This window comes from Curtobacterium sp. MCPF17_031 (assembly GCF_003234035.1).
Classification (GTDB): Bacteria; Actinomycetota; Actinomycetes; order Actinomycetales; family Microbacteriaceae; genus Curtobacterium.
The window spans coordinates 112260-193990 of sequence record NZ_QKSG01000008.1 but is presented as its reverse complement, the minus strand read 5'-3'; the positions used below and the strand labels follow the sequence as shown (position 1 = coordinate 193990).

At 72.5% G+C, this 81731-nt stretch carries 87 protein-coding genes and 1 riboswitch (1 of these 88 only partly in view); of the genes, 34 read left to right on the top strand and 53 right to left on the bottom strand.

Translation table 11 applies throughout. The annotated features are described in order from the left end of the window. Window positions 1-68 precede the first annotated feature (68 nt). From DEJ31_RS12845 to DEJ31_RS12825, 5 genes are all read right to left on the bottom strand, one after another. Window positions 69-362: a Dabb family protein gene (locus DEJ31_RS12845; RefSeq protein ID WP_110902607.1), complete on the bottom strand. Its 294-nt coding sequence runs from the start codon at window positions 360-362 to the stop codon at window positions 69-71. Beyond that, on the bottom strand, window positions 359-613 hold the full coding sequence (locus DEJ31_RS12840) for a glutaredoxin family protein (RefSeq protein WP_110902606.1): 255 nt from the start codon (window positions 611-613) through the stop codon (window positions 359-361). The genes DEJ31_RS12845 and DEJ31_RS12840 overlap by 4 nt, the downstream gene beginning before the upstream one ends. A 151-nt stretch (window positions 614-764) precedes the next feature. Then, window positions 765-863: a 30S ribosomal protein bS22 gene (locus DEJ31_RS12835; protein ID WP_003792170.1), complete on the bottom strand. Its 99-nt coding sequence runs from the start codon at window positions 861-863 to the stop codon at window positions 765-767. Between the two features lie 147 nt (window positions 864-1010). After that, window positions 1011-1205: a helix-turn-helix domain-containing protein gene (locus DEJ31_RS12830; RefSeq protein WP_058729786.1), complete on the bottom strand. Its 195-nt coding sequence runs from the start codon at window positions 1203-1205 to the stop codon at window positions 1011-1013. 87 nt (window positions 1206-1292) lie between these two features. Then, window positions 1293-1808 (bottom strand): helix-turn-helix transcriptional regulator, encoded by a 516-nt coding sequence (locus DEJ31_RS12825; RefSeq protein ID WP_110902605.1) that lies wholly within the window; start codon window positions 1806-1808, stop codon window positions 1293-1295. 72 nt (window positions 1809-1880) lie between these two features. Here DEJ31_RS12825 and DEJ31_RS12820 point away from each other — a divergent pair, with 72 nt between their 5' ends. After that, window positions 1881-3317, top strand: coding sequence for a TrkH family potassium uptake protein (locus DEJ31_RS12820; RefSeq protein WP_110902604.1), 1437 nt, complete (start codon window positions 1881-1883; stop codon window positions 3315-3317). Continuing rightward, window positions 3310-4005 (top strand): TrkA family potassium uptake protein, encoded by a 696-nt coding sequence (locus DEJ31_RS12815; protein ID WP_181421470.1) that lies wholly within the window; start codon window positions 3310-3312, stop codon window positions 4003-4005. Before DEJ31_RS12820 ends, DEJ31_RS12815 begins: the two co-directional genes overlap by 8 nt. 24 nt (window positions 4006-4029) lie before the next feature. Here DEJ31_RS12815 and proC read toward each other — a convergent pair whose 3' ends face one another. After that, window positions 4030-4860, bottom strand: a complete 831-nt coding sequence (proC, locus tag DEJ31_RS12810) for a pyrroline-5-carboxylate reductase (RefSeq protein WP_110902602.1) — start codon at window positions 4858-4860, stop codon at window positions 4030-4032. A 74-nt stretch (window positions 4861-4934) separates the two neighbouring features. On the opposite strand from proC, the gene DEJ31_RS12805 reads away from it, so the two are divergent. Beyond that, a complete protein-coding gene (locus DEJ31_RS12805) occupies window positions 4935-5891 on the top strand; it encodes a cation diffusion facilitator family transporter (RefSeq protein WP_110902601.1) in 957 nt (318 codons plus the stop codon). A gap of 20 nt (window positions 5892-5911) precedes the next feature. On the opposite strand, the gene DEJ31_RS12800 is transcribed toward DEJ31_RS12805, so the two are convergent. Beyond that, on the bottom strand, window positions 5912-6343 hold the full coding sequence (locus DEJ31_RS12800; protein WP_110902758.1) for a nucleoside deaminase: 432 nt from the start codon (window positions 6341-6343) through the stop codon (window positions 5912-5914). 102 nt (window positions 6344-6445) lie between these two features. Here DEJ31_RS12800 and upp point away from each other — a divergent pair, with 102 nt between their 5' ends. From upp to DEJ31_RS12770, 6 genes are all read left to right on the top strand, one after another. Further along, window positions 6446-7081, top strand: coding sequence for a uracil phosphoribosyltransferase (gene upp, locus DEJ31_RS12795; RefSeq protein ID WP_110902600.1), 636 nt, complete (start codon window positions 6446-6448; stop codon window positions 7079-7081). Between the two features lie 513 nt (window positions 7082-7594). Next, a complete protein-coding gene (locus DEJ31_RS12790) occupies window positions 7595-8392 on the top strand; it encodes a winged helix-turn-helix domain-containing protein (protein WP_110902599.1) in 798 nt (265 codons plus the stop codon). A 247-nt stretch (window positions 8393-8639) separates the two neighbouring features. Next, window positions 8640-9128 (top strand): MarR family winged helix-turn-helix transcriptional regulator, encoded by a 489-nt coding sequence (locus DEJ31_RS12785; protein WP_258366293.1) that lies wholly within the window; start codon window positions 8640-8642, stop codon window positions 9126-9128. After that, complete coding sequence (locus DEJ31_RS12780) at window positions 9125-10474, top strand: deoxyribodipyrimidine photo-lyase (protein WP_111122046.1); 1350 nt, start codon at window positions 9125-9127, stop codon at window positions 10472-10474. Before DEJ31_RS12785 ends, DEJ31_RS12780 begins: the two co-directional genes overlap by 4 nt. Beyond that, window positions 10471-11958: a serine hydrolase gene (locus tag DEJ31_RS12775; protein WP_111122045.1), complete on the top strand. Its 1488-nt coding sequence runs from the start codon at window positions 10471-10473 to the stop codon at window positions 11956-11958. Before DEJ31_RS12780 ends, DEJ31_RS12775 begins: the two co-directional genes overlap by 4 nt. Window positions 11959-12081: 123 nt before the next feature. Continuing rightward, window positions 12082-12657, top strand: a complete 576-nt coding sequence (locus tag DEJ31_RS12770) for a TetR/AcrR family transcriptional regulator (protein WP_110902596.1) — start codon at window positions 12082-12084, stop codon at window positions 12655-12657. Between the two features lie 109 nt (window positions 12658-12766). Here DEJ31_RS12770 and DEJ31_RS12765 read toward each other — a convergent pair whose 3' ends face one another. From DEJ31_RS12765 to DEJ31_RS12745, 5 genes are all read right to left on the bottom strand, one after another. Next, a complete protein-coding gene (locus DEJ31_RS12765; RefSeq protein WP_110902595.1) occupies window positions 12767-13381 on the bottom strand; it encodes a superoxide dismutase in 615 nt (204 codons plus the stop codon). A gap of 45 nt (window positions 13382-13426) precedes the next feature. Further along, the gene (locus DEJ31_RS12760) at window positions 13427-13993 is read right to left on the bottom strand and encodes a flavin reductase family protein (protein WP_258366292.1); all 567 of its coding nucleotides are present in this window, start codon (window positions 13991-13993) and stop codon (window positions 13427-13429) included. Between the two features lie 134 nt (window positions 13994-14127). After that, the gene (locus DEJ31_RS12755; RefSeq protein WP_111122044.1) at window positions 14128-15651 is read right to left on the bottom strand and encodes an MFS transporter; all 1524 of its coding nucleotides are present in this window, start codon (window positions 15649-15651) and stop codon (window positions 14128-14130) included. Window positions 15652-15867: 216 nt separating this feature from the next. Continuing rightward, window positions 15868-16890 (bottom strand): LacI family DNA-binding transcriptional regulator, encoded by a 1023-nt coding sequence (locus DEJ31_RS12750; RefSeq protein ID WP_111122043.1) that lies wholly within the window; start codon window positions 16888-16890, stop codon window positions 15868-15870. Then, on the bottom strand, window positions 16869-18896 hold the full coding sequence (locus DEJ31_RS12745) for an aldo/keto reductase (protein ID WP_111122042.1): 2028 nt from the start codon (window positions 18894-18896) through the stop codon (window positions 16869-16871). Before DEJ31_RS12745 ends, DEJ31_RS12750 begins: the two co-directional genes overlap by 22 nt. Window positions 18897-19020: 124 nt before the next feature. Between DEJ31_RS12745 and DEJ31_RS12740 the strand changes: the two genes are divergently transcribed. Together DEJ31_RS12740 and DEJ31_RS17270 are read left to right on the top strand one after the other, a co-directional pair. Continuing rightward, a complete protein-coding gene (locus DEJ31_RS12740) occupies window positions 19021-19569 on the top strand; it encodes a TetR/AcrR family transcriptional regulator (protein ID WP_110902591.1) in 549 nt (182 codons plus the stop codon). A gap of 67 nt (window positions 19570-19636) precedes the next feature. After that, on the top strand, window positions 19637-19807 hold the full coding sequence (locus tag DEJ31_RS17270; RefSeq protein ID WP_181421469.1) for a hypothetical protein: 171 nt from the start codon (window positions 19637-19639) through the stop codon (window positions 19805-19807). A gap of 94 nt (window positions 19808-19901) precedes the next feature. Here DEJ31_RS17270 and ribH read toward each other — a convergent pair whose 3' ends face one another. From ribH to DEJ31_RS17260, 7 genes are all read right to left on the bottom strand, one after another. Then, window positions 19902-20381: a 6,7-dimethyl-8-ribityllumazine synthase gene (gene ribH, locus DEJ31_RS12735; RefSeq protein WP_110902590.1), complete on the bottom strand. Its 480-nt coding sequence runs from the start codon at window positions 20379-20381 to the stop codon at window positions 19902-19904. After that, window positions 20378-21073 carry a 3,4-dihydroxy-2-butanone-4-phosphate synthase gene (gene ribB, locus DEJ31_RS12730; protein ID WP_111122041.1) on the bottom strand — a complete coding sequence of 232 codons (696 nt, stop codon included), beginning with the start codon at window positions 21071-21073 and terminating at the stop codon, window positions 20378-20380. Before ribB ends, ribH begins: the two co-directional genes overlap by 4 nt. Further along, entirely contained in the window at window positions 21073-21771 is a 699-nt protein-coding gene (locus tag DEJ31_RS12725) for a riboflavin synthase (RefSeq protein ID WP_111122040.1), read from the bottom strand. The genes ribB and DEJ31_RS12725 overlap by 1 nt, the downstream gene beginning before the upstream one ends. An 86-nt stretch (window positions 21772-21857) precedes the next feature. Then, window positions 21858-21991, bottom strand: a riboswitch (FMN riboswitch). A 103-nt stretch (window positions 21992-22094) separates the two neighbouring features. Beyond that, window positions 22095-24605 (bottom strand): DUF2156 domain-containing protein, encoded by a 2511-nt coding sequence (locus tag DEJ31_RS12720; RefSeq protein WP_111122039.1) that lies wholly within the window; start codon window positions 24603-24605, stop codon window positions 22095-22097. Further along, window positions 24602-25978, bottom strand: a complete 1377-nt coding sequence (locus tag DEJ31_RS12715; RefSeq protein WP_111122038.1) for an esterase family protein — start codon at window positions 25976-25978, stop codon at window positions 24602-24604. The genes DEJ31_RS12720 and DEJ31_RS12715 overlap by 4 nt, the downstream gene beginning before the upstream one ends. A 236-nt stretch (window positions 25979-26214) precedes the next feature. Then, window positions 26215-28428: a cell wall anchor protein gene (locus DEJ31_RS17620; RefSeq protein ID WP_181433525.1), complete on the bottom strand. Its 2214-nt coding sequence runs from the start codon at window positions 28426-28428 to the stop codon at window positions 26215-26217. A gap of 87 nt (window positions 28429-28515) precedes the next feature. Further along, window positions 28516-30024 carry a hypothetical protein gene (locus DEJ31_RS17260; protein WP_111122037.1) on the bottom strand — a complete coding sequence of 503 codons (1509 nt, stop codon included), beginning with the start codon at window positions 30022-30024 and terminating at the stop codon, window positions 28516-28518. 119 nt (window positions 30025-30143) lie between these two features. Between DEJ31_RS17260 and DEJ31_RS12695 the strand changes: the two genes are divergently transcribed. Beyond that, window positions 30144-30575, top strand: coding sequence for a GNAT family N-acetyltransferase (locus DEJ31_RS12695; protein WP_220034868.1), 432 nt, complete (start codon window positions 30144-30146; stop codon window positions 30573-30575). A gap of 19 nt (window positions 30576-30594) precedes the next feature. Here DEJ31_RS12695 and DEJ31_RS12690 read toward each other — a convergent pair whose 3' ends face one another. From DEJ31_RS12690 to DEJ31_RS12680, 3 genes are read right to left on the bottom strand one after another with little or no spacing between them, the layout of a single operon-like run. After that, a complete protein-coding gene (locus tag DEJ31_RS12690; RefSeq protein ID WP_110902582.1) occupies window positions 30595-31125 on the bottom strand; it encodes an Lrp/AsnC family transcriptional regulator in 531 nt (176 codons plus the stop codon). Window positions 31126-31144: 19 nt separating this feature from the next. Continuing rightward, on the bottom strand, window positions 31145-31654 hold the full coding sequence (locus tag DEJ31_RS12685) for a hypothetical protein (RefSeq protein WP_111122035.1): 510 nt from the start codon (window positions 31652-31654) through the stop codon (window positions 31145-31147). Between the two features lie 8 nt (window positions 31655-31662). Continuing rightward, window positions 31663-32040, bottom strand: coding sequence for a DUF5997 family protein (locus tag DEJ31_RS12680; protein ID WP_110902580.1), 378 nt, complete (start codon window positions 32038-32040; stop codon window positions 31663-31665). A gap of 33 nt (window positions 32041-32073) precedes the next feature. Between DEJ31_RS12680 and DEJ31_RS12675 the strand changes: the two genes are divergently transcribed. After that, window positions 32074-32892 carry a LysR family transcriptional regulator substrate-binding protein gene (locus DEJ31_RS12675; protein WP_220034867.1) on the top strand — a complete coding sequence of 273 codons (819 nt, stop codon included), beginning with the start codon at window positions 32074-32076 and terminating at the stop codon, window positions 32890-32892. Between the two features lie 2 nt (window positions 32893-32894). After that, complete coding sequence (locus DEJ31_RS12670; RefSeq protein WP_111122033.1) at window positions 32895-33398, top strand: GNAT family N-acetyltransferase; 504 nt, start codon at window positions 32895-32897, stop codon at window positions 33396-33398. 31 nt (window positions 33399-33429) lie between these two features. On the opposite strand, the gene DEJ31_RS12665 is transcribed toward DEJ31_RS12670, so the two are convergent. From DEJ31_RS12665 to DEJ31_RS12650, 4 genes are all read right to left on the bottom strand, one after another. Then, window positions 33430-34026, bottom strand: coding sequence for a DNA-3-methyladenine glycosylase I (locus DEJ31_RS12665; RefSeq protein ID WP_111122032.1), 597 nt, complete (start codon window positions 34024-34026; stop codon window positions 33430-33432). 102 nt (window positions 34027-34128) lie between these two features. Continuing rightward, a complete protein-coding gene (locus tag DEJ31_RS12660) occupies window positions 34129-34545 on the bottom strand; it encodes a VOC family protein (protein ID WP_111122031.1) in 417 nt (138 codons plus the stop codon). Window positions 34546-34720: 175 nt separating this feature from the next. Then, window positions 34721-35059: a hypothetical protein gene (locus tag DEJ31_RS12655; protein WP_220033191.1), complete on the bottom strand. Its 339-nt coding sequence runs from the start codon at window positions 35057-35059 to the stop codon at window positions 34721-34723. Between the two features lie 24 nt (window positions 35060-35083). Next, window positions 35084-36754 (bottom strand): sodium:solute symporter family protein, encoded by a 1671-nt coding sequence (locus DEJ31_RS12650; RefSeq protein ID WP_110902575.1) that lies wholly within the window; start codon window positions 36752-36754, stop codon window positions 35084-35086. A gap of 137 nt (window positions 36755-36891) precedes the next feature. Here DEJ31_RS12650 and aroQ point away from each other — a divergent pair, with 137 nt between their 5' ends. After that, window positions 36892-37326, top strand: coding sequence for a type II 3-dehydroquinate dehydratase (gene aroQ, locus DEJ31_RS12645; RefSeq protein ID WP_110902574.1), 435 nt, complete (start codon window positions 36892-36894; stop codon window positions 37324-37326). A 138-nt stretch (window positions 37327-37464) separates the two neighbouring features. Here aroQ and DEJ31_RS12640 read toward each other — a convergent pair whose 3' ends face one another. Continuing rightward, complete coding sequence (locus DEJ31_RS12640; protein ID WP_181433524.1) at window positions 37465-38061, bottom strand: NAD(P)H-dependent oxidoreductase; 597 nt, start codon at window positions 38059-38061, stop codon at window positions 37465-37467. A 104-nt stretch (window positions 38062-38165) separates the two neighbouring features. On the opposite strand from DEJ31_RS12640, the gene DEJ31_RS12635 reads away from it, so the two are divergent. Then, the gene (locus DEJ31_RS12635; RefSeq protein ID WP_110902572.1) at window positions 38166-38630 is read left to right on the top strand and encodes an MSMEG_6728 family protein; all 465 of its coding nucleotides are present in this window, start codon (window positions 38166-38168) and stop codon (window positions 38628-38630) included. Window positions 38631-38817: 187 nt separating this feature from the next. Here DEJ31_RS12635 and DEJ31_RS12630 read toward each other — a convergent pair whose 3' ends face one another. The 6 genes from DEJ31_RS12630 to DEJ31_RS12605 all read right to left on the bottom strand — a co-directional run bounded on the left by DEJ31_RS12630 (window position 38818) and on the right by DEJ31_RS12605 (window position 44978). Beyond that, window positions 38818-39081 carry a hypothetical protein gene (locus tag DEJ31_RS12630; RefSeq protein WP_110902571.1) on the bottom strand — a complete coding sequence of 88 codons (264 nt, stop codon included), beginning with the start codon at window positions 39079-39081 and terminating at the stop codon, window positions 38818-38820. 82 nt (window positions 39082-39163) lie between these two features. Next, window positions 39164-40303 carry a cysteine desulfurase family protein gene (locus tag DEJ31_RS12625; protein WP_110902570.1) on the bottom strand — a complete coding sequence of 380 codons (1140 nt, stop codon included), beginning with the start codon at window positions 40301-40303 and terminating at the stop codon, window positions 39164-39166. Window positions 40304-40311: 8 nt separating this feature from the next. Then, the gene (gene nadC, locus DEJ31_RS12620; RefSeq protein ID WP_110902569.1) at window positions 40312-41247 is read right to left on the bottom strand and encodes a carboxylating nicotinate-nucleotide diphosphorylase; all 936 of its coding nucleotides are present in this window, start codon (window positions 41245-41247) and stop codon (window positions 40312-40314) included. Next, complete coding sequence (nadB, locus tag DEJ31_RS12615; RefSeq protein ID WP_111122029.1) at window positions 41244-42896, bottom strand: L-aspartate oxidase; 1653 nt, start codon at window positions 42894-42896, stop codon at window positions 41244-41246. The genes nadC and nadB overlap by 4 nt, the downstream gene beginning before the upstream one ends. A 2-nt stretch (window positions 42897-42898) precedes the next feature. Next, complete coding sequence (gene nadA, locus DEJ31_RS12610; RefSeq protein WP_258366291.1) at window positions 42899-44266, bottom strand: quinolinate synthase NadA; 1368 nt, start codon at window positions 44264-44266, stop codon at window positions 42899-42901. 31 nt (window positions 44267-44297) lie between these two features. Further along, on the bottom strand, window positions 44298-44978 hold the full coding sequence (locus DEJ31_RS12605; RefSeq protein ID WP_111044418.1) for an NUDIX domain-containing protein: 681 nt from the start codon (window positions 44976-44978) through the stop codon (window positions 44298-44300). A 127-nt stretch (window positions 44979-45105) separates the two neighbouring features. Here DEJ31_RS12605 and DEJ31_RS12600 point away from each other — a divergent pair, with 127 nt between their 5' ends. The 3 genes from DEJ31_RS12600 (at window position 45106) to DEJ31_RS12590 (ending at window position 48383) form a co-directional block, all read left to right on the top strand. Further along, window positions 45106-45387 (top strand): acylphosphatase, encoded by a 282-nt coding sequence (locus DEJ31_RS12600; RefSeq protein ID WP_111044419.1) that lies wholly within the window; start codon window positions 45106-45108, stop codon window positions 45385-45387. 145 nt (window positions 45388-45532) lie between these two features. Further along, complete coding sequence (locus DEJ31_RS12595) at window positions 45533-47032, top strand: MDR family MFS transporter (RefSeq protein ID WP_258366290.1); 1500 nt, start codon at window positions 45533-45535, stop codon at window positions 47030-47032. Between the two features lie 103 nt (window positions 47033-47135). Then, entirely contained in the window at window positions 47136-48383 is a 1248-nt protein-coding gene (locus DEJ31_RS12590; protein ID WP_111044421.1) for a D-arabinono-1,4-lactone oxidase, read from the top strand. A gap of 33 nt (window positions 48384-48416) precedes the next feature. Here DEJ31_RS12590 and DEJ31_RS12585 read toward each other — a convergent pair whose 3' ends face one another. Beyond that, entirely contained in the window at window positions 48417-48914 is a 498-nt protein-coding gene (locus tag DEJ31_RS12585) for a 2'-5' RNA ligase family protein (RefSeq protein WP_111122027.1), read from the bottom strand. 211 nt (window positions 48915-49125) lie between these two features. Here DEJ31_RS12585 and DEJ31_RS12580 point away from each other — a divergent pair, with 211 nt between their 5' ends. From DEJ31_RS12580 to DEJ31_RS12570, 3 genes are read left to right on the top strand one after another with little or no spacing between them, the layout of a single operon-like run. Beyond that, entirely contained in the window at window positions 49126-50091 is a 966-nt protein-coding gene (locus tag DEJ31_RS12580; protein WP_111122026.1) for a MetQ/NlpA family ABC transporter substrate-binding protein, read from the top strand. Beyond that, on the top strand, window positions 50091-51128 hold the full coding sequence (locus DEJ31_RS12575; protein WP_110902561.1) for a methionine ABC transporter ATP-binding protein: 1038 nt from the start codon (window positions 50091-50093) through the stop codon (window positions 51126-51128). Before DEJ31_RS12580 ends, DEJ31_RS12575 begins: the two co-directional genes overlap by 1 nt. Further along, window positions 51125-51796, top strand: a complete 672-nt coding sequence (locus tag DEJ31_RS12570; protein ID WP_110902560.1) for a methionine ABC transporter permease — start codon at window positions 51125-51127, stop codon at window positions 51794-51796. Before DEJ31_RS12575 ends, DEJ31_RS12570 begins: the two co-directional genes overlap by 4 nt. Before the next feature lie 196 nt (window positions 51797-51992). Here DEJ31_RS12570 and DEJ31_RS12565 read toward each other — a convergent pair whose 3' ends face one another. Together DEJ31_RS12565 and DEJ31_RS12560 are read right to left on the bottom strand one after the other, a co-directional pair. After that, entirely contained in the window at window positions 51993-52700 is a 708-nt protein-coding gene (locus DEJ31_RS12565; protein WP_258366296.1) for an endonuclease/exonuclease/phosphatase family protein, read from the bottom strand. 211 nt (window positions 52701-52911) lie between these two features. Next, a complete protein-coding gene (locus DEJ31_RS12560) occupies window positions 52912-54351 on the bottom strand; it encodes an MFS transporter (RefSeq protein ID WP_110902558.1) in 1440 nt (479 codons plus the stop codon). Between the two features lie 174 nt (window positions 54352-54525). Here DEJ31_RS12560 and DEJ31_RS12555 point away from each other — a divergent pair, with 174 nt between their 5' ends. After that, complete coding sequence (locus DEJ31_RS12555; RefSeq protein WP_111122025.1) at window positions 54526-55767, top strand: hypothetical protein; 1242 nt, start codon at window positions 54526-54528, stop codon at window positions 55765-55767. 76 nt (window positions 55768-55843) lie between these two features. Here DEJ31_RS12555 and DEJ31_RS12550 read toward each other — a convergent pair whose 3' ends face one another. The 3 genes from DEJ31_RS12550 to DEJ31_RS12540 all read right to left on the bottom strand — a co-directional run bounded on the left by DEJ31_RS12550 (window position 55844) and on the right by DEJ31_RS12540 (window position 58395). Beyond that, window positions 55844-56335 carry a pyridoxamine 5'-phosphate oxidase family protein gene (locus DEJ31_RS12550; protein ID WP_110902556.1) on the bottom strand — a complete coding sequence of 164 codons (492 nt, stop codon included), beginning with the start codon at window positions 56333-56335 and terminating at the stop codon, window positions 55844-55846. 119 nt (window positions 56336-56454) lie between these two features. Then, a complete protein-coding gene (locus DEJ31_RS12545; protein ID WP_111044426.1) occupies window positions 56455-57081 on the bottom strand; it encodes a hypothetical protein in 627 nt (208 codons plus the stop codon). A 204-nt stretch (window positions 57082-57285) separates the two neighbouring features. Next, window positions 57286-58395: an LLM class flavin-dependent oxidoreductase gene (locus DEJ31_RS12540; RefSeq protein WP_111044427.1), complete on the bottom strand. Its 1110-nt coding sequence runs from the start codon at window positions 58393-58395 to the stop codon at window positions 57286-57288. Window positions 58396-58496: 101 nt separating this feature from the next. Between DEJ31_RS12540 and DEJ31_RS12535 the strand changes: the two genes are divergently transcribed. Then, window positions 58497-59414: an SDR family oxidoreductase gene (locus tag DEJ31_RS12535; RefSeq protein WP_111122024.1), complete on the top strand. Its 918-nt coding sequence runs from the start codon at window positions 58497-58499 to the stop codon at window positions 59412-59414. 80 nt (window positions 59415-59494) lie between these two features. Here DEJ31_RS12535 and DEJ31_RS12530 read toward each other — a convergent pair whose 3' ends face one another. Continuing rightward, complete coding sequence (locus tag DEJ31_RS12530; RefSeq protein ID WP_111122023.1) at window positions 59495-60262, bottom strand: NRDE family protein; 768 nt, start codon at window positions 60260-60262, stop codon at window positions 59495-59497. A 74-nt stretch (window positions 60263-60336) separates the two neighbouring features. Between DEJ31_RS12530 and DEJ31_RS12525 the strand changes: the two genes are divergently transcribed. The 8 genes from DEJ31_RS12525 (at window position 60337) to DEJ31_RS12490 (ending at window position 66805) form a co-directional block, all read left to right on the top strand. Beyond that, window positions 60337-61638: a phosphopantothenate--cysteine ligase family flavoprotein gene (locus DEJ31_RS12525; protein ID WP_111122059.1), complete on the top strand. Its 1302-nt coding sequence runs from the start codon at window positions 60337-60339 to the stop codon at window positions 61636-61638. A 65-nt stretch (window positions 61639-61703) separates the two neighbouring features. Next, window positions 61704-62105 carry a hypothetical protein gene (locus DEJ31_RS12520; RefSeq protein WP_111122022.1) on the top strand — a complete coding sequence of 134 codons (402 nt, stop codon included), beginning with the start codon at window positions 61704-61706 and terminating at the stop codon, window positions 62103-62105. Continuing rightward, window positions 62102-62929: a DUF2071 domain-containing protein gene (locus tag DEJ31_RS12515; RefSeq protein ID WP_111122021.1), complete on the top strand. Its 828-nt coding sequence runs from the start codon at window positions 62102-62104 to the stop codon at window positions 62927-62929. Before DEJ31_RS12520 ends, DEJ31_RS12515 begins: the two co-directional genes overlap by 4 nt. After that, a complete protein-coding gene (locus tag DEJ31_RS12510; protein ID WP_111122020.1) occupies window positions 62926-63363 on the top strand; it encodes a DUF1810 domain-containing protein in 438 nt (145 codons plus the stop codon). The genes DEJ31_RS12515 and DEJ31_RS12510 overlap by 4 nt, the downstream gene beginning before the upstream one ends. Window positions 63364-63475: 112 nt before the next feature. Further along, window positions 63476-64126, top strand: coding sequence for a GntR family transcriptional regulator (locus tag DEJ31_RS12505; RefSeq protein WP_111045232.1), 651 nt, complete (start codon window positions 63476-63478; stop codon window positions 64124-64126). Between the two features lie 187 nt (window positions 64127-64313). After that, a complete protein-coding gene (locus DEJ31_RS12500) occupies window positions 64314-64769 on the top strand; it encodes a MarR family winged helix-turn-helix transcriptional regulator (protein ID WP_110902753.1) in 456 nt (151 codons plus the stop codon). Between the two features lie 363 nt (window positions 64770-65132). Next, window positions 65133-66017: a phospholipase gene (locus tag DEJ31_RS17255; RefSeq protein WP_181421467.1), complete on the top strand. Its 885-nt coding sequence runs from the start codon at window positions 65133-65135 to the stop codon at window positions 66015-66017. Between the two features lie 152 nt (window positions 66018-66169). Next, entirely contained in the window at window positions 66170-66805 is a 636-nt protein-coding gene (locus DEJ31_RS12490) for an MOSC domain-containing protein (RefSeq protein ID WP_110902548.1), read from the top strand. Between the two features lie 59 nt (window positions 66806-66864). Here DEJ31_RS12490 and DEJ31_RS12485 read toward each other — a convergent pair whose 3' ends face one another. Beyond that, on the bottom strand, window positions 66865-67248 hold the full coding sequence (locus DEJ31_RS12485) for an MmcQ/YjbR family DNA-binding protein (protein WP_110902547.1): 384 nt from the start codon (window positions 67246-67248) through the stop codon (window positions 66865-66867). Between the two features lie 118 nt (window positions 67249-67366). Here DEJ31_RS12485 and DEJ31_RS12480 point away from each other — a divergent pair, with 118 nt between their 5' ends. Continuing rightward, a complete protein-coding gene (locus DEJ31_RS12480) occupies window positions 67367-67666 on the top strand; it encodes an excalibur calcium-binding domain-containing protein (protein ID WP_220033243.1) in 300 nt (99 codons plus the stop codon). A gap of 34 nt (window positions 67667-67700) precedes the next feature. Here DEJ31_RS12480 and epsC read toward each other — a convergent pair whose 3' ends face one another. The 4 genes from epsC to DEJ31_RS12460 form a co-directional block, all read right to left on the bottom strand. After that, entirely contained in the window at window positions 67701-68285 is a 585-nt protein-coding gene (gene epsC / locus DEJ31_RS12475; RefSeq protein WP_258366289.1) for a serine O-acetyltransferase EpsC, read from the bottom strand. Further along, a complete protein-coding gene (gene cysK, locus DEJ31_RS12470; protein WP_110902545.1) occupies window positions 68282-69220 on the bottom strand; it encodes a cysteine synthase A in 939 nt (312 codons plus the stop codon). Before cysK ends, epsC begins: the two co-directional genes overlap by 4 nt. Window positions 69221-69374: 154 nt before the next feature. Beyond that, window positions 69375-70412 (bottom strand): dipeptidase, encoded by a 1038-nt coding sequence (locus DEJ31_RS12465; RefSeq protein WP_111122018.1) that lies wholly within the window; start codon window positions 70410-70412, stop codon window positions 69375-69377. 53 nt (window positions 70413-70465) lie between these two features. Beyond that, on the bottom strand, window positions 70466-71554 hold the full coding sequence (locus DEJ31_RS12460) for a YeiH family protein (protein ID WP_111122017.1): 1089 nt from the start codon (window positions 71552-71554) through the stop codon (window positions 70466-70468). A 36-nt stretch (window positions 71555-71590) separates the two neighbouring features. Here DEJ31_RS12460 and DEJ31_RS12455 point away from each other — a divergent pair, with 36 nt between their 5' ends. Beyond that, window positions 71591-72106: an SRPBCC family protein gene (locus DEJ31_RS12455; protein ID WP_111045236.1), complete on the top strand. Its 516-nt coding sequence runs from the start codon at window positions 71591-71593 to the stop codon at window positions 72104-72106. Here DEJ31_RS12455 and DEJ31_RS12450 read toward each other — a convergent pair. The 8 genes from DEJ31_RS12450 to DEJ31_RS12415 form a co-directional block, all read right to left on the bottom strand. Then, the gene (locus DEJ31_RS12450; RefSeq protein WP_110902541.1) at window positions 72073-72900 is read right to left on the bottom strand and encodes a MurR/RpiR family transcriptional regulator; all 828 of its coding nucleotides are present in this window, start codon (window positions 72898-72900) and stop codon (window positions 72073-72075) included. The genes DEJ31_RS12455 and DEJ31_RS12450 overlap by 34 nt on opposite strands. After that, complete coding sequence (locus tag DEJ31_RS12445; protein WP_111122016.1) at window positions 72897-74201, bottom strand: allantoate amidohydrolase; 1305 nt, start codon at window positions 74199-74201, stop codon at window positions 72897-72899. The genes DEJ31_RS12450 and DEJ31_RS12445 overlap by 4 nt, the downstream gene beginning before the upstream one ends. Further along, window positions 74198-75502 (bottom strand): alanine--glyoxylate aminotransferase family protein, encoded by a 1305-nt coding sequence (locus DEJ31_RS12440; protein WP_111122015.1) that lies wholly within the window; start codon window positions 75500-75502, stop codon window positions 74198-74200. Before DEJ31_RS12440 ends, DEJ31_RS12445 begins: the two co-directional genes overlap by 4 nt. Window positions 75503-75545: 43 nt before the next feature. After that, complete coding sequence (locus DEJ31_RS12435; protein WP_258366288.1) at window positions 75546-77150, bottom strand: AtzH-like domain-containing protein; 1605 nt, start codon at window positions 77148-77150, stop codon at window positions 75546-75548. Then, complete coding sequence (locus DEJ31_RS12430; RefSeq protein ID WP_111122014.1) at window positions 77141-78211, bottom strand: acetamidase/formamidase family protein; 1071 nt, start codon at window positions 78209-78211, stop codon at window positions 77141-77143. Before DEJ31_RS12430 ends, DEJ31_RS12435 begins: the two co-directional genes overlap by 10 nt. After that, the gene (allB, locus tag DEJ31_RS12425; protein WP_111122013.1) at window positions 78204-79583 is read right to left on the bottom strand and encodes an allantoinase AllB; all 1380 of its coding nucleotides are present in this window, start codon (window positions 79581-79583) and stop codon (window positions 78204-78206) included. Before allB ends, DEJ31_RS12430 begins: the two co-directional genes overlap by 8 nt. Then, window positions 79580-80341: an aspartate/glutamate racemase family protein gene (locus tag DEJ31_RS12420; RefSeq protein ID WP_111122012.1), complete on the bottom strand. Its 762-nt coding sequence runs from the start codon at window positions 80339-80341 to the stop codon at window positions 79580-79582. Before DEJ31_RS12420 ends, allB begins: the two co-directional genes overlap by 4 nt. A 157-nt stretch (window positions 80342-80498) precedes the next feature. Beyond that, window positions 80499-81731, bottom strand: partial view of an NCS1 family nucleobase:cation symporter-1 gene (locus DEJ31_RS12415; RefSeq protein ID WP_111122011.1) — the 3' portion only. 327 nt of this gene lie beyond the right edge of the window; 1233 of the gene's 1560 nt are visible here — the last part of the coding sequence; its start codon lies beyond the right edge, outside the window — the gene reads right to left on this strand; its stop codon occupies window positions 80499-80501.

Below are 81731 nucleotides of genomic sequence, written 5' to 3'. Positions count from 1 at the left end.
GACTGACTCCGGCCCTGGCGGTTCGGCGCGGGGGCGGGGGCGTCGGCGCCGAACCGCCAGGGCCGGAGTCAGTCCTGCCAGTCGATGGCCGCGCGACTCGTCACCATCGCCCGGATCTCGGCAGCGGCGGCCTGGTGCTCGGGGTGGAACTGGTACTCGTCGAGCCCGGCGAGGTCGTCGAACGTCGCGACGACCGCCAGGTCCTGGTTCTTCCCCGGGTAGGCGACGTTCTCGACGACCTCGAGCGACCGGATCGACCCGATGACGCCGACCAGACCGGTCAGCAGCTCACGGACTCGTGCGACGGCCACCGCACGGTCCAGGTCCTCACGCAGGGTCCAGGAGACGACGTGACGGATCATGCGTGGGCCCCCGCGAGTTCGATCGCCCGGGCGAGTCGCTCGGCGTCGACGTGCCAGTTGCTGTGCACGCGGCCGTCGACGAGCACGACGGGGATGTCCTCCGCGTACTCCTCCCGGAGTGCGTCGTCATCGAGGATCGACCGCTCCTGGAGGGTCGTGCCGGGGTGGGCGGACACGACCTGTTCCACGACGGGTCGCGCGTCGTCACAGAGGTGGCATCCGGGCTTGGTCAGGAGCGTCACAGCGGGCATGGCACCAGGGTAGTCCGGCGGGACCTCCGGCTGCCGAGCAGCCCGGCATCCGCGGAACGGCAGGCATCGAGGCCGGTCCGGCCGGCGACGACCGGGCCCGGGAAATGCGAAAGCCCCGGCGAACCGGGGCTTCTGCGGCAAGTCTTGCGACTTACTTCTTGTTGCGACGCTGGTGACGCGTCTTGCGAAGGAGCTTGCGGTGCTTCTTCTTCGCCATGCGCTTGCGACGCTTCTTGATGACAGAACCCATGTGGACCTCGCTCGGACTGATGGTGATGTACGGACACCGGGCCGATGAAGCCGCGGAAAATCAACCTGCCCGAGTCTACCGGAGGGCTGTCGCGATGTCGAACGGCGCCGGGACGGACGATGGACGCCCGGGGCGGAGGGGTCGGGGTCAGCCGACGTCGGCGATGCCGCCGCGGAGGAGTTCCGCGACCGCCGACTCGGGGACCCGGAAGGAACGACCGAACCGGATGGCGGGGAGCTCACCGGCGTGCACCATGCGGTAGACGGTCATCTTGGAGACCCGCATCATCTCGGCGACCTCCGCGACGGTGAGGAATCGCACGTCGTCGAAACTGCCGGTCATGATCCGCCTTCGGGTGGCTTGCTTGTTGTGACCTGTGTGGTCTCTGGACACTGTAGAGGCGCGTGAGCCTCGCTGTCCAGCAGCTGCTCAGTCGTCCTCGGGCCGCTTCGTGAACCGGCGCCGGCTGCGGTCGACGACACGCTCCCAGCCCTGCTGTGCGCCGGTGAACGCGACGGTCGCGCGGTGCGACGCCTCGGCCATCACGCGGCCGAGTTCGGTGCCCACCTCGACGGTCGCCTTGCCGGCCGGACCGCTCCGACGGAAGGACACCGGCTGGCCGTCGAGCGTCCACGACGTCGTCGCCGGTGTGCCGTCGGCGTCCACCGCGTTCGTGAACGGGACCACCCACTCCTCGATGCCGAGCAGCGGTTCCGGGTCCAGGCGGTAGTAGCGGTGCTGGCCCTCTTCGCGGCTGGTGACGAGCCCGATGTCCCGGAGCACCCGGAGGTGCTTGGACACGGTGGGCTGCGTCACGCCGAGCCGCAGCACGAGTTGTCCGACACTGAGCTCGCCGCCGGTCGCGTCCGCCCCGTACGCGGTGAGCAGTTCGCCCAGCAGTGCACGCCGGGTCGGGTCCGCGACGACGCTGAAGATGTCGGCCATGGGGAGAGGCTAACCGCCGCGGTGCGGATGTACCATGACGCTCTGTCCCGCCCATGTCCTCGGAGGCATACGATGCTCGACCGCACCGAGCCGGTCCCCGCCCTGGGCACCGCGTCGGCCCGGCGACGCCCCGGCCGGATCACCACCGCGCTCCGATCGTCGCCCTCCCGCCTGGCGATCCTCGTCTTCATCGTGCTGATCTTCCTGTTCACGGTGCTGTTCATGACGCCGATGGCCGCGGCGGACGGCACGACGACGCACTTCTCCGACGCCCTGTTCACCGCGGCCAGCGTCGTCTGCGTCACCGGGCTCGCGACGGTCGACATGGCGACGCACTGGTCGGTGTTCGGCAAGGTCCTGGTCGTCATCGGGACCCAGATCGGTGCGCTCGGGGTGCTCACCTTCGCGTCGATCCTCGGCCTGGTCGTCACGCGGCGGCTGGGCCTCCGCGCGAAGCTCATCGCCGCCGGTGACTCGAACCCGCTGCGGACGCACCACGGCGCCGTCCCGGAAGGACAGGCGGTGCGGCTCGGTGACGTCGGCACACTGCTGCTCACCGTCGCGGTGAGCACCCTGTCGATCGAGATCGTCCTGGGCCTCCTGCTCCTGCCGAGCGTCCTGGTGACCGGCCTCCCGTTCTGGTCGGCGGTCGGCGACTCGTTCTACTACGCGGCGATGGCGTTCACGAACACCGGGTTCGCCCCGAACGCCGACGGACTCGACCCGTTCGCCCATGACTACTGGTTCCTCAGCCTGCTCATGGTCGGCGTCGTGGCCGGCTCGATCGGCTTCCCGGTGATCCGCACGCTGACCAAGCAGCTGCGCTCCCCCAGGCGCTGGCCGATCCACGTGAAGCTGACACTGGTGACGAGCGGCATCCTGCTGCTCGGCGGTGCCGTCACGTACATCGCACTCGAGGCCTCGAACCCCGCCACCTTCGGTCGTGAGGGTGCGGGGCGCACGGCCTTCCAGGCGCTGTTCCTGTCGACGATGACCCGGTCCGGTGGCTTCTCGCTCGTCGACTTCGACGAGCTGCACGGGTCGAGCCTCCTGGTCACGGACATGCTCATGTTCATCGGCGGTGGCTCCGCCTCCACGGCCGGCGGCATCAAGGTCACGACGCTCGCGGTGCTCTTCCTGGCGGCCGTCGCGGAGGCCCGTGGCCGGCAGAGCATGGAGGTGTTCGGTCGCCGGATCCCCAGCGACGTCCTCCGCGTCGCCGTGGCGATCGTCCTGTGGGGTGCCACCATCGTCGCGGTCGCCACCGTCGTGCTGCTGCAGATCACACACGAGCCGCTCGACCGGGTCCTGTTCGAGGTGATCTCCGCGTTCGCCACGTGCGGGCTGTCCTCCGGGGTGTCCGGCGACCTGCCGGACTCCGGGAAGTACGTGCTCGCCGCCACGATGTTCCTCGGGCGGGTCGGTACAGTGACCATCGCCGCCGCGCTCGCAGCGAGTCAGAGCCGGCAGCTGTTCCGCCGTCCCGAGGAGAGGCCGATCGTTGGCTGACCGAAACCGCACGCACCACCAGCAGGGTCCTGTCAGCCACGACGCGCCCGTGCTGGTCATCGGCCTCGGCCGCTTCGGCGCCGCCACCGCCGGGCAGCTCGAGCGTCAGGGCCGGGACGTCCTGGTCGTCGACACCGACGCCGCCCTGGTGCAGAAGTGGTCGGACCGGGTCACCCACGCCGTGCAGGCGGACGCGACCGACATGGACGCGCTCAGGCAGATCGGCGCGCAGGACTTCGCGATCGCCGTCGTCGGGACCGGCTCGGACCTCGAGTCGAGCGTGCTCATCACGGCGAACCTCGTCGACCTCGGGGTGCCGCAGATCTGGGCGAAGGCGATCAGCCGGTCGCACGGCACGATCCTCAGCCGCATCGGCGCGAACCACGTGGTCTACCCGGAGCGCGAGGCCGGCGAGCGGACGGCGCACCTGGTGTCCGGCCGGATGCTCGACTTCATCGAGTTCGACGACGACTTCGCCGTGGTCAAGATGTTCCCGCCGCGAGCCGTCCGCGGCCGGGACCTGGCGACGACGGTGATCCGCACACGCTTCGGCCTGACGGTGCTCGGGATCAAGCCGCCCGGGCAGGCCTTCGTGCCGGCGAACCCGGACAGCGTCATCGGCGAGGACGACCTCATCATCGTCTCCGGCACCGAGACCGACCTCGAACGGTTCGCCGCGCTCGAGTAGCCCGGTCGGCTGGCCGCCCCGCCGTCAGAGCCGGGACAGCTCCTCGGCGCGCGCGACGGCGGCCCTGGCGGCGCGTTCGAGCGTCCCGGCCAGGTCCGCGTCCTGCAGCACGGCGATCGCCCGCTCCGTGGTGCCCTTCGGGCTCGTCACCGCCCGGCGCAGGTCCGCCGGCTCACTGCCGGAGCGGGCGAGGAGCTCGACGGCTCCCCGGACGGTGCCCTGCACCATGGTGCGCGCCTGCTCGTGGGTGAACCCGAGCGCCTCGGCGGCCTGCTGCCACTGCTCGACGAGCAGGAAGACGTAGGCGGGTCCGGAGCCGGACACCGCGGACAGGGCGTCCAGCTGCGACTCGGGGACCTCGATGACCTCGCCCGAGACGGCGAACACGTGCGCGGCCAGCGCCGTCGCGGCAACGTCCGCCGACGCTCCGGCGCTGATGCCGGTCACCCCGAGGCCGACGCCGATCGGGGTGTTCGGCAGCGCGCGCACCACCCGGACACCGGCGGGCACGTGGGCCTCCATCGTGGTCGTGGTCACGCCGACGGCGACGCTGACGACGACCGCGTCGGGCGCGAGGTCCGCTGCGACCTCGTCGAGCAGGTCCACGATGCCGAAGGGCTTCACCCCGAGCACGACGAGCCCAGCGCCGCGGACCGCTGCCCGGTTGGCGTCGGGATCGGTCTCGGTCGCGGTGGCGTCGAGCCCGGCGGCACGGTGTGCGTCGGCCGAGGACTCCGAGCGGGTGGTCACCACGACGGCGTCGGGCGCCACGCCGGCGGCCAGGAGGCCCTGCAGGACCGCGCCGGACATGGAACCGACGCCGAGCATGGCGACGCGGGGCAGTTCGATGGTCATGGCCCCCAACCTAGCGAGGACCGGCAGCCTAGGATCGTGGTCCAGGTCGGTGAGAGAAGGGGTCGGACAGCCACATGAGCGCTTCCGGAGGGACGAAGGCGATCTTCGCCGCACTCGGTGCGAACATCGGGATCGCGATCGTGAAGTTCATCGCCGCGGCGATCAGCGGATCCGCGTCGATGCTCGCGGAAGGGGTGCACTCCCTCGCGGACTCCGCGAACCAGCTGCTCCTGCTGCTCGGCGGCCGGAAGGCGAAGAAGGCCGCGGACGAGGAGCACCCGTTCGGCCACGGCCGTGAGCGCTACGTGTACGCCTTCGTCGTCTCGATCGTGCTGTTCTCGGTGGGCGGGGTGTTCTCGCTCTACGAGGGCATCGAGAAGTTCGCTCACCCGCACCCGCTCGAGAACTGGTGGCTGCCGATGGTGGTGCTCGTCATCGCGATCGGGCTCGAGGGCTTCTCGCTCCGGACCGCCCTCAAGGAAGCCGCACCGCACAAGGGCGGACAGTCCTGGATCCAGTTCGTCCGCCGCGCCAAGGCCCCGGAACTGCCGGTCGTCATGCTCGAGGACACCGCAGCCCTGATCGGCCTGGTCTTCGCGCTGTTCGGCGTCGGTCTGACGGCCCTCACCGGCAACGGGGTGTTCGACGCGATCGGCACGGTCCTCATCGCCGTGCTGCTCATCGCCGTGGCGCTCGTGCTCGGCGTCGAGACGAAGAGCCTGCTGGTCGGCGAGGGTGCCGGTCCCGGCGACGTCGCCCGCATCAAGCAGGCCGTGCTCGACGGCCCGGAGGTCGACTCGATCATCCACCTCAAGACCCTCTACCTCGGGCCCGAGGAGCTGATGGTCGGCATGAAGGTCGCCGTCGACGGGGACCGCCGTCTCGGTGACGTCGCCGCCGGCATCGACACGGTGGAGCAGCGCGTCCGTGCAGCCGTGCCGATCGCCCGGGTCATCTACATCGAGCCGGACGTCCGCCGAGACGGCCCGCACCCGTCGACCGAGGCGATCGTCCTGCGCGCAGCCGACTGACGGCGCTCATCGACGCGGGCTCAGCGCCGCTCGGCGAAGAACGCGTCGAGCACCGCGGCGCACTCGTCCTCGAGCACGCCGGCGACCACCTCGGCCCGGTGCGGCAGCCGACGGTCCCGCGCGATGTCGTAGACGCTGCCGCTCGCACCGGCCTTCGGGTCCCAGGCGCCGAAGACGATCCGGGGCACCCGCGCCGCGAGGGCCGCGCCCGCGCACATCGGGCACGGCTCGAGCGTCACGACGAGGGTGTGCCCGGCCAGGTGCCAGTCACCGGTGACCGCCGCGGCGGCGCGGAGCGCGAGGACCTCGGCGTGCGCGGTCGGGTCCTGGCGGGCCTCCCGCTCGTTCCGTCCGACCGCGACCACCGCACCGTCCGCGTCGAGGACGACGGCACCGACCGGGACGTCGTCGGTCGTGAGACAGGCGCGGGCCTCGTCCAGGGCGCGTTCCATCGCGGGGACGAAGGGCCGGTGCGCCGGGTGCTCCACGCGTGCTCCGATCGTGCGGTGGGACCGCGACCGCCGGGAGTGGTGCGGCACGGTACGCTCGACCCTATGCGAGTCCACGTCGCCGACCACCCGCTCATCACCCACAAGCTCTCGGTGCTCCGCGACCGGACCACTCCCTCCCCCACCTTCCGGGCCCTGACGGAGGAGCTCGTCACGCTCCTGGCGTACGAGGCCACGCGCAACGTCCGGGTGACGGCCACACCGATCACCACCCCGGTCGCGCAGACGATGGGCGTCGCGATCGCGAAGCCGCGTCCGCTCGTCGTACCGATCCTCCGCGCCGGCCTCGGCATGCTCGAGGGCATGGTCAAGCTCGTCCCCACGGCCGAGGTCGGGTTCCTCGGCATGGCCCGGAACGAGGTCACCTTCGAGCCGCAGACGTACGCCGAGCGCCTGCCCGACGACCTGTCGAACCGGCAGTGCTTCGTGCTCGACCCGATGCTCGCGACCGGTGGGACACTCGCCGCCGCGATCGACTTCCTGTTCGAGCGCGGTGCCGTCGACGTGACCTGCGTCTGCATCCTCGGCGCGCCCGAGGGTCTCGCCGCGCTCGAGAAGGCCGTCGGCGACCGTGACGTGACCATCGTCCTGGGTGCGCTCGACGAGCGTCTCGACGAGAACGGCTACATCGTGCCCGGCCTCGGCGACGCCGGCGACCGCCTCTACGGCCTGGCCGAGTAGCCACCGCACTGCTCCACCGACGGGAGGCCCCCACCGGACCGGTGGGGGCCTCCCGTCCGTCGTCTCCGCGACTGTCCACAACCGTCACCGTCCGCGCGGACGGTTGACACGGCGTTGGTATACCGCCGATACTCATGCCATGACTGCAACCGTGTCCACTCGCGCCCTCCACGAGGCCTCGGGGACCGTCGGCATCATGATGCCGACCACGGCGGTCATGCGTTGTCGAATGTGTGCCTGATCGGTACCCGTTCCAGCCGGATCCCCCGCGACACCACCCCCGTCGCGCGCGTGTGATCCCCCGGTGACGACCCCGTCGACGACGCGCACCACCGTCACGAGGTCGGACCCCGCTCCCCCGGATCCGCCCCGGTCCCCACGGACCGCAGGACGCCTCGGCGAACGCTGTCGCAGCGACCGCCGTCGTGGCCACGGCTGATCCGGCCGACGCATTCGACACCGGCCGAAGCACCACCACACCGCTCGGCCCCCGCACCACCCGGAGACCGCACCATGTCGCTCACCATCGCCCAGCCCCGCACCACCCCCGATCTCCGCAGCGCCGCGTCGACCACGACCGACCTCGGCAGCGTCACCCCGATCCGCGGCCGTCGCCCCGCAGCCCTGCCGACGCAGCCCGCCCGTCCGGTCACCGACCGCGCTGCCGTCCCGACCAGCCCGGTCGTCGCCCCGGCCCGCAACCGTGCGCTGCCGGAGGGCACGGAGGCCCGCGGGTTCGCCCTCTACGTCGGACTCGACGAGGCCGCGGCCGCTGCCGCCGGCACGACCCTGGCCGCCGTCGTCGAGCAACTGAAGGCGTTGACCGCCCAGCTCGTCCCGACCGCCGAGACGTACGCGGCGGTCGCCGTCGCTGCCGAGGGCTCCGGCGGGCGTGACGTCGACGTGGTCCGCCTGGCCCTGCAGGACCGCTCGGCGGTCGCGGCGCGCAAGCAGACCGAGAAGCCCGAGCCGGAGGAGACCGGGGTCGTCATCGACATCTCCCGGAAGCGCGTCGTCCTCGACGGCGAAGCGGCGCCGCTCACCTTCAAGGAGTTCGAGCTCCTGCAGTTCCTGGTCCTCCGCGAGGGCCGCACGGTGGACCGCTCGGCCATCATCGAGGGTCTGTGGTCCGACGGCGAGGACGAGACCCCGAACGAGCGCACCATCGACGTGCACGTCCGGCGCCTCCGGTCGAAGCTCGGCGCCTTCGAGGAGATCGTCCGGACGGTCCGCGGCGTCGGGTACCGGTTCGACCGCCACGCCGACGTCTCGGTCCGCTACGCCTCCACCCCCTCCCCCGACCTCTTCTGAACCTGCTCTCGTGCGCCGATCGGACAACTCGCAGGATTCGTCGGCGAGGCGCCCTTCCCCGGCGTTACCGCACCGTTATACAGTCGGTCGTGCAGACGGTGTTTGCTGTGGCATCGGCTGTGGAATGTGATTGCAGGAATCTCTTGGTGCAAGGGAGCGGGCCGGTCGTCCACCAGGACGGCCGGCCCGCGTTCTGTGTCCGACCCCGTCGGTAGGGTGGTGGTCCACCAGACGGAGGGAAAGACCCGTGAGCGATCACCGCAGCGAGAAGGCCACAGCGGTCGCGGCATGGGAGTCGTTGTTCCGCGCCCAGGTCACCGTCATGCGGAACCTCAACACCGAGTTCCCGTCGGCCGAGATCTCCTTCAACGAGTACGACGTGTGCTTCAACCTGTCGACGCAGCCCGGCCGTCGCTGCCGGATGCGTGACCTGACCGGTCACCTCCTGCTCACGCAGCCGAGTGTCAGCCGTCTGGTCGACCGACTCGCCGCGAAGGGCATCGTCGAGAAGCAGCCGGACCCGACGGACGCCCGCGGGGTGATCGTCGCCCTCACGCCGCACGGGTTCGACGTGTACCGCGCGGTCGCGGTGCAGCACGCCTCCACCATCGCGGCGCAGGTCGGCGCCGGGCTCGACGACGCCGAGCTCCGGACGCTCACCGAGCTCTGCACGAAGCTCCGCGTGGCCGCAGCGGCGACCACGACGACCCGTCGCTCGGTCGGGAGCCCGGCATGAGCGGCTCCGTCGTCTGGCTGCGCGACGACCTGCGACTGGCGGACAACCCGGCGCTCCGCTCCGCCACCGACCGCGACGGACCGGTGACGGTCGTCTACGTGCTCGACGAGCAGAGCGACGGCATCCGCCCGTTCGGTGCCGCGGCACGGTGGTGGCTCCACCAGTCCCTGAGCGCGCTCGATGCAGACCTCCGCGAGTACGGTTCGCGGCTCGTGCTCCGTCGCGGGCCGGCGGCCGAGGTCGTCCCCGCCCTCGTGACGGAGACCGGTGCGGACGCCGTGTTCTGGAACCGGCGGTACGGCCTGGTGGAGCGAGAGCTCGACGCGGGCATCAAGGCCGGCCTGATCGCCAGCGGCATCGAGGCGCACAGCGCCGCAGCCAACCTGCTCTGGGAACCCTGGACGGTCCTCAGCGGCAAGGGCGAGCCGTTCAAGGTGTTCACCCCGTTCTGGCGTGCGGCACAGGCGATGCCCGAACCCCGGCACCCGTGGGCCGAGCCGGACACCATCACGGCACCGCCGGACGTGGCGTCCGACGCCCTCGACGACTGGGCTCTGCTGCCGACGGCACCGGACTGGGCCGGCGGCATGCGGGACTCCTGGACCCCGGGTGAACACGGCGCGTCCGACCGGCTCGAGCGGTTCATCGACGAGGCCCTCGCCGACTACGACCAGCGGGACGAACCCGCGCAGGCCGCGACGAGCAGTCTGTCCCCGCACCTGCGCTGGGGCGAGATCAGCCCGTACCAGGTCTGGCACCGGATGCACGAGACGCTGGAGCCCGACCAGCGCCGGGCCGCACCCGCGTTCCTCCGGCAGCTCGCGTGGCGGGAGTTCAACTGGAACGAGTACTTCCACTGCGACGACATCGCGCGCACCAACGTCCGGCGGGAGTTCGACGCGTTCCCGTGGCGTGACGCCTCGGAAGCAGAGCTCGACCGCTGGCGGCACGGCACCACGGGCTTCGACCTGGTGGACGCCGGCATGCGGGAGCTCTGGCACACCGGCGCGATGCACAACCGGGTCCGCCTGGCCACGGCGAGCTTCCTCGTGAAGAACATGCTCGTCGACTGGCGCACGGGCGAGCAGTGGTTCTGGGACACCCTCGTCGATGCGGACGCTGCCAACAACGCGGCGAACTGGCAGTGGGTCGCGGGCTCCGGCTTCGACGCCGCGCCGTACTTCCGCGTGTTCAACCCGGACCGGCAACTCGAGCGCTTCGACCCGCACCGGGAGTACGTCCGCCGTTGGGTGCCGGCCGACGAGGAGCGCCCGGAGCCGATGGTCGACCTCAAGGCCACACGGCAGCGTGCCCTGGACGCCTACGCCGAGATGCGGCGCGCATGACCCGGCCGTCGCCCGCGGTGATCGACGTGGTCGACGCGCTGCACCGGCAGCGTGTGGCGGACGGCATCGCACCGAGCAGTGTCTGGGGCGTGTTCGACCGGGACGGGCTCGTCGCCTCCGGTGGCGCCGGTGACCGCGGGGACGGCACGGTGCCGGACGCCGACACCGTGTACCGGATCGCGTCGTGCACGAAGAGCGTCACCGCGACGACGCTCCTCGGTCTCGTCGGGGACGGGCTGCTCTCCCTCGACGACCCGGTCACCGACTTCGTGCCGGCGTTCCGCTCCGTCGTCCTGCCCACGGCGGACTCCCCCGTCCCCACGGTCCGGATGCTCCTGACGATGTCGGCGGGCTTCCCCACCGACGACCCGTGGGGCGACCGTCAGGAGAGCATCTCCGACGACGACCTCGACGACGTGCTGCGCGCCGGACTGCTGTTCGACTCGGTCCCGGGAACGCGCTTCGCCTACTCGAACCTCGGGTACGCGCTGCTCGGCCGGGTGGTCGCCGTCATCGCCGGAGCACCGTTCACTGCCGTCGCCACCGATCGGGTCCTCCGGCCCCTCGGACTCGACGACACCGTCTTCGCCGCACGGGACGCCCGGGGTCACGTGGTCACCGGGTACCGACGGCACGGCTCGGAGTGGGAAGCCCTGACGACCCCGGGACCGGGAGCGTTCTCACCCATCGGTGGACTGTTCTCCACCGTCCGGGACCTCGCTCGGTGGGGCTCCTGGCTCGCCGCCGCGTTCGAGGGCACGGCGCCGCCGTTCCCGGGACACCCTGCGGCAGCGGACACGGCCGCGGACGGCGACCAGGCCGGACCGCTGGGGACGGCCGAGCGCCGGGCGATGCAGCAGGCGATGCGGATGATCCCGGCCGAGGCCCTGCCGGGTTCGACGCGGGCGACCGGGTACGGCTCCGGCCTGTTCGTCGAACACGACCCCGTCGTCGGGTCGATCGTGTCGCACTCCGGCGGCTACCCGGGGTTCTCGGCACACATGCGGTGGTCGGTGTCGACCGGCATCGGTGTCGTCGCCTTCGAGAACGCCACGCAGGCGAAGGTGTCCGCAGCGGCCGCCCAGGCGCACGACCTCGTCCTCGCGGACGTCCGGTCCGCCGGGGATGCGGCCGGGACGCGGGTGCCACCGACCACGGTGTCCCCGGAGACGCGAGCGGCGCAGGCAGCCGTGCAGGGCCTCCTGGCCGACTGGGACGACGAACGGGCCGCGACGATCTGCACGCCGAACGTCCCGATGGACGTGCCGTGGGACCGCCGACGTGCGGCGCTGGCCACCGCGGTCGAGGCGGTCGGCGCCGACCTGCGAGCGACACCCGTCGCCGAGGAGTCCAGCACGCCGACGCACCTGCGATGGTGGCTGCCCGGAGAGCGTGGTCGCCTGCGCGTCGAGATCCGGCTCGCGCCGCTCGCCGCGGGACTGGTGCAGACGCTGACCGTCCGGGCGGAGCCGACGCCAGTCTGACCTCGGAGCCCTGAAGCGGGCCCGCGACCGGGAACACGGCGGTCGATACCGTCCGGTAACATGACACATGTCCGCTCGGTCCCCGTTGCGGTCAGCCGTCCCACCACCGCCCCGGAAGAGACCATGCCACGCAAACCGGACCCGACGCTCAAGCCCGCGATCGTCTGCAAGGTCACGGACCACCTCCACAGCACCCGGATCGAGGACGTCTCCGTCCGCAGCCTCGGTCGGGTCCTCGGGACCAGCGCGTACCCGATCGTCTACCACTTCGGCTCCCGAGACGGCCTGATCGACGCCGTCGTCGAGCACCTGAGCGGCCCGGTCCTCGCGGTCTGCCTCGATCCCACGTCGGACGAACGGGGGCTGGCCGAGTACGTCGTCCACGTGTTCGGCGCCCTGCACGTCAGGGAGCGCTTCCTGGCGGCACGCCTGACCTTCGAGCTCGGCGCGGTCGAGTACCTGTCGGGTCATGACCGGCACCGGCGCCTGCACCGGACGCACGTCGAGACGCTCACCGCGTGGTGCCGGGAGCACGGGGCATGCGACGACGAGGCGGTCCGGCTGGCCCGCGGCGCCGTCCTCGCCGCCCGGGGAGTCCAGTGGGGTGCGGTCCTCGACGGCGACGTCGTCCACACAGACGACGCCCTTCGTGGGGTCGCTCGGCGGCTGGCGGCCGAGATCGGCGTCGGTGTGCGCTGAGCCTCCGTCAGGACGTCACGTGACGACCGGATGACGGGAGGCCCGGTACCAGCTGGTACCGGGCCTTCCGTCATCAGGTGGTCGCCTCAGCGACCCGCGTCGGGGACGCTCAGAGCGTGACGAAGCTCTGCGACTTGGCGTTCTCGAAGCGCGCGGCGACGTTCTCCCAGTCGACGATGTTCCACACGGCCTTGACGTAGTCCGCCTTGACGTTGAGGTAGTCGAGGTAGAAGGCGTGCTCCCACATGTCGAGCATGAAGATCGGGACGAGACCGAACGGGATGTTGCCCTGCTGGTCGAACAGCTGGAACGTGGCGAGCTTCTGGCCCACGACGTCCCAGGCGAGGACGGACCAGCCGGAGCCCTGGATGCCGTTCGCGACGGCGGAGAACTGCGCCTGGAACTTCTCGAACGAGCCGAAGAACTCGTCGATGGCGGCGGCGAGCTCGCCCTCCGGGACCTTGGTGTCCGGGCCGAGGTTGGTCCAGAAGATCGAGTGGTTGACGTGGCCACCGAGGTGGAACGCCAGGTCCTTCTCGAGCTTGTTGATCGCACCGAAGTTGCCGGACTCGCGGGCTTCGCCGAGCTGCTGCAGCGCGGTGTTCGCGCCGGTCACGTAGGTCTGGTGGTGCTTGTCGTGGTGCAGCTGCATGATCTTGCCGCTGATGTGCGGCTCGAGGGCGGCGTAGTCGTACGGGAGCTCGGGCAGGGTGTACTCAGCCATGGGCGGTCCTTTCGATCGGTGGTGTGGGGTGCGGGGCTCCGCGGCTCACGAGAGCCGGGAACGATCGGTCAGGGAGTGGAATTCCCGGTTGTGGTAGACCAGCGGCTCACCGCGGTCGAGCCCGACGACGATGTCGAGCACCTCGGCGACGACGACGGTCGAGCCGCCGATCGGCGTGGTCGAGAGCGGTCGGCAGCGCAGTGCGCTGGCGGCGTCGGGCAGGTAGCGGTCACCCGAGGGGAGCCTGCCCCAGATCGGGTCGTCGGCGGCGGGACTGCCGGTGGAGGCGAAGCGCTTGGCGAGGGCGACACCGCGGGCGTCCATCAGGTGGACGACGAACAGCGGCGCGCCGAGCACGACCCCGGCGGACCCGGAGTTGGTCGAGAGCGAGAACACCAGGACGGGCGGGTCGACCGCGACCGAGGCGACGCTCGACGCGGTGAGGCCGGTCGGTCCGTCGGGTCCCTCGGCGGTGATCACGGCGACTCCGGCCGGGTGTCCACGGAAGGCGTCCTTGTACGCGGCGGTGATGTCGGCCGTGGTGGCGTCCATCTCGGGCGGGGCGGCGGGGGTGCCGGGCTGGGGGACGTCGACCGGAGCGGCGTCGGGCATGTCAGTCGTGGTCGTTCCTCGTTCGTGGGTTCGGCCGCGGTCGTCGCGGCCACCTCCCAACGTAGGACCTGCGCCCGGGTGCCGGTCCATGATTCACAGGATCGGCCCATCCCGGGCGTGCCGCGACGCCGGGGTCAGCGACGCCGCAGCATCACGACGGCTCCTGCTGCGGCGACGACCATGAGCGCCGCCGCGACGCCCGCCGTCGTCGTCACACCCGAGTCGAAGGCGGCACGGGCGGACTCCAGGAGCGCCTGCCCTGCGGACCCGCCGAGCTGCGTCGCCGCGGTGACGGCACCGCCGAGGGTCTCTCCCGCCGCGGTGTGCGCCGTCGAGGGCAGTCCATCCGGCACGACGACGTGGGCTCGGTAGGCCGTGGCCAGGATCGTGCCGAGGACGGCGGTACCGAGCACGGCACCGATCTCGTACGCGGTCTCCGAGATCGCCGACGCCGCACCGGACTTGTGCGCTGGGGCGGTCGAGATGATGAGGTCGTTCGTGACGGTCTCGGACGCGCCGATGCCGATGCCGAGCAGCACGAACGCGAACGCGAGCGCGGCGATCGAGGCGTGGTGGCCGAGCACCGCGACGAGGGCGTACGCGGCGGCCGAGAACAGCAGCGACACGGACACGACCCAGCGCGGAGCGACACGCGCGACGACGGGCACCACGGCGAGGCCGGCGATGATCGTCAGCACCGCGCCGGGGACGAGCACGACGCCGCTGGCGAACGGGTCGAGCCCGGCCACGAGCTGCAGGTGCTGGGCGATGAAGAACAGGAACCCGGTGAGCGAGAACATCGCCGCCATGTTCATCAGCACGCTGCCGGTGAACGCGGTGCTGCGGAACAGGCGCATGTCGAGCATCGGCGTGCGGGAGCGCAGCTGCCGGCGGACGAACGCGATGCCGCAGAGCACGCCGACGGCGACCATCGCGATCGCCAGTCCCCGCTCCTCCGGGTGCACGAGGGACTTGATCGCCCAGACGGTCGGGGCGAGGGCGCCGAGGGACAGCAGCATGCTCGGGACGTCCACGGGCCCGGGCTCCGGGTCGCGGGACTCCGGCACGCAGAACGGCACGGCGACGAGCATCACGACGAGGATCGGCACGGCGACGAGGAAGACGCTGCCCCAGTGGAAGTGCGCGAGCAGCACGCCGCCGACCAGCGGGCCCAGGGCGTTGCCGGCGGCGAACATCGTCGACCAGACCGCGAGCGCCAGGCGTCGTTCGCCGTCGTCGGGGAACACGTTGCGGATGATCGACAGCGTCGCGGGCATGAGCATCGCGCCGAAGACACCCATCGCGAGCCGGGCCGCGACGAGCATCCAGGCCTCGGTGGCGAAGGCCGCCACGGCGGAGAGCAGCGCGAAGCCGGTCGCGCCGATCACGAGGATCCGGCGGCGTCCGACCCGGTCACCGATGCTCCCCATCACGACGAGCAGCCCGGCCAGGACGAGCGGGTACGCGTCGACCATCCAGAGCTGCGTCGTCGCATCCGGGTGCAGGGCGCGCGAGATCGAGGGCAGCGCGAAGCTCAGCACGGTGTTGTCGACCGAGATGAGCAGCACCGGCAGCATGAGCACCGCGAGCGCGGCGAACCGGGAGCCACGATTGGTGGTGATCCGGGTGGCGACGGGGCTGGTGAGCAGTGCGGACATGGCGGACTCCAGGACTTCGAGCGTGTCGCGCTGGCCGCCCCGCAGGGGCTGAGCGCAGACGAGACGGGACGCGGAAGTCGTCACGCGTCCCGTCAAGGTCCCGTTAGTGTACCGTCCAGACGGTTGTGGTTGCAAGTGCAACCAATGGCGTTCGGGAGGCACGGATCGGGGCCGCCCCGCGCCTCCCGTCCGCCGGTCGGCCGGTGGATCAACCGCTCACGCGGACTCGCGCACCACCAGCCGGTGCCGGACCACCCGCTCCGCCGCCGGGCCGGACCGCGGCAGCGACCCGTCGAGCATGCCGAGCGCCAGGTCCACCGCATGGCGGGCCACCTCGTCGAGGTCGACCGCGAGCGTGGTGAGGGTCGGCGCGACGAGCGTGCCGAGCGTCAGGCCGTCGATCCCGACCACGCGGACGCGGTCGGGGACCTCGACACCGGCGCGACGGCAGGCGGCGAGCACCCCGAGCGCCATCACGTCGTTGAACGCGACGACCGCGTCGAGGCGGGCGTGCCGCGCGAGCGCTGCGGCCGTGCCCGCGGCACCGGCATCGGCGGAGGTAGCCTCGGCGTGCAGGTGCTCGGGCAGGTACCCGCGTAGGCGCAGCGCGTCGAGCAGGAGCGCACCGCGGGCGCTCGGCTCGCCCGGTGCTCCAGCGGAGGACGGCGCGTCGAGGACGAGCGGGTGCTTGACGCCGACCGCCACCAGGTGGTCCGCGAGGGCCTCCACGGCCCCCTCCGGGTCGAGCCGGACGGCACCGCGCGTGGGCGCGTCGTGCGGGTCGAACTCGACGACCGGCACCGAGCCGAGCCGTTCGATCCACTCCGGAGCGCGGGTCCCGAGGGAACCGATGACGACGTCGGTCTGCGCACCGAGGTCCTGCACCGACCGGTCGGAGTCGCCGGCCAGACCGACGTCGGCGAGCATCACGTTCCAGCCGCGCGCGGCCGCCAGCCGGAGGACCGCGGCGGCGAGTTCCGGCGAGTACGGGTTCCGGAGGTCGTCGACGAGCAGCCCGAGCTGGTGGGTGCCGCCCGACACGAGCCCCCGCCCGAAGCGGGACGGGCGGTAGTCGAGCTGCTCGGCGGCGGCGAGGACCCGCCCCTTCGTGGCGTCGCTGATCCCGGGCATGCCGTTCACCGCGCGGGTCACGGTCTGCCGGGACACCCCGGCGGCCGCCGCGACGTCGAGGATCGTCGCGCGGCCGCTGGTGCCGGTCAACTGCGGAGGTCGAGCCATGCCACCTGCTCGGGCGTGAGGTCGACGGTCAGGCCCAGCATCGACGAACGCGCTTCGGCGATGGTCCGCGGGCCGAACAGCGGGAAGGTCGGGAACGGCTGGTGCAGCACGTACGCCAGGGCGATCGCGGTCGCCGGGACGCCGTACTGCCCCCCGAGTTCCTCGGCGCGGCGCAGGCGCTCGAAGTTCGCGTCCGAGTAGTAGCAGCGCACGAGTTCGGCGTCGCTCGTGTCGTCCGGACGGGCCCGACCGGTGAAGAAGCCGCGCGCCTGCGAGGACCACGGCAGCAGCGGGATCTGGCGCTCCTCGAGCCAACGCTTCGACTCCGGGTCGGTGACGTGCTCGCACCCGGCCCAGGGGACGTCGAGGGCCTCCGCCAGACCGAAGTGGTTGCTGAGCACCTCGAACCCGTGCCTGCCGTTCGCCGCGGCCCAGGCGTTCGCCTCGTCGAACCGGGCGGGGGTCCAGTTCGACCCGCCGAAGACCCGGATGCGCCCAGCGCGGCGGTGTTCGTCGAGGACGTCGACGAACTCCCCCACCGGGATGTCCGGGTTGTCCCGGTGCATCATGTAGACGTCCGCGTAGTCGGTGCCCTGGCGCTCCAGGCTCTCGAGCAGCTGACGGGTGAGCGACTCCGGGTCGCAGTACGGCGTGTGTGCGCCCTTCGTGATGACGACGACGTCCTCGCGGATGCCGCGGTTGCGGACCCAGGCGCCGAAGCGGCCCTCGAGCGCTCCGCCGCCGTAGACGTACCCGGTGTCGAAGACGGTGCCGCCCTGCTCCACGAAGTGGTCGAAGACCGCGCTCGCGTGGGCCAGGTCCGGCTGGTTGTCGACGCCCATCACCAGGCGCGAGACGCGCTTGTCGATGCCGGGCAACTCGCCGTACGTCATCGGGGCGTCGGGCGCGACGGTGAGCGGGCGGCCGCTGACCGTCGGGATGTCGGCGGTCTCGGCCTCGAACGGGTAGCGCAATCCGATCGCCGCACGCCAGCGGTCGAGGGTGCGGGCCGCGGCCAGGCTCTCGTCGGTGGTCATCTGCGGCGCGTCGACCCGGCCCGCGCGCAGGGCGTCGATGGTGGCGTCGGCCTCCAGCCCGTAGGGGGCGGCACCGGCGAAGGACGTCTCGGCAGGTGGGGCGTCGACGGTACGGACCTCGATGACCGGGTCGCCGCCGATGGTCCACGGGTCGCGGAGCACGATCCTGCCGCGCGTGCCGTGCACGACGACCGCGTTCGTGTCCTCGACGCGGACGCCGGTCCGGAGGCTCGCGGTGATGCCCGACACGTACGTCGCGCTGGCGACGGTCCACTCGTCGACGCCCGTCGGACCGAGCGTCCCGGCGGCGTGCAGCTCGACGGGTTCGGCGACCGCGACCCCGGTCGCGGCCTGCACGACCGCCGCGGTCATGGTGACCGGGTAGCAGCCGACGTCGAGGATCCCGCCGCCGGCGGTCTCGACCTCGAAGAGTCGGCCGGAGCGCTCCTCGGTGCGGAAGGCGAACGACGCGTCGACGTGGGTGACGGCGCCGACCGTGCCATCGCGGACCAGGTCGAGGAAGGCCGCCGTCTGCGGGTGGAAGCGGTACATGAACGCCTCGACCAGCGGTAGTCCGGCCTGTCGTGCGGCGTCGACGAGCGCCATCGTCGTGCCGTGGTTCGGCGTGAGCGGCTTCTCGCAGAGCACGGCCTTGCCTGCCCGCAGTGCGGCGAGGACGAGGGCCGTATGCCCGGTGTGCACGGTCGAGATGTAGACGGCGTCCACCCGAGGGTCGGCGAGGACGTCGTCGTAGGTGCCCGCCACCACCTCGGGGAACCCGTGCTCGGCGGCCTCGTCCGCGAAGGCCTGCGCCCGCTCGACCGACGAACTACCGGCGGCGACGAGTCGGCCGCTGCTCGTCGACAGCTGCGAGAGGAACCGTCGGGCGATCCCCCCGGGGCCGAGGACCGCCCAGCCGGGGGTCGTGTCGTTCGTGGTGGGCGTGGGGGTCGCGGTCTGCGCTGACATGCGGATCCTGTTCGTCGTGAACCTTCACGGTCGGGGCGAGGCTATCCGGTGCGTACCCGCGGAACAAGAGACCGTGAACGTTCACGGAGCACACTGCCCCCGGCGTGTCTCTAGACTCGTGCGCATGGCCAGTGCTCGCGACCGCGTCCTCGACAGCTTCGTCGCCATCGTGTGCGAGGAGGGCGAACGTCCCGCCACCCTCGACGCCGTCGCCGCGCGCGCCGGTGTCTCGAAGGGCGGACTGCTCTACCACTTCGGGTCCAAGGCCGCCCTGGTCGAGGGACTGTGCGAACGGCTCGCCGACCTGTCCGCCCTGGACATCGAACGGATGCGCGCTGCCGAGGACGGCCCAGCGCGCTACTTCGTCGAGAACTGTCAGTTCGTCGGCAGCGAGCTCGACCTCGCCCTGCTCGCGGCCTCGCGCCTGCAGCAGGCCGGGTACGAAGAGGCCGGCCGGACCCTGGACGAGACCGAGAACGCCTGGCTCGCCACCCTCGTCGACGCGCTGGACGACGTCCCCACGGCGCAGGCGGTCAAGCTCCTCGGCGACGGGCTCTACCACGCGGCGTCGCTCGGGGCCGCGAGCGACGTCCGTCCCGACCGGGCCTCGGTCGACATGGCGGCACTGCTCCAGGTCGTCGACCGCCTGATCGCGACGAAACCGGCTGCGTGAACGGTCGCTCCCGGTCCTGGGGATAGACTGGGCGCGATCCACCCGCTCGATTCCCGGAGGTACCACCGTGGGCCGCGTCCTCGCTGCTGTTTTCTCGATCCTGCTGCTGCTGGTGTCGATGTACCTGTTCGGGTTCGCGTTCCAGGTCGACTCCGGTCAGGCCTTCGTGTTCATCGCCGGTGTGCTGCTGATGAGCCTCTCCTTCTTCCTGCCGATCCACGTGTTCGGCAAGCGGTAGCCACACACCGCCACACGCAGAACGGCCCCGCACCTGATGGTGCGGGGCCGTTCTGCGTCGTACCGATGCACGACGGTGGACGAACGCCGTCCCGCTACACGGAGGCGCGCAGCCCACGCAGCGTGACGGCCGTGGCGATCGCCGCGTGTGCGGCCTCGGCGCCCTTGTCCTCCTTCGACCCGGGCAGTCCGGCGCGGTCGAGCCCCTGCTGCTCGTCGTCCAGGGTGAGCACGCCGAAGCCGACGGGCTTGCCGGTGTCGATCGCGACCTTGGTCAACCCGCTCGTCGCCGCGTCCGAGACGTACTCGAAGTGCGGGGTCCCGCCGCGGATGATCACGCCGAGGGCGACCGCTGCGTCGAAGCCGGACTCGAGGGCGGCCTTCGCGACCACCGGGAGCTCGAAGCTGCCCGGGACGGGGACGACCTGCGCGGTGGCACCGAGGCGTTCGATCTCGCGCTGCGCCCCAGCGAGCAGTCCGTTCGCGATGACGTCGTGCCACTGTCCGGCGATGACCGCGACCCGGATGCCGCTGCCGTCGACGAGCTCGCGCTCCGCCGCTCCTGCTCCGCTCATGCGTGTGTCCCTTCGGTGCGGGCGACGTCCGTCGCCCGGTCGGCCGCGTGGAGCCAGGCGGCCAACGCGGCGATGGTGATGACGGGCACGCCCTCGCGTGCCCCGAGTCCGACGAGTTCCGGCAGGCGCATCATGCCGCCGTGCTCGTCGACGATCTCGCAGATCGCCGCCGCGGGCCGGAGTCCGGCGGCGGTGACGAGGTCGATCGCGGCTTCGGTGTGCCCCGCGCGCTCCCGGACGCCACCCGGGCGTGCCCGCAACGGGACGACGTGCCCCGGACGGTGCAGGTCGCCGCGGACCGAACCCGGGTCGGCGAGGACCCGGAGCGTCCGTGCGCGGTCGTGGGCGCTGATGCCGGTCGTGACGCCGACGGCCGCGTCGACCGTGACGGTGTAGGCGGTGCCGCGGACGTCCTCGTTGTGCTGGACCATCGGCGGCAGGTCGAGGGCGTCGGCGATCTCGGCGCTGACCGGCGCACAGATGAACCCGGACGAGTGCGCGACCGTCCACGCGATCCACTCCGGCGTCGCGAGTTCCGCGGAGAGGACGACGTCGCCCTCGTTCTCGCGGTGCTCGTCGTCGGCCACGATGACCGGACGGCCGGCGGCGATGGCGGCGATCGCCTGCGCGACCGAGGACAGGCCGAGGTCGTCGGCGAGGGTCGGCACGACGGGAGCGGTGTCGGCGACCATCAGCGGGCCTCCGCCCCGACGGGAGCACCGACGGCACCGGCAGCAGCGGCAGCAGCGGCAGCGGCAGCGGCAGCGGCAGCAGCAGCAGCAGCGTCGAGCCGCAGCATCCGGCGGACGTGCCGGGCCAGGACGTCGGTCTCGATGTTGACGCGGTCCCCCGGCACCCGTGCACCGAGCGTCGTGGCGGCCAGGGTCTCCGGGATCAGGCTGACCTCGAACCAGGCGGCGTCCGGCGCGACGGACTCCGGCGACACCGCGCTGACGGTCAGCGAGACACCGTCGATCGCGATCGAGCCCTTGTCGACCACGAGCGGGCTGAGCTCCGGCGTCAGCGCGAACCGCACCCGCCGCCAGCCGTCCCCGTCGGTCAGGAGGACCGTCGCGGTGCCGTCGATGTGGCCCTGCACGATGTGACCGCCGAGCCGGTCCCCGACCGAGGCCGCGCGCTCCAGGTTCACCCGGTCGCCGGCCCGCAACGATCCGTGCGCGCTCATGTCGAGGGTCTGCTTCATGACGAATGCCGTGAAGGTCTCCGGGCTCTGCTCGACGACGGTCAGGCAGACGCCCGAGACCGAGATGGAGTCGCCGTGCTGCGCGTCGGAGACGACGAGCGGGCCACGGACGGTGAGCGCGACGGAGTCGCCACGTTCGTCGACGGCGGTGACGGTGCCGAGTTCCTCGATGATGCCGGTGAACACTGGTGTCCTCTCAACGGGACTCCGGGTGCGCGCGACGGTCGTCGGCGGACGGCAGGCGGGATCGCGGAACGACCATCACCTTCCGTCAGCGCTTCCTCCCGTCCGGACTCTCACCGTCGGTCCTGGGATTGCACCAGGTCAACCCCGCACCGGGCGGACCCGGCGCGGCGCTCGTGGACTGTCACCACCGGTTCGGACTTGCACCGACCCCGGAGCGCTTGCGTGTCACCGACGATACCCCAGCACCCCGACCGTCGTGGGCGGATGATCCGCCGGGCGTCACGCGGCGTCTCGGGGGTGCACCGGGCCGCCCGTCCGGCGGCTCAGCCGCGTCCGCGCACCAGTGCCAACGCCTGCCGGAGCGACAGGTCGGGCAGGTAGGCGCGGACCACCGCGACGCCGATGGCGGGCAGCGCGACCGGGTCCGGGTAGGCGAGGACGAGCGGTTCGAGTCCCGGGCCGAACTTCCGCTTGAACCGGAGCAGCGACCGGAACCCGTAGACCGGCTCGAGGACGCCGCCGACGAGTTCGAGCAGGGTCTCGACGCCGTCCCCTGTGGTTGCGCCACCGGGCGTGCGGGCGAGCGGCGCGGCGGAGAGGCCGAGTCGTTCGACGCCCTCGTCGCGCATCACCTCGGCAGCGGAGGCCACCAGGAACTCCATCACGCCGTTCGGGGCGTCGCTCCGTCGCCGCATGACGTCGAGCGTCCAGCCGACCACGCTGCCCGCACGGTGGTACGGCAACCAGCTCGTGACCCCGAGGACCGTGCCCTCGGCGTCCTGCGCGACGAGGGTCCGGACGGCCGGGTCCCGCATCTCGTCGAGGCCGCCGAGCGTGAAGCCCATCTCGGGGAGTTCACGATCGGCGACCCATTCCTCGGAGATGGCCTCGATCTGCCGGGTGGTGGCCACGGGCAGGTCCTGCCACGACGACCAGGTGGCGGTGGACCCGGAGCGACGGGCCTTGTTGACGGCGGTGCGGACGTCCTGCTTCCGGCTGCCGCTCGTGGTCCAGGCACGCGGGTCGAAGGCGGCGTCCTCGGCGACCGGTAGGGTGCGCCAGCCGAGCCGGGTGAGGGCCGCGGCGCTGGTCGTGTCGATGCCGTGGAAGACCGCCGTCCAGCCGTTGTCGTCGCAGTACCGGGCGAACTCGGTGAGCGCCGGTCCGCGCGCGTCCGGCCAGCCGAACGGGCCGAGGGCGACCGCGACGGCACCGGTCCGTCGGTAGGCGACGCCGGCGCGACCGTCCGCGCTGAACCAGTGCGCGTTGCCCGGCCACGTCGCCATCCAGCCGAAGGTGTCGCCGCCACCCGCCACGAGCAGCGCGCGGGCACGCTCACGGTCCGCGGCGGACACGTCGGAGTCGGCTGCGCCGGGTGTCGCACCGGCCGGACGGATCGCGGCGACGGCCACGACGGCCCACAGCAGCGGGCCGACGAGGTCCAGCACCGTCCGGAGACCGGGATCCCGGATCGGCAGGTCACGGTGGTGCACGACCGGTGACAGCGGTCCGAGGACGGCGACGACCAGGCCGAGCGGGTCGTGCACCCGCACCGGTGACGCGTCGGCGACGACGAACACGACGGCCGCCAGGACAGCGGCCGCGACCAGGACCGTCACGCTGAAGGTGACGACGCGGCTGCGGGCGACCGCGACCGTGAACGACCGCCGCAGCAGCAGCAGGACGAGCCCGGTGAGGAGCGGGACCGCGATCGACGCGGCGATCGACAGGACCACGACGACGTCGTCCTCGGACCCGCGGAGTTGCTCGACCCGTCCGGGTACGTGGGTGTACGTCACGGCGGCGGTGATCCCGGTGACGGTGTCGACCACCACGACGAGCGACACCGCGAAGCGGCTGCCACGGAACAGACCGACCGCCCCGACGACGAGCACGAGCAGTGGTGCGATCGCGAGCAGCAGGGACCAGGGGTCCGTCGCACGGTAGGTCAGCAGGCGGTGCAGGCACTCACCCGCGACGCCGTCGGCGCGACAGGCGGAGGGCTGGTCTGCTGGGCCCGTCCCGACGACCGCGGCGAGCGGCGCGAGCAGACCGACCCGGGCGCGCGACACCAGCGCGATCACCGGTCCGACCGCCGACACCAGGACCACCGTCCCGAGCAGCACCCGGGTCTCGCGGTGGGAGCTGCGGGTCCAGCCGGTGCGCTTCGGGGTGCGTCGGAACACCTCGCCGAGTCCCCAGCCCGCGGCCGTGGCGACGACGGCGGACAGGTCGGCGGTGTGTCCGGCGTAGAGGAAGAGCGTGAGGACGACCGCCAGCGCGTTGACCCGGATCCGACGACGCCAGAGCGGGCCGGCGAAGGCACTCGCCGTCATGACCGTGCCCAGGATCGCCGTCCACGGGTCCAGGCCCTCGGCCACGGAGAGCAGGGCGGCACCACGGCGGCCGTCCGGGTCGACGAGACCGACGACGGCTGCGGCCGCCGCCCCGATGACGCTCGTCGCCAGGAAGGCGGAGACGGTGCGCCGCGAGCCGATCAGCCGTTCGGAGGCACCGACCAGCACGACGACACCGGTGAGCGTCAGGACCAGCGCGAGGACACCGGTGGTGACGGCGAACACCCGGAAGGGCACGAGGGCGTCCGGCACCTGTCGGCCCTGGGCGAACCGCAACGACGCGGCGGTGATCGACGCCAGCAGCACCAGGACCAGGACGACGGCCGTGACCGGCTGTCGCGTGACGGCGTGCCGGACCGACCGGGAGGCCCGCCCCACGTCGCGCAGGACGCGCGCGGCGGCCTCGTGGCCGACCTCATGCGGCGGGGCCGCGGGCTGTTCCGGAGCGGCGGTGTCGGGTGCGCCCTTCGCGGTCATCGACGGACCCCGTCCACGGGCAGCCCGAGGTGGGCGATCACGATGGGGAGGCCGTGGCCCAGGACGTACCGGACGGTGTTCCAGTCGTGGGCCGAGCCGGGCGAGACGATGAGAGTGGCGGCGATCCCGGCGCGTTTCGACGCGGCCCGGAGCGCGAGCGTCGAGGCCTCGTAGGGAGCGTCGTCCTCGCCGTAGCCGAACACGGTGAGGTGGTCGTGGTACGGCGTGTGGGCGGCGAGCAGGGCCTCCGGGGTGGCCCGGAGGTAGGCCGGACGCGAGCCGCCGAACCCGACCGCGACGGTGTGCCGGAGGTCCCCGTTCGCCGGGGCCATCTCGCTGGAGATGGCCAGGGTCGTGCCGAACACCTCCGGGTACGCGCTCGAGAACTGCATGGCGCAGGTCGCCCCCTGCGAGAAGCCGCCGATGCCCCATGCCGCGCTGCCCGAGGCCACGTCGAGGTGCTGGTGGATCCACCGGACCGTGTCGGTCATCACGTAGGTCGCACTCCGCCCGAGACGACGGCTGTCGACGCACATCGGGTTGTGGCCCGGTGCCCCCAGTTGGTCGGGCGAGACGACGATCGGCGCGATGCCGTGGTGCGCCGCGGCGTAGTCGTCGAGGAACGACCCGAGCCGGCCGGTCTGGAACATGTCGGCCGGCTGCCCCGGCTGCCCGGAGAGCGCGACGAGGACCGGCAGGGTCGGCGGGTCCACGACCTGCGCGGCGGGAGGCAGCCACACGACGGCGCGACGGGCGTGGAAGTGCGAGACCGTCGCGGGGATGCGGACCGCGATGGCACGGCCGTGATCGGGCATCCGCTCCGGCGCGGTCCACGTCGCCGTGTCGACGACCCGTGCTCCGGGTCGGGCCGCGTGCTGGTGGTCGAGGCTGCCCGTCGGGTAGGGGTTCGGCGTGACGGCCTCGCCGATGGTCCGGTACGCCCCGAAGTCGACGTTGATGCCGAGGCCCGCGGTGATGGCGACCGCCAGGGCGGCTCCGAGCCCGACGATCCGGCGACCGTTGCCGCCCTGGACCAGGACGACCAGGAACAGGAGGACGGCACCCACCGTGAACGCGACCCACATGCGCGTGACGACCGTGAAGGACACGCCGTAGCGGTCTTGGACGTCACCGAACCACCAGACGGCGACCAGCCCGATACCGGCGCCGACCGCGATCGCCGCGATCCGGACGAGCACGGCCGGGACGCCCCGGTCCCGCCGTCGCCTCACCGGGTGGTCGGTCGCGCCGGCGCCCTTCGCCCGACCGCGCGGTCCGAAGACCGTCACGAGGACGAGGACGACGGCGACCACGTCCACCGGCACGAGCACGGCCGGGAGGACGATCGGGAGCTGGAGCACGTCGGATGGCACGGGTTCATCGTGCTGCCGCCCAGCTGTCGCACAGCCACTGGTCGGCTGCCGCTGTGCTCAGCAAGGGTTGACGGCCGCCCAGGAGGCGTACAGCACTCTCACAGGACGGGTCCTGATCAGGACTCGTCGCCTCGGGTCCGCCCCGTTCGGGCCAGCTCGTCCGGGTCTGCTCGCCCGGGCAGGGGCTGCGGAGCACCGGGGACCCCGGTGCTCCGCAGCCGTTCAGCGGGTCGGCGTCAGTGGCGGCGCCGCAGGGTCATCGTCCCGAGGCCGGCCAGGAGCAGCAGCAGTGCCGCGAGGGCCGGGAGGACCGGCCGGTCCGCTCCCGTGTAGGCGAGCGTGCCGGTGGTACCGGTGGTCGTGCGGGTCGTGCTGACCCCGTTGCCCGTCGACGTGGAGTCGACCGCGGTGGCTGCGGCAGGGGGCGTGACCTCTGCCACCGGGGTGACCAGCGCGGCCGGGGTGGCCGGGACGGTCGTGACCGGGGTGGTCACCGGGGTGGTGGCACCGGGAGTCGTACCCGTCTCCGGGGTGATTCCGGTGCCGGGATTCGTGGTCCCCGGCGTCGTGGTGCCCGGGTCGGTCGTGCCCGGCGTCGTGGTGCCCGGCGTCGTGGTGCCCGGCGTCGTGGTGCCCGGCGTCGTGGTGCCCGGGTCGGTCGTGCCCGGCGTCGTGGTGCCCGGCGTGCTGCTGGAACCGTCGCCGATGACGCCGACGCCGTTCCCACCGACGGTGACCGGGATGGTGATCACCGGGATGATCTGCGTTCCGGAGCCGATGCCGCCCTCACCAGAGGTCGTCCCGCCCGAGACCGGCGTCGTGCCGGTGCTCGTGCCGGAGCCGGTGGTCGAGTCACCGGTGCTCGTGCCGTCACCGATGCCGTTGCCACCGGTGGTGACGGGGACGTCGATCACCGGGATGACCTGCGTGCCGGAACCGACACCGTCCTCGCCGGAGGTCGTGCCCCCGGCGACGGGCGTCGTGCCGGTGCTCGTGCCGGAGCCGGTGGTCGAGCCACCGGTGCTCGTGCCGTCACCCACGACGCCGATGCCGTTCCCACCGACGGTCACCGGGATCGACACCACCGGTGAGACCTGCGTGCCGGAGCCGACACCGTCCTCACCTGAAGTCGTCCCACCCGAGACCGGCGTCGTGCCGGTGCTCGTGCCGGAGCCGGTGGTCGAGCCACCGGTGCTCGTGCCGTCACCGACCACACCGATGCCGTTCCCACCGATGGTGACGGGGACGTCGATCACCGGGACGACCTGCGTGCCGGAACCGACACCGTCCTCGCCGGAGGTCGTGCCCCCGGCGACAGGCGTCGTGCCGGAGCCGGAGGTCGAGCCGCCGGTGCTCGTGCCGTCACCGATGACGCCGATGCCGTTCCCGCCGATCGTGACGGGGATCGACACCACGGGAGCGACCTGGGTGCCGGAACCGACACCGTCCTCCCCCGAGGTCGTCCCGCCCGAGGCCGGAGCGGTACGGGTCCCCGTTCCGGTGGTCGAGCCGCCGGTGCTGGCGCCGTCACCGAGGACCCCGATGCCGTTGCCGGTCACGGTGATCGGCACGGAGACGGTCCCGAGGAGCTCTGTCCCCGAGATGAGACCGTCGGAGCCCGACGTCGTCGGGGAGGGCGCGCCTCCCGTCGAACCGGAACCGACCGGAGTGCCGGAGGCCGACGGACCGGCGGTCGCGGCACCGTCCCCGAGGAGCCCGATGCCGTTGCCCGACACCGTGACCGGGATCGAGACGTCCGGCAGGATCTGTGTGCCGGACAGCAGGCCGTCCGTGCCCGAGGTGGATGCGGCCGTTTCTGCCGGAGCCGCGGTGGCGGGCGCGGACGCCGGACCCGCCGTGCTCGAGCCGGTGCTGGCGGCGTCCCCGGCGACGGCGACGGCGTTGCCGCCGACGGTCACGGGGAGGTCGACGTCGCCCGCGACCTGGGTGCCGGAGAGGACGCCGTCCTCGCCACTGGTCGTCGGAGCCGGAACAGCAGGTGCAGCAGGAGCAGCAGGAGCTGGTGCGGGTGCCGCCGGTGCCGCTGGTGCGGGAGCAGCCGCCGCGTCGCCGAGCACGCCGACGGCGTTGCCGGTGACGTCCACGGGAGCCGTGACCTCCGGTACCACCTGGGTGCCGGAGGCGACGCCGTCAGCACCGCTGGTCGTCGGCGCGGGGGGTGCCGGCGTGGGGACCGGAGCCGCAGGGACCGGAGCCGCGGGGGCCGACGCAGCCGCCGGGCTCGTGGCGGTCGAGACCGCGTCGCCGACGATGCCGAAGGCGTTGCGGGTGACGGAGACCGGGGCGTCGACGTTCGGCGCGATCTGGGTCCCGGAGGCGATGCCGTCCGCTCCGGTGGTCGTCGCCGCGTTCGCCGCGACGGCTCCACCGAGCGTCAGCCCGCCCACGCAGAGGGCGAAGAAGAGCCCTCGGGTGACGTTCTTGTTCATGGTCATTCACTCCTGATCGAGATGGTCGGTCGACCGCACGGGAGCGGTCGGTGGCGCGTCCTGCCGTGGCGGGCAGGTGCGCCGATCTCAATCGGGAGCGACGTCGTGGTCGCCGACGAGCGATGCCGGGAGGGCCTCGTCGGTGACCGGGCCACGGTGACCCGTGGCGAGGGGGGAGGTCTGTGCGTCGGCACCGACGGTGCCGATCGGGGTCGCGCCGGCCGAGCCGCCCGCGGCGGATCCGCCTGCGGTGCCACCGGTGGCGCCCTCGAACGGTGCGTGCGTCGGCGCGCCACCGTCCGGGAGGATGAGGGCCGTGCCACCGAAGGTCGCGGCAGCGAGGGAGGTGGACGTCGTCACGGCAGCGAGCGGACCGGCGACGATCGCCGAGGTGCTCGCGCGAGCGGCGGACGGGGTGGTCGTCGCAGCCGGCTGGTCCGCGGTGCCCGTGACGGGTGCAGCCGGCGCGGGTGCCGGTCCGGTGGTCGTCTCCACGGGTCGCACGGCGGCGGTGGCTGTGGTCGACGCGGCGACCGAAGCTCCCGGCACCGTCGGCACGAGCGTGCCACCGGTGCCGGGGGTGCCCACCACGGGGACCGAGGGGACGTCGACGACGGGGAGGGAGCCTCCCGGCAGGAGACCAGCGCCGACGCCGGGCAAGCCGCCACCGACGCCGGGCAAGCCGCCACCGACGCCGGGCAGGCCGCCGACGACGTCGGGCACCTCGGCCACGACGCCCGGCACAGCGCCGACGACGTCACCGACCGAGCCGAGGGTGTCGTCCACCACGCCCGTGACGGGCGCCGTGACGGTGCCGAGCGTGTCGTCACCGAGCAGTCCGCCGACGACCGGGAGGCTCCCGACCACCCGGTCGACGACGGCCACGATCGCGGTCACCGGACGGTCACCAGCGAGGTCCTGCACGGCCCCGGTGACGGGGTCGAGGACGGTGACGACGGTGTCGGTGACGGGCCGGGAGGCGCCGCTCACGGCCGACACGACGCCGCCGACGAGCGAGGTGTCCGGGCGGGTCGTCGGCGTGGCTGCGGGCGCTCCGGCTGCGATCGCCGGTGTGGCGGCGGAGTGCGACGGCTCGCCGGCCGAGGTCGGCGCGGGGGCTGCGGCCGGGTCGGTGTGCGTGCTGGCCGGAGCTGTGGCGACCGGGGCCGGTGCAGCCGCTGGGACCGCGGGAGTCGCTGCGGGTGCGGAGGCCGGAGCGGGGACTGCGGCAACCGGGGCGGGTGCTGCGGCGGTCGGAGCGGGAGCAACCGGCGCCGGCGCGGCCGGGACCGGCGCGGGGGCCGGTGCTGCCGGAACCGGCGCGGGGGCCGGTCGGACCGGGGTGACGACGCTCCCGACGGCCCGCCCGACTCCCTCGACCGTGCCACCGACGCCCGAGACGACGCCGCTCAGCAGGCCGTCCGAGCGCTGCGACGAGTTCGTCTGCGAGCCGCTCGGAGACGCCCCACCCAGTCCGAGGACCCCGGCCGCCGCAGCGGGCCGAGCACCGAAGAAGAGCGAGAGCAGCACCAGCGCCACCGCGATCCCGGAGGCCATGAGAGCCCAACGGATGACCGCGTTCAGGGGTGCACGCATCGATGCGTCCATGCGCTCACCTCCTGATCTCGGCTGCGCACGTAGAGTGGTTGACCGGCACGGTACGCCTCGACGGGTGCGGTGCGGAACCCATTCACAAGAAAAAGTCAGGAAACGTCGTGCCCTCGACCTTCAGCGCCCCGACCCGCAACCTCGACGTCGTCACCCTGCACGAGATCCTCCGCCTGCGACAGGACGTGTTCGTGGTGGAGCAGGCATGCGCCTACGACGACATCGACGGCCGCGACCTCGAGCCCGGCACGGTGCAGTTCTGGGCCGGCAGCGGTTCGGTCGACGCGACCCTGCGGCTGCTCCGCGAACCCGACGGCACCGAGCGGATCGGCCGGGTCGCCACCGCAGCGCACGCCCGTGGCAAGGGCCTCGGCGCCGCGCTGATGCAGGCCGCGATCGCCGAGAGCCGTTCGGAGCGGATCAGCATCAACGCTCAGGCACACCTCGGCGAGTGGTACGCACAGTTCGGTTTCGTGCGCTCGGGTGAGGACTTCCTCGAGGACGCGATCCCGCACACCCCGATGGTCCGAATCCGCTGACGGACCGCGCTCGCTGCGCTCAGGCCTGCCAGCGGCGCAGTTCGCCGTAGGAGCGGGCCTGGTGTTCCCGGTCCGCCACCAGCCGCTCGAACACGATCGACGTCTGCGTCGTCGCGACCGACGGGTCCCCGCTCAGCTCGTCGGCGACGAAGTCCCGCAGCTGCTCGGTCGACGTGCACGCGATGTGCACGAGGAAGTCCTTGTCCCCGGCCAGGAACGACACGTCGAGCACCACCGGCACCCGGAGCAGGCGTTTCGCGAACTCCCGCAGCTCGTGCCGCGCGGCAGCGTGCACCCGGACGGAGACCATCGCCTCGATCGAGAACCCGAGACGAGCGATGTCGACCTCGGCCCGGTAGCCGGTGATGATGCCCGCGTCCTCCAGCGCTCGGACGCGCACCAGACAGGTCGACGGCGCGATGCCCACCGCGGCGGCGAGCCGGTTGTTCGGGATCCGGGCGTCCGAGGCGAGGACCCAGAGGATCCGTTCGTCGACCTCGTCGAGGCGCGGCGGTGGAGCGTCGGGTCGGCGGACGATGCGGTCGGACACGGCCCCACCGTAACGCCGGTCACATCGCCAGGGTCATCCCGACCACGGCGACGGTCATCGCGAAGACCTCGCCGCTGCGGACCGCGCGACGGTCCTCCCGTGCCCACTCGTACCGGAGCAGCCAGCCGCTGAAGGCGCAGTAGCCGATCACGCCGGCGCCGAGCACCGCGGTCAGGACCAGGGCGTGGACGTGGACGCCGGTGCCGGGGAGCTCGGCAGTGTGCCCCATCAGGAGCATCCCCGCCATCACGACGGCGGAGAGCGCCCGGTGCACGTCCATCGGCTCGGCGCGACGCCCGTCCCGCCGACGGCGCCGCACCACGGGCATCGGCGCGAGGACCAGCAGCAGTGCCGCGGCGAGGATCGTCCACGACGGACCGGCCTGCACGACGGGCATGAGCATCGCGACGAGCATCACGGCTGCGGGCACGATCACGCCGGGGCGCGGGCGGTACCGGTCACCGACGATGCAGCACACCGACGCGAACTGCGGCACGACGAGCATGGCGTCGGCGACGGTCCCGTGCACGGGTGGGATCAGCCTTCGGTGCGGGCCGCGCGCTCCTGCTTGACGCGCACGTTCTCGGTGCGGACCGCGGCCTGGGTGGATCGCTCCTGCACGAGCCACGCGGGCATGTCCTGCAGGAGCTGCTTGATCTGCTCCGTGGTGAGGACGTCGTCCACGCCGGCGCGGGCGAGTCCGGAGATCGACACCCCGAGGCGCGCGGCGACGACCGGTCGGGGGTGCGGACCGTCGCGACGGAGGTCCTGCAGCCACGTCGGCGGCTCGCTCTGCAGTTCATCGAACGTCGTGCGAGCGATCGGGCCCGCACGGAACGACTCGGGCGTCGCCGAGAGGAGGATGCCGAGCTTCTTGGCAGCGGTCTCGGGCTTCATGGTCTGTTCCTGGGCCATGGTGACCAGAGTACGGCCCGTATGCTCGGGTGCATGACCGCGCTCTCCATCGCCTTCGTACCCGGGGTCTCCCCCGCCAAGTGGGTGCGGGTCTGGCGCGAGCGCCGACCGGACGTCGACCTGGTCCTCATGCCCGTCGGCGCGGACGGGGTCCTCGACGCGATCGAGGGCGACGCCGACATGGTCTTCGCCCGGATGCCGGTGCCCGAGCGGGCCGACGGCGAACAGCCGCACGCGATCCCGCTGTGGACCGAGACGGCGGTCGTCGCCGCCCCGAAGGACTCCCCCCTCGCCGACCTCGACGAGGTCACCGACGCGGACCTCGCCGCCGTCACCGTCCTCGACGCGGGCCCCGTGCCACCCGACGTCGCGGCAGCGCTCGACCTGGTCGAAGCCAACGTCGGCGTGGTCGTCCTCCCCCAGTCCCTCTTCCGGGCCGAGAGCCGCAAGTCCCTGGTCTCCCGACCGCTCGCCGGCTCCCCCGGCACCCGTGTCGCGCTCGTCTGGCGTGACGAGGACGCCTCGGAACTCACCGAGGAGTTCATCGGCGTCGTCCGCGGCCGGACCGCGAACAGCTCCCGGCAGCAGCCGGACCAGCCGGGAGGCACGGATCCCGACGAGCAGGACGACCCACGCCAGAAGACCGGCGGCAAGGCGGCCGGCGGCAAAGCCACCAGCAGCAAGGCGGCCGGTGGCAAGGCCACGGCGGCGAATGCGAAGACGGTCGCGAAGCGCAGCGCCACGAAGGGCACGGGTGCGAAGAGCGGCGGTGGGAAGAACTCCACCGGTCGCGGCCGGACCCCGCGCGGCATGTCCGGCAAGCCCAAGCGCGGCTCGAAGGGCAACCGCTGACCATGGACCCGGCAGACACGGGCAGGACCGCGGCGCGGAGCGAGCTGCGGCTCGTGCCGACGCCTGGGGAACGCCTGCCGGGCTGGCTGGACCGCTCGATGGCGGAGTACGTCGCGTCGCGCATGCGGTCGGGCGAGAGCCGCGAGCAGGCAGAGGCGAACATGCGGCAGTCCCTCGAGCAGTGGTTCCCGGGCGGTTCGCCGGCGACGGGCCACCACGTGTGGGAACTGACGCTCGGTGCGGACACCGTGGTGGGGCACCTCTGGATCGGCCCGTTCACTCCGGGCAGCGCCGACTGGTGGGTCTTCGAGGTCGAGGTCGACCCGGCCCACCGCCGGCAGGGTCACGCCCGACGAGCGCTCGAGCTCGCGCACGAGGTCGCGAGGGCGGAGGGCGCGACCAGCATCGGCCTCAACGTCTTCGGGTACAACACCGGCGCGCGCCACCTGTACGAGGAGCTCGGGTACGAGGTCGCCTCGGTGCAGATGCGGCTGCCACTGGGCTGACGACAGCCCTCCCACCGGTCGGCGCCGGTCCTCAGTCCGGCCAGACGCCGGACGATGCCCGCCGGTGACTGCCGAGCAGGTGCGTGTCGACGACGCCCAGCGCCTCCATCAGGGCGTGCATGGTGGTCGGTCCGACGAACGCGAACCCGCGCTTCCGCAGCGCCTTCGACAGCGCGGTCGACTCCGGGCTGGTCGTCGGGACCTCGGCGGCGGTGCGCGGCCTCGGCGTGTCGGTCGGCCGGAAGGACCACACGAAGTCGGCGAGTCCCCCGTCCGCCCGCAGCGTGACGGTGGCGTTCGCGTTGGTGATCGTCGCGGCGATCTTCGCGCGGTTCCGGACGATGCCCGCGTCGCCGAGCAGCCGGGCGACGTCGTCGTCCCCGAAGTGGGCGACCACGTCGGGGTCGAAGTCGGCGAACGCGGCCCGGAACGCGGGGCGCTTCGCGAGGATCGTGCGCCACGACAGCCCGGACTGGAACGCTTCGAGCGAGAGCCGCTCGAACACGCCCCGCTCGTCGCGGACCGGCATCCCCCACTCGGTGTCGTAGTAGGCGCGGAGCATCGGGTCCGTCGACGCCCAGAGCGGCCGGGCGAGGCCGTCCGCGCCGGTCACGAGGTCGTCGGTCATCCCCCCATCCTGCCGTGGCCACCGTCGCAGGACGCAACCCCGGCGTTTCCTCGCAGCGGTACTCCGTTGCGCGGTGCCGCCGGGGTTGCGTGTTGCGAGGGGTCAGCCGGCGTGCGGGCCGTCCTCGGCGGCGGCGGGGTCCATCCAGACGTACTCCCAGCGGTGTCCGTCGGGGTCGGTGAAGCTCCGCTGGAACATGAAGCCCAGGTCCATCTCCGGCCGGTCCTCGGTCCCACCGGCCTCGACGGCCGCGTCGACGATCCGGTGCACTTCCTCCTTCGTCTCGGCGGTGAGGGAGTTGATCACCTCGATCGTGTCGGGCGCGGCGATCGTCTTGTCGGTGAACTCGGTGAACTTCGCGTGCGTCAGGAGCATCACGTACACGGTGTCGCTGATGACGATGCTCGAGGCGGTGTCGTCGCTGAACACCGGGTTGAGGGGGTACCCGAGCGCCTGGTAGAACGCGGTCGCCCGCGCCAGGTCGGACACCGGCAGGTTGATGAACACCATGGTCGACATGTGGGGTCCCTTCCGTCGTGACCAACCTGGCCTCCTCCGGCAGCGCGCGCAACCGTTCCGTGGCGGAACCAGGCTCCGGAGGACGCGGCCGCACCGCACGACGGACGGGAGGCCCGGTACCAGCTGGTACCGGGCCTCCCGTCCGATCGTGGTCGCGTGGGCGACCGGCCGTCGGCTACGCGAGCTCGCGGCCCTCGCCGGCGGCGCGCTGGTGCGCCTCCGCCTCGGCCTGGCCGACGATGTCCTCTGCCGGGACCGGCGCGAGGCGGTCCCAGAGGAAGAAGAGCAGGCCGGCGGCGAGCATCGCGAGCCCGACCCACAGGTTGATGTGGATGCCGCCGGTCATCTTCGGGTCGCTGTCCCAGTGCACGATGCCGACGATCGTCGTGATGACGCCGTAGAGCAGGAACAGACCGCCGAGGATGCGACGCAGGTCCAGGCGGCGGGTCGAACGGACGAGTGCCGCCTTCTCGTCCTCGGTCATCGAGCCCGAGGTGTTCGTGGTGTCAGCCATGGGGTGTCTCCTTCGGGGTCGGGATCAGAGGAACGGCAGGTAGAGGACGACGCAGAGCACGAGGGCGACCGTGCCGAGCAGCGCCGGCGAGCGGTACCAGGCGGTGTCGGTGGCGACGGCGCCCGCGCTCATGTCGATCTTGCCGATGCCGTAGACCAGGCCGCCGAGTTCCGAGACGGGCTTCGGCTTCGTGAACATCGAGACCGCGACGGCGACGACGATCACCGTGACGAACGAGATGATCGCGCCGTACATGGTCTCGGCCGTGGCGGTCGAGAACAGGTCGGGGTCCACCAGGTACGCGATCCAGGTGATGGTCGGCGTGATGATCCCGAGGACGTACCCCCAGAGCGCACCCTGCGTGGTCATCCGCTTCCAGAGCAGACCGAGGATGAAGACGGCGAACAGCGGCGCGTTGAAGAACGAGAACAGCGTCTGCATGTAGGTCATGATGTTGCCGGCCTGCGCGGCGAGGAACGCCGTGCCGACGCCGACGACGACACCCACGACGGTGACCCAGCGACCGGTCTTCAGGTAGTGCAGGTCGGGCATGTTCGGCTTGATGTAGCGCTGCCAGATGTCGTAGGTGAAGACGGTGTTGAAGCTCGACACGTTGGCCGCCATCCCGGCCATGAAGGACGCCAGGAGGCCCGTGACGGCGACACCGAGGACACCCGTCGGCAGGTACATCTGGATGAGCTTCGGGATCGCGTCGTTGTAGGTCAGCGTGCCGTCGGCGAACTGGTTGCCGACGACGGCCGCGGCGATGAGGCCGGGCACGACGACGATGAACGGGATGAAGAGCTTCGGGATCGCGGCGATCAGCGGGGTGCGGCGGGCGGCCGACATGTTCTTCGCCGAGAACGCGCGCTGTACCTCGGTGAAGTTCGTCGTCCAGTACCCGAACGACAGCACGAAGCCCAGGCCGAGCACGATCGCGAGCCAGTTCGCCCCGATCGGGTTCGTGACGTTCCCGATGCCGGTGCCGGCCCAGGTCTGCAGGTGCTGCACACCCTGGGTCTGCTTGATGGCCTCGGTCAGGCCGCTCCAGCCGCCGACGCGGTGGAGGCCCACGATCGTCAGCGGGATGAGGCCGGCGAGGATCACGAAGAACTGCATGACCTCGTTGTAGATCGCGCTGGAGAGTCCACCGAGGGTGATGTAGGCGAGGACGAAGCCGGCGGACACGATGATCGCGAGCCACTCCGGCCAGCCGAGCATCGCCTCGATGACGATCGCCATCGCGTAGAGGTTGATGCCCGCGATGAGGACGTTCGACACCGCGAAGGCGATGGCGTTCACCAGGTGCGGCGCCTTGCCGAACCGGCGGAGCATGAACTCCGGCACGCTCCGGACCTTCGAGCCGTAGTAGAAGGGCATCATCACGAGGCCGAGGAAGACCATCGCGGGCACCGCACCGATGAGGTAGTAGTGCAGCGTCGCCATGCCGATCTGGGCACCGTTCGCGGCCATGCCGAGGATCTCGGTGGCGCCGAGGTTCGCGGACACGAACGCCAGGCCCGTGATCCACGCGGGCATGGACCTGCCCGAGAGGAAGAAGTCCATGCTCGTGCGGACCTGCCGCCGAGCCGTGAACCCGATCCAGATGACCACCCCGAAGTACACGAGGATCATCAAGTAGTCGACCCAGCCCAAGTCGAGCCGGATCCCGCTGTTCGCTGCTGCGAGGACCATTCACACTCTCCGTCGATGTGTTGCAGTCGACAACCGCGCCGACCCGGACGAAGACGTTACACGCGGTGTGACCGTTCACATAGCCGAGGCATGCATTCCGCGCGATCGCGTGCTCGGTCGCTCGCTAGGCTCGGCGCATGCGCATCCTCGTCCTCAACGGCCCGAACCTGGACATCCTCGGCCGTCGCGACCCGGAGCAGTACGGCACCGTGACGCTCGCCGAGATCGAGGCGATCGTCCACACCGAGGCCGCGGTGCACGAGCTCGAGGCCGACTTCCGACAGAGCAACCGCGAGGGCGAGCTCGTCGAGTGGCTGCACGAGGCGCTCGACGACCACGACGCCGTCGTCATCAACCCCGCCGCGTACGCGCACACGTCGGTGGCACTGCACGACGCGGTCGAGGCGCTGAGCGTCCCCGTGGTCGAGGTGCACCTGTCCAACACGTGGAAGCGCGAGCCGTTCCGGCACGTCGACCACGTCGCCACGGCCGCGACGGCGGTCATCGCCGGTGCGGGCGCGGACGGGTACCGCCTGGCCGTCGCCCACGTCGCGGCGCTCCTGCGCGGCTGACCCCGCGGCGAGACGCCGGCGTCGACCCGAGACGCCGCGATGCCGTCGAGACGCCGCCGAGTACCGCGGCGTCTCGCGCACACGGGGGCGTCTCGCGCCACGCGCGCGGCCCACGCCGGCGTCCGGCCGGGAGGCCCGTCAGAACTCCGCGGGCCGCCGCACCTCGTCGACGCCCGCCGCCACGAACCCGCCGCGGATGATCGGCAGCGCCCGACGCACGGCCTGGTCGATCCGCAGCTCCAGGTCGATGCTCGCGATGTCGTAGCCCCCGAGGCGCTTGTCGAAGTCCCGTTCGTTGCCGAACACCGCCAGCGGCAGCGTCGTCGACTGGAAGAAGCCGAACAGCGGGCGCATCTGGTGCTCGACGAGGAGCGCGTGCCGGTCGCTGCCCCCGGTCGCGGTGAGCAGCACCGGGGTGTCGACCAGGTCGTACTGCCCGATCCAGTCGAAGAAGAGCTTGAACGCGCCGGAGTACGCGGCGCGGAAGGCCGGACTCCCGACGACCAGGACGTCCGCCGCCTCGACCGCCTCGAGCGCGGCGCGGGTGGCGTCGGACATGTGCTCCCGGTCGACGGCGGCGCCGAGGTCCGCCAGGAGCGGACCGATCTCGACGAGGACGGTCTCGGCGTCCGGCAGCTCGGCGGCGAGCCGGTCGACGGTCGCGGCGACGAGGGTCGAGGTGCGTGACGGGTCGGACGGGCTGCCACTGACCCCGACGACGAGGGAACTGCTCATGCCGTCGATGCTCACACGCCCCGTCGGGCCCGGTGACGATGTGACGACATGTGTCGCCGCGACGACCCGGGCGCTCCCGGGCACTCCGGCGTACCGTCCGGCAGATGCAGACCTTCCTGCCGTTCGCCGACTTCCGCGCCTCCGCCGAGGTCCTCGACGACAAGCGCCTCGGCAAGCAGCGGGTCGAGACCCTGCAGGTGATGCGGGCCCTGACGCTGCCGGACTACGGCTGGCAACACCACCCGGTCACCGCGATGTGGCGGGGCTTCCGGCCGGCGCTGATGGCGTACCAGGACGCCACGTGCCGGGTGTGGCTCGAGCGCGGGCACGCGGACACCTGCCTCGAGAAGACCCTGGCGGACCTGGCACTCGTCCCCGAGGACCTGGAGGCGTACGAGCGTGGCGACTTCGAGGTGCCCTCGTGGAACACCGACGAGCGCGTGCACCTGTCACACCGGTCGAAGCTCGTGCAGAAGGCACCGGAGCACTACCGCCCGCTCTTCCCCGACGTGCCGGACGACCTGGACTACCTCTGGCCGGGCACCGTGGAGCACCGCACGACCGCCTGAGCGGGACCGGGCCCGCCGCGCCTCAGGGGGAACGGGACACATCGTTCAGGGGTCGATGGTCCCGAAGGCCACGGCGGACCCGGTCGTTCCGGGACGGCCCGGCAGGGGCCGGCGTCCCGGCCGGACGCGTATCAGGGGTCGCGTCCGGTCCAGTGCACCGCCGGGAGGGGCGGTGCAGGTCTCGAGGTCAGTTCCGGTCCCGGTCCCCCCGGTACCGGTCGGATTCCGCCGGCACCGGCATCGGGCGCCCGGCACGCGCGAGCTGCGCGGGCAGGAGCGCGCTGGCGAGCGTCGCGAGGACACCGACGGCGGCGACGACCGCGAGCGGGCCGGCGTCGAGGCCGTGCCCGGAACCGACGGCGAGCGCCAGGACCGTCGCCGGTGCGGGCAGGAGCTGGACCGCTCGGAAGCGGTCGCCCTGCGTCACCGATGAGGTCGTCGCGTTCGCCATGCCTCCACTCTGGACGACCGCGCGTGTCCGCAATAGGGGGGACACGGCCCCAGACATGGAGTAGAACGTCTAGTACACCCGGTCAGGCGAGGGACCGGACAGCCGTGACGGCGGCGACCACGGCCTCCACGACGGCCGTCGCGTCGTCCGTCGTGAGGGACGCGTCGAACGTCAACCGGACGGCGGAGCGGGCCAGGTCCTCCGGGAGGCCCAGTGCCAGCAGCACGTGCGAGGCTTCGGTGCTGCCGGCGGCACAGGCGCTGCCGGAGGAGGACACCACGTCCCGTCGTTCCAGCTCGAGCAGCACCGTCTCGCCGTGCACGCCCGGGAAGCAGAAGGAGGCGTGTCCCGGCAGGCGGTGGTCGGCCGATCCGGTGAGGAGCGCGCCCGGCACCCGGTCGAGCACCCCGGCGACGACGACGTCGCGGACGGCCGTCGCGTGCGCTGCGGCGTTGTCCCGCTCGGCGAGCACGGCCCTCCAGGCCGCGGCGAGGCCGACCGCACCCGCGACGTCCTCGGTGCCCGAACGTCGTCCGCGCTCCTGTCCCCCGCCGTGGACGAGCGGTTCGAGCTGGACGCCCGAACGGACGGCGAGGGCACCGGTCCCCTTCGTCGCGCCGAGCTTGTGCCCCGACACCGAGACCGCGTCGACACCCAGGACGTCGAGCCCGACGGGCAGCCACGGGGCGGACTGCACGGCGTCGGTGTGGAAGCGGGCGCCGACCTCGTGCGCGATCGCGGCGAGCCGGGGGACGTCCTGCACCGTGCCGATCTCGTTGTCGGCGTGCGCGATCGAGACCAGCGTGGTGTCCGGTCGGAGGGCGGCACGCAGGGTCTCCGGCGCCACCGTGCCGTCCGGCTCCACGGGCAGCACCGTCACGTCGAAGCCGTGGAACCGTTCCAGGTAGCGGCAGCTCTCGAGCACGGCCTCGTGCTCGACGGCGCTCGTGACGACGTGGCGGCCGCGCGGTGCGGCGAGCGCGATGCCCTTGACCGCGGTGTTCGCGCCCTCGGTGCCGCCGCTGGTGAAGACGACCTCGCCCGGACGACAGCCGAGCGCGCCGGCGATGACCGCCCGTGCGTCGGCCAGGCCCCGGGCAGCCGCGTCCCCGATGCCGTGGGTCGACGACGGGTTGCCGAAGGTCCCGGTCAGGTAGGGCCACATCGCCTCGAGGACCTCGCGGCGGACCGGCGTGGTCGCGGCACGGTCCAGGTAGAACACCGCCGTCCTCAGACGTCGACGTCGACGTCGAGCCCCAGGTCGAGCGCGCGTGCCGAGTGGGTCAGTGCACCGACCGAGACGATGTCGACCCCGGTGGCGGCGATCGCGGCGACCGTGTCGAGCGACACGCCACCCGAGGCCTCGACGAGCGCCCGGCCGGCCACGAGTGCGACGCCTTCCTGCAGCATCGGCACGGAGAAGTTGTCGAGCATGATCGTGTCGACGCCTGCACTGACGACGGGCTCGATCTGGTCGATGCGGTCGACCTCCACCTCGAGGTGCACGGTGTGTCCGAGCCGGGCGCGGGCGGCGCGGATCGCGTCCCCGATGCCGACGCCCTCGGCGAGCAGCACCGCCAGGTGGTTGTCCTTGGCGAGCACTGCGTCGGACAGCGACGTGCGGTGGTTGTGACCGCCGCCGCAGCGGACCGCGTGCCGTTCGAGGGCGCGGAGCCCGGGCGTCGTCTTCCGGGTGTCGACGATCCGCGCCCCGGTGCCGACGGTCGCGTCGACGTAGCGGGCCGTCAGCGTGGCGATGCCGGACATCCGCTGCACCAGGTTGAGCGCCACCCGCTCGGCCCGGAGCACCGAACGCGCCGAGCCGGTGACGCTCGCGATGACGTCCCCGGCGACGAAGGCCGCACCGTCGCGGAGCGCGAGCGCGACGACGAGGCCCGGGTCGACGGCGTGCATCACCGCGACGAAGACGTCCCCGCCCGCCAGCACGCCGGGTTCGCGGGCGGCCAGGGTCGCGGTCGCGGTGGCCGAGGCGGGGATGAGGGTCTCGCTCGTGACGTCACCCCAGGGGGCGTCCTCCTCCAGGGCGGTGTCGATGACCCGGCGGAGTGCGTGCGGCGGGATCGTGCCGGGGTCGAAGGCCACCGCAGTCGGTGACGCGGTGGTGGTGGTGGTGGGCGTCGTGCTGGCTGGTGTCGTGCCGGTCATGCGAGTGCTCCCTGTCGGGCGGACGGTCGGAGGGGCTTCAGCCCGGGGACGCCGGTGGGCGCGGCGGTGCCGGTGGGCGCGGGCGCCGCAGTGACCCAGGCGATCGTCACGGGTGCGGTCGGGTCGGTCTCCGGGTGGTCGGTGCGCGCGTGGGCACCGCGCGACTCCGTGCGAGCCTCGGCCGCGAGGACGGTGAGCCGGGCGAGGTCGAGCAGTGCGCGGTCCTCGGCGTCCCGGACGGTGGTCGGGGCGGGTGCGGACAGTGCGGCCAGGGCAGCTCGGGCCCCGGCGAGCCCGGCCGCGTCGCGGAGCAGGCCGACGTGGTCGGTCATGACGGACTGCAGCGACTGCCGGACGGAGGTGCCGGGATCGAGCCGGGCCGGGCCTCCCGTCCGGTCGCTGCCCGAGCGGACGACGGTCGGGACGAGCGTCGCGTCGCCGCGCAGCCGCAGCCGACCGGGCCGGGGTGCCCCGAGCGCGTCGGCCGCGCGGACCGCGAAGACGAGCCCTTCGAGCAGCGAGTTCGAGGCCAGCCGGTTCGCGCCGTGGACCCCGGTGCAGGCGGCCTCGCCGACCGCGAGGAGACCCGGGAGGCTCGTGCGGCCCTCCGTGTCCGTCGCGATCCCGCCCATCGCGTAGTGCGCGGCCGGGGCGACGGGGACGCCCTCACGGGTCCAGTCGAAGCCGGCCGCCCGGGTGTCGCGGCTGAGCCCCGGGAAGCGGCGGACCAGGAAGTCGGCGTCGAGGCCGGTCGCGTCGAGGAGGACGGGTCGACCTCCTTGCGAACGCATGGCAGCCGCGATGCCGCGCGCGACGACGTCCCGCGGGGCGAGCTCGGCGTCGGGGTGGACGTCGGTCATGAACCGGTGACCGGTCGCGTCGCGGAGGACGGCCCCCTCGCCGCGGACGGCCTCGGAGACCAGGCCGCCCTCCGGGACCGCGAGCCGGGTCGGGTGGAACTGGACGAACTCCAGGTCGGCGAGCACGGCTCCCGCGCGCCAGGCCGCGGCCGTGCCGTCGCCGGTCGCGACCAGGGGGTTCGTGGTCTCGCGGTACAGGTGCCCGGCGCCCCCGGAGGCGATCAGCACGGAATCGGCGTCGAGCCGTCGGGGTTCGCCGAGCAGGTCCAGGACCTCGACGCCGACGACCTGGCCGTCCCGGACGACGAGGTCGGTGAGGCAGGTGCGCTCGAGGATCGTGACGTGTCGGCGGTGCAGGGCGGCGACGAGCGTCCGCTCCACCGCGGCCCCGGTCGCGTCGCCGTCCGCGTGCAGCACCCGCCAGCGGGCGTGCGCGGCCTCCCGCCCGCGGGCCAGGTCGTCCCCGTACCGGTCGAGGGTCGCCGGGTCGGTACTGCGGTCGAAGGGCACGCCCAGCGCGAGCAGGTCCCGGACGCGGGCGGGGCCGTCGGTGCAGAGGACGTCCACGGCACGGGCGTCGGCGCTGCCCGCCGCGGCGACGTGGGTGTCGTGCTCGTGCAGGGCGGCGGAGTCGTCCGCCCCGAGCGCCACCGCGATGCCACCCTGGGCGCGCGCAGTGGCGCCGTCGGCGAGGGCGCCCTTCGTGACGAGGGTGACGTCGTGCCGGGCGCTGGCCCGGATGGCGGCGGTCAGGCCGGCGATACCCGACCCGACGACGACGACGTGCATCCTCAGGCCCGCGCGTCCGTGGTCGTGGCCGGGCCGGTGGCGGTCGGGCCGGTGGCAGTCGGGCCGGTGGCGGCCGGACCCGGGTCCCGCTGGCCGGCGAGCGGGCGGGGCTTGGCCGCGAGCATGCGCTCGAGGGCGACCTTCGCGTCGGCCTGCACGGCGGCGGGCACCACGATCTCGTTGAGGACCTCACCGCGGACGAGCGCCTCGAGCACCCACGCCAGGTACCCCGGGTGGATCCGGTACATGGTCGAGCAGGGGCAGACGACCGGGTCCAGGCAGAAGATCGTGTGCTGCGGGTACTCGGCTGCCAGGCGGTTCACCATGTTGATCTCGGTGCCGATCGCGAACGTCGTCGGCTCGGTCGCCGCGGCGACGGTCTTCCGGATCAGGTCCGTGCTGCCCGCGACGTCGGCGGCGTCGACGACGGCCATCGGGCACTCCGGGTGCACGATGACCTGGACGCCCGGGTGATCCCGGCGGGCCTGCTCGATCTGGTCCACGGTGAAGCGCCGGTGCACCGAGCAGAAGCCGTGCCACAGGACGACCTCCGCGGCGAGCAGGTCCGCCGCGGTGTTGCCGCCGCCGGGCAGCCGCGGGTTCCACATCGGCATCCGGTCGGTGCTGATGCCCATCGCCTTCGCGGTGTTCCGGCCCAGGTGCTGGTCGGGGAAGAACAGCACGCGCTGCCCCCGCTCGAACGCCCACTCGAGCACGGTGGCGGCGTTCGAGGACGTGCAGACGATGCCGCCGTTCCGCCCGCAGAACGCCTTGAGGTCCGCAGCGGAGTTCATGTACGTGACCGGGATGACCGGCACTCGCCCGTCGGCGTCAGGCTCCGTGCCGTAGAGCGCTTCGAGCTCGGCCCAGGCGGCCTCGACGCTGTCGATGTCGGCCATGTCCGCCATCGAGCAGCCGGCGGCCAGGTTCGGCAGGATCACCCGCTGGTCGTCCCGCGCCAGGATGTCGGCCGTCTCCGCCATGAAGTGCACGCCGCAGAACACGATCGCCTCGGCATCGGGCTTCGTCAGTGCCGCGTTCGCCAGCTGGAACGAGTCGCCGAGGAAGTCCGCGTGCCGGACGACCTCGTCCCGCTGGTAGAAGTGCCCGAGGACGACCACCCGGTCCCCCAGCGTCGCCTTCGCCCGTTCGATGCGCTCGTGCAGTTCGTCGTCCGGGGCGTTCCGGTACTCGTCCGGGATCACGCCCTGCCGTGGGGCCGAGGTCGGGATGACATCGGACATCGACGAACCGGGGCCGTAGCCGGGGACGGTGTCGAAGTCCCAGGTCGGCGCCGCGAGGTCTGGCGTGCAGGTGGCACCGGCAGCCCGGCCGTTGGAGATCAGTTCGATGGTGGTCGCGATGGACACGGCGGTTCCCGTCTCAGGTGGGGGTCGGATGTCAGCGGGTCGTCAGCGGGCCGTTGTCCGCGTACGACAGGTCGGGGTTCGAGCGGTACAGCCGGGCCGGTCGGTGCCGCCCGCCGCTCGTGGTCTCGTCGGTCGGCAGGACCGCGTCGCCCTGGGCGACCTGCCGCCGGAAGTTCGCCGGGTCGAGCGTCTGCCCGAGCACCGCCTCGTACACGCCGCGGAGTTCGGCGAGCGTGAACCGGTCGCCGAGGAACGCCTGTGCGATCCGGGAGTACGACATCTTGTTGCGCAGTCGCCAGAGCGCGTACTCGACGATGCGGTCGTGGTCGAACGCCAGCGGCGGGTGCTCGTCGGCGAGGAACCACCGCACGTTCCAGTCGTCCGGGACGACGTTCGCCTCGTCCGGGTGCACGAGTGCCCAGTAGACGACCGAGACGACCCGGGTCGGCGAGCGGTCGACGGCCCCGAACGCGTAGAGCTGCTCGAGGTACCGTGGCTGCACCTTCGTCGTCTCGCGGAGGCGCGCGGCGGCCGAGTCGTCGAGTCCCTCGTCCACCCCGACCCAGCCACCGGGCAACGCCCAGGAGCCCTCGAACGGCTCGGTGACGCGACGGACCAGCGGCATCCAGAGCGCGGGGACGCCGGTGTCGGGGTGCGGGCGGAGCGCGACGATGACGGTCGAGACCGCGAGCCGGATCCCGGTGTCGCCCATCGCTGCTCCTGGTTGTTATGGTCATTCTGACCCGAACTGTTCGGGTACTGATGACCGTATCACGATGGTCACCGGACCGGAACGCAGCCGTGACGCCCGGGTAACACGTCGCTCGTAGCATCGGGCCATGGGCAGCACCACGAGGAAGCACGCCGTCGTGACCGGGACCGTGCAGGGCGTCGGGTTCCGGTACTGGACGGCACGGAAGGCCGACGGACTCGAACTCGTCGGGTACGCACGGAACCTGTTCGACGGCACCGTCGAGGTCGAGGCGGAGGGCCCCGGCCCCGCGGTCGACGCCCTCGTCGTGATGCTCCGCTCCGGTCCGCCCTCGGCGACCGTCACCGACGTGGCCGTCCGCGAGGTCGCCCCGCTCGGCGAGGACGACGGCTTCCGCATCCTGCACTGACGCGAGCAACACGCGGAGTTCACCCCGCGTTCGGCAGCAGTCGGGAATGCTGTGGTGCTGTCAGGTCTTGCAGCCTCGGTACCCACCCGTCGTGCCCACTCGTCGTGGGTCCACCCGTCACACCACGAAGACACCAGGAGCCCCCTTGACCCAGGCCGTCGACTCCGCACCCCGCACCGGGTCCGTCGAAGAGTCCTCCCCCGCGGGCAACCGCCTCGTGATCGGGCTGCTGCTCGTCTCGGCGTTCGTCGTCATCCTCAACGAGACGATCATGGGCGTGGCGCTGCCGCGACTCATGGACGACCTCGGCATCAGCGCCGCCACCGGTCAGTGGCTGACCACCGGCTTCCTGCTCACCATGGCCGTCGTGATCCCGATCACCGGTTACCTGCTGCAGCGCTTCAACACCCGTCCGGTGTTCGTCTGGGCGATGAGCCTGTTCTCCGCCGGGACGCTGATCGCACTGCTGGCCCCCGGCTTCACGATGCTGCTCATCGGGCGCATCGTGCAGGCGAGCGGCACCGCGATCATGATGCCGCTGCTCATGACCACCGTCCTGACCCTCATCGAGCCGGCCCACCGCGGCCGCGTGATGGGCAACATCTCGATCGTCATCTCGGTCGCCCCCGCGATCGGCCCGACGATCTCCGGCCTCATCCTCAACGCGTTCTCGTGGCGCTGGCTGTTCGGGTTCGTCCTGCCGATCGCCCTCGCCGCCCTGGTGCTCGGCATGCTGAAGGTCCGGAACGTCTCGACCCCGCGCAAGTCCGCGATCGACGTGTTCTCGGTGATCCTCTCCGCCTTCGCGTTCGGTGGGATCGTCTACGGCCTGTCGAGCATCGGCGAGGCCCGCGACACCGGGTACGGGCTACCGATCGGTTCGCTCGTCGTCGGGTTCGTCGCCCTGGCGGTGTTCATCCTCCGCCAGACCCGTCTGCAGCGCCGCGACGCCGCGCTCCTCGACCTGCGCACCTTCAGCACGAAGGGCTTCACGATCCCGATCGTCGCGATGGCGATCAGCTTCATGGCGATGTTCGGCACGCTGATCCTGCTGCCGATCTACCTGGAGCGCGTGCTCGGCCTCGAGGTCCTGCAGGTCGGACTCCTGCTGCTCCCCGGTGGTCTGCTGATGGGGCTCCTGTCCCCGATCGTCGGTCGCATCTACGACCGGCACGGGCCGCGCATGCTGCTCATCCCCGGGTCGGTCATCATCAGCGCCGTGCTCTGGGCGCTCTCGACGGTCACCGCGGACACCAGCGTCTGGTTCGTCCTCGTCGCACACATCGTGCTGAGCCTGGGCCTGGCGCTGACCTTCACGCCGCTGTTCACCGCTGCGCTCGGCGGGCTCCCGCCGCGCCTGTACTCGCACGGCAGCGCGGTCCTCGGCACCGCCCAGCAGCTCGCCGGCGCGGCCGGCACGGCACTGTTCGTCACGCTGCTGACCCTCGGCGCCACCGCCGCGGCGACGAACGGCGACGTCGCGGGTGCCGCGACGGCCGCCGAGGCCACGGCCCGGGCGACCGCGTCCGGCGTGCACTCGGCGTTCCTCGTCGGCGCGGTGATCTCGATGCTCGGCATCGTCGCCTCGGCGATGGTCCGGAAGCCGGCCACCCCGGAGGGCGCACCCGCGCCCGCCATGCACTGACGGCGGCCGGACACACAGCGCACCGACCACCCAGCGTGCACGACGCGCCCCCTCTTCCCGAGGGGGCGCGTCGTCCGTTGCGCAGCCGTGACATCGTGGGCACATGCGGTCGACGACGAGCGAGCTGAACTGGTCCGGCACGGTCACCTACACGGCCGAGCGGGTGGTGCGGCCGACCTCGCTCGACGACGTCGCCGAACTCGTCGCCCGCAGTCCGCGGATCCACGGCCTCGGCACCCGGCACTCCTTCAACGACGTCGCCGACACCGCGGGTGTGCTGCTCGACCTCACCGCGGTGCCCACCGACCTGGTCGTCGCCGAGGACCGCCGCACCGCCACGATGGGTGCCGGCACCCGGTACGGACTGGTCGCGCCCGCTCTCGACGCCGCCGGGGTCGCCCTGCACAACGAGGGGTCCCTCCCCCACATCTCCCTCGGCGGTGCGATCGCCACCGGCACGCACGGCTCCGGCACCACCCTCGGCTCGCTGAGCACCGCGGTGGCCGCGCTCGAGCTGATCGGCCCGGACGGCACCACGACGACGATCCGGCGCGGTGACGCGGACCTGCCCGGTGCCGCGATCCACCTCGGGTTGCTCGGCATCGTCACCCGCGTCACCGTCGACGTGCAACCCGCCTACCGGATGCGACAGGACCTCTACGGGCCGATCCCGTGGGACACCTTCACCGCTTCCGCCGCCCAGGTCTTCGCCGCCGGCTACTCGGTCTGCGCCTACACGCTCTTCGGCGACACCGTGTCGGAGGTGCTCGTGAAGTCCCGGGTTCCGGACGGCGCCGACGACGTCCAGGTCCCCGCGAGCCTCCTGGGCGCACCCCGTCTGCCCGGCTCACCCGGTGACGGCCACCACACCGCGCGCGACGGCTCGGTCGGGCCGTGGTGGGACCGCCTGCCGCACTTCCCGATCGAGTCGGTGCCCTCGGTCGGGTCCGAGGTGCAGAGCGAGCACTTCGTGCCGCTCCGGCACGCGGCCGCCGCGCTCGACGCGTTGCGCGGCCTGGCCGACCGGATCCAGCCGCACCTGCACGTCTGCGAGCTGCGGACCATGGCGGCCGACGACCTCTGGCTCAGTCCGACGCAGGGCGAGGACGTGCTCTGCATCGCCTTCACCTGGCAGAAGCACCCGGACGAGGTCGCGGCCCTCCTGCCCGACCTGGAGGCACGGCTCGCCCCGTTCGGCGGGCGGCCGCACTGGGGGAAGATGAGTTCCCTCGACGGGGCGACGATCGCCGCGCTCCACCCACACCTCCCGGCGTTCCGCGACCTGGTCGCGCGACGCGACCCGGACGGCAAGTTCTCGTCCGCGTTCGGCGAGCGGGTCCTGGGGACCTGAGCAGGGCCTCCCGGGAGGCATGTGATCCGCCCGTCAGATGAGCCGCGTGACCGTCTTCGTCCCGCCGTCCCAGTGCCGGACGCCGGCGACGTCCAGCGTCTCCGGCAGCGGCACCGACGCGAGCACCTCGAGCATCCGCGGCAGGTCCACGTCCCGCGGGCGGCGCGCCAGCGTCAGGTGCGGCGCCCACCGACCCGGCAGGGAGGTGTCGACGCCGCCGGGGGCTGCGCGGTGCACCGCCTCGTGGAACACGGCGAGCGAGCGGTCGACCACGACGGACACTCCCAGGACGTGACGCCCGGGGCCGGCCGGGAACAGCAGGAGACCGGCGGGGCGGATGCTCGTCGGCAGCGGCGCGTCGAAGTGGGACGGCACGGGCAGGGTCTCCCCAGCCGTCAGGGTGACGTGAGGGACGTTCGTGTCGGACGTGTGCCGGCCCATGCTCGGCAGGTCGGCGACGACCAGGGCCTCCCAGGCGGCCCGGACGGCCCGTTCGGCGTCCGGAGCGAGGACGAGTTCGATGCTGCGCACGCGTCCGAGCCTGCCCGTCGTCGAACGCCGACGTCTCAGGACGACGCCGTGCCGTCACGCAGCGACCTCCGCCGTAACACGACGGAACGCGAATCGCCCCGGTCGCGCCCCGCCCGGCACACTCGTGGCTGTCCCGCGGCCCGACACCCGGCGTCGGGACCCCCACAGCACCGTCCCTGCCACCAGGGCGACCCCTTCACGAGGAGCACCCATGTCCGCCGCACCCGTCCTGCCCGACCGTCCGCAGCGCAAGCGCCCGATCGGGTGGATCATCGCCGCAGCCGTCGTCGTCGTCGTTATCGTCATCGCCGTCGTGGTCGTCGCCGTCCGCGGTGGCGGCTCCGACCAGGCCGGTGCCGCCGGGACGTCCGGCTCGGACCCGAAGGCCCAGACCGTCACGATCGGCGTCGCGGACAAGGCGCTGCCGTACTGGAAGACCTACACGGCGCTCGCGAAGGAACGACTCGACGTCACGGTGAAGCTGACCAACTTCGCCGACTACTCGTTGCCGAACCCCGCGCTGAAGGACGGGCAGGTCGACATCAACCAGTTCCAGCACATCCAGTACCTGGCGAACTACAACGTCACCGCGAAGGACGACCTGCAGCCGATCGGGTCGACCGCGGTCTACCCGCTGCCCCTCTACGCCACGAAGTACGACGAGCCGTCCGCGATCCCCGAGGGCGCGAAGGTCGCGATCCCGAACGACGCCATCAACGAGGCCCGCGCCCTGCTCGTCCTGCAGTCCGCGAAGCTCGTCGAGCTGAAGGACGGCGGCAGCGCGTTCTCGACCACCGACGACATCGAGTCACACAAGGTGGACGTGCAGCCGCTCGACGCCTCGCAGACCGCGAACGCGCTGCAGCAGGGCTCCGTCGCCGCCGCCGTCGTGAACAACAACTTCGCCACCGCCGCCGGGCTGCCCGCCTCCGACAAGGTCTTCACCGACGACCCGTCCAGCTCCTCCGCGGCTCCGTACGTGAACGTCTTCGCCGTCCGGAGCGAGGACAAGACGAACAAGACCTACCTGGACCTCGCGGACCTGTTCCAGGACAGTGCCGTGCAGAAGGTGTTCAAGAAGGACTACCCGGACGCGGTCGCCCGGAACGAGAAGGCCTCGACCCTGCAGGACGAGCTCGCCGCCGTCGAGCAGGACGCGAAGGCAGCAGCGGAGTAGTGGCCGCCCTCGTCGAACTCCGCGGTGTCACCAAGAGCTACCGCCGCGCCGACACCGGAGAGACCGTCACCGCGGTCGAGGGCGTCGACCTCGACGTCCACCAGGGCGAGGTCCTCGGGGTGATCGGGTACTCCGGCGCCGGCAAGTCGACCCTCGTCCGACTCGTCAACGCGCTGGAGCTCCCGACCTCCGGCACCGTCACCGTCGCCGGACAGGAACTGACGGCGATCCCCGAGCGGGACCGCCGTCAGGCCCGTCGGCGCATCGGGATGGTCTTCCAGCAGTTCAACCTGTTCCGCTCCCGCACCGTCGCCGGCAACGTGGCGTACCCGCTGAAGGTCGCCGGTGTCGCGAAGGCCGAACGGGACCGTCGCGTCGCGGAACTGCTCGACTTCGTCGGGCTGCTCGACCGCGCGTACGCCTACCCGGAGCAGCTGTCCGGCGGCCAGAAGCAGCGCGTCGGCATCGCCCGAGCGCTCGCGTCGAGCCCCGAGCTGCTCCTCGCCGACGAGGCCACCAGCGCCCTCGACCCGGAGACCACGTCCGAGGTCCTCGCGCTGCTGCGCCGTGTGAACCGCGAGCTCGGCGTCACGATCATCGTCATCACCCACGAGATGGACGCCGTCCGGCGGATCGCCGATCGGGTCGCCGTGATGGAGCAGGGCCGCGTGGTGGAGGTCGGGGACGTCTACGACGTGTTCTCCGCCCCCACGACCGAGGCTGCGCAGCGCTTCGTCCGTACCGCCCTGCACGACCGCCCCTCGGCCGAGACCGTCGCACGGCTGCACGAACGCCACCCCGGACGCCTCGTGTCCGTCCGGATCACCGACGAGGCCGGACTGCAGGGCCGCATCGACCAGGCGTTCCGCGACACCACCGTCACTGCCGAACTCGTCTTCGGCGGTGTCAGCGAGATCCGCGAGCGCCGCATCGGGTCGCTCACCTACGAACTCGGTGGGACCGACGCCGACGTCGACCGGGCGGTCGGTGCCCTGCGGTCCGTCGGCATCACCGTCGTCGAGGAGGCACGCGCATGAACAACTCGTTCCAGAGCGTCATCGACACGTTCGACGTGTTCCTCGCCGCCACCCGGGACACGATCGTCATGTCCCTGGTGTCGCTCGTCATCGCGGGCGTCATCGGCTTGGCCCTCGGGCTGCTGCTCTACGCCACCAGGCCGGGCAACCTGCTGTCGAACCGCACCGCGTACACGGTCATCAACCTGGTCGTGAACCTGGTGCGTCCGATCCCGTTCGTGATCTTCCTCGCCGCGATCGCACCGCTCTCCCGCGTCGCTGTGCAGACCACGATCGGCGTCCCCGCCGTGACGTTCGCGATCTCCCTCGCGGCCGCGTTCGCGGTGTCGCGGATCGTGGAGCAGAACCTGCTGGCGGTCGATCCGGGCGTCGTCGAGGCGGCACGGGCCTCCGGTGCGCACCCGGTGTCGATCCTGCTCACCGTGCTCATCCCCGAGGGGCTCGGACCACTGATCCTCGGCTACACGTTCATCTACATCGGCATCGTCGACATGACCGCACAGGGCGCGCTGGTCGGTGGCGGCGGCCTCGGTGAGTACGCCATCACGTACGGGTCGCAGCGCTACGACTGGTGGGTCGTCTACGTGTCCGTCGCGGCGATCGTCGTGATCGTGCAGCTCGGCCAGTTCGTCGGCAACCGCCTGGCGCGCGCGACGCTCCGTCGCTGACGCCCGGCCCGGGCGTGGCGCGTCCGCCCGCGTCGGCCGCCGGGGTCGCACGATCTGCCGCCGGATCGCTCCCCGGGCGGCAGATCGTGCGACCCCGGCGGAACGCCGACGGCACGTCGTGCGACCTCGCCGAACCGACACCGGCCGGGAGGCACGCGACCAGGCCGCCACGCGACTGCCCGCAGACGCCGAGCGGTCAGGCGACGGCGGACGCCGTCCCGGCAGCAGAGGCGGGCACGTCGTAGTCGGCGCGCACGAGGATCGGGCGGTGGTCGGAGATGCCCGCGGGCAGGGTCTCGACGCCGGCGATGTGCAGCCCGACGCTCGTGGCGAAGTCGAAGTGCCCGGTGAACTTGCGGTAGCGCAGGTACGTCGGCTGGTCCGAGAGCGACAGCGCGAAGCCGGACTCCTCGATCTTCCGGCGCAGGTTCGTCTGGAACCACGGGTAGTTGAAGTCGCCGACCATGATCGCCGGGGCCTCGCTCGACAGGTCGCGGACGAAGTCGTGCGCGGCCTCGATCTGCTTGCGGCGCAGGGAGTTCGTCGCGGTCAGGGGCGAGGCGTGGAACGACGCGACGATGACCTCGGCCTCGGCCTCCTTGTCGTACAGGTGCATGGCGATCAGTCGCTCGTGCGCGGGCGAGAGGACCCGGTCGTGCAGGGACTTCTGCAGCGAGTGGATGCCGAGGTCCTGCACGTCGAAGCGGTCGTCGCGCTTGTAGATGGCGAGACCGAGACGGTTCGCCTGGGTCGACGCGGCGAGGGTCAGCCCACCGACTGAGGTGGCGAGGTCGGTGCTGTCGCACTCCTGGACGCAGAGCACATCGGCCTGCGAGGCCTCGGCCAGGGCGGCGAGCTCGCTGTTCGCGGTGTGCTCACGGAGGTTGTAGCTCACGACACGCAAGGACCTCTGCCCGACTGCGGTGGTCGGTTCGGTCGATCCCTGCTCGTGTGGCGCCGCCATGCTGCCTTCCGTCCTGGGCCCTGAACGGCCCGCTCTCCTGCCGCGGTCACGGTACTCGGGCATCGCAGCAGGTTGCTGAGACTGTAGCGCGCTGCGCATCCCGGACACGTGACCTGCGGGTGCACGCCCGGTGACGAGCCGTGACGCCTGCTCAGCCCCGCGGAACGCCCGACGACCCGGTTCGCAGACGCCGCGACGGCCGCACCGTCTCCCCGGCGGTCCGGCTCATCAGGAACCCCTCGACGCAGGCGACGACCAGCAGCACCGCGATCACGACGAACGCGACCGCGTAGGGCCCGGAGCCGGCGAGTCCCTCCCCGCCGACCCCGGCGGCGGCCCGGAGCACGACGGCGACGACGGCGACGCCGAACCCGGCCGCGGTCTGCTGCAGCGTCGAGGACAGCGTGTTCGCCGCCGTCATGTCGGGCTGCTCGACGTCGGCGAACGCGATGGTGTTGTACGCGGTGAACCCGACCGAGCGTGCGGCTCCGCTGACGACCAGGAGCACGACGAGCAGCCAGAACGGGGTCGTCGGCGTGAGGAACACCATCGCCACGACGGACAGCGCGGCGACGGCCGAGGACACCACGATCACCGGCCGGTACCCCCACCAGCGGAGGAACGGCGTGGTCGCGGGCTTGATGCCGAGGTTCCCGACGAAGACCCAGAGCACGGCGGACCCGGCCTCGAGCGCGGTCCACCCCCAGGCGTCCTGGAACAGCAGCGGCAGCACGAACGGCACGGCGGACACGGCCAGGCGGAACAGGCTGCCGCCGGCGTGGGACACCCGGAAGGTCTCGAGCCGGAACGCGCCGAGCCCCATGATCGGGTGTGCGGCTCGGAGGAAGTGCCGGATCGCGAGCCAGGTGCAGAGCGCCCCGACGACGCCCGCGAGCACGGTCGGCACGACGGGCACGGTCTCGAGCGCGAGCAGCGACGCCATGACGACGAGCGTCCCCAGCCCCAGGCACGCCAGCAGCGACCCGAGCCAGTCGAACGGCACCCGCTCCGGCGCCCGCTCCTGCGGCACGATCAGGAGCGCCGCGACGACGGCGACCACCCCGAGCGGGATGTTGACGAGGAAGATCCAGTGCCAGGACAACGTGTCGACGAGCACCCCGCCGAGGAAGGGCGCGATGATCGGCGCCGCGAGCGCGGGCCAGGTCAGGATCGCGATCGCCGTGACGAGCTGGTCCCGACCGGCGCTCCTGAGCACCACGAGCCTCCCGACCGGCACCATGAGCGCGCCGCCGAGCCCCTGCAGGATCCGCCAGAGCGTGAGCTCGACGAGTCCGGTGGCGGCGGCGCAGAGCGCGGACGCGACCGTGAAGAGCGCGATGGCGCCGACGAAGACGGTCCGTGAGCCGACGCGGTCGGTGATCCATCCGCTGACCGGGATGAACACCGCGAGGGTGACCAGGTACGCGGTGATCGCGACGCCGACCGCTGCGGAGTCGACCCCCAGGTCGCGCCCCATGGCCGGGGCCGCGGTGGCCAGGATCGTGCCGTCCAGGAGCTCCATGAAGAAGGTGCCGGCCACGAGCACGGCGACCGCCGTGCTGCTCGTCCGTCGTGCTGTCGTCGTCGTCATCGCCTGGCATGCTAGTCCGGCTCGCGTCCCGGCTCGCGTTCCGGCCGACGCCGTCGGGAGGCCCGGATCACGCGCTCTGGACACCCGCACCGTCGCGCGTCCCTCCTCTCCAGGGATCGCCGACTACCGTGGCCTCGTGCAGTCTGCCGTACCCGACCTCCGCGGACCGCGCGCGTGAGCCGCCCGGACGGTGTCCTGACGGGCTCGGTCGCCGCGGGCCGCCGCCGCGTGGTCGACACGGTCGTCAGCATGCCGGCGTGGGCGGCCGTCCTGCTCCTCTGGGCCGTGGGACGTCTGCTGTCGACGATGTGGCTGATGGTCGCCTACCCCCTGATGGGCCGGGTCCAGCCCGACAACGCGCTCTGGGGCAACGACCACGGGTTCACGGCGTTCCTGACCTCATGGGACGGCCAGTACTACGAGGCGATCTCACTGCACGGGTACCCATCGGTGCTGCCGCTCGACGCCACCGGTCACGTCGCCCAGAACGCGTGGGCGTTCCTGCCGGCGTTCCCCTTCACGATCCGCCTGCTGACGGTCTCCACAGGTCTGCCGTTCACGATCGGCGGCCCGGCGGTCGCGATCATCGCCGGACTCATCGCGGCGTTCCTGCTCCACCGACTCGTCCAGGACCACGCGGGCGACACGGCGGCGCTGTGGGCGGTCTTCTTCTTCACCTGCGGTCCGCTGTCGTTCCTGCTGCAGGTCGGGTACGCCGAGACCGCGTTCCTCGCGCTGACCTTCGGGGCGCTGCTGGCGATGGAACGACGACGGTACGGCTTGCTCACGGTGCTCGGGATCGTCGCCTCGTTCACACGTCCGGGTGCGCTCGCCATCCCCCTGACCCTCGGCGTCATCGCGCTCGTCCGGTACGTCGGGGCCCGTCGCTCCGGCGCCCGCAGCCTCGACGAGTTCCCCGTCCGCGAGCGGGTCCAGGTCGTGGTCGCCGGACTCGTGATGGCCGCCGCCGGAGCCGCGTGGCCGGTCATCGCAGGCTGGGCCACCGGTCGCCCCGACGCCTACCTGGCGACCGAGATGTCCTGGTGGGTGAACTTCATCGGCCGGGTGCACTTCGTCCCGCTGTCGCCGTGGTTCCTGACCACCGCGAAGTGGCTCGGTGTGGGCGGTGTGCTCATGGTCGTCGTGCTGCTCGTGCTCTACCCGATGTGGTTGGCGCGCCGGTCGACCCGGAAGCTCGGGACGACCACGCTCGTGTTCGCCGCCGGGTACGCGCTCTACGTGTTCGCCGTGTCGCTGCCGATGGCGTCGACCCCGCGGCTGCTCATGCCGCTCGCGCCGCTGATGGGCTCGCCGGAACTCGTCGCCAAGCCGGCGATGCGCTCGACCCTCGTCGCCGGGGCACTGGTCCTGCAGCCGGTGTTCGTCGCGGTGCTCTGGCTGCTCGGGCCACCCTGACGGTACCCGGAGCGCTGGCACACGCACACGCACGCGCACCCGCCCGGGCCGGCGCGGCCCGGGCGGGTGCGCGCGGCTAGACCTCGAGCGTGCCGTGGCTGCCGACGTCCGGCTGGGACTGGTGCCCGAGCGCGGCCTTGAGGGTCTGCACGAGCGACCCGACCGGGCCGGTGTCCTGCGTCCAGTACTCGACCGAGACGCCCTCGACGGTGAGCAGCCGGATCGACGGGTCGTCGCGTCCCTCGGGGAACCACGCCTCGGCGAACGGCGACCACAGTTCGTCGACGACCGCCCGGTCCTCGGTGACGGTGGCCGTGCCGGCGATGGACAGGTAGCCGCCCTGGGACTCGATCGCGACGTTCACGTGCGGGTTCCGGGCGATGTCCTCGACCTTCTCGCTGCCGTCCTGCACCAGGAAGCGCAGGCTGCCGTGGAAGGACTTGTCCTGCACGGCGAGAGGCCTGGCGTGCAGCTGCCCGTCCTCGCTCACCGTCGTGAGGAGCGCCGTGCGGGCACCGTGGACGATGTCCGAGATGGCGGCACGGTGGTCGGTCTGGGTGTCGGTCATGATGCTCCTTTGCGTCGTGCGCCCCGTCCTCGCTGACACGTCAGCCGGGCGTCGGGCGCGAACCGTTCCGACCAGTGTGCCCCCGTTCACTGGACGCGCGCGAGGGGCCTGTCCGTGCCTCAGGCGCGCTCGCGGATCGTGGTCTCGACGTCGACGACCTGTGGGATCCGCGGCAATGAGGCGAACCCGAACCGCACGGGCGGGTCGAGCGGCGCGAGGTCGCCGAGCGCCTCCCCCGCCCAGGTGCCGCGGACGCCGACGACGTCGTGTGCCCCGGTGACCCCGTAGTACTCGCGTCGGCCGTTGCCGGCGGTGCCGGCGGTCCCGGCCCCCGGGGCGACGAGCTTCGCGACCGGGTCGATCACGGTCAGCCAGCGAGGGTCGCGGGCGATGCGCTTCGGGACGATCCGCAGGACCCTGCCGAGGGGGGAGATCGCGCCGACGTCGACCGAGGCGACGAGCGGGCCGGCGTCGAGCTCCAGGCCGCGGGCGGTGCGGCGGGCGTCGATGTCGACCACGGACACGGCGTCGAAGCGGTACGTGCCGGAGACGTAGGCGGCGACGATCTCGTCCGGGGCCAGCAGGACGCTCGAGCCGTCGGGCAGCTCCACGAAGACGTCGGTGAAGGCGCCGAACGGTGACGACTCCCACATGCCGACCACGAACCGGACGCCGGAGGTGCTCCCGGCGCCGAGGATCCGCCCGCGGAACCGTCGTTCGGTGGTCTCGTTGCTGCTCGGCGACATGCGCCCGACGCTACCCGCGTCGTCCCGGGAGCCGCCGGGCGGGCTTGCACCGGGCCTCCCGGCCGCCGGGACGCGGCCCGGCGACCGGATGCGGGGCACCGGTGTTCGTCCGTCGCGCCGCGTGATGACGCGGCGTGACGGACGAACACCGGTGTGGCGCGAACCCGAACGGCGTCGGCAGGCCGGGCCGGACGGGAGGCGCGCTCAGGGCACCGGGACCGGCTCGGCCAGCAGCTCGCGGACCCGCGGCGCGACGCGCGTGCCGTAGAGCTCGATCGACCGCAACATGTCGGCGTGCGGGAGGCGTCCGGTGGCGTACCGCATGTCGAACCGCGAGACCCCGAGGATCCGCATATTGCGCGCGATCTTCCGCGCGACGGTCTCCGGCGACCCGACGTACAGCGACCCGCCGGCGGACAGCCCGGCGCGGTAGCCGGCCTGGTCGAGCGGCGGCCAGCCACGCTCCCGGCCCAGCTGGTCGGTGACGGCCTTGTGGAAGGGCCAGTAGCGCTCGGCCGCTTCCTCGTCGGTCTCGGCGATGAAGCCCGGCGAGTGCATGGCGATCGGCTGCTGCGGGAGTTCGAGCTGGTCGAGCGCCTGGCGGTAGAGCCGCGCGAAGGGGGCGAACTGCGCGGGCTGCCCGCCGATGATCGCGAGGAACAGTGGCATGCCGTAGGACGCCGCCCGGATCACCGACTGCGGGGAGCCGCCGACGCCGATCCAGGTCGGGATCGGGCCGTGCTCGAGCTTCGGGAAGACGTCCTGCTCGACGAGCGAGGCACGCTTGGTGCCCTGCCAGGTGACGGTGTCGCCCCCGCGGAGGGCGCTCCAGAGTTGGAGCTTCTCCTCGAACAGGACCTCGTAGTCGTGCAGATCGAAGCCGAACAGCGGGAAGGACTCGGTGAAGGACCCGCGGCCCAGGATGACCTCGGCGCGCCCGTCCGAGATCGCGTCGACGGTGGCGAAGCGCTCGTACACGCGGACGGGGTCGTCGGAGGAGAGCACCGTGACGGCGCTGCCGAGTCGGATGCGCTCGGTGCGGGCGGCGATCGCGGCGAGGACGACCTCGGGGGCGCTCACGGAGTAGTCGGCGCGGTGGTGCTCCCCGACGCCGATGAAGTCGATGCCGACCTGGTCGGCGAGGACGGCTTCGTCGAGCAGGTCGCGGAGGGTCTGGGCGTGGGTCTGCACGCCCCCGTCCGCGGACTGGGTGACATCGCCGAAGGTGTCGAGGCCGAGCTGCACGGGGCCGATGCGGTCCGGTGCCGGGGGCGGCACGTCCGAGGGTCGGTCGGTGCCGAAGGCGTTGCTCATGGGACCCTCCCGGATCTCGCAGTCGATCAATGCGAACGCATGAAAACTAGCACGATCCGCCCGCCCCCGCACCCCCAGCACGGCTGTGTACGGTCCGACGCATGGTGCAGCCCTCGGACCTCCCCGACCAGACCGGCCGACGCATCGTCGTCACCGGGTCGAACAGCGGCACCGGCAAGGAGACCGCCCGCAGGCTCGCAGGAGCCGGCGCGAGCGTCGTCATCGCCGTCCGCACGGCGTCCAAGGGCGAGGCCGCCGCCGCCGAGATCCGCCGCGAGCATCCCGACGCCGACCTCGAGGTCCGCGAACTCGACCTCGCCGACATGTCGAGCGTGCACCGCTTCGCCGACGGGATCATCGCCGACGACCGTCCGCTCGACGTGCTCGTCAACAACGCCGGCGTGATGGCGCCCCGGGAGCGCTTCGAGACCGCGGACGGCTTCGAGCTCCAGTTCGGGACGAACTACCTCGGCCCGTTCGCGCTGACGAACCTGCTGCTGCCCACCCTGCTGCGTGCCGATGCCCCCCGGGTCGCGACGATGTCGAGCATCGCCGCCGTGCCGGGCAGGATCCACTTCGGCGACCTGCAGTGGCAGACCGGCTACCAGCCGTGGCTCGCCTACGCCCAGTCGAAGCTCGCCGACCTGCTCCTCGGACTGCACCTGCACCAGGTGGCGGTCACCCGCGACTGGCACCTGTCCTCGACCATCGCGCACCCCGGCTACACCCGGACGAACCTGCAGTCGGCGGGTCGGTCGCTCGGCCGCGACCGCCCCGTGCAGTCGAGCGACCGGGCACTGCCGTTCACGCAGGACGTCGAGCAGGGCTCCGAGCCGCTGCTGTACGCGGCCGTCGGGCGGAACGCCGCCTCCGGGGCCTACTACGGGCCGGCCGGGGCGTTCGGTCTGACCGGCCCGACCACCCTCGCCTCGGTGCCCCGCTCAGCCCGTGGCGTCGACCTCGCCAGGTCCCTGTGGGCCGTGGCCGAGGACCTCACCGGCACGCGCCTGCCGGACTGACACGAGCGGGCCTCCCGACCGGTCGGCACGCGGCGGCCCAGCCGGGAGGCCCGTCCCGCCCCCGCCCCGCGACCCCCTGGTCAGTGGGCGGTGTCGAGCCGCAACTCCCCCGGCTCCGCGAGCCTGGTGTGCCGGAGCACCGTCCGCCCGGGTCCGACCGCCGCGGCCACGATCGACAGCGTCGCGAAGTGCCCCTCCGGCTCGACCGTGTCCCGGAGGATCGCGTCCCGGTCGTCCGGTGCCAGCGCGGTGGACCCGGCGAGCACCCCGAACCACGGCGCCCACCCGTCGTCCGGCGTGGTGCTGAGTTCATCGGCGGGTTCGGCGGCCGGCGGCCCGGTCGGAGCGGGCACCGCGCGGAAGGCGTCGAGCCACCGCCCGATCCGGGGTGCGGCCGGGTCGTCCGGCTCCCCGTGCGTGACCATGTGCACGCCCGGCCCGAGCGCCGTCGTCCGGACGGCGATGCCGTCCCAGGTGACGACCTCGGCGCCGTCGGCGGTGGCGCGGACCAGGTTGAACGCGCGGCTCGTCGGCCGCGCGCCGTCCGCGCCCGGGACGACTCCGTCCACGACCGCGTCCAGCGGCAGGGTCCCCCGGGTGGTCCAGGTGCCGTCGACGCCCGGGGTCGACTCCCACCGGTTGAGCACCACGGCCAGGCCGTTGCGGTCCGAGGCGGCCAGCCACGCGCCTCCCGCCTGCTGGTCCCGGACGCCGACGACGCCGGTGTCACGGTCCGGCCACCACGCGGCCGGCGGGTCCCACGGCCGGTCCGGGGACTCGTCCCGGAGCGCCAGGACGGTCACGGGCCACGCCGCGCCGGGATCGACACGGACGACGACGGTGCACATGGGGCCGATCCTGCCACCCGCACTCCGGGAACCGACCCGGCGGCCTGCGGAGCCGCCCGGGTAGCGTGAGCGCTGTGAACGACGCAGCCACGCAGCCCGCCCGTCCCCGCACCGTCGTCGTCGGCATCACCGGCGGGATCGCCGCCTACAAGGCCGTCGGCGTCGTCCGCGACCTGGTCAAGCGCGGCCACGACGTGCACGTCGTCCCCACCGAGGGCGCGCTGCGGTTCGTCGGCCTGCCCACCCTGGAGGCCCTCAGCCGCAACCCCGTCTCGACCAGCGTCTGGGACGACGTCGCCGAGGTCCGGCACGTCGCGCTCGGCCGTCGCGCCGACCTCGTCGTGATCGCGCCCGCCACCGCCGACAGCCTGGCCAAGATGGCCGCCGGGCTCGCCGGCGACCTGCTCGGCACCACCCTGCTGGCCACCGAAGCCCCTGTCGTCGTCGCCCCCGCCATGCACCCGCAGATGTGGGAGCACCCCGCGACCCGGGCGAACCTCGCCACCCTGCGCGCCCGCGGCGTGCACGTCGTCGGGCCGGTCGTCGGCGCGCTCACCGGGGACGACGCCGGCATCGGTCGGATGTCGGAGCCGGAGGACATCGTCGTCGCGGCACTCGCGGTGCTCGAGGCCGCCGAAGCGCCGGACCGCACCGGATCGCTCGACGCCACACCGGGCCTCCACACCGGCGCCCGAGGCGAGCAGGGCGACCTGGCCGGCGTCCGTGTCGTCGTCAGCGCCGGTGGCACCCGCGAACCCCTCGACCCGGTCCGCTTCGTCGGCAACCGGTCGAGCGGCCGGCAAGGGGTGGCGCTCGCCGCCGAGGCCGCCCGCCGCGGTGCCGTCGTCACCCTCGTCGCCGCGAACACCGACCCCGGCCTCACCGAGGGCTTGGCGGTCCGCATCGTCCGGGTCGGGTCCGCGCAGGAGCTCGCCGCCGCCATGCACGCCGAAGCACCCGAGGCGGACGTCCTGGTGATGACCGCAGCGGTCGCCGACTACCGACCGGCCGAGGTGCTCGAGTCGAAGCTCAAGAAGGAGCAGCAGGGCGACCGGATGACGCTCGAGCTGGTGAAGAACCCCGACGTCCTCGCCGAACTCGTCGCAGCACGCCGGGCCGGTCAGGTCGTCGTGGGCTTCGCGGCGGAGACCGAACCCGACCGCGAGGCGCGCCTCGAACTCGGCCGCGCCAAGATCGCCCGGAAGCCCGCCGACCTGCTCGTCGTGAACCACGTCGGCTGGTCGCACGGGTTCGAGCGCGAGGAGAACGCCATCGAGGTGCTCGTCCCCGGCGGCTCGGTCGTCCGCGAGACCTCGGGCACGAAGGCCGAGGTCGCCACGGCGGTGCTCGACCTGGTCGCGACCGCGCTGACCTGAGCGCACCTGCGCTCCCCTGGACCGGACCTGGGCGTGGACCGTGTGCGGTCGGGCACGATGGGGCGATGCGACGCCGGACCGAACGCGCACGACGTGCCAGGAGGACCGCCGGGGTCCTCGCTCTCCTCCTGGGCAGCGCCGGGGTGACCCACTTCCTCCGGCCCCGAGGTTACGACCGGATCGTCCCGGAGGCCCTGCCGCCCCGGACCACGACGCTCGTCTCGGGTCTCGCCGAGCTCGGCATCGCCGCCGGTCTCCTCGTCCCCGTGACCCGGCGACGCGCGGGCTGGGCGGCGGCCGCCCTCTTCCTCGCGGTGTTCCCCGCCAACGTGAAGATGGCGAGCGACCTGCTCGAGCACCCACGGGCCTCCCGGGCGGCACGCCTGATCGCGGTCCTCCGGCTGCCGCTGCAGGCGCCGCTCGTCGCGTCGGCGGTCCGCGTCGCCCGGAACGCCCCACGCCGATGACCGACGACGGCCAGGAGCCACCGGCCGGGCTCGGGGCCGGTGACGCCGATCCACGCACCCGTGCCACGGTCGCCCTCCGACACCGGGCGGTGACGGTGCACGCCTGGGACGACGTCGTCTTCGCGCACTGGCGGTGCGAGCCGGAGACGCTGGCCCGCCTGGTCCCCCGGGGCACGCGGCCGGACATCGTGGACGGCAGCGCCTGGGTGGGCCTCGTCTCGTACGTCTTCCGCGAGACGCAGGTGCCGCCGTTCCCGCCGTCGACCCGCCTCGGCTCGATGACGGAGGTCACGGTCGAGGTCCTCACCGTCGACGACGTCGGCCGACGCGGCATCGCCTACCTCACCGTGGACACCCCGAACGTGCCCGCGATCGTCGCCGCGCACGCGCTGCTCGGCGTCCCCTACACGTTCGCCTGGGCGCGCTCCCGTCGCCGCGGCGAGACCCTCGGGCACCGGTCGGTCCGCCACCCGGACCGGGTCCGGCACCCGATCCGCGCGGTCCGCCAGGCCCGTCGGACGGGAGGCGCGACCGGCCCCCGCCACGCCGCCTCGGTCCGCGTCGTGGCCGGCGAGGTCGACCGCTCAGCGCTGGCGGCGGACCTCACGACCCGCGCCGGGATCCACGCGCGACTGCTCGCGCAGACGCTGTACTGGCAGCGACAGCACGCGCCCCTCACGGTGCGGTCGGCCCGACTGGAGCGCCTGGAGGGTGACCTCCCCGATGCGGTGGGACTACCCGGACTGTTCGACCGCGAGCCCGACTCGCTCCTCGTGGTGGACGGCACCACGGTCCGGTACGCGTGGGGGGACGTGGTCCGGTGAACGACGCAGCACGTGACCCGTACGGTCTCGACCGGTTCGTGGCCGCGCAACGGGGTGTCCACGACACCGCCCTGGCCGAACTCGCGGCCGGGCGGAAGCGTTCCCACTGGATGTGGTTCGTCATGCCGCAGGTCGCCGGGCTCGGACGCAGTGCGACCGCGCAGCGGTACGCGGTGTCCGGGCTGGCCGAGGCGCGCGCGTACCTGGCGCACCCGGTGCTCGGACCGCGACTGCGCACGGTCGCGGTGACGGTGCTCGACGCGCCCGCGACCTCGGCCGAGGAGTTGTTCGGCGGGATCGACGCGGTGAAGGCCCGCTCGTCGATGACGCTCTTCGCCCGGGCGGCCGATGACCCGACGCCGTTCACCGCCGTGCTCGACCGGTGGTTCGCCGGGGCCGAGGACCCGGAGACGCTCCGCCTGCTCGGGCTCTGAGCGCACTGGGCTGCGAGGGCACCGGGCTCCGAGCGCGCTCGGCCCGGGCAACCGTCCGGTACCACATCAGGTACGGTGAGCGGGCACCCGTCCTGAACCCGGAAGGCCTCCCATGCCGGTCCCCAGCAGCGCCCCGACCGAGCACAAGCTGCTCCGCGACACCGTCCGTCAGAAGATCCACGAGGCGATCATGGACGGCACGCTCGAGCCCGGGGAACGCCTGAACGACGACGAGCTCATCGCCTGGCTCGGGGTCTCGCGGACGCCGATCCGCGAGGCACTGAGCCAGCTCGCGCGCGCCGGACTCATCGAGATGGCGCCGAACCGGTACACGCGGGTCACGACCCCCGACCCGGCCGAGGTGATCGAGGCCATGCAGACGCTGGGCGTGCTCTTCGGAGGCGTCGTCCGCCTGGCGGTCCCCCGACTCGGCACCGCGACACGCAAGCGGATCCTCGGAGCGCTCGACAAGACCATCACCGAGCTCGAGGCGCACGACGTCCCGGCCGTAAACCGCGACGCCCTCGGGGTGTTCGCCCTGTACGTCGCCGAGTGCGGCAACGAGAACCTGCGGCGGGTCTGCCAGGACACGATGGACGGCCTGGCGTTCCGACTGCGCCTGCCGAACCTGGACGAGCTCCTCGACTGGGACCAGATGACCGCGGACTTCCGACGCCTGCGGGCAGCCACCGCGGACGGCGACAACGTCGCGGCGGAACTCGCGACGGAGGCGATCCACCTACTCCCGGGCGAGAAGCGCTGACCCGGACTCGCGGGATGTCCTGAGCGTCCGTACAGGAAACGATCGCCGTCGGTCGGTCGGGGCGGGCGAGCGGTGTGCCGGGCATCGGGCGCCGCCGGCCGGGACCGCAGCCGTGTCCCCCGTTCGACGCGTGTTCCCCGACCGCTACGATCGTGCTCACCACCCGAACGACACCCGCGGAGCGACCATGACCGACCTCGACCCGGACCGCACCGAGGTCGCCGCCCGCCTCGCCGCGGCCGTCGGCCGGATCAACCGGCGCGCACGCACCGACTCGGCCTCGCTCGGCTACGGCATCGTCTCGGCCCTGGCGTCGATCGTGCAGCACGGTCCCCTCCGCCCCGGCGACCTGTCGCGGATCGAGGTCGTCACCAAGCCCACGATGACCCGGATCCTCACCGAGCTCGAACAGCGCGGGTTCATCGTCCGGGACCCGGACCCGCGTGACGGCCGGGCCTTCATGGTGAGCGCGACCCAGGCGGGCATGGACGCCGTCGACGCGGCCCGGTCGCAGCGCACCGGCATCGTGGCCGGGCTCATCGCCGAGCTGTCCCCCGACGACGTCGACTCCATCGCGCAGGCACTCGACGCCCTCGAGCGGGTCGCACAGAGCCCGACGAGCCAGGCGACCCCCACACGCTGATCACCACCGGCTCGTTACTGAACCGTTACCGAACCGTGGAGCGACGGTTCTGGGAGTGGACTCGGACGGGGCACCCAGGATCGCAGGTCATCGTTGCCGCTTCGCCCCCGCGAGTGACGTGATCGTCACCCGCTCGGAGGCGGAACGGACGGGCCCCACATCACCGTCCGGTCCTCCCCCGGCTCGCGGGTCCACGCGACGACGCCGCTGACAGCAGGTCCCCCCCTCCTGTCCTCCCGGAGCCCTCACCGTCCCCGCGACGGTCGACGGGCACCGGTGACCGGCGTGCGCACCACCCGTGCGCACGCCACGCCTCGACGCCCACACGGACACGCACCACGAGCCGGCCGACAAGCGGAAACGATGACGAGAACCACTCCCCGCACGAGCACCCCGGCCCCCGGCACCCGCCGCGCAGCCCTCGACACCCCGTCCCGCCGGATGCGCCGGACCCTCCGTCGGCACGGCGTCCTGATCGCCGGCAGCGCCGCGGTCGTCGCGATCGCCGGCGGCGCCCTCACCATCACGCAGCCCGCACTCGGCGAGGCGCTCGGTGTCCCCAGCGCCACCGCGACGCCCCACCTGTCCGGTACCGACCTCGACCGGGCCCAGGCCGCCGCCACGATCTCGACGGCACGCACGGTCGTCCGGGACGCGAACGAGGGGACCGACACCTCCCGGCTCGAACACCGGATCGCCTCGCTGTCCGACTACACCTCGCTCTCCGGCTCGGCGCTGACCGAACGGATCGCGTCGACCGTCGACACCACGCAGGACGTCGCCCAGGCGAGCGCCGACCAGGACCACGCCGACGCACAGGCCGCCGCCGCACGCGAGGCGGCCGCGAAGCGTGCCGCGGACGCGGCAGCAGCGGCGAAGGCCGCTGCTGAGCGGGCCGCGGCGGAGCGAGCAGCCGCCGAGGCCCAGGCTCGGGCGAACACCCCCGCCGGCGCGCGGGCGGCAGCCGCCGCGCTGGCGTCGTCGCAGTACGGCTGGGGATCCGACCAGTTCCAGTGCCTCGACAGCCTGTGGACCAAGGAGTCCGGCTGGGACTACCGCGCCGTCAACGCGAACGGTGGCGCGACCGGCATCCCGCAGGCACTCCCCGGCTCGAAGATGGCCTCGATCGCGGCGGACTGGCAGACGAACGCCGCCACCCAGGTCGCCTGGGGCCTGCAGTACATCGAGGGCTCCTACGGCACCCCGTGCAGTGCGTGGTCGCACTCGCAGGCGGTCAACTGGTACTGAGCCGGACCGGGTGCCGATGGATCCGAGCGTCGACGAGATCCGTCCGGCGTCGCTGCGGTTGCACGGTCCCCTCCTCCTGCTGACGGCGCAGATCGGCCTGCGTGTCGAGCTGCCAGGTGCACAGCGGGGCTGCCGTACGGCAGGGTGGACCCATGCCCGTCGTCACCGCCGTCTGCCGCGTCGAACAGCTGCACCGCGACTCCGGCACGATCGGCATCACCGCCATCGACAAACGCCCGGTCGACGGGCCGGTCCGCGTCCGCCCGCTCGGGCTGTACGCGGACGTGCAGGCGGACCGCAAGCACCACGGCGGCGAGGACCAGGCCGTCTACGTGTACGCCGACGAGGACGCCGCGTACTTCGCCGGACAGCTGGACCGACCGATCCCGCCCGGGCTGTTCGGCGAGAACCTCCGGACGACGGGCATCGACGTCACCGGCCTGGTCATCGGGGAGCGCCTGCGCATCGGCGACACCCTGGAACTCGAGGTCACGATCCCGCGGACCCCCTGCGGCACCTTCGCGCGCCGGATGCAGGTCGACAAGTGGGTCAAGCGCTTCGCCGAAGAGGGCCGTCCCGGCGCGTACTTCCGGGTCCGGCGCTCCGGTGCGGTCGCCGCGGGCAACGCGGTGACGGTGCTGGACCGCCCCGAGCACGGGGTCACGATCGGGCAGATGTTCGCCGGACTCACGGCGGAGCAGGCCACGGCGGTGCTCGCCTCGGGCGGCGGACTCGCGCCGAAGGTCGTCCGGGAGGCCCAGCTCGCCCTCCGGCGCGCAGCCGTCTGACCGCGGGGCCCGCGCTGGCCCGGCGGGTTCCGCGTCGGCCTGGCGGTCCGGCGCGCGCGTCAGGCCGGTCCGGCGCCACGGCCCGGGTCGTACGGGCGGCGGGCACGCGGCAGGCCGGCGACGACGAGGTCCCAGGCGTTCGCGACGAGGTCCTCGACCATCTGCTCGTCGATCCCCTCCCCCGGCGACAGCGTGATCCAGTGCCGCTTGTCCATGTGCCAGCCCGGGGTGATCTCCGGGTGGTCCCGCACCAGCGCGGCACCGTGGGGTGGGGCGCACTTGAGGTTCACGATCGCCACACCACGGAGCTCCGCGTTCATCGCGAACATCTTGTCGACCACCTTGTAGACGTCGGTCCCCTCGCCGAACGGCTGCGTCTCGGTCACGGCCGGCAGCGCCATCGCGGTCCGCGCGACGATCGTGTGCAGGGTGGTCCCGTCCATCGCACCAGGATGCCCGTTCCTGCCTCGTTGTGGGGGTGAAGTTCCCTCAAGGATCGGCAGTACCCTCGTCGTGCCGCACGTACCCGACGGTCGGCGAACGCACCTCCAGGAGGAACCCGTGACGACCACTCGAACCCTCGGCATCGCTGCCGTCGCCCTCGCCCTCACCGTCGGCGGTGTCGCCGGCACCGCGACGAGCGCCTCCGCCGCGCCGAAGGCCTACGCCAACTGCACCGCCGTCAACAAGGTGTACTCGGGCGGGATCGCCAAGAAGTCCGTCACCCAGAACAAGGTGACCTCCGGCGGCAAGACCTCGTACCGCGCACTCAAGGGCACCGTGAAGAAGGACGACGCCCTCTACAACGCGAACAAGAAGATGGACCGCGACGCCGACGGGATCGCCTGCGAGAAGAGCTGACCCGGCAGTCCCCGGGACGCCCGGGAGTTCGGCCTCAGAGCTCCGGGACGCCCTCGTGTCCGGACCGCGGACGTGCGGTGCCGGCGATCCCGGTCACGACGGAGTTCACCGGCACGTCCTTCGTGACGACGGTCCCCGCGCCGATGACGGCGTCGTCACCGACCGTGATGCCGCCGATCAGCGCCGAGCCGGCGCCCAGGACGACCCGGTCGCCCACCGTCGGGTGCCGCTTGGAGCCCGGCCCCGGGCCTCCACCCCGACCGCCCAGGGTCACGCCGTGGAACACGAGGACGTCGTCGCCGACCACCGCCGTCTCGCCGATGACGACACCGAAGCCGTGGTCGATGAAGAACCGGCGACCGATGCGGGCACCGGGGTGGATCTCGATGCCCGTGAGGGTCCGCGTGACCTGCGCGAGGATCCGAGCCGCCGTCCGTGAACCGGGCAGGCCCTGCGCGACCCACAGTCGATGCGTGACCCGGTACGCCCAGATCGCGTGCAGCCCCGAGTAGACGATCGCGTTCTCGAGGTCCCCGCGCGCGGCGGGGTCACCGCGGCGTGCGGCGGCGAGGTCCTCCCGGACCGTCCGCAGCACGCCGCGGCGTTGAGGCCTCGTCACGCAGAGAGCCCCTCGAAGAGCACCGTCGACAGGTAGCGCTCCCCCGTGTCGCAGACGATCGCGACGATGCGCTTGCCGGCGTTCTCCGGCCGCGCCGCGACCTGCAGGGCCGCGTGGATGATGGCACCCGAGGAGATGCCGGAGAGGATGCCCTCCTCCGTGGCCAGCGCGCGGGCGACCCGCAGGGCGTCGTCGAGCTCGACGTCGATGACCTCGTCGATCACGGAACGGTCGAGGACCTCGGGGATGAAGTTCGCCCCGATGCCGGCGATCTTGTGCGGCCCGGCCGTGCCCTTGGTCAGGAGGGGCGAGTCGGCCGGTTCGACGGCGATGACCTGCACACCGGGGACGCGCTCCTTGAGGACCTGCCCGACACCGGTGATGGTGCCACCGGTCCCGACACCCGCGACGAACACGTCGACGTGCTCCTCGGTGTCGCGGAGGATCTCCTGCGCCGTGGTCCGACGGTGGATCGCCGCGTTCGCGGTCGTCTCGAACTGGTGGGCGAGGATCGCGCCCGGGGTCTCGTCGACGATCTGACCGGCGCGTTCCACGGCGCCCTTCATGCCCTCGGAGCCCGGGGTCAGGACGATCTCCGCTCCGTACGCACGCATGACGGCCCGGCGCTCGACACTCATGGTCTCGGGCATCGTGATGACGACCTTGTACCCGCGGGCCGCACCCACGAGGGCGAGGGCGATGCCGGTGTTGCCCGACGAACCCTCGACGATCGTGCCGCCGGGCTTCAGGTCACCGGACTCCTCCGCTGCGTCGATGATCGCGACGCCGAGACGGTCCTTGACGCTGGCGCCCGGGTTGTAGAACTCGAGCTTGGCGAGGACCTCGGCCCCGCCCTCCTGGGGCAGTCGGTTCAGCCGCACGAGCGGGGTGTTGCCGAAGGCCTGGGAGATGTTGTCGTAGATGGTGCCGGTCATGCGTTGCGTCCTCACGTCGGTCCCAGGGCCTCCATCCCAGGAGGCTCGGTGTGCGGCCTGATCTTAGCGAGCCGGTCCGGGGCGCATCCCTGGTGTGACGTCGTGGGTGCGCGACGACGGGGCACCAGTTCGGGGGTGCTCCGAGCGCCGCAGATCAGCGGATGTGGGCGGTGCGTGCGAACCGGCCGTCGGTGGCCTCGAGCACGCGGAGCACGTTGCCGCCCGCCAGCGCCCGCAGATCGCCGTCGCCCCAGCCGCGGCGGCGGAGCTCCTCGGCGAGCACCGGGTACCGCGAGACATCGCGCAGGTCCGACGGCAGCACCGGCGTGCCGTCGTAGTCCCCGCCGAGGCCGATGTGTGCCGCACCCGCGACGCTGCGGGCGTGCTCGACGTGGTCCGCGACGTCGGAGACCGTGACGAGGGGCGGTTCGCCGGCGGCGCCGGCCTCTTCCCAGTCGGCCCAGACCCGGGAGACGAACTTCGGCACGAAGGTGAGCATCACCACGCCGCCGTTGTCGGCCAAGCGCGCGAGCACGTCGTCCGGCACGTTCCGGGGGTGGTCGTCGATCGCCACCGTCGACGAGTGGCTGAACACGACCGGCCGGGTGGCCACGTCGAGGGTGTCCCGCATGGTGGTGGGTGCGGTGTGGGACAGGTCGACGAGCATGCCGATCCTTTCCATCTCGGCGACGACGTCGCGCCCGCGGTCGGTCAGGCCTCCGTGCGCCCGGGCACCGGTGGCCGAGTCGGCCCACGGGGTGTCGTCGTTGTGCGTCAGCGTCATGTACCGGACGCCGAGCCGTGCGAAGTCGCGGAGGACGGCCAGGTCGTCACCGATCGAGTGCCCGCCCTCGGCGCCGAGCAGCGAGGCGATCCGGCCTGAGGCGATCGCCGCCCGCACCTCGGCGGCGGTCCGCGCGAGCGCCAGGTCGTCCGGGTAGCGCTCGATCATGCGATGGGCGAGGTCGATCTGCTGCAGCGTCGTCCGGACCGGGTCGGGCTCCTCGACCGGGACGAACACCGACCAGAACTGGCCGACGACCCCACCGGCACGGAGCTTCGGCAGGTCGGTGTGCAGCGAGTCGGTCTCGGAATCGATCCCCTCGACGCCGGACCCGTGCGTCTCGCGACGCTCCCACGGCAGGTCGTTGTGTCCGTCGATGACGGGGAAGGGGAGGGCGTCGAGGTCCATCCCCCGACCGTACCGGGCGGGGTCTGCCGGGCGGGGTCTGCCGGCTGTCGGCGTCAGATGCTGCCGGTGAGGGCCTGCAGGCCGAGGCTCGACAGCGACACCACGATCCAGAGCGACCCACCGAGGACCAGCGGCCGGAACCCGGCGCGGCGGAACCCGGCGATGTCGGTGGACAGGCCGATCGCGCTCAGGGCGACGGTGATGAGGAACGCGGCGACCGTGGCGATCGCCGGGTGCGCAGGCCCCGGGATCACCCCGGTGGAGTTCACGGCGGCCACCAGCACGAAGCCGATGAGGAACCACGGCACGAGACGGAACACGCGGCGCGGTGACCACCTCGGTCGAGCGGGTGCGACGGCGGGGTCGATCCCGGTCCCGTCCAGCGCCACGTCCCCCGCTGTCGTCGCCGACCGCTCGGCCCGGCGTCCGACGAGCCACGCGAGGCCGAGGACCACCGGGATGATCATCAGCGTCCGGACGAGTTTCACGACGACCGCGAAGTCCGCCGCCCCCGAGCCGTAGGTGCTCGCTGCGGCGACGACCGAGGAGGTGTCGTTCACCGCCGTCCCCGCGAACAGCCCGAACGCGTGCTGGCTCATGCCCAGGGCGTGCCCGACCACGGGGAAGACGACGACCGCGGCCACGTTGAACAGGAAGATCGTCGACACCGCGTACGCGACCTCGATCGACACCGCGCCGATCACCGGGGTGACGGCAGCGATCGCCGACGCCCCGCAGATCCCCGTCCCGACGCCGATCAGGGTCCGGAGGTTGCCGACGACACCGAGCGCCCGACCGATCCCCCACGCTGCGACCAGGCAGACGACGAGGGTGCCGAGCATCACCGGCAGCGACTGCACCCCGACCCGGGCGACCTGCACGAGCGACAGCTGCGCGCCGAGCAGGACGACCGCGGACTGCAGCACGGTCTTGCTCGCGGTCGTGATCCCCGGCCGGAACACCTGACCGGGACGCCGTACTGTCCCGAGGACCGCGCCGATCACCACCCCGCTGACCGGCGCTCCGACGACCGGCAGGAACCGCCCGATCACGGTCGCGACCACGGCGATGCCGGTGGCGAGCGCGAGGCCGGGGACGAGCCTCCCGGCACGGTCGAGCGGGGTCAGGGCGGCATCGGTCACGTGACCATCCTGCCGCCCGTGCGCCAGGATCGAGGGGTGAGCGCTGCTTTCCGGATCGTGACCGACCTGCCCGTGCCGCCCGAGCAGGCGTTCGCGCTGTCCCTGGACATCGGCGCGCACCTGCGGTCGATGGCCGCGACCGGTGAGCAGGCCGTCGCCGGACGCACTGACGGGCTGATCGGGATCGGTGAGAGCGTGACCTGGCGTGCCCGCCACTTCGGGGTCGTCTGGCGGATGACGAACGAGATCACCGCGCTGGAGGCTCCCCACACGTTCGTCGACGAACAGGTGCGCGGGCCGTTCGCCCGGTTCCGACACCGGCACCGGTTCGAGGCGACGCCCACCGGGACCCGCATGGTGGACGAGATCACGTTCCGGGCACCGTGCGGCGTGCTCGGGCGGATCGCCGAGGGGCTGGTGTTGCGGCGGTACCTGGTGCGGTTGATCCGAGAGCGGAACCGGTCGCTCGCCGCCGAGCTCCGCGCGGCTGCCACCGTCGAAGGTCCGGGTGACGTCGATCAGGAGCCGGCGAGTTCACCGAGCGTGTCGTAGGCGTTCGCCACCGCTTCCACCCGGGTCCGACCGGAGGGGCCGGAGGCCTCGTACACGTCGTTCGTGATCGCCGCGACGACCGCGAACAGCGCCGCCAACGAGTCGAACGCGGAGGGCGAGTCGACCGGGCAGAGCACCGCGGTGGTCGCGGGCGCCGCGATGACGGCGGCTGTCGGGTCCCCGATGACGACGACGTCCGCCCCGGTCCCGACGCAGTGTCGGACGAGACGGTCGACCCCCGCGGCGTGCCGCCGGACCGTGACGATGACCACGAGGTCGCGGCGGTCGAGGTCGGCGACCTCCTCCCCGAGGCGCTGCCCCGGTGCCGGCCCGACGCGGACGTCGGGACGGACCTGCGCGAGCTGCGCACGGAGCTGCAGCGCGATCGGGTACGCGCCGCGCTCGCCGAAGACCAGGACCCGCCGTGCGCGGACGATCCGTCGGGAGAGGCGTGGACGGTCGGCTCGGGCGAGGGAGGCGAACGCCGCATCGAGGTTCCGCGCCTCCACCGCACGCTGGTCGACGTGGGCGGCGTCCTCCGCCGCCCAGGGCAGGCCGGTCCCCCGCGCTGACATGAGGTTCTGGCGGACCTCGGCGGCGTCCTGAAACCCCAGCGACCGCACGAGACGCGAGACCGTCGCCTTCGAGGTGCCGGACTCGGCGGCCAACTGCGCCGAGGTGCCGACCAGCAGGAGCTCGGGGTCGTGGCGGATCATCGCGGCGACCCGGCGCTCGGCCGGTGAGAGGCGCTCCCAGACCGAGTCGATGCGTCCGCGGACGTCGGGGACGCTCATGCGTCCGCCCCCGTCGTCGCGTGCGGATGGGTGTCGCTCGTCCGGGCGAGGTGCTCGATCGCTCCGACGAGCGCGTCGAGTCCGAGCGCGACGTCGGCGGCGGAGACGAACTCGTCCGGGTGGTGACTGATGCCGTCCGGGTTCCGCAGGAACAGCATCGCGACGTCGGTGACCAGGCCGAGGGACATCGCGTCGTGCCCCGCGCGTGAGAACAGCTCGAGCGGTTCCGGCTCGCCGGTGCTGACGATGCCCGCACGGACGGCGTGCATCAGGTGCGGGGCGCAGAAGACCGCCGGTGCCCGGTGCACCTCGGTCGGCGTGACGTCCACGCCGCGCCGCGCACCGATCTCACGGAACGCCTCGGCGATCTCGTCCCAGACACGGTCACGTCCGTCGTCGAACTCGCCGCGGAGGTCGACCGCGAACGTCGCGAGGCCGGGCACGACGTTGACCGCCCCGGGTTCGACGGCCATCGTGCCGACGGTGCCGATGTGCTGCTCCGTTCGACAGATCCGCTCGACCGCCAGGGCCGCCTCGGCAGCGGCGAGCAGGGCGTCGTGGCGTCGCTCGTACGGGGTGCCGCCGGCGTGACGCGCTTCGCCGACCGCCCGCACGGTGAACCGGCGAGCGCTCGCGATGCTGGTGACGACGCCGAGTGCCTGGTCGGCGTGCTCGAGGTACGGCCCCTGCTCGATGTGCGCTTCGAGGTACCCGACGAGCGAGGCGGGGTCGACCGCAGCCTGCCCGACCTGGGCCGGGTCCAGCCCGAACGACTCGAAGGCGGCACGGAGGGTCATGCCCTCACCGTCACGGAGGTCCCACCACGAGTCGTCCCACACCCCGGCGACCGCGGAGGACCCGAGCAGGGCCTTGCCGAACCGGGTGCCCTCCTCGTCGGAGAACGCGATGACCTCGAGCGCGAACGGCAGCTCGGCACGAGCCTGCTGCAGGCGCGCGGCGACCTCGATCGCCATGAGGACACCGACGACCCCGTCGTACCGGCCGGCGTCGACCACCGTGTCCAGGTGCGACCCGAGCAGCAGGACGGGTACGTCCGGCTCGGCTCGACCGGTCCGCCCGTGGAGGTTGCCGGCGGCGTCCTGCCAGGTGTCGAGCCCGGCGTCCTGCATCCAGGTGCCGACGACGGCGTTCGCGCGGGCGTGTTCGGGCGACAGGTACACCCGGGTGATGTGCCCCGCGGTCTCGCTGATCACGGCGAGTTCGTCGCAGCGGGCCACGATCCGGTCGGCGGCAGCGCGAGCCGGAGCGCTGGCGACGGGGACCTGGACGGCCGCGCTCACGCGCGTACCCCGTCGCCGAGCTCGGCGTCGAGTTGAGCGTCGAGCTCGGCGTCGAGTTCAGCGTCGAGGTCGGGGCCGGGTCCCGCACCGCGACCGGCGTAGACGTCGAGCGCCGCGTCGACGCCACCGCCCTGCGGCACGGACTTCCCGCCGCGACGGAGGGACTGCTCGAGGGCGGCCAGGGTCGTCACGACGGCGTCCTTCCGTGCGTTGTAGCCCATCGTCCCGATGCGCCACACCCGTCCGTGCAGCGGGCCGAACGACGTGCCGATCTCGATGCCGTGGTCCTCGAGCATCGCGGAGCGGACCGCGTCCCCCTGGACCTCGTCGGGGATCTCCACCGCGACGACGTTGTGCATCTTGTGGCCGACGTCCCCGAACACCGTGAGGCCGAGGCCTCGGACACCCTCGAGCATCGCGCGGCCGGCGCGGGCGTGCCGTTCGACCACGGCGTCGCGGCCTTCCTCGAGCAGGATCCGGGCGCACTCGTTCGCCGCGTAGAGCATCGAGGCTGCTTCGGTGTGGTGGTTGAGGCGCCGTGGCCCCCAGTAGTCGATGATCATCGCGAGGTCGAGGTAGTTCGACTGGATCGGGTGGTCGGACACCTCGTCGCCGGGCTCGCGGATGCCGGCCTCGACGCTCCGACGCCCGTCGAGCACCGCGACCGCTCGCGGTGAGAGCGACAGCGGTGCGCTACCGGGGGGGCCGCCGAGGCACTTCTGCAGTCCGGCGCTGACGGCGTCGATGCCCCAGGCGTCCACCTCGAGCGGGTTCCCACCGACGGAGGCGGTGACGTCCGTGTAGAACAGCACGCCGTGCCGTTCGCAGATCGCGCCGAGTTCGTCGAGCGGCTGGTTCATCGTCGTCGAGGTGTCGCCCTGCACGACGGCCAGGAGCTTCGGTCGGACCCGGATGATCGCGTCCTCGATCGCCGAGGCCGGGAACACCTGGCCCCACTCGGTCTCGATCGTGTGCACCGTCGCTCCGGCGCGTGCGGCGATCTCGGCGAGGAGGTTCCCGAACCGGCCGAACACCGGGACCAGGACGCTGTCGCCGGGGGCGAGCAGTGAGACGAGGGCGGCTTCGATGCCGGCGCGGGAGGTGCCGTCGACGAGGACGGTGGCCTCGTTCGCGGTGCCGAACACCCGGCGGTAGAGCTCCTGCGTCTGGGTCATCGTCTCGGTCATCCACGGGTCGTACTGCCCGACCAGCGGGGTCGAGAGTGCGCGGAGGACGCGGGGGTCGGCGTCGATCGGGCCGGGGCCCATCAGGAGACGTGCGGGCGGGTTCACGGGGTGCATGGTTGATCCTTCCGTTCCAAGGTTGAGAGTAGTGGAACGCGCGTTACGAACGTGTTGCGGACGAAGAGGACAGGTCGATCGCGAGGCCGACCAGCGCGAGGTCGGCACCGGCCGGTCCGACGAGGCAGATCCCGACGGGAGCGTCCTGGAGGTGCAGCGCCGGCATGCTGACCGCGGGCAGGCCGCCGACCCCGGCCACGGACGTCATGCGGAGTGTGGCCCGACGCGTGACCAGCACGGCAGCGGTGTCGGCCGTGCGGCTCGGCGCGGGTCCGGGCACCGTGGGGAGGGCCAGGACACCGTCGTCGATCACCCGTCGGACCGCGGTCCGGAGTTCGACGAGGCGGACACGCGCTGCCGACTCCTGCTCTGCCGTGACGGCTGCCGCAGCCGCGAACCGCTCGGCGACGTCGGCTCCGAGTGCCCCCGGGTGCGCAGCGACCCAGTCACCGTGGTTCCGGTGCGCCTCGGCGGCCTGGACGACCCGCAGCGTCTCGGCGAGGTCGTCCAGGTCGGGCAGCTCGACCGACCGCACCGGGCGACCGGTCCGCTCGAGCCACGCCAGGAACGCGCTCTGGGTGCCGGGTTCGGCGGCGTCGAGCAACGCGTCGCTCAGGAGCAGCGGAGCCGTCCGGATCGCGCCGGCGTCAGCACCGCGCAGCTGCGCAGCGGTGTCACCGAGTGCGATGCCGACGACCTGCCGGAGCACCCCGGGGTCACGTGTCAGCCAGCCCACCGTGTCGAAGGTCTGCGCGAGGGGCAGCACGCCGCTCCGCGAGACGGTGCCGTGGGTCGTCCGGAGCCCCCAGAGCCCCTGGTACGACGCGGGCACGCGGATGCTGCCAGCCGTGTCCGTGCCCAGACCGAGGTCCGCCTGTCCGAGCGCGACCGCCGAAGCCGAACCGGAGGTCGACCCACCACCGATCCGCTGTGGTGCCGCACCGTTCGGCGTCGTCCCGGAGTGGGCGTTCCGGCCGGCGAGCGCGTAGGCGAACTCGTCGCTCCGGGCGATGCCGGTCAGCTCGGCTCCGGCGTCGAGGAGCATCGCGACCGCGGGGGCGTGCTCGTGCTCGACGGCGGCTGCGGCCTGCCACGTCGGGTTGCCCGCGCCGATGACCTGCCCGCGGACGGCGAAGAGGTCCTTCACCGCCACCCGGACCCCGGCGAGGGGACCGGGGCGAGCACCAGGACCGGGACCAGCACCAGGACCGAGGCCGGCGTCGGCACCACCGCCGGGGACGAGCGGGTCGCCGAGCACGCGCCAGACGGACCGGTCGAACGCCGGCGCGCGTCCGGTGACGTGCGCCGTGCGGATCAGCCATGCGCCGTCGGTCCGGCACCAGAGCTGGGTCTGCAGGCCGCGCCCGCCGTCGACGAACTGCGATTCGCCCACGACCAGCACGGCGTCCGGGCCGAGGACCTGCACGTCCACGCCGACGAGTTCCCGGCGGGCGACACCGCCGCGGGACGAGCGGAACGCACTGATCTGCCCGTGCCCGCGCAGCAGGCCGGCGCCGTCACCGCGCAGGGTGCCCGGGCCGGGTTCGAACAGCGCGTCGAGCACGGCGGTGTCGTCCCGCATCAGGGCCGACTCGTACTCGTGGAACGCCGACTCGAGGCCGGCGGGCCACGTCCCCGTCAGCCGCACGGCACCACCGCGTCGAAGTCCGCTTTGCGGATGGTCGCGTGCGCGCCGCAGACGAGGTCAACGACCTGCGAGATGCGGAAGTCGGTCGCGGCGCTGAGGTACGCGTACGCCAGGTGCTCGTCGACGCCCCACCGTGCCCGGAGCAGGGTGATCGCCGCCCGGACGCATCGGCGTACGGCTTCGTCCAGGTCGGCGTCCATGCCCGTCGGCACGAGGAACTCGGTCGTCTCGGCGATCGGACCGACCAGGGCACCGAAGCGCCGGAGCGCAGTGGCACGCGGGACCACGTCGAGGCGCAGGGTCAGGCGGAGCGAGGCCTCCATCGCGGTGAGGGCGACCTCGCCGTCGCCCTGGGCGAAGTGCGGATCGCCGACGTACACACCGGCTCCCGGCACCTGCACGGGCAGGTGCAGCGTCGACCCGGCCGTCAGCAGGGCGATGTCGATGTTCCCGCCGTGGGCCCCCGGCGGGACGGAGTGCGGCCGGACGTCGCTGTCGACGGTGATCCCGACGATGCCGGGGAACGGTCGGAGCGGGAAGGTCACCACGCGGGGACCGCCCGCCACCACCGGCAGCCGGCCGTGGTCGACGCCGTCGCGGGTCACGACGTCGGCGAACACCGAGACGGGGCCGTCACCGCGCGGGAGCTCCCCGGGGAGTGCTCCGCGTCCGTGCCGGTTCGAGATCACCCCGTACGGCACCCGAGGCACCGCCGCGAGGATCGCCACCGACACCACGTCGCCGGGTTCGGCTCCGGTGACGGCGATCGGTCGGGACACCACGTGCGGACCGTCGGCGGCGTTCCGGTCGAGATCCCGCACGATGTCGATCGCGTCCTGGAGCACGGCATCCGGTTCGACGCCGTGCCCACCGAAGAACGCCACCGGGTCGGACCCCTGGTCGGACAACAGCCCTTCGTGGCTGACGGTGTCGATCGTCACGACCGTGCCCGGGGCGACCGCGCGGACGGGGGCGTCGTCGCGGCTCGGCAGCTGCCCCCACAGGACGTCGTCGGGCGTCGACCCGACGTGCACGCCGGCGGCGGTGCGTGTCTCAGCCACGGTCCACCAGCTCCCCGGCGACCACGTCCACCGTCGTGACGCCGTCGGTGGTGCCGGTGACACGCCGCCCGCGGAGCCACGTCTGGGTGACCCGGCCGCGGACCTGGAGCCCGTCGAACGCGGACACCGGGTTCCGGTGTGCCAGGGCGTCGACGTCGATCGTGGACTCGGCGTCCGGGTCGAACACGGCGAAGTGTGCGAGCGCACCCGGCACGATCCGGCCACGGTCGGTGAACCCGGCGAGCGCCGCCGGTCCGGTGGTCACGGCGGGCAGGACCGCCTCGAGGGGCAGCCCCCGGCGGGCGGCCTCGGTCCACAGCGCTCGGAAGCCCACCTGCAGGCCGGCGATGCCGCCCCAGGCGAGGCCCCAGTCGTCGACCTTGAGGTCGGCGGTCGAGGGCGAGTGGTCCGAGACCACCATGTCGATGGTGCCGTCGAGGAGGCCGGCCCACAGTGCGTCCCGGTTGGCGTCGTCGCGGATCGGCGGGCAGCACTTGTAGGCCGTGGCACCGTCCGGGATCGAGCCGGACTCGAAGGCCAGGTAGTGCGGGCAGGTCTCGACGGTGATCCGCACGCCGTCGTCCTTCGCCGCGCGGATCATCGGGAGCGCGCCGGCGTCGGAGAGGTGGAGGACGTGCACCCGGGCACCGGTCTCCCGCGCACCGTCGATCACGCGGGCGATCGCGGACCGTTCCGCCTGGACGGGTCGGGTGTCGAGGAAGTCCTGGTAGCGCGGGCCGAGGGCGTCGTGCTCGACGAGGTGGTCCGGGTCCTCGGCGTGGACGATGAGGAGCGCGTCGAGGGCGGCGACCTCGGCGATCGCGGCCCGGAGCTGCCTCGGGTCGAGGTGCGGGAACTCGTCGACCCCGGACGGGGCGGTGAAGCACTTGAAGCCGAAGACCCCGGCGTCGTGCAGGCCGGCGAGCGTGCCGGCGTTGTCCGGGACCGCTCCGCCCCAGAACCCGACGTCGACCGCGACGCGTCCGGCGGCGCTGGCCCGTTTGACCTGCAGCGCGGGGACGTCCACGGTGGCCGGGATCGAGTTGAGCGGCATGTCGATGACGGTGGTCACCCCACCGAGGGCCGCTGCGCGGGTGGCGGACGCGAAGCCCTCCCACTCGGTGCGCCCGGGCTCGTTCACGTGGACGTGGGTGTCGACGAGCCCGGGCAACAGGACGTGGGCGTCGGGGACTGTCGCGTCGTGGTGCCCGACGACGTCGGTGTCGAGCGGCTCGACGGACGCCACACGCCCGTCGCGGACGACGACGGCGGCGGGACGGAAAGCGCCGTCGATCCACGTTCGGCGGGCACGGAGCACGAGGTCGGCGGGCGTGACGGCGTCCGCCACCGCGGCGGTCTGGAGGCTCGTCATGCGTCCGCTCCGACTATCGCGCGGGCGCCGTCGAGCTCGAAGGACGCGAGCACCCCGGTGAACCGTTTGGGCGGCGGCGGCGCGTACTCGCCGTGCTTGCCGGTGGTCAGCCCGAGTCGGACGAGCGTCTCGGCGAGGAGGGTCGTGGCGCTGACGCCGTCGACGACCGGGGCCCCGATCTCCTCGGACACCGACGCGCAGAACTCCGCCATCCCCGCACAGCCGAGCACCACGGCGTCGGCGCCGTTCGCGATCACCCGACGGCATTCGTCGACCACGAGCTGCCGGGCGCCGGATGACGGGTCGTCGAGCTGCAGCACGGGCACCTCGCACGCCCGGACCTCGGTCAGCAGGGACGCGCAGCCGTAGCGGTCGGCGAGTTCGCGTGCACGGCCGGTCGTCCGCTCGAGCGTGGTCACGACGCCGAAGCGCCGACCGAGCATCGCGGCGGTCCGGAACGCCCCTTCGGCGATGCCGATCACCGGGCCGCGGGCGATCTCGCGCGCCGCGTCGATGCCCGGGTCCCCGAAGCACGCGACGACGGTGGCGTCCACCCCGTCGCGCTCCCCGGCGAGCACCTGTTCGAGGAGCCCCGGCACGGCCAGCGCTTCCTCGTAGTGGCTCTCGATCGACGCCGGACCCATGCTGGGCTGGACGGCTTCGATGACCGTTCCCAGTCCGGCGACAGCGGCTGCGGCACGGCCGATGGCCGCCGTCATCGAGACGGTGGTGTTGGGGTTGACGACGCGGATGCGCATCGTGGGTCCTTCCGGTGGAGCGGGTGGAGCGTGGGTGGTGACGATCCTCGCGGGCTGGTGGCGGGCCTCCCGGCTGTCCACAGGGGCACCTGCCGGAGTCGGTGCGGCGGTGCCCCTGTGCAGGGAGGGTCCCCCGGTCAGGCGCGACCGAGGGCGGTCAGGCGCGGCCGAGGGCGGCGCCGTCGTCGACCGTCGGGTCGTCGGCGTCGAGGAGCGGCATGGCGGGCGACCGACGCTCGAGCGCCCAGAAGACGACGAGGCCGAGGCCGCAGCCGATGAACCAGCTGTAGCTGCTCAACCACGGGACGACCCCGAGGGCCGGCGGGAGCACAGCGCTGGCGACGGACACCGCACCGGTCGTGACGAGCGTCCAGATGGCGTTCGGGTTGAACCCCTTCCGGTACCAGTACCGGCCGGCCGGGTCCTTGGAGTACATGTCGTCCACGGCGACCCGCTGCTTGCCGACGATGTAGTAGCCGGCGATCAGGATGCCGAAGAGCGGGCCGATCAGTGCCCCGAGGACGCCGAGCGTGTAGAGGATCGCCTGGTCGTTGCCGTACCAGTTCCACGGGGTGAGCAGCACGGACCCGACCGCGGCGATCATGCCGCCCATCCGCCAGCTGATCCGGCGGGGTGCGACGTTGGAGAAGTCGAACGCGGGGCTGATGAAGTTGGCGACGATGTTGATGCCGACCGTCGCGGTGACGAAGGTGAGTCCGCCGAGCAGGATCGCGAACGGGGCGCCGATGGCCTGCACGGTCTCGATCGGGTCGGTGATGAGCTTGCCGAACACCGGGACGGTCGCACTGGCGCACAACACGGTGAGGATCGAGAAGAACAGGAAGTTGATCGGCAGGCCGAGCATGTTGCCGCGCTTGACGGCCGCGAAGGACCTGCCGTACCGCGAGAAGTCGCCGAAGTTGAGCATCGGGCCGGAGAAGTAGCTGACGACCAGGGCGATCGCGGACAGCATCACCGGGATGCTCGCACCGAAGGACATCGGCGCACCGACCGAGAGCGTCAGTGAGATGTTGCCGATGCCGGCGGTCGCGACGAGGTACACGGCGAGCGCGATCATCACGACGTACACCGCGGGACCAGCCCAGTCGATGAACTTCCGGATCGCGTCCATGCCCATCCAGAACAGGGCGCCCTGGGCGACCCAGAGGACGGCGTAGGAGATCCAGCCGAGCGCGTTCAACCCGAGGAACGACGGCTCCAGGAGGGCGGCTGCGCCGGGGATGAACTTGAGGAACACGATGTTGAGCGACTGGGCGGCCAGGAAGGTCTGCACGCCGTACCAGGCCATCGCGATGAGTCCGCGGATGATCGCGGGGACGTTCGCACCGAGGACCCCGAAGACCGCGCGGTTGATCACCGGGTACGGCAC

Bases quoted from the DNA above. Each gene is read 5' to 3' on its own strand.
- DEJ31_RS12535 (WP_111122024.1), top strand. From the start codon at position 58,497: ATGGTGCAGCCCTCGGACCTCCCCGACCAGACCGGCCGACGCATCGTC.
- DEJ31_RS17620 (WP_181433525.1), bottom strand. From the start codon at position 28,428: ATGAACAAGAACGTCACCCGAGGGCTCTTCTTCGCCCTCTGCGTGGGC.
- DEJ31_RS12640 (WP_181433524.1), bottom strand. From the start codon at position 38,061: ATGAGCAGTTCCCTCGTCGTCGGGGTCAGTGGCAGCCCGTCCGACCCG.
- DEJ31_RS12560 (WP_110902558.1), bottom strand. From the start codon at position 54,351: ATGACGACGACGACAGCACGACGGACGAGCAGCACGGCGGTCGCCGTG.
- DEJ31_RS12665 (WP_111122032.1), bottom strand. From the start codon at position 34,026: ATGACCGACGACCTCGTGACCGGCGCGGACGGCCTCGCCCGGCCGCTC.
- cysK (WP_110902545.1), bottom strand. From the start codon at position 69,220: ATGACCGGCACCATCTACGACAACATCTCCCAGGCCTTCGGCAACACC.
- DEJ31_RS12545 (WP_111044426.1), bottom strand. From the start codon at position 57,081: ATGTCGCCGAGCAGCAACGAGACCACCGAACGACGGTTCCGCGGGCGG.
- DEJ31_RS12520 (WP_111122022.1), top strand. From the start codon at position 61,704: ATGCGACGCCGGACCGAACGCGCACGACGTGCCAGGAGGACCGCCGGG.
- DEJ31_RS12485 (WP_110902547.1), bottom strand. From the start codon at position 67,248: ATGGACGGGACCACCCTGCACACGATCGTCGCGCGGACCGCGATGGCG.
- DEJ31_RS12490 (WP_110902548.1), top strand. From the start codon at position 66,170: ATGCCCGTCGTCACCGCCGTCTGCCGCGTCGAACAGCTGCACCGCGAC.
- DEJ31_RS12660 (WP_111122031.1), bottom strand. From the start codon at position 34,545: ATGTCGACCATGGTGTTCATCAACCTGCCGGTGTCCGACCTGGCGCGG.
- DEJ31_RS12740 (WP_110902591.1), top strand. From the start codon at position 19,021: ATGGCCAGTGCTCGCGACCGCGTCCTCGACAGCTTCGTCGCCATCGTG.
- DEJ31_RS12800 (WP_110902758.1), bottom strand. From the start codon at position 6,343: ATGGAACGCGCCCTGGACGAGGCCCGCGCCTGTCTCACGACCGACGAC.
- DEJ31_RS12600 (WP_111044419.1), top strand. From the start codon at position 45,106: ATGGGCAGCACCACGAGGAAGCACGCCGTCGTGACCGGGACCGTGCAG.
- DEJ31_RS12650 (WP_110902575.1), bottom strand. From the start codon at position 36,754: ATGGTCCTCGCAGCAGCGAACAGCGGGATCCGGCTCGACTTGGGCTGG.
- DEJ31_RS12835 (WP_003792170.1), bottom strand. From the start codon at position 863: ATGGGTTCTGTCATCAAGAAGCGTCGCAAGCGCATGGCGAAGAAGAAG.
- DEJ31_RS12845 (WP_110902607.1), bottom strand. From the start codon at position 362: ATGATCCGTCACGTCGTCTCCTGGACCCTGCGTGAGGACCTGGACCGT.
- DEJ31_RS12745 (WP_111122042.1), bottom strand. From the start codon at position 18,896: ATGTCAGCGCAGACCGCGACCCCCACGCCCACCACGAACGACACGACC.
- DEJ31_RS12630 (WP_110902571.1), bottom strand. From the start codon at position 39,081: ATGGCGAACGCGACGACCTCATCGGTGACGCAGGGCGACCGCTTCCGA.
- DEJ31_RS12720 (WP_111122039.1), bottom strand. From the start codon at position 24,605: ATGACCGCGAAGGGCGCACCCGACACCGCCGCTCCGGAACAGCCCGCG.
- DEJ31_RS12680 (WP_110902580.1), bottom strand. From the start codon at position 32,040: ATGGCCCAGGAACAGACCATGAAGCCCGAGACCGCTGCCAAGAAGCTC.
- ribH (WP_110902590.1), bottom strand. From the start codon at position 20,381: ATGAGCGGAGCAGGAGCGGCGGAGCGCGAGCTCGTCGACGGCAGCGGC.
- DEJ31_RS12760 (WP_258366292.1), bottom strand. From the start codon at position 13,993: ATGCCCGACGCCGCTCCGGTCGACGTCCCCCAGCCCGGCACCCCCGCC.
- DEJ31_RS12515 (WP_111122021.1), top strand. From the start codon at position 62,102: ATGACCGACGACGGCCAGGAGCCACCGGCCGGGCTCGGGGCCGGTGAC.
- DEJ31_RS12755 (WP_111122044.1), bottom strand. From the start codon at position 15,651: ATGTCCGCACTGCTCACCAGCCCCGTCGCCACCCGGATCACCACCAAT.
- DEJ31_RS12635 (WP_110902572.1), top strand. From the start codon at position 38,166: ATGCAGACCTTCCTGCCGTTCGCCGACTTCCGCGCCTCCGCCGAGGTC.
- DEJ31_RS12790 (WP_110902599.1), top strand. From the start codon at position 7,595: ATGTCGCTCACCATCGCCCAGCCCCGCACCACCCCCGATCTCCGCAGC.
- DEJ31_RS12570 (WP_110902560.1), top strand. From the start codon at position 51,125: ATGAACAACTCGTTCCAGAGCGTCATCGACACGTTCGACGTGTTCCTC.
- DEJ31_RS12505 (WP_111045232.1), top strand. From the start codon at position 63,476: ATGCCGGTCCCCAGCAGCGCCCCGACCGAGCACAAGCTGCTCCGCGAC.
- upp (WP_110902600.1), top strand. From the start codon at position 6,446: ATGCGAGTCCACGTCGCCGACCACCCGCTCATCACCCACAAGCTCTCG.
- DEJ31_RS12605 (WP_111044418.1), bottom strand. From the start codon at position 44,978: ATGGGCGACACCGGGATCCGGCTCGCGGTCTCGACCGTCATCGTCGCG.
- DEJ31_RS12775 (WP_111122045.1), top strand. From the start codon at position 10,471: ATGACCCGGCCGTCGCCCGCGGTGATCGACGTGGTCGACGCGCTGCAC.
- DEJ31_RS12830 (WP_058729786.1), bottom strand. From the start codon at position 1,205: ATGACCGGCAGTTTCGACGACGTGCGATTCCTCACCGTCGCGGAGGTC.
- DEJ31_RS12670 (WP_111122033.1), top strand. From the start codon at position 32,895: ATGGACCCGGCAGACACGGGCAGGACCGCGGCGCGGAGCGAGCTGCGG.
- DEJ31_RS12805 (WP_110902601.1), top strand. From the start codon at position 4,935: ATGAGCGCTTCCGGAGGGACGAAGGCGATCTTCGCCGCACTCGGTGCG.
- DEJ31_RS12580 (WP_111122026.1), top strand. From the start codon at position 49,126: ATGTCCGCCGCACCCGTCCTGCCCGACCGTCCGCAGCGCAAGCGCCCG.
- DEJ31_RS12765 (WP_110902595.1), bottom strand. From the start codon at position 13,381: ATGGCTGAGTACACCCTGCCCGAGCTCCCGTACGACTACGCCGCCCTC.
- DEJ31_RS12590 (WP_111044421.1), top strand. From the start codon at position 47,136: ATGCGGTCGACGACGAGCGAGCTGAACTGGTCCGGCACGGTCACCTAC.
- DEJ31_RS12820 (WP_110902604.1), top strand. From the start codon at position 1,881: ATGCTCGACCGCACCGAGCCGGTCCCCGCCCTGGGCACCGCGTCGGCC.
- DEJ31_RS12780 (WP_111122046.1), top strand. From the start codon at position 9,125: ATGAGCGGCTCCGTCGTCTGGCTGCGCGACGACCTGCGACTGGCGGAC.
- DEJ31_RS12440 (WP_111122015.1), bottom strand. From the start codon at position 75,502: ATGCACCCCGTGAACCCGCCCGCACGTCTCCTGATGGGCCCCGGCCCG.
- DEJ31_RS12530 (WP_111122023.1), bottom strand. From the start codon at position 60,262: ATGTGCACCGTCGTCGTCCGTGTCGATCCCGGCGCGGCGTGGCCCGTG.
- ribB (WP_111122041.1), bottom strand. From the start codon at position 21,073: ATGGTCGCCGACACCGCTCCCGTCGTGCCGACCCTCGCCGACGACCTC.
- DEJ31_RS17260 (WP_111122037.1), bottom strand. From the start codon at position 30,024: ATGCGTGCACCCCTGAACGCGGTCATCCGTTGGGCTCTCATGGCCTCC.
- nadC (WP_110902569.1), bottom strand. From the start codon at position 41,247: ATGACCGGCACGACACCAGCCAGCACGACGCCCACCACCACCACCACC.
- DEJ31_RS12550 (WP_110902556.1), bottom strand. From the start codon at position 56,335: ATGACCGACACCCAGACCGACCACCGTGCCGCCATCTCGGACATCGTC.
- proC (WP_110902602.1), bottom strand. From the start codon at position 4,860: ATGACCATCGAACTGCCCCGCGTCGCCATGCTCGGCGTCGGTTCCATG.
- DEJ31_RS12655 (WP_220033191.1), bottom strand. From the start codon at position 35,059: ATGGCTGACACCACGAACACCTCGGGCTCGATGACCGAGGACGAGAAG.
- allB (WP_111122013.1), bottom strand. From the start codon at position 79,583: ATGACGAGCCTCCAGACCGCCGCGGTGGCGGACGCCGTCACGCCCGCC.
- DEJ31_RS17255 (WP_181421467.1), top strand. From the start codon at position 65,133: ATGACGAGAACCACTCCCCGCACGAGCACCCCGGCCCCCGGCACCCGC.
- DEJ31_RS12465 (WP_111122018.1), bottom strand. From the start codon at position 70,412: ATGGACCTCGACGCCCTCCCCTTCCCCGTCATCGACGGACACAACGAC.
- aroQ (WP_110902574.1), top strand. From the start codon at position 36,892: ATGCGCATCCTCGTCCTCAACGGCCCGAACCTGGACATCCTCGGCCGT.
- nadB (WP_111122029.1), bottom strand. From the start codon at position 42,896: ATGCACGTCGTCGTCGTCGGGTCGGGTATCGCCGGCCTGACCGCCGCC.
- DEJ31_RS12840 (WP_110902606.1), bottom strand. From the start codon at position 613: ATGCCCGCTGTGACGCTCCTGACCAAGCCCGGATGCCACCTCTGTGAC.
- DEJ31_RS12420 (WP_111122012.1), bottom strand. From the start codon at position 80,341: ATGCGCATCCGCGTCGTCAACCCCAACACCACCGTCTCGATGACGGCG.
- DEJ31_RS12540 (WP_111044427.1), bottom strand. From the start codon at position 58,395: ATGAGCAACGCCTTCGGCACCGACCGACCCTCGGACGTGCCGCCCCCG.
- DEJ31_RS12450 (WP_110902541.1), bottom strand. From the start codon at position 72,900: ATGAGCGTCCCCGACGTCCGCGGACGCATCGACTCGGTCTGGGAGCGC.
- DEJ31_RS12750 (WP_111122043.1), bottom strand. From the start codon at position 16,890: ATGGCTCGACCTCCGCAGTTGACCGGCACCAGCGGCCGCGCGACGATC.
- DEJ31_RS12770 (WP_110902596.1), top strand. From the start codon at position 12,082: ATGCCACGCAAACCGGACCCGACGCTCAAGCCCGCGATCGTCTGCAAG.
- DEJ31_RS12825 (WP_110902605.1), bottom strand. From the start codon at position 1,808: ATGGCCGACATCTTCAGCGTCGTCGCGGACCCGACCCGGCGTGCACTG.
- DEJ31_RS12500 (WP_110902753.1), top strand. From the start codon at position 64,314: ATGACCGACCTCGACCCGGACCGCACCGAGGTCGCCGCCCGCCTCGCC.
- DEJ31_RS12675 (WP_220034867.1), top strand. From the start codon at position 32,074: ATGACCGCGCTCTCCATCGCCTTCGTACCCGGGGTCTCCCCCGCCAAG.